At 47.5% G+C, this 115,343-nt stretch carries 95 protein-coding genes and 1 riboswitch (1 of these 96 running past the window's edge); of the genes, 57 read left to right on the forward strand and 38 right to left on the reverse strand.

Going from position 1 to position 115,343, the window contains the following annotated elements; all coding sequences use genetic code 11:
- The first annotated feature begins 89 nt into the window (after nucleotides 1–89).
- The 3 genes from amaP to ACDE64_RS01680 all read left to right on the forward strand — a co-directional run bounded on the left by amaP (nucleotide 90) and on the right by ACDE64_RS01680 (nucleotide 1,485).
- A complete protein-coding gene (gene amaP, locus ACDE64_RS01670; protein WP_411348788.1) occupies nucleotides 90–647 on the forward strand; it encodes an alkaline shock response membrane anchor protein AmaP in 558 nt (185 codons plus the stop codon).
- 12 nt (nucleotides 648–659) lie between these two features.
- The gene (locus ACDE64_RS01675) at nucleotides 660–863 is read left to right on the forward strand and encodes a DUF2273 domain-containing protein (RefSeq protein WP_411348789.1); all 204 of its coding nucleotides are present in this window, start codon (nucleotides 660–662) and stop codon (nucleotides 861–863) included.
- Between the two features lie 181 nt (nucleotides 864–1,044).
- Nucleotides 1,045–1,485 (forward strand): Asp23/Gls24 family envelope stress response protein, encoded by a 441-nt coding sequence (locus ACDE64_RS01680; RefSeq protein WP_411344825.1) that lies wholly within the window; start codon nucleotides 1,045–1,047, stop codon nucleotides 1,483–1,485.
- A 362-nt stretch (nucleotides 1,486–1,847) separates the two neighbouring features.
- On the opposite strand, the gene ACDE64_RS01685 is transcribed toward ACDE64_RS01680, so the two are convergent.
- Nucleotides 1,848–2,420 carry a thymidine kinase gene (locus ACDE64_RS01685; protein WP_411348790.1) on the reverse strand — a complete coding sequence of 191 codons (573 nt, stop codon included), beginning with the start codon at nucleotides 2,418–2,420 and terminating at the stop codon, nucleotides 1,848–1,850.
- Between the two features lie 218 nt (nucleotides 2,421–2,638).
- Entirely contained in the window at nucleotides 2,639–2,995 is a 357-nt protein-coding gene (locus tag ACDE64_RS01690; protein WP_411344827.1) for an Hpt domain-containing protein, read from the reverse strand.
- Nucleotides 2,996–3,040: 45 nt separating this feature from the next.
- Between ACDE64_RS01690 and ACDE64_RS01695 the strand changes: the two genes are divergently transcribed.
- The 8 genes from ACDE64_RS01695 (at nucleotide 3,041) to ACDE64_RS01730 (ending at nucleotide 11,689) form a co-directional block, all read left to right on the forward strand.
- Nucleotides 3,041–3,736: a response regulator gene (locus tag ACDE64_RS01695; RefSeq protein WP_411344828.1), complete on the forward strand. Its 696-nt coding sequence runs from the start codon at nucleotides 3,041–3,043 to the stop codon at nucleotides 3,734–3,736.
- Nucleotides 3,737–4,043: 307 nt separating this feature from the next.
- On the forward strand, nucleotides 4,044–4,406 hold the full coding sequence (locus ACDE64_RS01700) for a metal-sensitive transcriptional regulator (RefSeq protein WP_411348791.1): 363 nt from the start codon (nucleotides 4,044–4,046) through the stop codon (nucleotides 4,404–4,406).
- A 145-nt stretch (nucleotides 4,407–4,551) separates the two neighbouring features.
- A complete protein-coding gene (locus ACDE64_RS01705; RefSeq protein ID WP_411348792.1) occupies nucleotides 4,552–4,764 on the forward strand; it encodes a copper ion binding protein in 213 nt (70 codons plus the stop codon).
- Nucleotide 4,765: 1 nt separating this feature from the next.
- A complete protein-coding gene (locus tag ACDE64_RS01710) occupies nucleotides 4,766–5,494 on the forward strand; it encodes a DUF4274 domain-containing protein (RefSeq protein ID WP_411348793.1) in 729 nt (242 codons plus the stop codon).
- Nucleotides 5,495–5,730: 236 nt separating this feature from the next.
- Nucleotides 5,731–8,214, forward strand: a complete 2,484-nt coding sequence (locus tag ACDE64_RS01715) for a heavy metal translocating P-type ATPase (protein ID WP_411348795.1) — start codon at nucleotides 5,731–5,733, stop codon at nucleotides 8,212–8,214.
- Nucleotides 8,215–8,452: 238 nt separating this feature from the next.
- Entirely contained in the window at nucleotides 8,453–9,196 is a 744-nt protein-coding gene (gene nfsA, locus ACDE64_RS01720) for an oxygen-insensitive NADPH nitroreductase (protein ID WP_411348796.1), read from the forward strand.
- A gap of 382 nt (nucleotides 9,197–9,578) precedes the next feature.
- Nucleotides 9,579–10,073 carry a PH domain-containing protein gene (locus ACDE64_RS01725; protein WP_411348797.1) on the forward strand — a complete coding sequence of 165 codons (495 nt, stop codon included), beginning with the start codon at nucleotides 9,579–9,581 and terminating at the stop codon, nucleotides 10,071–10,073.
- Nucleotides 10,070–11,689, forward strand: coding sequence for a PH domain-containing protein (locus ACDE64_RS01730; RefSeq protein WP_411348798.1), 1,620 nt, complete (start codon nucleotides 10,070–10,072; stop codon nucleotides 11,687–11,689). Before ACDE64_RS01725 ends, ACDE64_RS01730 begins: the two co-directional genes overlap by 4 nt.
- 114 nt (nucleotides 11,690–11,803) lie before the next feature.
- On the opposite strand, the gene ACDE64_RS01735 is transcribed toward ACDE64_RS01730, so the two are convergent.
- Complete coding sequence (locus ACDE64_RS01735) at nucleotides 11,804–13,189, reverse strand: MDR family MFS transporter (protein WP_411348799.1); 1,386 nt, start codon at nucleotides 13,187–13,189, stop codon at nucleotides 11,804–11,806.
- A gap of 179 nt (nucleotides 13,190–13,368) precedes the next feature.
- On the opposite strand from ACDE64_RS01735, the gene ACDE64_RS01740 reads away from it, so the two are divergent.
- Both ACDE64_RS01740 and ACDE64_RS01745 read left to right on the forward strand, forming a co-directional pair.
- Complete coding sequence (locus tag ACDE64_RS01740; RefSeq protein WP_411348800.1) at nucleotides 13,369–14,049, forward strand: hypothetical protein; 681 nt, start codon at nucleotides 13,369–13,371, stop codon at nucleotides 14,047–14,049.
- Nucleotides 14,050–14,301: 252 nt separating this feature from the next.
- Nucleotides 14,302–16,617, forward strand: coding sequence for a response regulator (locus ACDE64_RS01745; protein ID WP_411348801.1), 2,316 nt, complete (start codon nucleotides 14,302–14,304; stop codon nucleotides 16,615–16,617).
- A gap of 154 nt (nucleotides 16,618–16,771) precedes the next feature.
- Here ACDE64_RS01745 and ACDE64_RS01750 read toward each other — a convergent pair whose 3' ends face one another.
- The 5 genes from ACDE64_RS01750 to ACDE64_RS01770 all read right to left on the reverse strand — a co-directional run bounded on the left by ACDE64_RS01750 (nucleotide 16,772) and on the right by ACDE64_RS01770 (nucleotide 20,730).
- The gene (locus ACDE64_RS01750) at nucleotides 16,772–17,557 is read right to left on the reverse strand and encodes a TatD family hydrolase (protein ID WP_411348802.1); all 786 of its coding nucleotides are present in this window, start codon (nucleotides 17,555–17,557) and stop codon (nucleotides 16,772–16,774) included.
- Complete coding sequence (locus tag ACDE64_RS01755) at nucleotides 17,554–18,345, reverse strand: ABC transporter ATP-binding protein (RefSeq protein ID WP_411350208.1); 792 nt, start codon at nucleotides 18,343–18,345, stop codon at nucleotides 17,554–17,556. Before ACDE64_RS01755 ends, ACDE64_RS01750 begins: the two co-directional genes overlap by 4 nt.
- 119 nt (nucleotides 18,346–18,464) lie before the next feature.
- Nucleotides 18,465–19,247, reverse strand: a complete 783-nt coding sequence (locus ACDE64_RS01760) for an ABC transporter permease (protein ID WP_411348803.1) — start codon at nucleotides 19,245–19,247, stop codon at nucleotides 18,465–18,467.
- Nucleotides 19,244–19,537, reverse strand: a complete 294-nt coding sequence (locus ACDE64_RS01765; protein WP_411348804.1) for an MTH1187 family thiamine-binding protein — start codon at nucleotides 19,535–19,537, stop codon at nucleotides 19,244–19,246. The genes ACDE64_RS01760 and ACDE64_RS01765 overlap by 4 nt, the downstream gene beginning before the upstream one ends.
- 119 nt (nucleotides 19,538–19,656) lie before the next feature.
- Entirely contained in the window at nucleotides 19,657–20,730 is a 1,074-nt protein-coding gene (locus ACDE64_RS01770; protein ID WP_411348805.1) for an ABC transporter substrate-binding protein, read from the reverse strand.
- A 90-nt stretch (nucleotides 20,731–20,820) separates the two neighbouring features.
- A riboswitch (TPP riboswitch) is annotated at nucleotides 20,821–20,929 on the reverse strand.
- A gap of 388 nt (nucleotides 20,930–21,317) precedes the next feature.
- On the opposite strand from ACDE64_RS01770, the gene ACDE64_RS01775 reads away from it, so the two are divergent.
- The 5 genes from ACDE64_RS01775 to ACDE64_RS01795 all read left to right on the forward strand — a co-directional run bounded on the left by ACDE64_RS01775 (nucleotide 21,318) and on the right by ACDE64_RS01795 (nucleotide 28,601).
- The gene (locus ACDE64_RS01775) at nucleotides 21,318–21,734 is read left to right on the forward strand and encodes a pyridoxamine 5'-phosphate oxidase family protein (RefSeq protein ID WP_411348806.1); all 417 of its coding nucleotides are present in this window, start codon (nucleotides 21,318–21,320) and stop codon (nucleotides 21,732–21,734) included.
- A gap of 397 nt (nucleotides 21,735–22,131) precedes the next feature.
- Nucleotides 22,132–22,326 (forward strand): Spo0E family sporulation regulatory protein-aspartic acid phosphatase, encoded by a 195-nt coding sequence (locus ACDE64_RS01780; protein ID WP_411348807.1) that lies wholly within the window; start codon nucleotides 22,132–22,134, stop codon nucleotides 22,324–22,326.
- A gap of 372 nt (nucleotides 22,327–22,698) precedes the next feature.
- Nucleotides 22,699–24,363 (forward strand): hypothetical protein, encoded by a 1,665-nt coding sequence (locus ACDE64_RS01785; protein WP_411348808.1) that lies wholly within the window; start codon nucleotides 22,699–22,701, stop codon nucleotides 24,361–24,363.
- 476 nt (nucleotides 24,364–24,839) lie between these two features.
- The gene (locus ACDE64_RS01790) at nucleotides 24,840–27,125 is read left to right on the forward strand and encodes a bifunctional 2',3'-cyclic-nucleotide 2'-phosphodiesterase/3'-nucleotidase (RefSeq protein WP_411348809.1); all 2,286 of its coding nucleotides are present in this window, start codon (nucleotides 24,840–24,842) and stop codon (nucleotides 27,123–27,125) included.
- 447 nt (nucleotides 27,126–27,572) lie between these two features.
- A complete protein-coding gene (locus tag ACDE64_RS01795) occupies nucleotides 27,573–28,601 on the forward strand; it encodes an EAL domain-containing protein (RefSeq protein WP_411348810.1) in 1,029 nt (342 codons plus the stop codon).
- A 151-nt stretch (nucleotides 28,602–28,752) separates the two neighbouring features.
- Here ACDE64_RS01795 and ACDE64_RS01800 read toward each other — a convergent pair whose 3' ends face one another.
- From ACDE64_RS01800 to ACDE64_RS01835, 8 genes are all read right to left on the reverse strand, one after another.
- Entirely contained in the window at nucleotides 28,753–29,151 is a 399-nt protein-coding gene (locus ACDE64_RS01800; RefSeq protein ID WP_411348811.1) for a hypothetical protein, read from the reverse strand.
- Between the two features lie 138 nt (nucleotides 29,152–29,289).
- Nucleotides 29,290–30,438 (reverse strand): mannitol-1-phosphate 5-dehydrogenase, encoded by a 1,149-nt coding sequence (locus tag ACDE64_RS01805; RefSeq protein WP_411348813.1) that lies wholly within the window; start codon nucleotides 30,436–30,438, stop codon nucleotides 29,290–29,292.
- 237 nt (nucleotides 30,439–30,675) lie between these two features.
- Complete coding sequence (locus tag ACDE64_RS01810) at nucleotides 30,676–32,658, reverse strand: PTS mannitol transporter subunit IICBA (RefSeq protein ID WP_411348814.1); 1,983 nt, start codon at nucleotides 32,656–32,658, stop codon at nucleotides 30,676–30,678.
- The gene (locus ACDE64_RS01815) at nucleotides 32,655–34,784 is read right to left on the reverse strand and encodes a PRD domain-containing protein (RefSeq protein WP_411348815.1); all 2,130 of its coding nucleotides are present in this window, start codon (nucleotides 34,782–34,784) and stop codon (nucleotides 32,655–32,657) included. Before ACDE64_RS01815 ends, ACDE64_RS01810 begins: the two co-directional genes overlap by 4 nt.
- A 562-nt stretch (nucleotides 34,785–35,346) precedes the next feature.
- On the reverse strand, nucleotides 35,347–36,288 hold the full coding sequence (locus ACDE64_RS01820) for a cation diffusion facilitator family transporter (RefSeq protein ID WP_411348816.1): 942 nt from the start codon (nucleotides 36,286–36,288) through the stop codon (nucleotides 35,347–35,349).
- Nucleotides 36,289–36,693: 405 nt separating this feature from the next.
- The gene (locus tag ACDE64_RS01825; RefSeq protein WP_411348817.1) at nucleotides 36,694–38,463 is read right to left on the reverse strand and encodes an alpha-glycosidase; all 1,770 of its coding nucleotides are present in this window, start codon (nucleotides 38,461–38,463) and stop codon (nucleotides 36,694–36,696) included.
- Between the two features lie 407 nt (nucleotides 38,464–38,870).
- On the reverse strand, nucleotides 38,871–40,385 hold the full coding sequence (locus ACDE64_RS01830; RefSeq protein ID WP_411348818.1) for a CoA transferase: 1,515 nt from the start codon (nucleotides 40,383–40,385) through the stop codon (nucleotides 38,871–38,873).
- Between the two features lie 555 nt (nucleotides 40,386–40,940).
- Nucleotides 40,941–42,242: an aldehyde dehydrogenase gene (locus ACDE64_RS01835; RefSeq protein ID WP_411344868.1), complete on the reverse strand. Its 1,302-nt coding sequence runs from the start codon at nucleotides 42,240–42,242 to the stop codon at nucleotides 40,941–40,943.
- A gap of 467 nt (nucleotides 42,243–42,709) precedes the next feature.
- On the opposite strand from ACDE64_RS01835, the gene ACDE64_RS01840 reads away from it, so the two are divergent.
- On the forward strand, nucleotides 42,710–42,856 hold the full coding sequence (locus ACDE64_RS01840) for a hypothetical protein (RefSeq protein WP_411344869.1): 147 nt from the start codon (nucleotides 42,710–42,712) through the stop codon (nucleotides 42,854–42,856).
- A gap of 304 nt (nucleotides 42,857–43,160) precedes the next feature.
- The gene (locus tag ACDE64_RS01845) at nucleotides 43,161–43,829 is read left to right on the forward strand and encodes a TetR/AcrR family transcriptional regulator (protein WP_411348819.1); all 669 of its coding nucleotides are present in this window, start codon (nucleotides 43,161–43,163) and stop codon (nucleotides 43,827–43,829) included.
- A 175-nt stretch (nucleotides 43,830–44,004) separates the two neighbouring features.
- Here ACDE64_RS01845 and ACDE64_RS01850 read toward each other — a convergent pair whose 3' ends face one another.
- Nucleotides 44,005–44,478: a MarR family winged helix-turn-helix transcriptional regulator gene (locus ACDE64_RS01850; RefSeq protein ID WP_411344871.1), complete on the reverse strand. Its 474-nt coding sequence runs from the start codon at nucleotides 44,476–44,478 to the stop codon at nucleotides 44,005–44,007.
- Nucleotides 44,479–45,156: 678 nt separating this feature from the next.
- On the opposite strand from ACDE64_RS01850, the gene zwf reads away from it, so the two are divergent.
- The 5 genes from zwf to ACDE64_RS01875 all read left to right on the forward strand — a co-directional run bounded on the left by zwf (nucleotide 45,157) and on the right by ACDE64_RS01875 (nucleotide 50,426).
- Nucleotides 45,157–46,656 carry a glucose-6-phosphate dehydrogenase gene (gene zwf / locus ACDE64_RS01855; RefSeq protein ID WP_411344872.1) on the forward strand — a complete coding sequence of 500 codons (1,500 nt, stop codon included), beginning with the start codon at nucleotides 45,157–45,159 and terminating at the stop codon, nucleotides 46,654–46,656.
- A 228-nt stretch (nucleotides 46,657–46,884) separates the two neighbouring features.
- On the forward strand, nucleotides 46,885–47,784 hold the full coding sequence (gene gnd, locus ACDE64_RS01860; RefSeq protein ID WP_411348821.1) for a phosphogluconate dehydrogenase (NAD(+)-dependent, decarboxylating): 900 nt from the start codon (nucleotides 46,885–46,887) through the stop codon (nucleotides 47,782–47,784).
- Nucleotides 47,785–48,056: 272 nt separating this feature from the next.
- Complete coding sequence (locus ACDE64_RS01865) at nucleotides 48,057–48,494, forward strand: MerR family transcriptional regulator (protein ID WP_411344874.1); 438 nt, start codon at nucleotides 48,057–48,059, stop codon at nucleotides 48,492–48,494.
- A gap of 148 nt (nucleotides 48,495–48,642) precedes the next feature.
- Nucleotides 48,643–49,857, forward strand: a complete 1,215-nt coding sequence (locus ACDE64_RS01870) for an MFS transporter (RefSeq protein WP_411344875.1) — start codon at nucleotides 48,643–48,645, stop codon at nucleotides 49,855–49,857.
- Nucleotides 49,858–49,979: 122 nt separating this feature from the next.
- A complete protein-coding gene (locus tag ACDE64_RS01875; protein ID WP_411344876.1) occupies nucleotides 49,980–50,426 on the forward strand; it encodes a universal stress protein in 447 nt (148 codons plus the stop codon).
- Between the two features lie 214 nt (nucleotides 50,427–50,640).
- On the opposite strand, the gene ACDE64_RS01880 is transcribed toward ACDE64_RS01875, so the two are convergent.
- The gene (locus ACDE64_RS01880) at nucleotides 50,641–51,036 is read right to left on the reverse strand and encodes a type II toxin-antitoxin system death-on-curing family toxin (RefSeq protein WP_411348822.1); all 396 of its coding nucleotides are present in this window, start codon (nucleotides 51,034–51,036) and stop codon (nucleotides 50,641–50,643) included.
- Nucleotides 51,033–51,341 (reverse strand): AbrB/MazE/SpoVT family DNA-binding domain-containing protein, encoded by a 309-nt coding sequence (locus ACDE64_RS01885; RefSeq protein ID WP_411348823.1) that lies wholly within the window; start codon nucleotides 51,339–51,341, stop codon nucleotides 51,033–51,035. The genes ACDE64_RS01880 and ACDE64_RS01885 overlap by 4 nt, the downstream gene beginning before the upstream one ends.
- Nucleotides 51,342–51,524: 183 nt before the next feature.
- Here ACDE64_RS01885 and uxuA point away from each other — a divergent pair, with 183 nt between their 5' ends.
- On the forward strand, nucleotides 51,525–52,604 hold the full coding sequence (gene uxuA / locus ACDE64_RS01890) for a mannonate dehydratase (RefSeq protein ID WP_411348825.1): 1,080 nt from the start codon (nucleotides 51,525–51,527) through the stop codon (nucleotides 52,602–52,604).
- Between the two features lie 122 nt (nucleotides 52,605–52,726).
- On the opposite strand, the gene ACDE64_RS01895 is transcribed toward uxuA, so the two are convergent.
- Nucleotides 52,727–53,683 (reverse strand): L-lactate dehydrogenase, encoded by a 957-nt coding sequence (locus ACDE64_RS01895; RefSeq protein ID WP_411344878.1) that lies wholly within the window; start codon nucleotides 53,681–53,683, stop codon nucleotides 52,727–52,729.
- A 534-nt stretch (nucleotides 53,684–54,217) separates the two neighbouring features.
- On the opposite strand from ACDE64_RS01895, the gene ACDE64_RS01900 reads away from it, so the two are divergent.
- On the forward strand, nucleotides 54,218–55,234 hold the full coding sequence (locus ACDE64_RS01900; RefSeq protein ID WP_411348826.1) for an NADP-dependent oxidoreductase: 1,017 nt from the start codon (nucleotides 54,218–54,220) through the stop codon (nucleotides 55,232–55,234).
- A 263-nt stretch (nucleotides 55,235–55,497) separates the two neighbouring features.
- Here ACDE64_RS01900 and ACDE64_RS01905 read toward each other — a convergent pair whose 3' ends face one another.
- Nucleotides 55,498–55,998 (reverse strand): CcdC family protein, encoded by a 501-nt coding sequence (locus ACDE64_RS01905; RefSeq protein ID WP_411344880.1) that lies wholly within the window; start codon nucleotides 55,996–55,998, stop codon nucleotides 55,498–55,500.
- Between the two features lie 578 nt (nucleotides 55,999–56,576).
- On the opposite strand from ACDE64_RS01905, the gene ACDE64_RS01910 reads away from it, so the two are divergent.
- The 7 genes from ACDE64_RS01910 (at nucleotide 56,577) to ACDE64_RS01940 (ending at nucleotide 67,061) form a co-directional block, all read left to right on the forward strand.
- The gene (locus ACDE64_RS01910) at nucleotides 56,577–56,954 is read left to right on the forward strand and encodes a response regulator transcription factor (protein WP_411344881.1); all 378 of its coding nucleotides are present in this window, start codon (nucleotides 56,577–56,579) and stop codon (nucleotides 56,952–56,954) included.
- Complete coding sequence (locus ACDE64_RS01915) at nucleotides 56,954–60,007, forward strand: ATP-binding protein (protein ID WP_411348827.1); 3,054 nt, start codon at nucleotides 56,954–56,956, stop codon at nucleotides 60,005–60,007. The genes ACDE64_RS01910 and ACDE64_RS01915 overlap by 1 nt, the downstream gene beginning before the upstream one ends.
- 133 nt (nucleotides 60,008–60,140) lie before the next feature.
- Entirely contained in the window at nucleotides 60,141–62,468 is a 2,328-nt protein-coding gene (locus ACDE64_RS01920; RefSeq protein ID WP_411348828.1) for a response regulator, read from the forward strand.
- Nucleotides 62,465–63,583, forward strand: coding sequence for a HEAT repeat domain-containing protein (locus ACDE64_RS01925; protein ID WP_411348829.1), 1,119 nt, complete (start codon nucleotides 62,465–62,467; stop codon nucleotides 63,581–63,583). Before ACDE64_RS01920 ends, ACDE64_RS01925 begins: the two co-directional genes overlap by 4 nt.
- 139 nt (nucleotides 63,584–63,722) lie before the next feature.
- Entirely contained in the window at nucleotides 63,723–65,204 is a 1,482-nt protein-coding gene (locus tag ACDE64_RS01930) for a glycosyltransferase (RefSeq protein WP_411344885.1), read from the forward strand.
- Entirely contained in the window at nucleotides 65,201–66,355 is a 1,155-nt protein-coding gene (locus ACDE64_RS01935; RefSeq protein ID WP_411348830.1) for a hypothetical protein, read from the forward strand. Before ACDE64_RS01930 ends, ACDE64_RS01935 begins: the two co-directional genes overlap by 4 nt.
- A 253-nt stretch (nucleotides 66,356–66,608) precedes the next feature.
- Nucleotides 66,609–67,061, forward strand: a complete 453-nt coding sequence (locus ACDE64_RS01940; RefSeq protein WP_411348831.1) for an Lrp/AsnC family transcriptional regulator — start codon at nucleotides 66,609–66,611, stop codon at nucleotides 67,059–67,061.
- A gap of 234 nt (nucleotides 67,062–67,295) precedes the next feature.
- Here the strand turns inward: ACDE64_RS01940 and ACDE64_RS01945 are convergent, their stop codons facing one another.
- From ACDE64_RS01945 to ACDE64_RS01955, 3 genes are read right to left on the reverse strand one after another with little or no spacing between them, the layout of a single operon-like run.
- Nucleotides 67,296–67,874 carry a chromate transporter gene (locus tag ACDE64_RS01945; RefSeq protein ID WP_411348832.1) on the reverse strand — a complete coding sequence of 193 codons (579 nt, stop codon included), beginning with the start codon at nucleotides 67,872–67,874 and terminating at the stop codon, nucleotides 67,296–67,298.
- A complete protein-coding gene (locus ACDE64_RS01950) occupies nucleotides 67,871–68,521 on the reverse strand; it encodes a chromate transporter (RefSeq protein ID WP_411344889.1) in 651 nt (216 codons plus the stop codon). The genes ACDE64_RS01945 and ACDE64_RS01950 overlap by 4 nt, the downstream gene beginning before the upstream one ends.
- A gap of 4 nt (nucleotides 68,522–68,525) precedes the next feature.
- On the reverse strand, nucleotides 68,526–69,011 hold the full coding sequence (locus ACDE64_RS01955; protein ID WP_411344890.1) for an Lrp/AsnC family transcriptional regulator: 486 nt from the start codon (nucleotides 69,009–69,011) through the stop codon (nucleotides 68,526–68,528).
- Nucleotides 69,012–69,175: 164 nt separating this feature from the next.
- Between ACDE64_RS01955 and ACDE64_RS01960 the strand changes: the two genes are divergently transcribed.
- From ACDE64_RS01960 to ACDE64_RS01985, 6 genes are all read left to right on the forward strand, one after another.
- The gene (locus tag ACDE64_RS01960) at nucleotides 69,176–70,396 is read left to right on the forward strand and encodes an amidase (RefSeq protein ID WP_411348833.1); all 1,221 of its coding nucleotides are present in this window, start codon (nucleotides 69,176–69,178) and stop codon (nucleotides 70,394–70,396) included.
- A 141-nt stretch (nucleotides 70,397–70,537) separates the two neighbouring features.
- On the forward strand, nucleotides 70,538–71,167 hold the full coding sequence (locus ACDE64_RS01965; RefSeq protein ID WP_411348834.1) for a nitroreductase family protein: 630 nt from the start codon (nucleotides 70,538–70,540) through the stop codon (nucleotides 71,165–71,167).
- A gap of 379 nt (nucleotides 71,168–71,546) precedes the next feature.
- Nucleotides 71,547–72,623: a GGDEF domain-containing protein gene (locus ACDE64_RS01970; protein ID WP_411344893.1), complete on the forward strand. Its 1,077-nt coding sequence runs from the start codon at nucleotides 71,547–71,549 to the stop codon at nucleotides 72,621–72,623.
- 112 nt (nucleotides 72,624–72,735) lie between these two features.
- The gene (locus tag ACDE64_RS01975; protein WP_411348835.1) at nucleotides 72,736–73,533 is read left to right on the forward strand and encodes an MBL fold metallo-hydrolase; all 798 of its coding nucleotides are present in this window, start codon (nucleotides 72,736–72,738) and stop codon (nucleotides 73,531–73,533) included.
- Nucleotides 73,530–74,627 carry an AbrB family transcriptional regulator gene (locus ACDE64_RS01980; RefSeq protein ID WP_411348837.1) on the forward strand — a complete coding sequence of 366 codons (1,098 nt, stop codon included), beginning with the start codon at nucleotides 73,530–73,532 and terminating at the stop codon, nucleotides 74,625–74,627. The genes ACDE64_RS01975 and ACDE64_RS01980 overlap by 4 nt, the downstream gene beginning before the upstream one ends.
- Before the next feature lie 230 nt (nucleotides 74,628–74,857).
- Entirely contained in the window at nucleotides 74,858–75,925 is a 1,068-nt protein-coding gene (locus ACDE64_RS01985; protein ID WP_411348838.1) for a lactonase family protein, read from the forward strand.
- A gap of 258 nt (nucleotides 75,926–76,183) precedes the next feature.
- Here the strand turns inward: ACDE64_RS01985 and ACDE64_RS01990 are convergent, their stop codons facing one another.
- A complete protein-coding gene (locus tag ACDE64_RS01990; protein WP_411348839.1) occupies nucleotides 76,184–77,026 on the reverse strand; it encodes a hypothetical protein in 843 nt (280 codons plus the stop codon).
- A 199-nt stretch (nucleotides 77,027–77,225) separates the two neighbouring features.
- Nucleotides 77,226–77,573, reverse strand: a complete 348-nt coding sequence (locus ACDE64_RS01995) for a hypothetical protein (RefSeq protein WP_411348840.1) — start codon at nucleotides 77,571–77,573, stop codon at nucleotides 77,226–77,228.
- 275 nt (nucleotides 77,574–77,848) lie between these two features.
- On the opposite strand from ACDE64_RS01995, the gene ACDE64_RS02000 reads away from it, so the two are divergent.
- From ACDE64_RS02000 to ACDE64_RS02010, 3 genes are all read left to right on the forward strand, one after another.
- On the forward strand, nucleotides 77,849–78,301 hold the full coding sequence (locus tag ACDE64_RS02000; protein WP_411348841.1) for an Rrf2 family transcriptional regulator: 453 nt from the start codon (nucleotides 77,849–77,851) through the stop codon (nucleotides 78,299–78,301).
- A gap of 78 nt (nucleotides 78,302–78,379) precedes the next feature.
- Nucleotides 78,380–79,012, forward strand: a complete 633-nt coding sequence (locus ACDE64_RS02005) for an NAD(P)-dependent oxidoreductase (RefSeq protein ID WP_411344900.1) — start codon at nucleotides 78,380–78,382, stop codon at nucleotides 79,010–79,012.
- A gap of 245 nt (nucleotides 79,013–79,257) precedes the next feature.
- The gene (locus ACDE64_RS02010) at nucleotides 79,258–80,961 is read left to right on the forward strand and encodes an NAD(P)H-hydrate dehydratase (protein WP_411348842.1); all 1,704 of its coding nucleotides are present in this window, start codon (nucleotides 79,258–79,260) and stop codon (nucleotides 80,959–80,961) included.
- 238 nt (nucleotides 80,962–81,199) lie between these two features.
- Here the strand turns inward: ACDE64_RS02010 and ACDE64_RS02015 are convergent, their stop codons facing one another.
- From ACDE64_RS02015 to ACDE64_RS02030, 4 genes are all read right to left on the reverse strand, one after another.
- Complete coding sequence (locus ACDE64_RS02015; protein ID WP_411348843.1) at nucleotides 81,200–82,786, reverse strand: methyl-accepting chemotaxis protein; 1,587 nt, start codon at nucleotides 82,784–82,786, stop codon at nucleotides 81,200–81,202.
- Nucleotides 82,787–83,175: 389 nt separating this feature from the next.
- The gene (locus tag ACDE64_RS02020) at nucleotides 83,176–84,003 is read right to left on the reverse strand and encodes a TerC family protein (protein WP_411344903.1); all 828 of its coding nucleotides are present in this window, start codon (nucleotides 84,001–84,003) and stop codon (nucleotides 83,176–83,178) included.
- A 442-nt stretch (nucleotides 84,004–84,445) separates the two neighbouring features.
- The gene (nrdG, locus tag ACDE64_RS02025; RefSeq protein WP_411350209.1) at nucleotides 84,446–84,964 is read right to left on the reverse strand and encodes an anaerobic ribonucleoside-triphosphate reductase activating protein; all 519 of its coding nucleotides are present in this window, start codon (nucleotides 84,962–84,964) and stop codon (nucleotides 84,446–84,448) included.
- 5 nt (nucleotides 84,965–84,969) lie between these two features.
- On the reverse strand, nucleotides 84,970–86,994 hold the full coding sequence (locus tag ACDE64_RS02030) for an anaerobic ribonucleoside triphosphate reductase (RefSeq protein WP_411350210.1): 2,025 nt from the start codon (nucleotides 86,992–86,994) through the stop codon (nucleotides 84,970–84,972).
- 464 nt (nucleotides 86,995–87,458) lie between these two features.
- Here ACDE64_RS02030 and ACDE64_RS02035 point away from each other — a divergent pair, with 464 nt between their 5' ends.
- The 4 genes from ACDE64_RS02035 (at nucleotide 87,459) to ACDE64_RS02050 (ending at nucleotide 92,319) form a co-directional block, all read left to right on the forward strand.
- Nucleotides 87,459–87,776, forward strand: a complete 318-nt coding sequence (locus tag ACDE64_RS02035; protein WP_411348844.1) for an MTH1187 family thiamine-binding protein — start codon at nucleotides 87,459–87,461, stop codon at nucleotides 87,774–87,776.
- A gap of 1,521 nt (nucleotides 87,777–89,297) precedes the next feature.
- Nucleotides 89,298–90,656 (forward strand): transcriptional regulator, encoded by a 1,359-nt coding sequence (locus ACDE64_RS02040; protein ID WP_411348845.1) that lies wholly within the window; start codon nucleotides 89,298–89,300, stop codon nucleotides 90,654–90,656.
- A gap of 621 nt (nucleotides 90,657–91,277) precedes the next feature.
- The gene (locus tag ACDE64_RS02045; protein ID WP_411348846.1) at nucleotides 91,278–91,715 is read left to right on the forward strand and encodes a hypothetical protein; all 438 of its coding nucleotides are present in this window, start codon (nucleotides 91,278–91,280) and stop codon (nucleotides 91,713–91,715) included.
- Nucleotides 91,716–91,785: 70 nt separating this feature from the next.
- The gene (locus ACDE64_RS02050) at nucleotides 91,786–92,319 is read left to right on the forward strand and encodes a hypothetical protein (protein WP_411348847.1); all 534 of its coding nucleotides are present in this window, start codon (nucleotides 91,786–91,788) and stop codon (nucleotides 92,317–92,319) included.
- Between the two features lie 127 nt (nucleotides 92,320–92,446).
- On the opposite strand, the gene ACDE64_RS02055 is transcribed toward ACDE64_RS02050, so the two are convergent.
- Both ACDE64_RS02055 and ACDE64_RS02060 read right to left on the reverse strand, forming a co-directional pair.
- A complete protein-coding gene (locus ACDE64_RS02055) occupies nucleotides 92,447–92,938 on the reverse strand; it encodes a stalk domain-containing protein (protein ID WP_411348848.1) in 492 nt (163 codons plus the stop codon).
- Between the two features lie 542 nt (nucleotides 92,939–93,480).
- A complete protein-coding gene (locus ACDE64_RS02060; RefSeq protein WP_411348849.1) occupies nucleotides 93,481–95,169 on the reverse strand; it encodes a stalk domain-containing protein in 1,689 nt (562 codons plus the stop codon).
- 521 nt (nucleotides 95,170–95,690) lie between these two features.
- Between ACDE64_RS02060 and ACDE64_RS02065 the strand changes: the two genes are divergently transcribed.
- Together ACDE64_RS02065 and ACDE64_RS02070 are read left to right on the forward strand one after the other, a co-directional pair.
- Complete coding sequence (locus ACDE64_RS02065; RefSeq protein WP_411344908.1) at nucleotides 95,691–96,272, forward strand: RNA polymerase sigma factor; 582 nt, start codon at nucleotides 95,691–95,693, stop codon at nucleotides 96,270–96,272.
- Entirely contained in the window at nucleotides 96,265–97,203 is a 939-nt protein-coding gene (locus ACDE64_RS02070; protein ID WP_411348850.1) for an anti-sigma factor domain-containing protein, read from the forward strand. The genes ACDE64_RS02065 and ACDE64_RS02070 overlap by 8 nt, the downstream gene beginning before the upstream one ends.
- A gap of 155 nt (nucleotides 97,204–97,358) precedes the next feature.
- Here the strand turns inward: ACDE64_RS02070 and ACDE64_RS02075 are convergent, their stop codons facing one another.
- Complete coding sequence (locus ACDE64_RS02075; RefSeq protein ID WP_411348851.1) at nucleotides 97,359–98,825, reverse strand: potassium/proton antiporter; 1,467 nt, start codon at nucleotides 98,823–98,825, stop codon at nucleotides 97,359–97,361.
- Nucleotides 98,826–98,994: 169 nt separating this feature from the next.
- On the opposite strand from ACDE64_RS02075, the gene ACDE64_RS02080 reads away from it, so the two are divergent.
- The gene (locus ACDE64_RS02080; RefSeq protein WP_411348852.1) at nucleotides 98,995–100,524 is read left to right on the forward strand and encodes an HD-GYP domain-containing protein; all 1,530 of its coding nucleotides are present in this window, start codon (nucleotides 98,995–98,997) and stop codon (nucleotides 100,522–100,524) included.
- Between the two features lie 202 nt (nucleotides 100,525–100,726).
- On the opposite strand, the gene ACDE64_RS02085 is transcribed toward ACDE64_RS02080, so the two are convergent.
- The 5 genes from ACDE64_RS02085 to ACDE64_RS02105 all read right to left on the reverse strand — a co-directional run bounded on the left by ACDE64_RS02085 (nucleotide 100,727) and on the right by ACDE64_RS02105 (nucleotide 107,007).
- Nucleotides 100,727–103,405, reverse strand: a complete 2,679-nt coding sequence (locus ACDE64_RS02085; protein WP_411348853.1) for a YhgE/Pip family protein — start codon at nucleotides 103,403–103,405, stop codon at nucleotides 100,727–100,729.
- A 138-nt stretch (nucleotides 103,406–103,543) separates the two neighbouring features.
- The gene (locus ACDE64_RS02090) at nucleotides 103,544–104,254 is read right to left on the reverse strand and encodes a YoaK family protein (protein WP_411344913.1); all 711 of its coding nucleotides are present in this window, start codon (nucleotides 104,252–104,254) and stop codon (nucleotides 103,544–103,546) included.
- 505 nt (nucleotides 104,255–104,759) lie between these two features.
- Entirely contained in the window at nucleotides 104,760–105,431 is a 672-nt protein-coding gene (locus ACDE64_RS02095; RefSeq protein WP_411348854.1) for a GNAT family N-acetyltransferase, read from the reverse strand.
- An 18-nt stretch (nucleotides 105,432–105,449) separates the two neighbouring features.
- Nucleotides 105,450–106,145 (reverse strand): GNAT family N-acetyltransferase, encoded by a 696-nt coding sequence (locus ACDE64_RS02100; protein WP_411348855.1) that lies wholly within the window; start codon nucleotides 106,143–106,145, stop codon nucleotides 105,450–105,452.
- Nucleotides 106,146–106,149: 4 nt separating this feature from the next.
- Nucleotides 106,150–107,007 (reverse strand): carbon-nitrogen hydrolase family protein, encoded by an 858-nt coding sequence (locus ACDE64_RS02105; RefSeq protein ID WP_411348856.1) that lies wholly within the window; start codon nucleotides 107,005–107,007, stop codon nucleotides 106,150–106,152.
- 196 nt (nucleotides 107,008–107,203) lie between these two features.
- Between ACDE64_RS02105 and ACDE64_RS02110 the strand changes: the two genes are divergently transcribed.
- The 7 genes from ACDE64_RS02110 to opp4C all read left to right on the forward strand — a co-directional run.
- Nucleotides 107,204–108,604, forward strand: coding sequence for a sensor histidine kinase (locus tag ACDE64_RS02110; protein ID WP_411348857.1), 1,401 nt, complete (start codon nucleotides 107,204–107,206; stop codon nucleotides 108,602–108,604).
- A gap of 293 nt (nucleotides 108,605–108,897) precedes the next feature.
- Nucleotides 108,898–110,211: an MFS transporter gene (locus ACDE64_RS02115; protein ID WP_411348858.1), complete on the forward strand. Its 1,314-nt coding sequence runs from the start codon at nucleotides 108,898–108,900 to the stop codon at nucleotides 110,209–110,211.
- Between the two features lie 259 nt (nucleotides 110,212–110,470).
- Nucleotides 110,471–110,851 carry a RidA family protein gene (locus ACDE64_RS02120; protein ID WP_411348859.1) on the forward strand — a complete coding sequence of 127 codons (381 nt, stop codon included), beginning with the start codon at nucleotides 110,471–110,473 and terminating at the stop codon, nucleotides 110,849–110,851.
- Nucleotides 110,851–111,771, forward strand: coding sequence for an ArsR/SmtB family transcription factor (locus tag ACDE64_RS02125; RefSeq protein ID WP_411348860.1), 921 nt, complete (start codon nucleotides 110,851–110,853; stop codon nucleotides 111,769–111,771). The genes ACDE64_RS02120 and ACDE64_RS02125 overlap by 1 nt, the downstream gene beginning before the upstream one ends.
- Nucleotides 111,772–111,981: 210 nt before the next feature.
- Complete coding sequence (locus ACDE64_RS02130; RefSeq protein ID WP_411348861.1) at nucleotides 111,982–113,700, forward strand: ABC transporter substrate-binding protein; 1,719 nt, start codon at nucleotides 111,982–111,984, stop codon at nucleotides 113,698–113,700.
- A gap of 280 nt (nucleotides 113,701–113,980) precedes the next feature.
- Entirely contained in the window at nucleotides 113,981–114,934 is a 954-nt protein-coding gene (locus ACDE64_RS02135; RefSeq protein ID WP_411344923.1) for an ABC transporter permease, read from the forward strand.
- A gap of 51 nt (nucleotides 114,935–114,985) precedes the next feature.
- Nucleotides 114,986–115,343, forward strand: the start of a protein-coding gene (gene opp4C / locus ACDE64_RS02140) for an oligopeptide ABC transporter permease (RefSeq protein WP_411348862.1). It continues 569 nt past the right edge of the window; 358 of the gene's 927 nt are visible here — the first part of the coding sequence; its start codon is at nucleotides 114,986–114,988; its stop codon lies off the right edge, out of view.

Here is a 115,343-nt window from a genome sequence, read left to right on the forward strand (position 1 = left end):
GACGGATTACATCTCGCTGCTCCATTAGTTGCAAGTATAGGGCAGACGGCATGTAGGACGTGAAAACGAACAACAGAGGGAGAGATGGCATGAACAGGCTGACACGCTTGATTATTTTCCTGATCGGATTGGCGGGTATGGTCGTTACGGCGGTACTGATTGCGATTACGTATCCGCTGGGACGTGTAACAGAAGTGGTTGTTACATACTTGTCACAGCAACCATGGGTATTACAATCGCTCGTCATTTTGTCGCTGATTGTGTTTGTTGTATGCACGCTAATGGTTCTAGTTAGCTTGCTGGCGCGTCCGAAAACAAGAGCGTTGTATATTACGACTCCAGTCGGCTCTATCCGTCTGTCACAGGCGATGATCGAACAGACCATTTTCTATGCAGTACAGGAGAAGAATCTGCTAAAACAACCGCAGATTAGCACCAGACTGAACAGCCGCAATCAGGCGGTATATGCGCGTATTAGCGGCGGCGTCATACCAACAGCGAGACTGGTGGATGCGTCACGCGAATTGCAGCTGTATGTCGAGCAGCAGCTTCAGCAGCTGTTACAGATTGAGAAGGTTCAGGTGGAAGTGCTCATTAACGAAAGACAAGAAGAGAAGAAAAATAAACAGGTGCCGCGTGTCATATAAGGAGGGAATCCATTGGAATTGCTGGAACAGTTGATGCCTTATCGAAGACGGATTTTGTGGACGCTGCTCGGTTTGTTGATTGGCATTTTGTGGATCACCATCGGGTTCAAATATACCCTGCTAATCATCGCCTGCATGGTCGTCGGGTTTCTGATCGGTAAATGGCAAGATGGCGCACTGGATGTACAGCGCTGGATTCAGTTTTTTACCCGGTAGCCCTGAATAGAGAGCAAAGAACAACAAGATCGGTATTGGGGAAGGATACAGCTCGTCGCAGATGAGTGATCCATCCTTTATACAATAGATGTATGACTGCGCTGAACAAGCGTATAGCTAGTTGCTGCACCGTCGTGATGGGAACAAATTACAATTTGCAATCGTGAAAGGATGACTGAACATGGCAGAAACCAGACTGGAACCAACACAGGAAGCATCATTGCAAGCTCGCAAAAACTCACTTACCTTTGAAGACCAGGTGGTACAGAAGATCGCTGCTCTGGCAGCTAACGAAGTACCGGGCGTACTGTCGCTGGAAGGTGGATTCTTTAGCAATCTGGCAGGTCGTTTTAGCAATGCGGAACATGTCATTCGCGGCGTAGATGTCGAAGTCGGTGAAAAGCAGGTCGCCCTTGATCTGGTCGCTGTTGTCGAATACGGCAAAAGTATCCCCGCTATCTTCAATGAACTGATCAAAAAAGTATCCGAAGCGATCAACCGGATGACCGGTTTGGAAGTCGTAGAGATTAACCTCAATATCGTAGATGTCAAAACGCGCAAGGAATTCGAACTTGAAACCAAACCACCGCAAGAAGAACCCAAAATAGAACGTGTGAACTAAACCATTCCATACATGTATTTGCATGTGCCACATGGTATTTAGAATATACCTGGTAGCCCATCCAGAGTTGTACCAGTTGTACGCCGCAAAAACAAGAAAAACCGCCGGTCATAGAGGTTGAGGAACCTGACCCGGCGGTTATCTTGTAATATTCTGATGTTATAAGCGATCGCCGACGTTTCCGCCGACCTTGCATTCCAGCCTACAGTGTTCACGCACTGTGGGCTTTCTTTATAATCTTATGATACACCAAAATGCAAAGAAATGAAACGGTTAGAATCAGCACAGCTCGCTCTTTAAATCAATGTTGCATTGATACAGTAGATGACTACGGGGTTTGGTTTATGTTGACAAGAGATTCTTCAGGAAATGGGTGGATTGTTGTAGCATTTGCGACAAACCGGGTAATAACTTTCATTACCACCAATCTGAATCTGCTCGCCCGTATAGACGGGGTGTCCGTCGCGCATGCGCATATTCATCGTTGCTTTGCGCTCGCAGAACCAGCAGATCGTCTTCATTTCCTCAATTTTGTCCGCATAGAGCAACATATATTGGCTGCCTTCAAACAGATGGTTTTGAAAATCGTTTTTGAGACCGAAGCCCATCACCGGAATATTCAACTTGTCTACAATATCGACCAGTTGCAGGACAGTGTCCTTTTTTAGAAACTGGCATTCATCAATTAACACGCACGATGGCTTGGGCTGGTAATTTTGCACGATATGATAAATATCCGTATCTTCGTGAATCGCAATAGCCTGCCGCCGTACCCCGATGCGTGACGATACATAACCCATTTCATCCCGCGTATCCAGCGCAGAAGTGAAGATAAGGACATGCTTGTTCTGTTCTTCATAATTATGGGCAACTTTGAGAATTTCAATCGATTTGCCGCTGTTCATGGCGCCGTACTTAAAAAATAGCTGTGCCAACGAAAAATGCCCCTTTCTCCGTAGTTTCGCTCCGTTAACCTGATCCATTGTATCAGGAAACGGCAGCAAGACCAAGACATCACGGCAAAGTATTGCAAAGGGCAGGGCAACGCTGAAATAGGAGAATGCCGTATGCAAGACTGCTATGCTTGAATCCAACCACTACCAATACGTATACCTATGAATACGATGATAGGGTACACATCTTATGCGATACCTCATTCAGGTTGGGCAGCTTGATCCAGCAGTCGTTTCAGCTCATTCGTTTGCTGCTCCAGCCAGTGAATATCGGGAGACTGCCATATTTTGTCTGAATCGTTTAAAATGTAATCAGTCATCACAGCACAGATGTGATCAATCTCGACAAAGGACAGCGTTAACGCCAATCCCTTGATGGCATGCACATGGCGGTGCACCAGCATGGCGAGTTCGCGGGCGGTAGATTCAGACGGATCGTTGGTCTGGCGGTATGTGGCGAAGCTGGCATCTAGCTCTTGCATTTTGATGCTGGCATCATGGAGGAAGCGGATGCGTGTCTGCTCCATAATCTGCCGGTATCGTTCTGCTTTGGACACGTGGGGTTCCTCCCTTTGATTATAAAAAAGGATGTGAGAATAATCGTGAAAAAAATAGTAATTATCGATGATAGCAACCCATTTGTCATGCTGGTGAAACATTTGCTAGAAGATGAGAATGTATTGGTGGATTCATTTGAGGATGCGGTCGACTTTTTGCGTATTCCTTCCCGTATTACAGCGTATGATCTGATTATTCTGGATATTAATTTGCCGGGCATGAACGGATTGCAAGTATTAGAAGAATTAAAAAGCAAACCGGCGACACGAGATGTACCGGTACTGCTGCTGTCAGGCGACTCGCGTTCTGAGATTGTAGTCAAAGGCATTCGCCGCGGAGCCATCGACTTCCTGACCAAGCCGGTCGATCCACCACAGCTGCTAGAACGGGTAATGAAGCATTTACAGCCAGAAGGGAAAGCGGGTAGTACGTCTATGAAATCGCCTGCTGATCCGAACGATTTGGAATCCGTGCCCGCAGAACCTTTGACTGAAGCGGAGCAGAGAGAATTGGACGTCATGTTGAGCGGCGATCATCAGACAGACGATGCGTCGCAAGAGGAGTCATATTCGCAAGCGCTTGGGAATATGCCGGACGATTCGTCTTCGGCGTCGGAGCAGGAGCATCCTTCTCAACAAGAAGAGGACAACAAAGCAGATACAAACAGATCACAAGACGCGCCATCGGACGATGAGAAGAAGAATGCCAAAGCGCCGGTATCGGATGCAGCAGATTCTTAATACAAATAGATAGTTGGAATGAACTGAATAGGAATGACCTAAGTTTACCATAATGAGAGCAAGAATCCCGTTGAAATTACCTTTTTATGTAATTTTTTGAGTGGTACACCAAATACAATATGCAAAGCATATGATCACTGTATCGTCAGATAGCTATTTCTCGTAATTTGCAAAAACAATACGAAAAGAATCAGATCATCTTGAATACCCCATGGGGGTATGTTAAAATGGAAACATAATCAACATCCGCATCAGTGCGAGTAGGAAACATACAGTCTACTGATGTGATGGCAGAGGGGGACATGGAATGGAGAAGACAGGCACTTCGCAGGAAGAAACATTGCTCGACATTGCGGAACAGGGGGACGCCTGTGCTACCGGCAGTCATCATGGACGTCGCAGCCATCATTCGGATGAGATGAAGACGAATCTCGTTCGCCGCCTGAATCGGGTAGAGGGACAGATTCGTGGCATCAAAGGCATGATTGAGAAGGACACATATTGCGATGATGTGCTGAATCAGATCGCTGCTGCCCAGTCTGCACTTAATTCGGTTGGCAGATTGCTGCTCGAAGGTCATATGAAGAGCTGTGTCATCGAACGGATCGAAGCGGGCGAGAACGAAGTGATCGACGAACTGCTGATCACGATCAATAAGCTGTTAAAATAAAGCCAGAAGTAAGAAGCATTGCTCGACTATGGAATGTTCGATGATTCAACTCTGTAGGAGAGCTAGTGTTCATCGGTACATTTATGGTAAGCATATACAAGATGTTATTTGAATGATCAAACCCAACGAAAGAGGAGGAATTACAATGGCACAAGTAACATTAGAAGTAGAAGGTATGTCCTGCCAGCATTGCGTCAAAGCGATCGAAGGTGCACTCGCAGAGATTGGCGCAATTGGGAAAGTTAACCTGGAAGGCAAGTCAGTCGATATTGAATACGATGAGAATCAGGTTGATGTCGTGAAGATGACCGAAGCGATTGAAGATCAAGGCTACGACGTCGTTTCCGCAGGGGCTTGATTTGACAGCATTGAATTGGGCAACGATCAGCAAAACGGCGGATGCGGATCAATTACGTATCGCTGTGGAGCAACTGGACATCAATCAGCCAGACGAACGTGGACGTACACCGCTAATGTTGATGATTACGAATCGTCGCCCGGCAGAACTAATATCCCTATTGCTACAGCAACAACCGGCATTGGAAGTATCCGATAAGCTGGGCGATACGGCGCTGATCAAAGCGGTGAATTTCAAGCAATACGATCTGATTCCATTGTTATTGCAGGCAGGTGCGAAGCTGGATCATCCGGCTGGGGTTCTTCATTCCGCATGGCAAGAAGCGAGAACCAGACATGATCTGCAAGCTACCCGTCTTTTATCCAATACGACAGGAGCAGTACGGTTGGAACTGACAGAGCAAGAGCAGGCAACCGTTGATACGGTAGTGTATCAGGAATCGGTATCTGCCGCCTGCCAAGCTGCCGCTCTGCTGGATGATGATGTCGTGCTGCATGCAGCCGCAGAGCAGTACAACTGGGATGATAGTCCAGCACCGATGCTGATCATCGCGCGTAACCCACAATGTGCCTGGATCACACTGCATACGATGTACGAACTGCTGGATAGCGATTATTGGTTAGCAATGGATGAGGCGACTCTGCTTCAACGTGATGAAGGAGAACCGTATAAGGAGTTAGCTGTGCTTTTACAACAGAAATTAGCTGCTTCTCGTTCACAGTCATCCTAGAGTGAGCAACAGAGTTGGATGTCATACGCACTTAACATCTGCGTATGCTTCATGTTGATGGAATACGAAGTGAAATGCTCTGCCGAATGGATACATCCAGATGGAACATCCGTCGGCAGTTCTCTTTTGACTGAAATATACCCCCACTGGGTATCTGAGAATGAAAATGGAACTGACAATATAGTATGTAACTCATGATTGAATCTGACCTATTCTTTGCAAAGGAGGTACTTCCTATGAACACGCCACTTGAGAAATCATCCACTGAGCCATCTTCAACCCCATTGCCGACGTCCCATACCGACGGCTCCTCTTCCGCTAAACAGCTGCAAGTGCAGATCGGTGGTATGACCTGCGCCGCCTGCGCAACCCGGATTGAAAAAGGGCTGCGCCGCATGGATGGTGTGACCGAAGCCAATGTGAATCTGGCATTGGAGCGCGCGGCAATTACGTATGAGCCTGGCAAGACGAGTGCTAGCGATGTAGAACGCAAAATTCAGCAGCTCGGTTATCAGACGCTCAAGGAAACGGTAGATTATGATATTACCGGCATGACCTGCGCCGCCTGTGCGACCCGTATCGAAAAAGGGCTGTCCCGGTTGGATGGTGTGGATAACGTCAATGTGAATCTGGCACTGGAAACGGCACGCGTCGTCTACAATCCAAGTACGCTGGACGGCGAAGACATTATGCGCCGGGTGGAAAAGCTTGGTTACAAAGCTTCACCGAAGCAGGAGGAAGGGATCCGCAATCGCCGTCAACAAGAGGAAGAGCAGCGCAAGTGGAAGCTGATTGCTTCGGCGGTATTGTCATTCCCGCTGCTGTGGGCAATGGTTGCGCATTTTAGTATAACCTCGTGGCTGTATATGCCGCCTATTTTGATGAATCCGTGGTTTCAGTTGATTTTGGCGACACCTGTGCAGTTTGTGATTGGGCGTCAGTTTTACGTAGGTGCTTACAAGGCGCTGCGTAGCGGCAGTGCCAATATGGACGTGCTGGTGGCACTCGGTACGTCAGCGGCTTATTTTTACAGTCTGTTTCTGATGATTCGGGCGCTCATTGTGCCGGGTGCGGAAGTGCAGCTGTATTTTGAAGTCAGTTCGATTCTGATCACGTTGATTTTATTAGGCAAATGGTTTGAACATCGCGCCAAAGGACGTTCGTCCGAAGCGATCCGCAGCCTGATGAATCTGCGTGCGCAGACTGCATTGGTAGAACGGGACGGACAGGAGATACAGATTGCTGCCGAAGATGTTGTGATCGGCGATATCATTATCGTCAAACCAGGCGAGAAGATTCCCGTGGATGGACAGGTCGTTGACGGTGTATCCTCGGTGGATGAATCGATGCTGACAGGCGAAAGCCTACCAGTCGACAAAGCCATCGGCGATACCGTCATCGGGGCGACGATTAATCGCAACGGACGATTGAAATTCCGAGCAGAAAAGATCGGGCGAGATACCGCACTGGCACAGATTATCCGTGTCGTCGAAGAAGCGCAGGTGTCCAAAGCGCCGATTCAGCGAATGGCAGACGTCATTTCTGGTATCTTCGTACCGGTTGTTGTCGGCATTGCCCTGCTCACCTTCGGTATCTGGTATTGGGGCGTGGAGCCGGGTAACTTTAGCAGTGCCTTGGAAAAAGCAATTGCCGTACTCGTTATCGCTTGCCCGTGTGCGCTTGGGCTAGCGACACCGACTTCTATTATGGCGGGCTCCGGTCGTGCTGCCGAATACGGCATTCTATTCAAAGGCGGCGAGCATCTGGAAGCCGCTCATACAGTAGACACCGTCGTACTCGACAAAACAGGCACGATCACCCGCGGTGAACCAGTTCTGACCGACTGGCATGCAGAGATTGATACGATGGATGAACGGCAGTGGATGACGCTTATCGCTGCTGCCGAGAGTGCATCGGAGCATCCACTGGCGCGTGCGATTGTGAGCGGATTGAAGGAGCAGGGAATTGTAACCGAATCGGTACAATCATTTGAAAATATACCCGGAAAGGGTATTGTAGCTGTGCAGAATGGACATACGATTGTTGTCGGTACACGACTGCTGCTGCGCGAAATTGGTATAGATACCACACAGGTAGAAGATACCATCTCAGCGCTAGAGCAACAGGGCAAGACGGTGATGCTGATTGCAATGGATGAACAGTACGCCGGCTGGATTGCTGTTGCTGATACGGTTAAGGATACATCGCGTGCTGCGATTGCGCGATTGCATGAGCTAGGTTTGGAAGTGATCATGATTACGGGCGATAACGAACGTACCGCGCGTGCGATTGGGGAACAGACGGGCGTGGATATCGTGCTGGCAGGCGTACTACCGGAAGGCAAAGCTGCCGAGATCAAACGATTGCAAGATGCAGGCAAAATCGTAGCGATGGTTGGCGACGGAATCAACGATGCCCCTGCTCTGGCTACGGCGCATACTGGCATGGCAATCGGCACCGGTACAGATGTAGCGATGGAAGCCGCCGATGTGACCTTGATGCGCGGCGATCTGAATGGGATTGCTGACGCGATTCTGGTCAGCCGTCGTACCATTCGCAATATCCGGCAAAATCTATTCTGGGCGCTTGCCTACAATGTGATCGGCATTCCGATTGCTGCCATGGGTTTACTTGCACCGTGGCTGGCAGGTGCAGCGATGGCATTCAGCTCTGTTTCCGTCGTATTGAACGCACTGCGTCTGCAACGGATGAAGCTGTAATAGAGAACGAAACCAAAACAGGTGCTCAACACATACAATATGGAATCATATATTGTCTGGTGAGCGACGGAAGATGATCCGGTAAGCTGTAAATCATATGAGTTAGCATTATGGAGTGTAGCCGTATGGAGAAAGTCTACATGCGCTAAATAGCGCAACTTGCACACTGTCTGTTTGAAGATCATACTATAAAGGTAAGATACTTATGAATAATTAGCAGACAGGAGTGTAGATAGATATGAACGAAACGATTAACTTACTGATGAACCACCGATCCATTCGTAGCTACAAACCAGATCCTGTGACAGATGAACAGCTGGAAGCGATTGTAGCTGCCGGACAGATGGCATCGAGTTCCAGCAATGTGCAAGCATACAGCGTGATTGCGGTTCGCGATCCAGAACGCAAGTCCAAGCTGGCAGAACTGGCGGGCAATCAGCGCTATATTGACGAATGCCCGGTATTCCTCGTCTGGTGTGCCGATCTGTATCGTCTGGAACATGCGGTACAAGAACATTTGCCAGAGCAGGAATCATATGCTGATGCAGTCGAGAACTTTATCGTAGCGACAGCAGATGTTACACTGGCAGCGCAAAATGCCGCAGTAGCCGCAGAATCGCTCGGTCTAGGTGTAGTGTATATCGGCGGGATTCGCACACAGATTGAAGAAGTATCCGAGCTGCTCGGCTTGCCAGAGCTGGTGTATCCAATCTATGGCATGTGTATCGGCTATCCGAACCAAGAGCCGGGGATTCGTCCACGTTTACCGCTTAAAGCCGTTCTGCATCACGAGTCCTATCAAGCGGAGACAACGCTGGAAGCAGTGAAACAATATGATGAGCAGATGGTCAACTATTTGAGCGAGCGTACAGGCGGTGCCAAAACCGAACCATGGTCCAAGCTGATGGCGCAGAAGGTCACCACTCCTTCACGCATGCAGCTCAAAGGATTTTTGGAGAAAAAAGGCTTTAACAAACGTTAATTCATCATAAGATTGTTATTGCAATGCAGCTGTCTTTTGCTATTCTACATGTGCGATTTGTGCATAGAATGGCAAAAGGCTTTTTGCTGTATGTATTTTTGTTGTATGTAGCATCTGCTGGAAGACAGGTAAAGTTGATCCTGCCGCGTTGTATGCGATTCGTTTTGCCATGCCGGAATGAAACAGTTACGATTCTGAAACCATGTGATCAGACAGCAGTATATACTAAAGAAAGAACTTGTCCATTTACATATAAAAAGGGCACATTATGGTCGCCAAGCAGTTGGCATGACAAATGGTAAGACAAATGAAATGATTTTCGTGCGATGGATCGCACTGCAACGATCCTGACGATTGCACGGTACATAAGGGGGAAGATCACATGTCACTCGCTCGGGAACAGCAGGTGATGCGCAAACTTCATCCAGATTGGATCTTGGCAGAGCGCAAATCGGCGCTGATCAGTAACGGTATCTGGTTGCTGGCTGTGCTAGTTATGTTGAGTGTGCCATCGCTATTGGACTGGTTTCGTGTTCCGGTCTGGATCTGGATCATTGCTATATTGGTAGTAGTCCTGCGAATGGGGATGAACGCATTCGTCTTGCCTTACTTCCGGTATGAGAAGTTTGCTTTCAACGTGTCGGATGAAGAAGTGCATATTCATAGAGGATGGCTGTTTATTAGTGAAATGATCGTGCCGATGACTCGCGTACAGCATGTAGAACTGGAATCGGGACCGATTTTGCGGCAGTATGGTTTGGCATCGGTGGAGATCGTGACGGCGGCAACGACGCATGTGATTGCCGGACTGAAGCTGGACGAAGCAGAGCAGCTGAAGCAGCGTATTGGTGAGCTGGCGAGGAGGACGGATGAATGAATAGTGAACCTCGTCGTCAGCATGTACTGTATTTGGCATTTACCGTATTGAAAAGTGTACGTAGTCTGGCATTTCCACTAGGATTGATGCTGATCAATTTGTTTCGTGGTGACGATGTGAATCGTTCGTATATGTATATTTTGCTAGCGTTGGCGCTGATGATTGTTGGTATGAATCTGTATCAGCTGGCGTCATGGCGCAAATTTACGTATCACGAGGAACCGGATCGTTTTGTCATTCGCAGCGGATTGTGGACACGCAATGAAAAGGCAATCTATTACGAGCGCATTCATTCGGTCAGCATTGAACAACCGCTGCTTCAGCGTCTGCTTGGCGTAGTGCAATTGAAGATTGAAACGCCGGGTGGCAGCTCTGGCGGCGATGCCGTGCTGGAAGTGCTGTCCACGGCAGAAGCAGATCGTTTGCAGCGGGTACTGAATGAGCAGTCGGCACGTTCCAAAGGGGAAGGTCATACTAGCGAGTCTACTACTGTCCCTGAATCGCTCTCTACTGACCATTCAGCTGCATCTACGGTCACAAGCGCAAGCATAACAAATATAAGCGATAGCGATGCTGTTGAGACAACGACTGCTGCAACAGCGCTTCAGCAGCCACAGCTGTTATACCACCTTACGACCAAGCAGCTACTGCGTGCTGCTTTGACAGAGATGAATCTGGGGCTAGGACTGGCGGTTATCGCCGGGGTATATTCGTTTGCCTACGATCTGATTCCGCAATCCATGCTGGATCGCTTATTCATAGATGCCAGTGGATATATGAGCGGTATCAAGACGCTAGTCTGGGCGGTAGTAGCTGGATTGTTCATCACATGGCTATTGTCGCTTATTATGTTCATCGTAAAATACGCGGACTTCTCCGTCTATCGCGTTGGAGAGCGACTATCGATTCGCTACGGCTTGCTGGAGCGCAGACAATTTATGTTCCATCCGCGTCATGTACAGGCAGTAACGGTAAAAGAAAGCACGATCCGTCGCTGGTTCGGTTATGCGCAGGTCAATCTGCATGTGATCTCGTCAGATCATTCTGGCAAGTTGCCCACGCTGCATCCGTTTGTTCGACGCGATGACGTGCAGACGTTGCTGGATGCGCACATTTCCGGCTTTGTGTATGGCAAGCCGCAGTATCATTCGCCGTCGCGTGCGCTGCTGTCGTATGTATGGCCCAGTCTGCTAGTGTGTGCGTTAGCTGGCATTGTCTTTTCTTATTTCTGGTCATGGTATGCGATCGGCATGATCATTCCGGCAGGGTTGTTGTTCTGGCTGGATTACAATCGGTATCGTTATTCCGGCGCTACGCTGGATGGGCAGCGGGTCATTGTCAGCAACCGCTATATCGCGCACTATACGCATTGTGTGCAGTGGAAGCATATCGAAGCGTTTGATCTGCGGGGGAACTGGATGCAGCGCCGCCGTGATCTGCTCGACATTCGGATGTACATTGCGGCAGGCAGGGCGGATTTTGAAACGAGACGGTTGGAGCGTACGGACGCGGAACGTTTTTTTGACTGGTATAGCCGTCGTCGCACTGTAGCAACGATAGAACCTGTAGAACCCGCAAAACAGCAAGACACAGCAGTAGAGCCGGATCATTTGTAGATAGGCAGGTTGTGCATATACAGGTTGTAGATGGAACGTGTATAGAGAAAGCGTCAACAGCAAAGAGACCGTACTTGATTATAAAAGTACGGTCTCTTTTGAATTCCAATGTAATTACTGATGATTGTGTAGTAGCTTGCTGCTTGGAGGCAGGAACAAGGCGACGAGCAGATTGAGTGCGGCGACTGCGAGCATGAGTACAAATACACCATGAATGCCGCTAGCAATCTGTACCGGCGTATCTGCTGTTACGATGGAGTTGAATACGAGACCGAACACAGCAACACTGACTGTTTGCCCAAGCGAGTTCATCAGCGTATTGGTAGAGGTTGCTACACTACGCATTCGAAAATCAACAGCACCTTGAATCGTAACCATAGATGGAGTGACGATACAGCCCATACCGAAGCCGATCAGAATCAGCGAGCCGACGATTAATCCATACGTAGAGCCTGCTTGCATGATAGCGACGAGCAGACTGCCCGCAACGACCAATACCGAGCCGAACACAATCAGCCATTTGGCACCAATTCGGTACATCCAGCGTCCGGCAAGAGTAGAGGCAATCGGCCATGCAATCGACATCGGCATAATAGCCAGCCCGGCAAGGGTAGCGCTGGAGCCAGACACGTCCTGCATCCAGAGCGCGCAATAGACAGTCACCCCCATAACCATCCAGCGTGTGGTGAAGCCGAGAATATACGGAATCGACAGCACCGGATTACGGAACAGCGACAACGGTAGCATCGGTTCTGCGGCACGATTCTCAATCCACAGAAACAGTCCGAGAAATACGACCGTAATCGCGAACATGATCAGAATGACAGGCGAGTTCCATGCGTATTCCTCACCGCCCGTCAATAGCGCGAGCAACAGGGAGGTCATCCCGATTGTAAAGGTAATCGCCCCGGCATAGTCAATCGACTTATTTTGCTTCTCAAACGATTCATGATAATAGATGAAAATAAATAGCACGGCGATAATGCCGACTGGCAAGTTGATGAAGAAAATCCAGCGCCATGAAATATAATCGACAAAATAACCGCCAACAAGCGGGCCGAACAGACCGGCAATCGACCAGACAGAGGAGAAAATGCCTTGCACTTTGGCACGTTCCTTGCCCGGGTACAGATCGCCAACGATCGTAAATGTAACAGGTGTCAGCGCACCAGCACCAATCCCTTGTAGCGCGCGGAACCAGATCAGCTCGGTCATCGAACCAGCGAATCCGCACAAGACTGAGCCGAGAACGAACAGACCCAATCCGATGGCAAATACAAGTCGGCGTCCATATAGATCACCCAGCTTGCCGAAGATCGGGGTGGCGATACAGGTCGTCAGCGTATACACAGAGAAAATCCAGCTGATCAGACTCAGTCCGCCGAGTGAATCGATAATGCGAGGGGAAGCGGTACTGACGACGGTCGAATCTAGCGCACCGATAAATAGCGCTGCCAGCAGACCGACCGTCACCATAGAGCGGTTCGTTTGTTTGGACATAGAGAGCAATTCCTTCTTCCTCATTATGATCTGACAATATAGCTGAAATAGAAACGCAAAACAGATGTTCCTATACTAGCACACTTTGTATATATGCAGAATCTTTTATAATGGAGCGTCTGATTCACCTCAGTCGTGTAATACATAGCAAGGAATAGAGCGGCAGAGGAGGTAGACTTATGGGAACAACGATGTTCAAAGATCATGCCCTGTTTGAGAAAGGTACAGGGTTATGTCAATCACAATTTGGAAGAAAACCCCATAGTATTGAAATGTCGCTGCATTCAGCAGGCATCTCGTTAATGTTCAAAGATTTGATCGACTTTACCGATGCACGACTACCAGAGAACAAAGATAAACGATATATGCATGTATTTATTTTGCTGCAACAATTTATTTCACCGATTTTATCAAAACGAATCGTGAATATCTTTCATAAAGAAATTGCTCATGTCTTCATCGACTGGCAGGAATATAATAATACAGCCTGTATGACGTTTTTGTTCCAAGATTGGCAGGCAGCCGTATCGTATGAACAGTATGAAGCACAAGAGTCATTACATGACGAAATATCCAGAGTGACCAAGGACGTCGAAAAGAGTCCCGTGACGGTACAATCCCTCTGGCTCAGTCCGAAGCGGCTATTGGTCATTCGTACTGGATTACTCATTTATTTGGAAAGAAAATTAGTACGCAAAGGATTTTCTAATTCATTGCGTATTGCGAAGAGAGAGCTGGAACTGGAGCGTTTCAAGCAGGAAATTGATTATTCTCAATTGGTCAATCAATCGCTACATTCAGCCTATTTAGATTGGAAATTTGAGCATGACATCAGCGTATTACTACTACAATTTGATTGATTGCACAAAATATAATATTTAACAATTGATACGGTAGAATACAATGGATTATCTTGTTCCGTTGCTATAATATATAAGGTACTGCATTAAACGCATGCTGCTGCAATATTTTAAAATTAGTTCTTTCATCGTGCGCATACCGTTTGACAAGTGGCGTATAATCGAAGACATGGTCGTCATTTCAATATTCCAATCTATATTCAAACAAACATGAAAATCGATTTCTCAGCAGAGAGGAAGAATACAACGTTCATGAACTACAAAAAACAGCAGATTATCGGCTTCAGTTTTCTTTTACTTCTTTCTATTGCGTTACTGGTGATTGAAGGGCTGATTTTTCAATATACTTCGATATCGGGTATATGGGGAGTCACCGGAATTCTGATGCTGCTGTTGATCGCCAGCGGAATTTTCATTGCGGTCTGGACGATTCGGCGGACAACACGCCGTTTACAATTGGCAACAGATGTAATCAACAAGACGGATTTTAATCAGGCAGAACATTTGCCGCGCTTGGAAGTAGACGGCGGCGATGAGATTTCTAATATTGCTGAAGCTTACAATCGGATGTCGCTCTCTTTGGAGCTTCATAATCGTAAGGTACGCGAGGCTTCCGAACGGCTGGAAGATAGCAATTGGGTGCAAACGCAGTTTGCTTTGACTGGCAATATCTATCAGGGCATCAATACCAAATCAGAGCTTGCCGAGAAGATGATGACACGATTGGTGCCATTGCTACAAGCGGCATATGGATTATTGTATTACAAAGAAGAGAACGAGCAGGGCAAGTATTTCAAGTTGGAATGCGCGTATTCGGCATATACCGACCTACCGGATGCGATTGCTTCATTTGCTCCCGGTGAAGGTGTGATCGGACGTGTTGCCAGTACGCAACAAATGGTTGTGTTACATGATACTGACGAACATCCGATTCGTATTCAAACTGGACAGGCGTCACTCGCGTTAGGTCAAATTGTAGTCCTGCCTATCGTATTCGAGGGCCATATCGTTGCAGTGCTAGAACTTGGTTCGCTTACAGCATTTACGCCTCGTCAATTGCAATTGATGGAATTGGTCTCTGTTAATTTTGGCGTGGTCATTGATAATATTGAGAACCGGATGCAAGTGAATCAGCTGCTAGAGACTTCACAACAACTGAATATGGAGTTACAAGCGCAACAAGAAGAATTGCAGGTTCAGCAAGAAGAGCTGCAAGTTCAACAGGAAGAACTCCATGCGACCAATGAGCAATTGCGCGAGCGTACTCAATTTGCCGAATCCAAAACACATGAATTGGAAGTTACGCAGCAGGAATTACAAGAATACGCTACACGCTTGGAACAGAGTTCAGGGTACAAAAGTCAATTTCTTGCTAATATGTCGCATGAATTGCGTACGCCAATCAATAGCATCTTAATTCTGGCACAGCTGATTGCAGAGCATGAGCCTGTGGACGAGGAAGATGAGATTCCGAAATACGGCAGTATCATTCATCGTTCCGGTGAAGATTTGCTGGCATTGGTCGATGATATTTTGGATTTATCCAAAGTGGAAGCCGGTATGGTGGAAGTTCATCATGAACTGGTATCCGTCCACGAAATTCCGGAGTTACTGAATTACAGTTTCGGTAAGCTGGCAGAACAGCGGGGCATTCAGTTTAATTATATGGTTAATCCTGACGTGCCGCATACGATCTACACCGATGGTAAGCGAGTACAGCAGATTTTGAAAAACCTGCTATCCAATGCCTTCAAGTTCACACCAAGCGGCTCGATTACGTTACGAGTTGAGCCTGCCTCTAACGTCATTCCGGCACATGGATATAGCATACCGGATCAGATTGAGGAGATGATTGCCATATCGGTGATCGATACTGGCGTGGGAATCGCCCGAGATCGGCAACAACCGATTTTTGAGGCATTTCAACAGGAACGAGGATCGACTACTGAACGTGATTATGGAGGAACCGGCTTAGGATTATCAATTTGCCGAGAATTTTCGCGCTTATTAGGCGGATTCGTAACCGTTGAGAGTGAACAGGGTAAAGGAAGTACATTCACGTTGTATTTACCAGCAGGTCAAGGCGAAGAAGAAACGGCACCAGTGAGTCACTATGATTCCGGTCCGGTTGATATTACGCCAGATATGCAAATTTTACAGGGCAGAAAAGTATTGCTTGTAGATGATGATCTACGCAATATCGCCGCATTGGAAAGCGCGCTGAAGGTGAAAGGCTTGCAGGTGTTCAGCGCTCCAGATGGCAATCGTGCGCTGCATATGATGGAGCAGGTTCAACCAGATCTGATACTGATGGATATGATGATGCCTATTATGGATGGTTATGAAACATTACGACATATCCGCCTGAATCCACAATGGCAGCAGCTCCCGATTATTGCCTTAACTGCTAAGGCAATGAAGGATGATCGCGAACGCTGTCTGCAAGCGGGCGCTTCCGACTATTTAAGCAAGCCGATCAATATGACACAATTGCTATCGGCGATGCAAGTATGGTTAATCCGTGTACAGGAAGACCATAACGCTTCTGTCTGGGAAGAAGAGGAATGATCAGATCGATCACGATACTATCGTCAACACCCGAACGATCATAACTATCAAAAAGAACATCAAACAGCCTGATTGGTTGCGCTCTATACGTATTCGTATGAACGCTACCATCAGGCTGTTTTGATATACCTATATTTATTGGCATCATTGCCAATTACAATTTGTAAAATCGACGTGCGTTGTTATACAGCAACTCCGCCGCATCGCCAACATCCAATCCTTGAATGTCCGCCCATGCGCGGCACACATCCACTACCATGCTCGGAACTGTCGGTTGACCGGCAAACCGATGTTCGAACGGCCATGGGCCATCCGTTTCCGTCATCACCAATTCGCGTGGATAGATTGCCGCCAGCTCGCGAATTTCCGATTCATAGAGTATATCCGGTGTAAACGAAATAGAATACCCACGTTCCGCCATTCGCTGAATACTCTGCGATGAACCTTTGAACCAGTGAAAATGTGCGCGCTCGATCCCATGCGCTTGCAGCAGGTCGCAGACGGTATCGGCATCTTCGTATACGGCATGCAGGATGACCGGCTTGTCATGCAGCCGCCCAAGTTGCAAATACTGATCCAGCAAATCAATATAACCTTGCTCATCTAGTGCTGAACCCGTGGCAGCCATTTCCTGACGTCGGTAATACGGTAGCCCGATCTCACCAATCGCTATCGTCTCGTCGATCCGCGCCTCCATCCATTCCAGCAATAACTTGGTCTGATACTGCTGAGGTAGCGGCTGTTCTGGATGATAACCATAAGCTGGTTTGACAATACCGGGATACTGCCGTGCCAGCTTTTCAGTGCGCAGACAGGATTCTCGGTTCATGGACACAGCGATCAATTGCTCTACCCCAGCAAGCGGCAGCTGCCGAATGATCGTGCGAATATGTGTATCGCTATATTGATCTAGATGAATATGCGTATCGATCAACTTCATATCGTACTCACCTCCGCGCGCAGCAGATTGGTCAACCTGCGTCGCAATGCCACAAACTCCGGTGTGTCCACCAGTTCTTCACGCCGCGGACGGGCAAACGGAATACTGATCTTTTCCAATACATGCGCCGGGCGCGCAGACAGCACGTAGATCGTATCAGATAGCAGTAATGCCTCTTCAATATGATGCGTAATGAATACGACCGACCGCCGCGTCTCTTCCCAGATGCTGAGCAGCCAAGACTGCATTTCGCTACGTGTGAAGGCATCCAGCGCGCTGAATGGCTCATCGAGACAGAGTAGCGACTGCGGACCAAGCAGAGCACGGACAAAGGCAGCACGCTGCTGCATACCGCCAGACAGCGTATGCGGATAGGCAGTACAGAACTCACCTAATCCAGCGCGCTCTAGCCAGCGACGTGCCTGCTCCAGCGATTCACGGCGCGGCATCCCGGCAATCTCGCGTGCCATCATGACGTTGTCCTCGATATTCCGCCATGGCAGCAAGGCAGGTTGCTGTGGCATATAGCCTGCCTTGCCACGCTGTCCAGTGATGGATTGCCCATCCAACACAATGTCGCCGCTGTCCGGTAGCATCACACCGCCGATCATTTGCAGCAAGGTACTTTTGCCAGAACCGGACGGACCGATAATGGAAACAAATTCGCCTTGCTGTACGGATATGGAGATATTATCCAGTACATGCAAGCGACTTGCACCTTTGCCGAACGACTTGCTAATCCATTGAAGCTCCAGAAAAGCAGGATTGGCTGTAGATTGACCGTTCATCTGGACTCCGAATGAGTCCGCATCCGTTGTTGTAGTGAGTCCGCCTATACCTGCTAATTCATTGTCAGCATTCAGACCGGTAACATGGAGTTTGCCATTATGGTGTGTATTGTCACGATTCAAGCTTTGTCCCTCCCTTGTTGCTGTGATGATTGCCAGCGAATGCACCATCTCTCCAGCCATACAATGATGGAGAACATGAGCAGACTGAGCAGCACCACAATCATGATCGCCACAAACATCCGATCCGTACGGAAGGCGGACTTTTGCAGCAGCATATAATAGCCCAGCCCTTGATCACTGCTAATCCATTCCGCGATAATAGCACCCATAATGCTATACGTCGCGGCGATGCGCAATCCAGAAAAGACGGCAGGCAAACTGTACGGCAATTCCAGCTTCCAGAAGATCTGACTGCGAGAAGCACCGATCATTTGCATATAGTTTAGCATGGTGCGATCTGTACCGGCTAATCCACCGAGTGCGGCAACCGTAATCGGGAAAAAGCAGACTAGCACGATGACGATCAGCTTGGATAATATGCCAAAGCCAAACCAGATAATGAGTAGCGGCCCGAGCGCAATAATCGGAATATTTTGACTAAGAATGAGCAGCGGATATAGGGCACGCCGGAGAAAGGGAACATAATGCAGCACACCTGCCACGATCAGCCCGGTTGCCGTACCGATCGCAAAGCCGGACAGTGTCAGCTTGAGCGTCGCCCACGTATGCCCAAGCAGCCGTTCATAGCTGCTGGACGCTTCATGCGCAATTTGCAGCGGAGCGGGTAGAATCCAATCCTCAATTCCGAACAGCGACGTCGCCGCCTGCCAGAGCAACAGTAACAAAACGACCGCCCCTGAGGGCGGCCATATGCCTTTCCACCATTCACGTACCGTCATGCTCGGTATTTCTCCGTTAGACCGTTCATGCTGATGCCGGTGGGATTATGGGCGATTTTGATCTGGGAAATGATGCTGGGACTTCCTTTGGCGACCAGTGCTTCATGCATACGGCGCACGATATCCAGCAGCTCCTCCAATTCGCCTTCCATCGTCGTTTCCAGCGGATGTACTTCGTAGGGAACGCCAGAGGACTGAATGACTTCAATCGCGGCATCGACGTAATCGTAAGAATCCTCGCCGGGCTGTGTTTTGGGAATGACCTGAATGCTGAGTAGTGTCTTGGACATGGAATCTGCCTCCTTGAATACAAAGATGAGAGATGATGAAACCTGTTATACGACGATATGGTATGGCAAACTTGCAATACCTGTATATGCAAATGATGCTTGTATACGGAAATGACTATTTATTTTGCTGTAGTATCTGTTGTGGTCGTAGTGTCTTGGGTCGTTGCCGAAGCGGACGGCAAGAAGTCATTAGTAAACGCCTTGCTTGCATCTAGCGGCTGCTCCAATAGCTTCTGTTTGTACATCCAGTCGGCGTAACCTGCCCAGACGGATTCTTTTTGCAGACCCCACTGAGCAGCGTCATCCTGATAGCGCGGCGATAACCACTTCTGGCTTGCTTTGACCAGTTCGGGATCGAGATCGGGAACGGCTTTGATTAGAATATCAGCAGCTTTGTCGGGATTGGCGATGGCATATGCATAGCCTTTGGCTGTGGCAGACATGAATGCCTTCACCAGTTTGGGATCGTTTTTGATCTCATTCTCGTTCGTTACGATAACCGGTGTGTAATAGTCGAGATTTGGTGAGTAGTCTTTGACGTACAGCATATCGAGCGGTTCGCCGCGCAGCTCGGCTTCGATTCCCGTCCAGCCGTAGAAGATCCACGCGAAATCAATGCCTTTTTTGACAGCTGTAAAATAGTCTGCATCGCCGATATTCACACTCTTCACCTTGCTAACATCACCGCCGTCTGTGTCCATGATCGACTTCATGACGGCTTCTTCGACCGGTGAACCCCATGCGCCGTATGACTTGCCTTCCATATCCTTCGGCGACTTGATGCCGCGATCTACCGGAGCGGCAAAGCCGGACGTATTATGCTGAATGACTGCTGCCAGTGAGACGAGCGGCACATCCTGTACACGCGCCTGCGTCACGCTCTCCTGATAGCTAATGCCAAACGGCACCTGACCGGAAGCGACCATCGTATCTGCGCCGCCTTGACCGGGCTGAATGATCTTCACATTCAGACCAGCTTCCTTGTAATATCCCATCTCTTGAGCTACATACAGACCGGTATGATTCGTATTCGGCGTCCAATCCAGCACGACCTGCACATCTTGTAATGCAGTTCCGTTGTCAGTGCTGCCAGTGCTGTTCTGACTATCACTACTGCGTTGTCCGCAGGCAGTTATCAGTAGCACCAGAGACAGCAGAATCAGCACACCTGTTTTGTTGCGTAATGTATTCATGTTTCGGTAAGACTCCCCTCTGAATATCGTGCTTGTTATATAAAAAAAGCGCCCCGGACAGGGACGACATAGGTGCATATATGAGTAGACATACATGGCATGCTTCACTTCCTACGCTGGCATTATCCAGATCAGGTATAAGGGTCAGTATTGTTGGAATACACTCTCAGCCGGCTTCCCAGCTCCCCTAGACAGATATGCGCTTTTTCTAGCTGTAATTATAGACGAGCAGGGCATAACTGTCCAGCAGGTCAGCCGCGAGCGTATCGTCGAAACATACAGCTGAACCGCGGGCTGAACCGTTGGAATGAGAAAGCGGATGTTCATAGTAAACGGATGCTAATACAACAGCAAGCAGGCGATACATTCGCACCGAACCGTCCCAAAACAAGCTGTAACAGGTTCACTGCCAGCCGCATCGGGTATGTATGCAATGAAGTATTTTTTATACCATTAACGGATCATACGTATGTATATCCGTTGTCATAGGACGAATACAACTGAGTGATCAGGATACATGTCCATGATAGAAGCAGAATCTGGAACAACCAATACCTTATCTTCCCACTTGCGAAAGGAGCTTGATCATGAGTACATCCATCGAAGAACAAGCAATCATCAAAGCCCTGTCTGACAATCCATTTTGTGCATTTGGTACAGTAGAGAATAACAAGCCGAAAGTTCGTTATATGGCGCTCTACAATGAAGGATTGAACATCCATCTGGCAACGGATCGCAAAACGCATAAAGTTGAAGAATTGGAACAAAACCCGAACTGCTATCTGCTGCTAGGTTACGAAAAAGGCGGCAATAACGAAGTGGTTGAAGTACAGGCAACGGCAACGGTGTCTGATGATGCCGAGCTGAAGCAGCGCGTCTGGAAAGACGATTTCAAGCAATGGTTCTCTGGACCGGATGATCCCGATTATGTCGTACTGGATATCAAACCACAAACAATCGAATATACCGATCAGGACGGCAATAAGCAAACCTGGCAGGGCTAATCCTGCCGGTTGCGGTTACACCTAAGAGATACGATCAGCCTTGCTGTCGTATTTTGTTACACAGGTAAATCCTTGTCATAGTAGGCATTCGTAAAATCCGGTGACGAATTTTGTAAATTTCTATCCCGAAATACAAAATTCCAAACCGGATTTTTTGTCATTTTTTGTTTCCAAAATAAGGATAAAATAGGTACTGTAGGAACTTGAAACGTCACATGAAAGTAAGGTATAACCAATATAATACCAACAATTTAATGTAAACAACTAAGACATATAGATGAAGCAGCATTCTTTCGCAGATCAAACCATACAATCGCGGGATATGGTGATGGAAAATATGCCCGTAATCAGACAGAGCATGCACGTTGGAAGGGGTATTTTACGGGAGGTGTTTTCCTTGGACCTGGAAAAGATTGAACAGCAAATCGAGCAGGAGCGCCGCATTCTGAACCAGATGGCAGCCGAACATGGCATTCGGGATCACCGGGTGATTGATCAGTCAGAACAGCTGGATCGTATTCTGGATTCGTATTTGCAGTACAAGCATCGCAAACGCCGGGAGCCAGCTCATAAATTAAATGAAAATTGCTGATCTTGTTATCGGGATTCCCGGTAGTAGGACAGTGTGACAAAACGCCGATTGGTAGGTGATCCTGCCGATGCGGCGTTTTTTGTATGACATGCAGCAAGTTGCTCAAAGGCTTACAACGAATAGGATTGTAGACGACGCGACAGTCCGCGATAGGACATTCGGTTTATGAACGAAAACAAGTTTATTGCCGGATGGCAGAGACAGCACCATACTTTGGAATACATAACGGCATCGCCAAGTCTGTAAGCAGATGCAGAAACAGCGATCTGTCGCACTGAAACAATCAGGCTAGTGCAATGTAGCCATTTACAAGCTAGTCCCAGTCACCAGAAGCTACTATATACTATACGTTGCGAAAGGATGATCTTTACTATGACAAAGTGGAGCACTATTGCGAGTTCCTTATCGCCGGACAAGATGTTTTTGATGAAGCAAGCGATGGAACAGCTGGATACACGATACGACGAGCAGGAGAGCATGATATGGGATGAAGAGGGGCAGCACGATACACGGGAAAGCGCTCATTATGCGCTTGGACTGCTGCTGCGCGGTAGTCTGAAAGATGTACAGATGGCGAGCGGCATCATTGATCGTGTGCTGGAGATGCAGCTGACGCAGCAAGGCGAGATCTATGAAGGGACATTCCGTGCATCGCCAGAGCAGCAAGCTCCACCATCCGGGCATACAGCTTGGGGAACCTTTTCGCCGGGATATGGATATGCGCAGCAGGACGCGCTGGCAGAAGTGTATCGTCGGTTTGCGCAGTATGCACAGCTGGAGGAGCAGACACAGTATAAGGAGCAATTTTGGCGAGCGGCGGATGAAGTATTTCCGCGGGTATGGGAGAGCTTTGATCCAAATTGGCGCGAGTTTATTGCCTGTACGTTTGCGGTGATTTTGGAGCATTTTGAAGATCGGTTGTCGATCGAACAGGTGGCACGGATGGATGAGGCGATGCAGCGTGCGGTATCCACATCGCTGAAGCGGTATGTATCGCAATCCATTCCGACGAATACGAATATTGAATTGATGCATCTGTTTATCGCGCATTATTATGGGCATCGGTATGAACAGAGAGACTGGATTCAGCATGCAGAGCGTGGAGCAATGGCGCTGCTGGACGATTATAGGGAGCTGCATTCCTTTGCCGAATTCAATTCCAGTACGTATTATGGGGTCGATCTGACGGTGCTAGGCATGTGGCGAGTGTATGGACGTTCGGTATCGTTTCGCAATATTGGGTTACAGCTGGAACACGGATTGTGGGAAGATATCTCTGCATTTTACAGCCCTGCTATGGAAAATATATGCGGACCGTTTGCACGTAGCTACGAGAATGAGATCACTAGTCACAGTTCCATTGGTGTGCTGCTCTATCTGGCGCTGGGCGAATCAAAGCGTCATCTCACAAGCATAAACTGCGAAACAAGCCATGATCTGCTTATTGCGCTAGTTGGTGTAGATGTACCAGAAGCAGCGTTACAGCAGCTGAGAGAGCAGCAAGGCGAGCGGTTTGTGGTTCGTCAGTTCAAGGAGTTGTGCGAACGTGATCTGCCAGGGCATAATCGGCATGTGTGTACCGCTACGGCCTGGCTATCACCGCAGCTGATGATCGGCGGTCTAACAGGGAGTCATAATACAAACGGGCAGATGCATCATGCTACCGCTCACTGGCTGGATGAGCAGGGACGGCGATATTCTATGCGTATGGTACGGCGGGAGGTCGGACAGAGCTGGAATACCCATCTGCGTGGCATGACATTTAACGTAGAGACGGAGGTAAGCCGTCTGGATATTACTGCTCATTTGGAGGCTGCTGTACCGATTGAGCTGGTCTTCGAGCTAGAAGGGGCTGCTCTGCATGAGATTCAGATTACCGCTGATCGCTGGCAGTTGCCGGGGTTGACTGTTCAGGTGGACGCGCAGGCTCCACAGCCGCAGGTCATACAGCAAGGTAGTCGGGCAGAGATCGTATATGCAGTGGAGCATAGTGACAGAATCTGGAATCAGATGCATTTTCGCTTGTATTTTCTGTAAAATAAAACGTCTCCTTTCACTGATCAGTTGATCATAGGAAAGGAGACGCATATAAGGCAGGAATATTCTGTCATCGCAGGGGATTTATACTGAACATCGCAATCATGGAGCAGGGCATACAAGCATCTTTCACTGAATGATTTGGATAAAAAACAAAGTTATATAGCAGGTTTTATAACAAAGAATGATACATTAACAACGTTTCAAAGTTATTTTTCACAAAAACATTAAAAAAACCTTAAATTATACTTCAAATATATCAGCCAATAGTATACAATTCTATCATGTAACAGGGTATACGGTCTTGCGTCGACTTTCATTTTACCATCGGTCAATACTTAACGGGAAGAGACTTCCTATCTATTCTGGTTCATACATAACTCGGCTCCGGCTGAACCGCGCGTTACCGACCGTTATGGAAAGCGATACATCAAGCTGATACCCGTGCTCAATTTATGTGGGAGGGGTTTTGTATTTTGAAACTGGGGAAAAAGACGATTCGCAATGCGGTTAGCGCATTTGTAGCACTACAGCTGTTTGCTGTTACGGCAATTCCGGTATTCGCAGCGGACGCAACAGGCAGCGCAGTTGTGAAGATTCGACTGATGGAAACGACGGACATTCACACGAACGTGGTCAACTATGACTATTATTCCGATAAACCGACGGATGAGTACGGTTATGCGAAGACAGCAACGCTGATCAAAGCTGCGCGTAATGAAGCGAAGAACAGCGTTCTGATCGACAACGGTGATCTGCTGCAAGGCACACCGCTGGGTGATTATATGGCGAAGATCAACCCGCTCAAAGACGGTGAAGTGCATCCAGTTTACAAAGCGATGAACCAGTTCGGCTATGATGCCGGTAACTACGGTAACCATGAGTTCAACTACGGTCTCGATTTCCTGGCAAAAGCGGTTAAGGGCGCTAACTTCCCTTACGTGAACGCCAACATCTACGTTGATGACGGCACAGGCAAAGGCGAGAAAAACTACTTTACCCCATACCTGATTCTCGACAAAAAAGTAACCGACGAGAGCGGTACTACCCATGATCTGAAGGTGGGCGTGATCGGCTTCGTGCCACCGCAAATCATGCAGTGGGATAGTGCGAACCTGAACGGCAAAGTAGTCGTGAAGGATATCGTAGAAACCGCCAACAAATTTATCCCGCAAATGAAAGCAGAAGGCGCGGACATCATTATCGCTGTCCCTCACTCCGGCTTTGAAGATATTCCACAAACCGAGCTGATGGAGAACTCGGTATTGTACCTGAGCAAAGTACCTGACATCGACGCGATCATGTTTGGTCATGCACACAAAGTATTCCCAAGCAGCGACTTCGCTGGTAAAACAGGCGTCGATCTCGAAAAAGGCACGATCAACGGTGTTCCATCCGTCGAGCCGGGCTTCTGGGGTGACCATCTCGGTATCATCGATCTGGAACTGACACAAAACGGCGACGATTGGGATGTAACTAGCTCCAAAGTAGAAGCACGCCCAATCTACGACAAAGCGACCAAAACAGCGCTTGTACAAGCAGACCAAAGTGTAGTCGATGCTGTGTACACTGAGCATGAAGAAACACTGGATTATATCCGTGGTCCGGTTGGAACGACAACGTCCCGTATTACCAGCTATTTTGCACTGGTGAAGGACGATCCGTCGATCCAGATCGTAACAAATGCACAGAAATGGTACCTGGAGCAGAAGTTACAGGGAACTGATTATGAAGGTCTGCCAATCCTGTCCGCAGGTGCACCATTCAAAGCAGGCGGACGTTCTGGTGCAGCTTACTATACCGATATTCCTGCTGGTACGATTGCAATCAAAAACGTATCTGACCTGTATGTGTATCCAAACACGGTCTATGCGGTAAAAGTGAACGGGGAAGAAGTGAAAAACTGGCTGGAATGGTCCGCAGGACAGTTCAACCAGATCGATCCATCCAAATCCGGCGAGCAAGCACTGATCAATATGGATTTCCCAACGTACAACTTTGATGTAATCGACGGTGTAACGTATCAGATCGACGTAACCCAGCCTGCCAAGTATGACGGCAAAGGCACAGTTGTGAATGAATCCGCTAACCGGATCGTCAATCTGCAATACAACGGCAAGCCGATCGATCCAAAACAAGAATTCATCGTAGCAACCAACAACTATCGTGCATCCTCGTCCAAGCTGGCGAATCCGGATGGCAAACGTATTGTTCTGGCTGCTCCGGATGAGAACCGTCAAGTGATCATCGACTATATCCGTGAAAATAAAACAATCAATCCGACCGCCGACAACAACTGGTCGTTTGCACCAATCAAAGGCAATGCAGATGTAACGTTCAATACATCTCCGAACGCGCAAAGCGCGCTGACGTCTACCAAATCGGTAGTAGCCGGTGCGGGTGAAGCCATCACGTACGAAGGTGATGCAGCAGACGGATTTGCCAAATACAAAATTGATCTGTCGAGTGCAGCAGCAACGCCGACAACAGGTGGTACAGGTACCAAACCAACAACATCTGCCAAACCGTCCACGCCTGCGACACCGGCGAAGCCATCGACTCCGGCAACAACACCGGCGAAACCGGCTACACCAGTAGCTCCTGCAAAAGGTAAACAATCGTATACGATCAAACGCGGTGATAACCTGTACCGTATCGGTTTGAAATACGGTGTAACATGGCAGGAACTTGCCAAATACAACAAAATTACAGACCCAACTGCACTGCAAGTTGGCGATGTGATCCAGATTCCGGCAGACTGAGTGTTTCCACAATAACGTCTTCCATGAACATCAGAGCTGTGGTGTATACTATGCACCACAGCTTTTTATAACGATTGAATGAATATTTATACAGCAGGATGATTTATTATTAAAAAAGAAAAATTTGAAAAAAGATGTTTGAATCAACGGCAATTCGGGTAAATACAATTATTTATAGGTCTAAATGATCATCATAAAGGACTAAATAACTAATTTAACGAATGAAATAAATAGAAAGATCATGTTTCTATCTGTATCGTCGATATGTGTCGATATATATGATAAGAGAGCTATGGAGTGGTATGCTCATTTATCTGTTTGCATAGCGAGATAGTCTAATACCTTTGTCTGTCTGTTATTTGCTTGCTATCTAGCTGTGCTTTATCTAAGACCATGATACGGATCGATATTGTATCCTTTACTATATTTCTACCCGGGGGGATCACCATGAATTGTAGCGGATGCAGCTATATTCAACCAATTGAAGACCAGGGAGTGATTTCTCTGCGACCGCTGACTCAGGAACTGGAGCAGTCGGTTCAGCAACAGTCTTTTGAATGTCGTTCCATCGTGCATAACGCTTGTTCGATTGAGTACGATTCAAGAGAGCAGATGCTGGACATTTTGCAGTGGATTTTTCATCTTCCCAATGTGGAAGGGAGCGAATTGCAGGTGGGTATTGGGGGAAAGAACAGGAATCAAGGGGAGCCAGACTGGCTTCCAGTAGCGGTGATGATTTCCCGCCTGCAAAATTACGATATTGTCGATATTATCCGCCAGCGTAAATTTACTAGTCATATGCAGCCTATTGTTGATCGTAATGAACAGATTATTGCCTACGAATTTCTATTGCGTCCAACACCGAATGGACCGTCATTTCAGCCATATCGCTTGTTTGAAGTTGCGCATCGGACAGGGCTACATTCCTTTTTGGATCGTGCTGCGCGTATCTCGGCGATTGAGACTAGCGCGCTTCATTTGCCCAAAGGAATCAAGCGGTTTATTAACTTCCTGCCGTCTTCGATCTACAATCCGCAATATTGCTTGAGTCATACATTTGCAGCGATTGAACGATTAAGTCTGGACCCGAAAGATTTTGTATTTGAAGTAGTGGAAACGGAAAATATTTTGCATATGCCTAAGCTTCAGGAGATTTTTGAAGTGTATCGTAGTAACGGTATTTTTGTGGCATTGGATGATGTAGGTTCGGGGTATGCTCGTCCAGAACTGATCAACCGACTCAAACCAGATTTCGTCAAAATTGATCGTGGATTGATCGATGGCTGTGATCAAAGTACAGAGAAGCAGCAAGCGATTTTGCAGATTATGGAGCGCTCGCGTGAGGCAGGCAGTCAGGTACTGGCTGAAGGCATTGAGCGCCGCGAGGAGTTCGATTTTTGCAGCAGCATCGGTATCGATCTGGCGCAGGGGTACCTGTTTGGTAAACCAGCGGAGCAGCCGGGCTTGCAGCTGTAATTAAAAAGAATAGCTATTATCTATCGTAAAGGTTAATTTGAACTATCAGATCTGTTATTCATAAAGTATGTAATCATATATAGAAAAGTTGATATAGTGTTATAAATGTAATCGCCCTTTCTTATATTAAGAAAGGGCTTTTTTTTGAAATTCAATTTACTGGAATTAGTTCCATTTGTGTAGAGTATGAGGTGTGATAGTTAGCATAATCCGTAATAACAACTTTGATACGCTTATTATTTTTTGCAGCATCAATAAATTCCTGTCGTGCGCTTGCTTTAGCTGAAAGACCAGATGCAATGATTGCTACTTTGGCATAAGGGATTTTAGTCAGTTTAGCAAGAGTTCGAGAAGCATCGCTATAATTACGTAATGCTTCTGCATTGGCAGCCATATCTTTTACAACTTGTTTATCTAAGTAATAAGTTGCTACAACAATACGTTTTTCTTGATCGGCAGCAGCGGAAGCGCTATGTCCTAATGGAACTACCGCAGTTACTCCTAAAGCTAGGGCTGTAGCTAGAATTAATTTCTTAGATGTTTGTCTCATGTTTACAACTCCCTTGATTGTTATAGTATCTTAGCTAAGACACTGACTAGTATAAAAGGGATAAAATAACATGTCAAAAAAGGTGAGGTATGCTAATAATTGCATAACTCACCTTTTGATATCAAAATATATTCAAAATTAATTCATTTTTAATTTTTCATAGGCAGTGATAACTTTGTTGTAATCGTCGCTGTCTTTGGCAAAGCCAGCTACATCGCTAACGACCGGACCAAGTCCTTCGGCTTGAATGCGTCCTTGCAGTTCAGCGGATTGTGGATCATTGGCATTGTCATAGTGGAAAGCGGCAGCTGCACCTTGCAGCAGATGGTCGTGTGGCAACCCCAGCTCGGCAGCCATATTCGCTGGTCCGATCAGACGGTCAGCAGGACCGAGTTTGCGTAACGGTTCGCGTCCGACACGGATGACTTCGTCGCGAATATACGGATTTTTGAAACGGGTTTCGATTTTGTCGATGTATTTGGCGTGCTCGGCAGCGTCAAATCCGTGCTTTTTCACCAGTGCTGCGCCGCTTTCTTCCATTGCTGGACGTACGATGGCACGTACCGATTCATCCTGAATGCTCTGGTCGATCGTCTCGATCCCTTTCAGGAAGCCGAGGTAAGCAGTGATCGCGTGACCGGTATTCAGCGTGAACAGCTTGCGCTGTACGTAGGCGACCAGATTGTCGGTCAGTTTCATGCCGTCGATTTGTGGTGTCCCGCCTTTGAGCTTCGGTTCTTCGACGATCCATTCGTGGAACGCTTCTACACCTACATCCAACAGATTGTCACCTTGGAAGGGCGGGACGATGCGGTCAACGGAACAGTTGGCAAAGCCAACATGCTCGCGAGCGTATGCTTTACCTTCTTCGGACAGATGGCTTTCTACCTGCTCTTGTAGATGGCTGGTCGCACCGACCATATTCTCACAGGCGATAACGTTCAGTGGACCTGCACCAGCTTCACGGCGGGCTTCGATCCCTTGAGCGATTGTCGGAGCGATAAACTTCAGTACGTTGGGACCAACAGCGGTTGTTACGATTTCAGCAGAAGCGATCTCGTTTACGATATCTGGACCGTTGGACAGACAACCGGACACGTTGGTAATCGTTTCAACGCTTTTTTCCAGATCGAGGATATGAATCTGGTAGCTCTTCTGCTCATTCAAGGCGTCGATCATCTTCTCGTTCACATCAGCAAATACGACATGATAACCGGCATTGGAGAGCAATGCCCCGATAAATCCGCGTCCAATATTACCTGCACCAAACTGAATAGCTTTTTTCATCACTTGCACCTCCGATAAGTATAGAGCAATTGCCGTTTGCAGTAATATTCAGATAACGATAATCTCGTTTTCATAAATGAACCGCAAAAAACGGCAAGTGCCGTTCATATGCGTCTGTGTTCAGACCAAGTATGGATAAACAGGTTCAATCAGCAGGCGAATGCGCTGCTGATTGAACCGTGAAAGCTTGTTTAAGATAGAATCCTTGTCATGGATCGATTGTTGCGATATTACAGATTAGATCGAGAATGTGCGATAAATCTCATCCGCATCCGTTACTTTTGCCAGATGGTGGACAACCGATTCGTCTTCGATCGTTTCAGCGATTTTGGTCAGGATTTGCAGATGTTCTCCGCCAGCGCCAGCGATACCGATTACGAGATACGCTTTGCCACCTTCAAAATCAACACCATTTGGATATTGCAGAACGACGATACCAGATGTTTGGATTTGTTTTTTCGCTTCTCCGACACCGTGTGGAATTGCTACGCCATTACCGATGTAAGTAGTGGCTACTTTCTCGCGTTCTTGCATAGCAGCTACATAATCCGGTTTGACATAACCAGCACCTGCCAGCAACTCACCTGCTCTGCGGATTGCGTCTTCTTTTGGCTCGCTGGACAGACCGAGTACGATGTTTTCTTTGCGAAGTACACCGGAACCGCCAACAGGAGCAGGGACGCCTTCCTTCGTATCTTCTACCACATGCGGTGCATTGTGACTCAGAACTTCGCTAACTTCTTCGCGTACACCGGCAGCTTCTTTCGGAATCGAGGAGGATGCATTGCCGGAAGTGGCGTCTTTTAATTTGACGATCATATCATCATAGATCGGGTTATTGATAAAGTTGTCGATCGATACGTGCTGTGCATTTGGCGCTTTGCCGCGTGCACGGCTAGTCAGGTTTTGCTGTGTAACGACGATGTCAGCATCGCCTGGGATTGCATCGACCGCCGAGTTGGTTACTTGAATCGGCAGACCGGCTTGCTGTACTTTTTTACGGAACGATGATGCGCCCATTGCGCTGGAACCCATACCTGCATCACAAGCAAATACGATTTTGCGAACGTTGCCGGATTGCAGATCTGCTGCTGTAGTCAGTGCTGGAGCTGCTGCACCACCACTGGACTTCATGCTTTTCGAAGCGGCTTGTGCTTTTTCCAGATCGCCTTCGCCAGCTGGAGATCTACGCAGGAAAACAGCAGACAGCAGGAAAGATACAATCGTTGCGGCAGCGATACCAGCTAGGATATGCAAATGCTCGCCTTTTGGAGCCAAGCCCATAATAGCAATGATACTACCAGGAGAAGCAGCACTTTTTAGACCGGAACCAAGCAGTACGTTTGTAAATACACCAGCCATACCACCGGCAATAACAGAAACAAACAGTAGTGGTCTCATCAATACATATGGGAAGTAAATCTCATGAATACCACCGAAAAATTGAATAATAATTGCACCTGGTGCAGATGCTTTAACATTTCCTTTACCAAACAACCAATAAGCGAGCAATACGCCTAGACCTGGTCCAGGATTAGCTTCCAGCAAGAAGAAAATGGATTTACCATTTTGTAGTGCTTGTTCAGTACCGAGTGGTGTAAAGATACCATGGTTAATTGCATTGTTCAGGAACAAAATTTTACCTGGCTCAACGAATAGTGATACCAGAGGAAGCAGACCGTGACTGACCAAGAAGTTTACTCCTATAGTCAAAATACTTGTTAGGAGTACAACAAATGGTCCTACGCCTATATAACCCAATAGTGCAAGCAGCATTCCCAGAATACCAGCAGAGAAGTTGTTTACCAACATTTCAAAACCAGCTTTGATTTTACCTTCTACCAGTCTATCAAATTGCTTGATGACCCAACCGCCGAGTGGACCCATAATCATAGCACCAATCAGCATAGTAACTTCGGAACCTGCAATAGCTCCCATAGTTGCAATGGCACCAATAACGCCGCCGCGATGGTCTGCTACCAACTTACCACCACTATATGCAATCAAAATTGGCAGCAAATACTGAATAGTAGGACCGACAATTTTATTGAAATCTGCATTTGGCAAGTAGCCGTCTGGAATAAACAGGGCAGTTAACAAACCCCATGCAATAAATGCGCCGATATTCGGCATAATCATAGCGCTCAGAAAACGACCAAATGACTGAACGCGATCGCGTGCGCTTTTCTTTTCGGAAGCAGCGGAATTCACTGTGCTCATATTTGTTCAACCTCCATCATATATTGTTCAATTTTGCGGGTATATAAATCGCGCATCATGCCGGATATTTCCGACTTCAAACCGGAGGACCGGTCGGAGACGAGCCTTGTGACAAAGCCGGGGCGGTCGATCAGCGATTTGCTGACTTCGTTGACCGCTTCCAGATACGACTTGCTGCTGTCCTTCGGAGCGAGTAGTACAATGGAAGCGTATAGGTCAACATCTTGGGTCGCCGCCTGAATCGGTTCGGAGAACCGGATAATGCCGAGAAATAACTTGTTCACGACGCTGGAACGACAGTGTAGCAGGATCAATCCGTCTTGCGACAGAACGGTCTCGCCCATGCGTTCTCGTTCATGCAGTTCTTGCTCCAGCGTATTGGCACGTTCCGCCGAAGCGGTGAACATGCCAGCGATCTGGTGAATCAGATCGGGTACCGATCCAGCGTGAAACTGGTCACGGATGACAAGCCCGGCGGTGAGATCGAGAATGCCGGTTAGCGTTTCCTTATGAATGCTCAGCGTATCGGTTAATCGCTCTGCCGGATCGGTCGGTCTTACCATTTCGTTGTGCCGCGGTTCTGCTGTGATCTCTAAGCGGGATAGCAATTTACGAATGTCATTGATATCTTCTGGCGAAAGTAGCGGCGATACCCGAATCGTCGGGATGCTGCTGTCCACTTCGACAGTAGAGATAATCACATCCGCACGCGTTTCCATACTCGCTGCTTCCGAAGAGGAAACGACATCGATAATTTGCAGCGATGGAAATTCACGCTTCACCCGAATGGAGAGCAGGCTAGATGTGCCCATCCCGCTTGCACAGGCGATAATCGCTTTGAGCGGTTTGCGCTGGGCTGCGGCGTATTCGGACATAGCGCCAATATGCATCGCCAGATATCCAATCTCCGCTTCTGGCACGTCGCGCTGTGTGAACTCCGCCAGTAACCGAGAGCATTTACGAGCGATCTCAAAGGTAGGTCCATATTGCTCTTTGATCTGCGCTAGCAGCGGGTTGCGGATATCCAGTCCCATCCGCAGCCGCTCAATCGCCGGACCGAGATGGTTGATGAATCCCGCGAACAAGCGGCTGTTGCCTTTCAGCTCGAATCCGGTTTCCATTTCCGCCATCTTGAGGATATCGCGTGCCAGCTTGACCAGTTCAAAGCTGACATGCTCGTAATATGGATCGGATTCGACGCTGAGTCGGGTTTCGGCACCTTTGAGATGCATGGTGATATATCCCATTTCATCCTCAGGCACGATAATGTCGAAGGACTGCTCCAACCGTTCTGCCAGCGTGCGAGCGATGCGGAATTCGCGCAATTGCTTCAGCTCATCCAGAATGTGGGACGCAATCGTAATGCGTTGTCCGCGCCGAATGCGCTCAATCGCGAGTGCCAGATGCACCGTCAGCCCGATATAGGCGCTATCGGTTAATTTCATATGCATCTCGCGTTCCAGATCGCTCAAGTACGTTTGCAGCTGATCCATCATGCCGTCGTCGACTAGATTGAGCAGTCGATTGCGAATGTGGAATTGCACGCGACCTGTTTCCTCATCGGGCGAGAGCTGATCCCGCACCAGATGAGTCAACTGGTATTCGTCCACACTTTCGTAGAGCAGATGAACGAGCGCGGAGCGGATGCTGCTCTCTATGCCTTCTACATATACGCCTAGCCCGGGCTTTCGGACAAGCGCAATATCGAAGGAGGAGAGCCATTGGGCGATCCGATCCAGGTCGTTGCTGAGTGTGCCTTCTGTAACTTTGAATTGAGAGGCAAATGCGTAAAGTTTAATCGGTTCCTTGGAGAGAAGAAGTTCGCTAATAATGAAGTAATGCCGTTCCTCACGCGTGTAATCTTTGCGAAGGTTCTGTTCGTCGAGTTCTTGACGAGCGGCATCCAGAGCAGATGCACTGCCTTCCAGAGCCAGACCGGTTCCGGGCTTGCGAATGAGCTTCAGGTGATGCTGGCGCAGCCATTCTTCGGCGGCAGGCAGCTCACGTTTGACCGTTTTCTCACTGACGTCCAGATGATCCGACAGATCGCGAATCGTAATATAGTCGCCATGTGCCCCGGTCAGAAACTGAAGCATCATCGTCAGCCTGGCGGTCAGCTTCTCCAAAATGACAAACCTCCTCTCCCCAAAATCCGATTGTAAACGATATCATGAAAATAGTGCTGAGAAATTAGAACTAGTTCCGGTACTTCAAATTTTAAGCCTTATGTAAGCTGACATCAATTGAAAGATGCCTTGATTTGACCTCTGTGCATAAGGGACAAAGGCAGATAAATCCTTGCTAGTAAAGGGAAGTGAGTTGGTTTTGGAAGGGATATCATGTAGCAGACAGCATCTATAAATAGAACTCTATCCATATCGCAGTACAGAAAGTGTTAGATCCATTGCGACAAATAACGACAAGAGGGAGTTAGTGTATGATTACAAATGGAGAAATCAACAAAAGTATATTTTATAATGAGTTAGTTTGTAAATATATACGAAATAATGAACAAAATACCAAGATGTATACGAGATATTAAACTTGAGGGAATCTTGTTTAAACATGATTTCTTTATAATAATGAAGAAATCATGTTAACCGTTCGATTCACAACCATAACAGCCCTCTGATCTGCACACATCCTCGAAAACGGGATGCTGCGGAATCAAAGGGCTGTATCTGTTGATTAACGTTCTCTCGCATCAGATGAGATGACCATCGCTGCTTCTTGCTGTTCATCCGCATACCACGGATTCAAATGCACCAGCACTTCCGTCACCTGCGCGTCCGAGTGCATAATATTCTTTTTCATCAATCGTGAAATGTCGTGTCCCTGCTGAATCGTTAGCGAAGCATCCACGCCGATGCGCACATCGACTACAATATAATGCCCATGCTCACGCGCGCGAATCCGGTCAATTCGTTTGACGTCTGGCATTGCCGTCAAGACAGCAGTGTATGCTTCAATCTTCTCAGGATGTACTGCTTTTTCCATTAAAATATCGATCGATTCACGACCGGTAGAATAGGCGAGCTTGAGAATGAGCAAAGCAACGACAATTCCTGCCAGCGGATCACCATAGGCAAGCAGCCCATAGCCGTAATATTCACCGATCAAGCCTAGCCCAATCCCCAGAAAAGCCGCACCAGAGGCGTATACATCTGCCAAATGATCCTGCGCAGTAGCGATCAAGCCCTTACTGTTGGCTTCGCGTCCGATCCGCATCGTATAGATGTACAGCAACAGTTTCCAGACTAACGAAACGGCGGCTGCCAGCAGGGCAATCACATGCGGCTGCGATGGCGCTTCAAACAGCAACATGACCGAGTGATATCCGATATACAGCGCCGCCAGCAGCAGAATTACCGCGACCATACTGGCACCAAGTACCTCGGCTTTGCCATGCCCATATGGGTGATCTTCATCTGGCGGGATTGCTGAGATGCGCATCGAACCAAGCGCTGTCGCAGACGCGATCACGTCACCGGCATTATGAATACCGTCGGCGATGAGTACTTGACTGTTGAACAGCACACCGACAATGAGCTTGAGCAGGGTCAGTGCCACATTGCTGATCAGGCTGAGCCAGGCGGCGAGCATGGACTGATTCACGGAAGAATTGGACATGATAGGAGAACCTCCTGCAAGATGGAATACTATATATAGACAACAAAATAGCCTCAACGTCTGCGACTGCCCAACGCGAGAATATAGTAAGAAATAAGGATGACACTGACACAATGATTGACCATATACGCCCAATATACATGTAATACACGTTCATAAAACAAAGTCTCACTATATCACATTTACCCGCAACCACCAATACGTTAAGCGTAAAAGCATACCTATTATATACATATGATTATATGCACCTGAATGTTATGTACATCTATGCCCTACATGCACTAGATAGGAAGTAATAATACAGAAATCATCCCAATTCATATAAAAGCAGGATTCCCAAGTATGAAGGAATCCTGCTATCTTTGTTCGTCTATCGTCTATCGTCTATCGTCTGCCTATGCAGATTTACTCGTCACCGTGTGGATGCTTGTCTTTTTCCAGACAGCGCAGTACTTTATAGCCGTAAGCTGGCAATTTGCATTGCAGTTTGCCACCGTCTAACTGCACTTCCTGTCCTTCCAGCATATCTTCCCAATGATCGGCATCAATATCGATATCGATCTCAATCGGTTCACTAGAACTGTTCATGGCGATGACAAAGGTATCGTGCTCATCCGTGCGCTCATATACCAGCTCATTACTACCTTTACGTGAATGCAAGAAGCGGAAATGTCCCTGACGCAGCGCTGTATATTGCTTGCGCAGCCCGATGATGCGCTGGTAGTAGGCAAACAGCTCAAGATCCTGTTCTTCCTTGTCCCATACCATACAGCGGCGGCAATCTGGATCGCCATCGCCTTCCATCCCGATCTCGTCGCCATAATAAATGCACGGCGTACCGGTAAAGGTCATCTGGAACAGCGAAGCTAGCTTGAGTCGGTCTTTGTTGCCTTCTGCCAGTGTCAGTGCACGCGGCGTATCGTGGCTATCCAGCAAGTTAAAGGCAACTTCGGTCACCTGACGCTGGTAACGCGCCATCTGCATCCCGATTGCATGTGAGAACGTGAGCGCATCTGTTGTGTCTTTAATGAAGAAATCGGTCACGGCATTTTTAAATGGATAGTTCATGACGGAATCAAACTGGTCGCCTTGCAGCCAAGGACTGGACTCATGCCAGATTTCGCCGAGAATGTAAATGTCCGGGTTGATCGCCTTCACCGTTTGCCGGAATTCGCGCCAGAACTGGTGATCTACCTCGTCCGCTACATCTAGGCGCCAGCCGTCGATACCATATTCCTCTGCCCAGTAACGCGCTACGCCAAGCAGATATTCTTTTACTTCCGGGTTCTCTGTATTCAGCTTCGGCATAAGCGGCTCAAAGTCGAATGTATCGTAGGTCGGAATGCCATCCTCGACTGTTAGTGGGAATTTGCGCACATGGAACCAATCTTTGTACTTGGAATGCTCGCCTTTTTCTTGTACATCGACAAAGGGAGCGAACGTTTTGCCGGAATGGTTGAATACCGCATCAAACATGACACGAATGCCTTTGCTGTGGCAGGTATGAATTAACTTTTTCAGCGTTTCTTCATCGCCAAAGCTTGGATCAATCTGCATATAATCTTCTGTATCGTATTTATGATTCGTCGTCGCTTTAAAAATCGGACACAGGTAAATCGCGTTAATCCCCAGCTCAGTCAGATGATCCAGGTGGTCGATAATGCCTTGCAGATCGCCGCCAAAGAAATTGTACCACTCCGGCTTGCCGCCCCATGGCAACGTACCTTCCGGGTCATTAGACGGATCGCCATTCGCAAATCGCTCCGGGAAAATCTGATAAAAGACCGCATCCTTTACCCAATCTGGCGTTGTGAATACATCGACCGGGTTGATAAATGGAATATCGAATAACCGATCCATCTCTGGCTCGTCGCTACCGAATTTATCCTCATCCATCCAGATCGTTTCCTCATCATTGGACAGCTTAAACCCATATTTCAACCGTCGAAACGGAGGCTTCACTTCACATTCCCAATAATCGAACAGCGTATCCGTGGCGAGAAATGTCATCGGCACCAGCTCTTTGGACTTCTCCCACATATACTTGTCACCCGCAAGCGCCCATGCCTGCTTCACATCCTGCTTTTTCGTCCGCAGACGCAAATGAATCGTCTCCCCATCATATGGATAACCCCAGTTCATTTTCGGACGATGATAAATGGCTTCAATCAGCATGTAAGTTCCTCCTGTAACAATATGTAGATGCTAACGCTTTTTACCCTTAAAGGGTATAGTGGAACCAGTTCGATTCCAAATAAAAAGGCACAGCCAGCAATCCCTGCCAGACGTACCTTGGATCCGTTATATTACAATCTTCAAGCAAATAAAAAAGGCTTCGTAATGTAGATTAACGATATAGATTGTAACAAAAATGCTTCCTGAAGCAATAGGTTTGTATCATGTCTAAGATGCATGTTTAAGAGGCGAGTTGCACGGAGCGGAGGAAAGGGAATTGGGAAAAAGGACGATTTTGGAGTTGCGAGAATCTTCATTTTATCCTAATACCAAAGATTCTCGTAACTCCACCTGAGTCCGTTTCCCAATCCCTTTCCGCAGCGCATGTTGCATCTCTCCGCATCCATTCATTTTCCAATCCAACGTGCTTCCCCCGATGCCCGTGGCACCAGCACCGTTGTATACTCACCCGGTGTCTCCGACATGTGCACCTGATCGGTCACTCCTTGATAATGCCCACACACGGTATCTGCTGTAAATAGCTCTGGATCAAGATACAGATGTTCGTCATCCGATCCCGCAGTCTCATGGGCAAATTCTTTCTCAAACAATCCTAGCGACATTAACCACAGCGATACTCGGCTGAGCGAAATATGCACGCGATAACTGCCGCCTTCCTCTGCACGACGTGCCAGTGCTGCCATCGCTCCGGCAGCAGCAAGCCACGAAATAATATAATCATTCACTACTAGAATTGGCGGCAATTGTGGCTGCTCCGGTGTGCCTTCGAGCGACATGACACCAGTCAATGTACCAGCCGTCTGGTCAAAACCGATCCGATCTGCCCAAGCACCATTCTCACCGTTCAATGATACCGATACGTGAATAATACCCGGACGTAACGCGGCACTCTGCTCTGCACTCAATCCGAACCGTTCCAGATATGACGGACGACGATTGGCGAAGAAAATATCCGCATCACGCAGCAGATCCATCATGCGCTCATGCGCTGGCTTATCATCTAGCTCTAGCATCGCGGAGCGCATGCCTACATTGGCGGTATAATACGTCGTATCGACTTCCCAATCGGACGGACGCCAAATGTTTAGTACATCCGCGCCATGCAGAGCAAGCGCACGACCGACACCCGCACCTGCAATAACATGTCCCATACCAAGTGCGCGAATACCGTCCAATGGTGCGGAGCCGCCCTGCGGTAACGGTTCTGGTGCGCTATCGCCAATTTTCTCAATTTGTACTAACGGTAGCGAAGCGACCGATTCAAACGCAGGCTCGTTCAGAAATTCGTCCACAGTACGCGCCATCGGCATAACAACACCAGCTTTGGCACCTGCTTCTTCCAGATCGCGAGCGTTCCATTGGGAAATAGCATTAGCTACTGCTTCCGGCGTATCCGCGCAATCGAGTAGCTTCAATGTGTTGATTTTTAGCTTTGGATATGGCTCTAACGGCATCACCCAGCGTTTATCCTTTGTCTGGTAAAAGCGGAATTTGAACGATGGGCTTGGATCGGATGGGCTGGTGGGCGAATAACCGTTCAGTTTTTCCCATTTGCGGTCGTAGAAAGGAGAGAGCCGATGCAGAATTTTACGCAAATCGAGCGAAATGTCCTGACCTTTCCCACCGCGCAGTCGCCATAGATTCGCAGCAGCAACCGACTTCGCAACCATGCCGATGCCTGCCGAACTGGCGAGTCGGAGTACACTCGGAACGATAGGGTCTTTACCAGTAAAGCGGATCTGCCCGCCGCTGTCTGCGGACGATAATCCCATGCCGTTCAATACATCTTCTAGCGCGGCATGCATATCGAACTCTGTATGATCTGCCCGATTGTTTACGGCGTGTTGAATTTGTTGTTTGAGCAATGCGGTATCTTGTGTAGCTTCCGTATGTGTAGACATGATATGCACCTCTTTGGATAGAATCGTAATTCACTGCATGCAATAACAAAACATAATAGCCAAACTCAAAAGGTCTGTTTATAACGCTGATATTTAATATATAAATTTATACATATAATTTTAATATCTTTACAAGTGCAGTGCAATGAACAATAGTGGGTCAGTTGCGGTGTATGCCACGTTTTAGCAGTGTTTGTAGGTTTAGTCATACTATATTTTGTAAATATACAGTTTGAGGTGAAGGGGCGAAATCATCTGCATGCCAAATTGCAATCGCGGACTTACACAATAAGAGTGAAAATACAAAATGAAGAGCGAGGGTACGATATGAAGAGTGAAAGTATAATATGCAATACCAGTACAAACGAACAACACAGCAATACAGGCAACCTCGAAAAGAAAACAAAACAAAACAAAACACATAACAAAAACAGCAACAGACCCATTCTAGTCTGCTGCTGTCTTTTTGTAGAATATCTATGCTCCATCCAGTAAACATTGCATAAGCGCTGTTCACGAATGATAAATGACGAATGATGAGTTACGAACTACAAATTACGCGTTGCGTTTCATTACACTTTTGTGATGGGAGAATACGTCAAAGCTTTGTTGTCCGTGGTATGAACCCATGCCGCTTTCGCCAACACCGCCGAATGGCAAATAGTGCGAAGTCATGTGGGACAACGTTTCGTTAATACAGCCGCCGCCGAAGGAGACGGTATTCAGCACTTGTTCTTCCAGTTGCTCATCCTGTGTAAACAGATACAGTGCCAGCGGTTTCGGACGATTCACGATTTCATCCAGCAACGGATTTAGATCGTCATACGCGATAACTGGCAAAATCGGTCCGAAGATCTCTTCCTGCATAACTGGCGCATCCCAGCTTACGTTGTCCAGCAGTGTTGGCTCGATCAGCAGTTGATCGCGCACGGAGCGTCCGCCAACTAGTACCTGCTGATCCTGCATCAGCCCAGTAAGACGGTCAAAGTTGCGTGCATTGACGATATGTGGGAAATTCGGGTTGTGCAGTACATCGTCAGTGAATTTATCGGCGATCTCAGCGGAGATCAGTTCCACCAGTTGCTCTTTTACACTGCTGTGTACAAGCAGGTAGTCTGGTGCGACGCAAGTTTGACCAGCGTTCAGGAATTTACCGCGTACGAGACGTTGTGCAGCGAGCTTCAGATCAGCATCCTGATGCACGATGCTTGGGCTTTTGCCACCCAGCTCCAACGTTACCGGAGTCAGATGCTCAGCCGCTGCACGCATCACGACGCGACCAACACCTGTGCTGCCAGTGAAGAAGATATAGTCGAATTTTTCTTTTAAAAGGGCAGTGCTTGCTTCGACTTCGCCTTCCACAACATGAATATATTCAGCCGGGAACAACCCGGTCAGCAGTTCATAGATGACGTGGGAAACGGTTGGTGTCAGCTCAGACGGCTTCAGGATGGACGTATTGCCTGCTGCCATCGCACCGATCAGCGGACCAAAAGCAAGCTGGAACGGATAGTTCCATGGAGCAATGACCAGTGTCACGCCATATGGCTCTGGATAAATTGTGCTCACTGCATCTGGCAACGCAGAAGAAGTAGGCACCTGACGTGGAGCTGCCCAGCTTTCCAGATGTTCCAGTGCAAAGTCCAGTTCACCCATTACGATGCGAATCTCCGAACCGTACGCTTCTGCTTCCGATTTGTTCAGATCAGCATGCAGGGCATCCAGAATGCGTTGATGATATTGCTCAATACCGGATTTCAGCTTACGCAGAGCATCCAGACGATACGCTGTCGATTTGGTAGTACCTGTATGAAAAAATGTGCGCTGTTGCGCGACGAGTTGTGGAATAGAGTCCATATTAGTTATTCTCTCCTTGAACATTCATTTGGTTTAGTTAGGAAACGCTGAACAGATGTGCGAAATAGATATAGAGTAGTATTACCCATCTTTTAATCATTGTGCACAATTTTATTTTGTTTGAATAATCTAGTGCAATATATCGCATTATAAGTCAGTATATACATAGTGACAATAACCAGAATATAAAACGATGGGGTTTATGCCACAATTGTTGTTTAGATGTAGAGATAGGCGGTTTATAGTGGTCATAGAGTGAATAATGGTATCCAATCCATCGATAAGAAATTTCATGTGGAATTCAATAGGAAGCTATGTGTCATACAGATCTGTCCACCATGTAGTCATTTAGTATAGATTTGTTCATAGTTATGACTTTTTAAAGTGATTTTGTGATATGATGTCAGCAGGACAGCAAGCATTCGGTGGGACGATCACGGTGTAGCCTTCGGTAAGGAGGTGATGCCATGATCGTATTGGTTTGGATGGAGTTTGTGTATGTGCTCAAAGCAGTAGCCGCTTCGCTCAGCATTGTGCTGAGCGGGCGCAAGCTGTATCGTATCGCACGTCGCAAGCGACAAGACCAAAACAAGCAGAAAAAAACCACCGAATAAAGGTTGAGAACCTTCGGTAGTTTTTTGCAACGTGATTTTGAAATCATTTGCGCGCCGTGGTTGTCGCACGCCTGTTGTCTCATGACTCTGCCGTTCCCGCGGTGGAGTCATTTTCATTTCTATACCACAGATTATAAACGTTTAAACGCTATTTTTCAATCTACTTATCATTATAAATACAATGAGACGGTTGTTCCTATTTCAATAGGAGAGTTCATTCCCACGTTTCTTTTCGCCACAAGGACGCATCGTTTACATCTTCCACATGAAATCTCAATTCTATTTGCAAAGGAGATTCTTACCCATGCCGGACAAAATACCATCGCCCAACCCGCAGCTGACCAACGCCATTCCACAGACGATCCAGCAGACGACTTCTACCGAGCGCGTCGATCCGCGTATTCTACGTACGCGCGCACTGCTGCGTGATGCGCTGATCCACCTGATGGAGCAGCAGCCATATGACAAAATCACCATTCAAGATATCACCTCACGTGCAACCGTCAATCGCAAAACCTTTTACCTGCATTACGAATCCAAAGATCATCTGTTGTTCGCGGTCACGGACGAGCTGTTAGGCGAACTGTTTGGTGAAGCGCGGGATGCAAGTACTTTTCACCAATCCATTGAAGAATTACAGCGTTATATCGCCGGACGCATCTTTACCTATATTATCCGGTACAAGCGCTTTTTCGAGGTTATGTTTGAGCGGAGAGCGATGTTTAACTTTGTTCAATATATGAAGCAGTATATCGCACGCTTTTATGAGGAACGATTTGCTGCGCTGGATGATGCGCAGCTGCCCGTGCATAAGGATGTAATTGCCAGCTACATTAGCTCTGCCTATGTAGGTGTGATTCACTGGTGGCTGCGTGAAGGTATGCCGTATACACCGGAAGAGATGACCGAGCAGATGATCGCGCTCAATTCCAATGGACCGATCCGCTTAATTCAGCAGCAGGGCATGGAATAACAGATGTTTACTGGTGAAAACGTCACGGAGAAATCAGCGGATATACAGCTGTATATCTATCGAATACAAGTGTATATCTATCGAATACAAGTGTATATCCATCAAACACAAGATTCATTCCCCTATAAATACAAAAAAAGATCAGCGTCGCCATTACAGGCTGATGCTGATCCAATCAAATCGTATAGTCCGCCGTTTCCTTGGCGACTTCTGCCAATTCGCCTTCACGGGCATTTTGTTTGATCTTGCCGAGCAGTCGGCGCAACGTATCACGTTCGTCTTCGGAGATGCCTTCCATCAGATGTTGTCCGGTTTCCTTCATAATGCTGCATACATCCTGTTCCAGCCGTGTGCCGTCTGCCGTTAGATAGATTTTGAAGCGGCGGCGATCATCGGTGCAGGTGATTTTGCGAATAAAGCCTTTGTTTTCCAGATTGGAGATCATTCGCGTAATATTCGTTTTGTCTTTGCCGAGGCGTTCGCCGATCTCGTTCTGGGTCAATCCGTCCTTTTGCCAGAGTAGCATCATAACAAACGTTTGTTCCGGCGCGAGATTGAAGGGAGCAAGCTGTTGCTTGATATAGCCAGCAATCGCCAGATGAACATCACGAATGAATACGGTATAACTCTTCTCTACATCAAAATGCATATTGTTCACCCTTATATGGATCACATGTGCCAAACGGATCGCAAATTTATAAAAAATATAATTTAAAATTGAATAATTAGTACTTGAGGGGGTATAGTTGGTATAGCAACCTTTACAGCGCTTGTCATTTTCAATGCGTATGTCAGCCGTATTGTCGAACGATAGCAAGCCACATCGTTGCATAACAAACGGTGCAGTGCAAGCAATAATGGTTGCATAAGGTAGATCTCGCACGTCTGAATCGACGTTAGACTATCATGTTTGTGCAACACTGTCAACGCTGCTATACGACAGTCATTTAGCTATTCATCATGGCGACCGGTTGACCGATAAAAAGGAAATACCGGATGCAGAAATGGAAATGGTAATATTCATTGTGAAACTTTCATTTTTATCTTGACATTGTTCGACACAAGGTCTATTGTAATTTTTGTGAGTTTGACTGTCACAAAAGAGACACAATGAAAGATTGACTTTATAACGATACCTGCATATGAAATATGTTGTTGTATACATATTTTATGGAGAGGTTCGTTTATTTTTTGACGATATAGTTGCTATATCAACAGTATCAAGCTGGCAGGACGTTAAGGTCTGTACACAACTAGCCCATAGACACAGAAGCATGCAAAATGCTATAGAACACACGGGATGGGTACATTTTGGAGGAGAAACGATATGGAAGCTATGACATTTGTATTGTTCGGTTCAACCGGGGATCTGGCGAAACGCAAAATTTTCCCTGCTTTGTACAATTTGTATGTAGATCGCAAAATGCCGGAAGCCTTCTCCATCATCGGACTGGGACGCAAATCATTCAATGACGCGACATTCCAGACGTATGTGGAGCAATCGCTGCAAGAATTTTCCCGCAACACACCAAATCATCGCGAAACGCTGGACGCGTTTTTACGTTCTATTCGCTATCATATTCTGAATGTGGATGATACCGCCGGTTACAAAGAACTGCTGAGCATCGTTGAGCAGCGCGAATCCGAGCTGAACATTCCACAAAACCGCATGTTCTACATGTCGGTAGCACCTGAATTTTTCGAGGTGATTGCTGACAACATCAATGCGAGCGGATTGGGTACAACATCTGGTTGGAAGCGTCTGATCATCGAGAAACCGTTCGGTCACGATCTGGAATCGGCACGTCAGCTGAACAATCACCTGAGCAAAACATTTGCTGAGGAAGAAATTTTCCGCATTGACCACTATCTGGGCAAACCGATGGTGCAAAATATGGAATCCTTCACTTCGGCGAATCCGGTCATCCAATCGCTGTGGAACAACCGTCATATCGCAAACGTGCAAATTACTGCATCCGAAGTAGTCGGTGTAGAAGAGCGCGCAGGCTATTATGATCATACTGGCGCTGTACGCGATATGGTACAAAACCATATGCTGCAAGTGCTGATGATGACTGCAATGACACTGCCTGGCGGACATACGGCGGACGATGTACGTTCCCATAAGAAATACATCGCCAAAGCGCTGCGTCCAGTATCCAAAGAAGAAGCGCACAAACATATCGTGCGTGCACAATATACTGCTGGTGTCGTATCTGGTCGCGAAGTACAGGGATATCAGGATGAGCCGGGCATTACACTTGGTTCCAACACCGATACCTTTGTCGCTGCACGCGTCTGGGTTGATGATTTCTCTTGGCAGGGCGTACCGTTCTACATTCGTACCGGTAAACGCATGAAAGAAAAATCGACCCGTATCGTGATTGAGTTCAAAAACACGATGCACAACAACGAAATCTGTATTGATTGCGACGGACAGCCGAATATGCTGACCATCAGCATCAATCCAGAAGAGAAAATTACCCTGCAATTGAATCGTCGCAATGTAAAAACGGGTCAACTGGAGCCGATGACATCCGAATTCGTGATGGGCACTGACAATGATCCAGAAGCATATGAACTGCTGATCGGCGATGCACTGCGCGGCGACGGCACCTTCTTCGCTCACTGGGATGAAGTGGAGCTGTCCTGGCAATGGATTCAACCGATTCTGGAAGCTTTCGCGGACAACAGTCTGCCGCTGCATGATTATGCCTCCGGCACGTATGGTCCAGAAGCATCCGATGCGCTGCTCGCCGAGCAAGGATTCCGCTGGTTGGGCGACCGCAATGCGGCACCTGTGCGTACCGGCGTAGCATCACGCTAAGCGTTCCACGCGTTCTTTTGCAGATGAATGTCTGGTTTACGCTCTGGTTTAGGATGAACAGAGCGTATTCCCTATGCCTTCAAAGCTGGTTGTATGGCTTTGCAGAGTATCGTTGCAGTCTATGATTGGATAATTAGGCATGAGATGGCAATCAATTGGAGCAACATCTTTTACAAAGATTCAGATAAAAAAAGGGATCTATCATCCCACTACATGGAGGGCTATACTATGAAAATCGGATTGATCGGACTTGGCAAAATGGGTATGAACCTGGCACAAAACCTGATGGATCACAGCCACGAGGTTGTTGCCTTTGACCTGAACAAAGAAGCGGTAAAAGAAATCTCTGGACTGGGTGCACAAGGCGCGAACACCATCGCTGAGCTGGTAGAGAAAATGGAAGCACCGCGCGTACTGTGGGTGATGGTTCCTCACGGCGTCGTTGATTCCGTACTGGCTGAAATTGCTCCACTGTTGTCCGAGAACGATATTGTGATTGAAGCAGGAAACTCTCACTACAAAGAATCCATTCGTCGTTACAATGAAATGAAAGTCAAAGGCATCCACTACATGGACGCAGGTACATCCGGCGGCATGAGCGGCGCTCGTAACGGTGCGTGTTATATGGTTGGTGGCGACAAAGAAGCATGGGATGTTGTGGAACCGGTATTCCGTGATACTTCCGTAGAGCATGGCTACCTGTATGCTGGCGAAGCGGGCAGCGGTCACTACCTGAAAATGGTACACAACGGGATCGAGTACGGTATGATGGCAGCTATCGGTGAAGGATTCGAAGTACTGGAGAAAAGCCCGTACGACTTTAACTATGAAAAAGTAGCACGCGTATGGAACAACGGTTCCGTTATCCGCTCTTGGCTGATGGAGCTGACCGAAAATGCATTTGCTAAAGACGGTCGTCTGGAAGAAATCCAAGGCATCATGCACTCCTCTGGTGAAGGCAAATGGACAGTGGAAGAAGCAATGGATCTGCAAATGGCAACACCGGTTATCGCGCTGTCCCTGCTGATGCGTTACCGTTCCTTGGACAACGATACATTTACAGGTAAAGTTGTCGCTGCACTGCGTAACGAATTTGGTGGTCACGCGGTCGAGAAATCCTCGAAATAATATAGTATTTAATATCCAGAACCCTTGCGCATAACGTGCCGGGGTTCTTCTTGTTGTATCTCATCTTGCTAATGAGCCCTTGCTTATACATACAGCAACTCAATTATAGATAGAATCAAACAACGTATAACGGAAGTTTGTTGGATTTAGAATGAAAATAGATGAAAAATCTAAATTTAATTTTCAAATAACGTTGACGTTAACGTTAAATAGTACTATTATATTCATATACAATATGTAATTATTTAAATATATGAATGTGAGGGGACGTCATGACGCTGTATAAGATTGATGAAGTAGCTACCGAATGCAATCTGACCAAGCGTACGATTCGCTATTACGAGGAGATCGGTCTGCTGGCTCCGCAGCGAAGTGAAGGCAATACCCGGTTGTATACGCGTGACGATATTGAACGGTTGAAAAAGATCATCAGTGCGCGCGATGTACTTGGCTTCTCGTTGCAGGAATTACAGCGGTATATCGAAGTGATGGAGATGCTGAGAGGTCAGCGTGAGCGGTATCGTAACATTACCGATCTGCAAGAACGCAGACAGCAGCTACAGCAGATCGATATCACGCTGGGCGAGCAGTTGGAGATGATGGAGAGCAAGATGAACACGATTCAGTCGTTCAAGCAAGAAGCGGAGGAATTGCGTCAGCAGGTGCGCGAAGGCTTAGAGAGGCTAAGCGGCGAAAAGGCGGATTCTTGAAGCAGGATATGCTAACTATACGTTAGCCACAAAGTCGTACGATGTTCCAAATGGACGGTTCTGACAACGAATCGTTGGGACATTCTGTGATGCATGATCATATTACATGTAACGGAGATTGGAAGAGAAAAGGGAGGAATATATCATCATGAGTACCAAAACAGCTCAAGTCAAAGAGCTGCCCAAACAAGGCGGACTATTGTCGCAGCCAAAAGCAGTATGGGCAGTTGCCTTTGCCTGTGTCATTTCATTTATGGGTCTTGGTCTGGTTGACCCGATTTTACCAGCGATTGCCACTCAGTTGAATGCAACACCAAGTCAAGTATCGCTGCTGTTCACCAGCTACAATCTGGTAACTGGTCTGGCGATGCTGATCACTGGTTTCGTTTCCAGTCGGATTGGAGTCAAATGGACGCTGCTAAGCGGTGTCATCCTAATCGTCATTTTCTCAGCATTGGGCGGTATGTCTGATACAATCAGTCAGATTGTTGGTTTCCGCGGCGGCTGGGGATTAGGGAATGCGCTGTTCATCGCGACTGCATTGTCTGCGATTGTCGGCTTGTCGACTTCCGGTACAGCCAAAGCGATTATTTTGTATGAAGCAGCACTTGGTCTGGGGATCTCAGTCGGACCTCTGCTAGGCGGCGAATTGGGTTCCATTTCATGGCGCGGTCCGTTCTTCGGTGTCAGCGTTCTGATGTTACTCGGTTTTGTATTTATTCTGGTAATGTTGCCGAAAATTCCAAAACCTAAAACACGCAGTTCCTTATCTGATCCATTCAAAGCATTGAAATTCCCGGCATTGAAAACATTGGCGATTGTTGCCTTCTTATATAACTTTGGTTTCTTCACCCTGATGGCGTATTCGCCGTATGTGATGGGACTGGATGAGCATGGTCTTGGTTATGTATTTTTCGGTTGGGGCATTCTGCTGGCGATTACGTCCGTATTCGTAGCACCGAAGCTGCAAGCACGCTTCAATCTCGCTGGTTCGATGGGCGTGATGCTGACGCTGTTCGCACTAGATCTTGTATTCATGGGTGTAGGTGCAGCGACTGGCTCGCCAACTCTGGTTATTATCGGAGTGATTGTTGCTGGTATTTTCCTCGGTATTAACAATACGCTGATTACTACAGCTGTTATGGAATCTGCACCAGTGGAACGTTCGGTCGCTTCCGCGGCATATAGCTTTGTCCGTTTCCTCGGTGGCGCGGTATCCCCATTCTTAGCAGGTAAATTAGCAGAATGGTACAACTCAGCAACACCGTTCTACTTTGGTGGTCTGATGGTGTTGGTCGCTGTTGTCGTGCTGATCGTTCGTCGCCGTCATCTGGCTGGCATCGACGTCTCGCACGGTCATTAATGGATGGAGCAGTGCTGAACTGCGTTGCGCATGAATTGCTGTGCCGCAGTTCGGCATATAATGGGTAATAGTAAGATATAACTGATTTGTCATATGAGTCGTACAGAATGGAGGAGAAGCTTATGTCTGACAATAATCAAAGTACAGTATACCAACACATTGCTGTTGCGGTAGACGGCTCCGAACATGCTCGTCGCGCATTGGAGCACGCAGTATCGCTGGCGCGTTCGCTGCAAACGCCAGCCAGATTGACTCTGATCCATGTGAATCCAACAATGATGGTGTCTGAACCGCCATTTGGTGTTGATATCGATCAGCGATTGGATGAGGAAGGTCACGAATTGACCGAAGCGTACCGCAGCTATCTTGACCCAACGGGTGTACAATATACGATTCGTTATCACGATGGCGATCCGGCAACTGTGATCTGCGATCTGGCTACCGAGGAAAAAGCCGATCTGATCATTATGGGAACACGCGGGATGAGCACTGTATCCGAGCTGTTTCTGGGCAGTGTAAGTCATAAAGTCATTCAACATGCGAAATGTCCGGTGCTGACGGTGAAATAAACTGCGTTGGCTGAACGTGACAGTCGTATCATGAACCGATTGGAATAGATGCGTTTCGAGGTAGTAGATCACTTACGTTGAAGAAGATCGATAATGATACGGATAAATTGTAAAACCACCAGTAGGATGATGAGAACTGTCTCTCATGATCTTACTGGTGGTTTTTTGTATGTACGTCATTATGAAGCTTATTCTATTATAGAAGTTGTTTTATTTATAACGGAACACAATGCTGCTCAATAATATCGGCAATATGCTCGGCAGCACAGGCGCCAGTTACAACATCCACTGTAAAATCCTCTGCTGCTTTTTGGTCCATTTCGAATACATAAGCATTCATTTCCAGAAAGACGACCATAGATAGAAACGCGGTACGCTTATTGGCATTGTGAAAGGCATGATTTTTGGCAATGGATTCAAATAGCGCAGCTGCCTTATGAAACACGGTTGGATACAGGTCTTTGCCCAGCATCGTTTGTTTTGGACGGTTGACCGCCGATTCTAACAGACCCAGATCTCGAACACCTGTATCCTCTTCGCCGCCATGTTCATCAATCAGCATTGCGTTAAAATAGATGATCTCCTGAATGGTTACATACTGAATGGTCATCGATCTTTCAAGCCTTTTAGTGTTTGGCTGTATTTATCCATCACTCTGGCAGCGATATTGAGTGCTTGTGGGCTCAGCCCTTCTTCGAGCTTGGGAATAGGCTGAATGATGATATGTCCTTTGTCGTTTAGTACGATGTTTACGTCATCTCCTTTTTCTAAATGTATATGATCTAAAAAGTCTTTCGGAATTACAATACCTGCACTTGTGCCGATTTTAACGATTTTACGTTTTAATGCCTTTTCGTTTGACGTTTTGGGTGTAGTTGAAGAGAATTGGGATGCGTTTGGTTTAGGATTCTCCATTTCGTTTTCATCCTTTCTACAAGAGATACAAATATTATAATATATGAATGGTTGTCATACACGAAAAATGTAATTACATTATCCTAAATAAATAGCAACTCGTTTGACAACACTTGCTGCCAGACGTATGATCTACCTGAATCTGGTATACAGAAATATCCAAATCGTAGAGGAGGCAACTGTATGAACATGACGTGGAGATGGTATGGCGAAGGCAATGATAATATTACACTGGATCATATCCGTCAGATTCCTGGGGTGATGGGTATCGTCTGGTCGTTGCATGATAAGATCGCGGGCGAAGAGTGGGAGCTGGAGCGCATCCAAGAAGTAGCCAATCAGATTACTGCCAAAGGATTCAGTACTGCCGTTGTGGAGAGTGTGAATGTACACGACGACATCAAGATTGGACGTCCGACGCGGGATCATTATATCGATATCTACATAGACACCATTCGTAAACTGGCTACGGTTGGCGTCAAAGTCATTTGTTATAACTTTATGCCAGTATTCGATTGGACACGCACGGAGCTGTACAAGGAGTTGCCGGACGGTTCGAATGCACTCTTTTATGAAAAAGCGGCGATTACTGACAATCCGCGCCAGATGGTGGATCGCATTTTGCAAGGAGCAGGCAAGTTTACGATGCCGGGTTGGGAACCGGAGCGGCTGGCAAAGCTGGATGAGCTGTTTGCGGCGTATGCCGATGTGGATGAAGAGAAGCTGTTTGATAACCTAAAATATTTCTTGGAGCGCATCATGCCAGTCTGCGAAGAAGTGGATATCAAAATGGCGATTCATCCTGACGATCCGGCGTGGCCGATCTTTGGATTGCCGCGCATCATTCGTAGCCGCGATACGATCCGCCGTCTGCTGGATATGGTAGACAGTCCGTACAATGGGCTGACATTTTGCACCGGATCGCTCGGCACGAACCCTACTAACGATCTGCCAGCGATGATTCGAGAATTCCACGACCGTATTTATTTTGCCCATATTCGTAATGTGAAGGTGTTCGATAATGGTGACTTTATCGAGGTATCGCATCGCGGGCAGGATGGTAGTGTGGATATTGCTGAGGTTGTCAAAGCGTATCATGAGAACGGTTACACCGGATATGTGCGTCCCGATCATGGTCGTCATTTGTGGGGGGAAGAGCAGGATTGTCGTCCAGGCTATGGATTGTATGACCGGGCGCTAGGCATTATGTATTTGCTTGGGGTGTGGGATAGTCTGGATAATGTAGCTATAGCTGATGTTTAGAAAATAAAGAATACAGCCAGTGGGGACATGGAACGTGCATATCATCCCTACTGGCTGTATTTTGTTATTCTGCCTATAAGTTCATAGATAAAACCTATAAATTGATCCTCATGAAAAACCAATTAAACCGTAATATGCACCTGTTCAATCGCGCCACGGATCACATCGCAGGAATGAGCGAATTGACGTTGTTCGCCTTCATCCAGTCGAAGTTCGATTAATTCCTGAATCCCTTCGCCGCTAATGATCGCCGGTACACCTGCGCATACATCGGTTTGACCATACTCTCCATCCAGAATAGCAGATACAGCGATAATCCGGTGCTCATCGTATAGAATCGAGCGGGCGATATGCGCGAGTGCATTGCCGATTCCGAACTGAGTGTGACCTTTGCGTAGGAAGATTTCCCAGCCTGCATCACGCGTCTTGAGGGCTACATCTTCCAGACTGAGTTCTGGGAAACGCAGGGCATGTTGTTCCATAATATGCAGCAGTGGCTTACCGCCAATCGTTACATGCGACCAAGCTACGAATTGAGATTCGCCATGTTCACCGAGGACGTACCCGTGTACGCTACGTGGATCAATGGAGAACACGTCCGATAGAATCGTTTTTAGACGGGATGAGTCGATCGATGTACCAGTGCCGATAATGCGCTCGCGTGGCAGACCGGAATATTGCCAGGTTAGATAAGATACCACATCGACCGGATTGGCTGCGATGATGAATACACCATCAAAGCCGCTTGCCATGATCGGATCAACGATCTCTTTGGTGATCACTGCTGCTTCATGCAGTACGGTCATGCGATCTTGTCCGGGCTTGGGATTGGCACCTGCGGTAATGATGACGATATCCATATCGCCGCATTGATCTAGCGTACCTGCATATACTTTGGTGCGGTGTGAGGTAAAGTCCATGCAGTGTGACAGGTCAAGCGCCTGTGCGACTGCTTTATCGTGAGTGCGTCCGACCATCATAATCTCATCGGCAATCGACTGGTTGATCATGGAATAAGCACAACCTGCTCCGACCATGCCAACGCCGATAATCGCTACTTTTCTATTTTTTCTGCCCATCTTGTATAGCCTCCCGCTCCATATAAATTGAACGTGCGCAGTCCGAAGAAATGATCTCTCCTCAGCTCCGCCTCTTTCTGACAGGACGATAAAACAATGTTAAAATACTTTCCATCTCTGCCATTATACAATCTTTATCCGCCGCTGTAACCGTAAAATATGTCATATAAGTTAACTCTTTTTGAATAAAGATAGGGCGATGGATGCCTTTTGCGCATGCTAACGCTCTCATCATTTATATCGTCATAGATTGTATCGTTAGATATAGTCATCTATGGTCAATATGTGTATAAAAATGGGTAATAATAAGTTTGGATATACTGTGCTGAATGTTGGATATGCATTGTTTGATGTGTACACAACAGTATTTTCATACCATCCAAGATAGGCTAACAATTGTACCCCGTTGGCATCACCTTATACAAAAGAGGTACAATATTATGTGAAGGCAGACATATGATCTGCTGTGATGAACATTAGTTGAGCACTATATGTATCAAAACATTCAATGAATGATCCAGGGAGGAATAGAACATGGCAGAACAACAAAACGAATATATCGCACTTGCCAGTCGGCCGGAAGGCACGCCGCAGCTGGACAATTTTACATTTCAAACAGAAGAGCTGAACCCGCCGCAGGACGGACAGCTATTGATCAAAACGCTGTATGTATCGGTCGATCCATATATGCGCGGACGGATGAAGGATGCCAAGTCGTACTCTGCTCCGTATGCAGTCGGTGAAGTGATTACTGGTGGCTCCATCGGTAAAGTGCTGCAAAGTAAAGATGACGGTTTTCAAGAAGGAGATATCGTAGTCGGCGCATGGGGCTGGCAACGTTACGGCATTATGGATGCCAAAGCTTGCCGCAAAGTGGATACCGAGCTGGCACCGATCTCAACTGCACTTGGTGTGTTGGGCATGACTGGATTGACGGCGTACTTTGGTACACTGCGCATCGGTAACCCGCAGCCGGGCGAGACGCTGGTCGTCTCCGGTGCAGGTGGCGCGGTCGGCATGATCGTCGGTCAGATCGGTAAAATCAAAGGCGCACGCGTCATCGGCATCTCCGGTTCGGATGAGAAGAACCGTTATCTGAAGGAAGAGCTTGGGTTTGACGAAGTAATCAACTACAAGACAGATCAACCACTCGACCAAGCGCTGGAAAAGGCTTGTCCAGACGGTATTGATGTGTATTTTGACAATGTAGGCGGGGAGATTACGGATGCTATTATTCCGCTGTTAAACCGTAATGCACGTATTCCATTGTGCGGTCAGATTTCGCTGTACAATCAGGAGAAGCCGGAACTCGGTCCACGTATTCTGCCGATGCTGCTCACGCGTACCGTTCTACTAAAAGGCTTCCTTGTCGGCGATTATGCGCATGAACAGGCAGAGGGCTTGCAGGAACTTGGTCAATGGGTACGCGAAGGCAAGCTGAAATACAGCGAGAATATTGTGGATGGATTTGAAAATATTCCAGAAGCATTTATCGGGCTGTTCAGCGGGCAAAACTTAGGCAAACAGCTCGTGAAGGTTGCCGAACAATAAATAGCTGTGAACCCAGCATAGCAACGTTTAAACAAGACATGCAATAGCGACAACAAAGCGCCTACGAGATGTAGGCGCTTTGTTCATATGGTGTTCATGTTGATCGTTTACGATCATGAAGACGACGAATTCAACACCCTATACAACCGAAAAAAAGCTAAAGCCACCCCAGCTTCGGAAACCATTCGCTGCGGCAACGCAGCCTGTCCCCTTGGTACCGGAGTACGGCTTTAGCTTTTTGGTTTGTCATAAGAAGTAACCGTTCACAATGAAGTGCCCGATTGATGAGCTTGATACAGTTTGCGGTATTTGCGATACATATCCAGCCGCCAATGCAGCAATGTACCGAAGGCGAGGATGAAAAATACACCTGCTGTTTGTGGAATGCTAATATATTGCTCGATAAAACGGTGCAGCAGCAAGCGAATCATCAGCAGACCGAGCAGAATGAATAGAAAGCTCTTGGAACGCTGTACGACGATATCTGTTCCATTGTGCTCAAACCGCGTACCACGAATGAGTGGATACGAGAACAGCAGCCAGCCAGCGAGAAAGGCACCGAGTGCCCATAACCACGATACGCGAAAATCAGGCAAGACAAACATAAAGAAGCCCGTGCTCATGCCCAGTGGCGGAATGAGGATCTTTTTGGCGTTCACAGGTCTGTGATTGGTGCGCGACCGAACCAGAATAGCCGTTAGCGCGATAACGACCAAACCGACAGTAGAACCTATTTGTAAAAAGGAGGGACTGAGTTGAAACATAATGAAGGAAAAACCCCTCTCCGATAAATGAAGTACACTACCTGTTCAGTATAGCATATTCGCTGTTTGGAATGCCTGTCCGGTATCGTTCGCATTTGTATATTTTGAAAAATATTCAATATCCGCTAGATCCTCTGCAATTATTGTATATTCTAGCATTTCCTCGGCGACTACATCTTTTCATTATGCCTCAACAAGCAACAATCCTTCATCCGATTTTCGGTGAATCTACAATAGAAAGCAAAAGCTAAAATAATATGGAAAAAAAGCGCGTTTTTTAGCGGCAAAATACGGTTATGATGACGCACGATTAAGAACGAAGTCCTATTTCTAAAACGCCTGTTTTTGCCGATAAATGGAGCAATAGTGACGCATGGTATGACCGGTAGTCTGGAATCTGTACATGATTTGTTGAACAAATATAGAATTTTAGCAATAATACCGTGTTATAACTTGAAATAAATACTATTTATTGTTAAAAAATGTTTAAAAATAAGTAAGACGGAATGCGATGACGCAATGAACTAACCCAATCGCCGCTGATCATGGTAACGGCGGTATAACAGGAGGATAACACAATGGCAGCATTTCAGATTTTGATCGCAGAAGACGAACCGGCTCTGCGCTTTTTGTTAACGGAAACATTGGAGGATGAAGGGTACGAGGTAGCGGAAGCAGAAGATGGCGGGATTGCGCGTGATCGCTTGCAAGAACAATCGTATGATCTGGTCATTCTCGATTATATGATGCCGGAAGCGACTGGAATCGAAGTGTGTGAGTGGCTGCGTGGTAGCGGTGGTATCAATGCGGACAAGCCGGTTATTTTACTAACTGCCAAAGCACAGGAAAAAGATCGTATACGTGCCGAGCAGGCGGGCGTTACGTTGTACATGTCTAAGCCATTTAGCCCGCTGCAACTGATGGATGCGGTTGAAGGTTTATTGGAGGAAAATTAATGCAGCAGCGCGGCGGATTGGCACGGCGTGTAACCCGTTGGACAATCGTTATTTTCCTTGTATTTGGACTGATTATTTTTGCGGTGGAATGGATGTTTAAGCAGCAGGTGGCAGATATTACAGATGAGGTGAATGTACATCTGGAGCGCCAGAATCGGCTGCAAACGATTGGAGAAGATTATCGTTCAGCGGTATCGAATTTTCGAGCCTATCTGGCATTTGATGGAGCGAACTTCCTAGCATTAGCTGAGAGTGATCGAGATCGTTTTCAGCAGGAACTTGCGCAATATCGTAGTGATGTGGGCAATGACGAGGCGGTAGCGGATGATCTGGAGCAATTGTCTCGCCAAAGTCAGGAGTATTTTAGCTATTTTGCTATTATCGAAGATTATAAGCGGAACGATCAACAGGCTGAGATTGAACGTGTAGCCCAGACTATTACGACCAATCTAGTTCGCGGCGTCAATACGCAGCTCAATCAGATTGTGCAAAGTGAGCGTATGGAAGTGAATTCGCTGCTCAAGCAAAGTCAGCAGCTTAATTCCGCAGTATTGTTTATTCCACTGGTCTTTATCGTACTTGCATTGTTTGCTGCCTTGCTGCTGGTTCGTTATTTGCGCCAATCTATGATTAAGCCAGTGGTGGAATTGGAAGCGGCAGTGAAGCGTATTAGCAACGGAGAATATATCCATGTACCTGAGCGCGATCGCGACGACGAAATCGGCAGTTTGATTAATGGAATCAACCATATGGCAGAGCAACTGGAAGAGCGCCATCAGCAATTGGAAAGTAGTTTGGAACATATGGCACAGCAAAACGACAAAATGGAATCTCAAAATGAAGAAATCTTGCTGCAGCAGCACGAACAATCCGTTATTTTGGAGAGATTAACCGAACGCGAACGTCAATTGCAATTGATCAACACGTATCAGGAACAACTGACTGGGTATACGCGTATGAGTGATTTTCTGGAAAATAGTCTGCGTGCGCTGATGCATGCCACGCATCATGATGCAGTGATGCTGGTTGTACAAGATCCTTCGACAGATAAACAATGGTTCCGTATGGTTCACGCGATTGGCTGGCCAGAAGAACAGGATCATATGACTAGCGAGCAATTATATGGACCTGCCCGTGAAGTGATTGAGGAACGTAAACCGACCGTTCGTAGCCGTGCAGTCAATGGCGCAGAACGAGGGCTACACAGCGGCAATGAACGAGCAGATGATCACTACTATCCACTGTTCGATGAAGAGAGCAAAGCTATCGGTTATCTTCTGTTTACGACGTACGGCAGTCTGTCTGTGCATATTATGGATCGTTTGCTAACGGAAGGCATGATCAATCAATTTGGACTGGCGTATCAGGCACAGCTGGCTGGCGAAGATCGTCGCAAGCAGAGTGCTCGTCTGGTCGAACTGAATATTGAGCTGGAAGCCGAGAAGCAGATGATCAAGCAGCAGCGGGATACGATTCAGGAGATTATCGATTCGCTGCATGAAGGATTGGTATTGTGTGATCACAAAGGCATTGTATCCTTCTGCAATGAGCAGGTGAGCCGTGTATTGCCAGACTTGCGTACCGGTGCTTCTATAGCTTCGCTGGGCGAGTTTCTGGATCAGCAACATATGGGCAGTTACAAGCTGAGCGAACAAATTCGCCATGTGATGAACGAGCGAATGAACGAATGGAAAACGCAATTTACGATGCGAGCTCGGGATGGTTCGGTTCATTATATGGAGATGTATGCCAACGTCATCACTGGTGCGGATCTGAACGATTACCATCTGTTCGTGTTCCGTGATCGTACCGAAGAAGAACAGGCGAATCAGATGAAAAATGAATTTGTCAGCATTGTATCGCATGAATTGCGTACACCGCTGGCAAGTATTCTCGGTTTTGTGGAAATTCTACTCAATCGTGAAGTTAAACCGGAAAAAGCGAAAAAGTATATGGATACGATCTATCGCGAAGCGAATCGTTTATCGAATCTGATCAGCGACTTTCTGGATTTGCAGCGGATGGAATCTGGCAAGCAAAGTTATACCATCATTCCGTTCGACCTGCGTACCGTCGTCGCGGATGTGGCGGGACAATGGGATGGCAAACAAGATCACAGCATCAATATCGTATTGCCGGAACAGACGACACTCGTACGTGCGGATAAAGATCGCATTACGCAAGTTATGCACAATCTGATCAGCAATGCGGTGAAGTATTCACCAGGGCAAGAATTGATCGATGTACGTATCCGCGAGGAGGACGACAACTGGTTGGCAGAAGTGCAGGATTACGGTCTTGGTATTCCGGAAGAAGCGAAGGATCAGATGTTTGGCAAGTTTTACCGGGTGGATAATTCTGACCGTCGTCAGATTGGCGGTACAGGATTGGGACTCGCTATTGTGCGCGAAATTGTCCGCGATCTAGGCGGCGAAGTAACATTTGACTCCATTCTTGGTCAGGGCAGTACCTTTACTGTGAAATTACCGAAAATGCACATTCCACAGCTGGATAATCGAATCGTTGTAGTAGAGGACGAGGAGAATCTGGCACGTCTGATCGGAGCAACGTTTGAAGAGCAGCAGTACGATATTTTGACGCTAAACAATGCGGAGGAAGCGCTGCTTGGATTGCAGATGCTACAGACGCCGCCGCTGCTCTGCATCGTAGATATTCAGCTGCAAGGTCCGAAGACGGGATGGGATTTTATCACTGCACTCAAAAGCAAAGAGATTACCCGCCGTGTACCGGTGATCGTCTCATCCGCGCTGGATCAGCCGGGAGACTTTGCCGAGAAACCGGATGAGAAGTATTTGCAAAAGCCATTTACGGTAGAGCGTCTGCTAGAACTCGGTATCTCTCTCTTGGGACAAGACCCGCACGCTTCCGATATGGTCATCACCAGTCGCAACGAACTGGCAGTTCAAGCGGAACTCAAAAAGAACGGTCTCAGTGCTGCTCAACTCAAAGTAGTTGGCGATGTCATTCGAGTCGATCTATTGCAAGAAGGTAACGATACACCATTGTTGCCAAAATCAGAAGAATCTCAATAATGGTAATATTGTGAAAATATTACTCCAATAGGTAGTAGAATGGGTAATACGTAGTACAAATTAATTTCCATTTTATTCAAATTAATGGCTGTGATGTCATCTGCATTATACGATTGCAGCCAGGGAGGGCCGTATGGACAAATATCAGCGCTTATTTATTAAACAAATGAAGGATAAAATCAGGGAAATGACCCGGCCCGGCCAATCCAGCACAGAAGCGGAATTGTATCGACTGCTGCATTCGGTAAAAGGAACAGCAGGCACGATTGGGCTGGATGATTGGTTCCAGGCTGCTTCGGAGCGGATCGATCAGCTGGATTCGGAAGGCGAACGTCAGTGGGATGCGAAGGAAGCACGCGAACTGCTGGCACCGCTGGCATATTTGCTGCTGGCTGTTGGCGATGAGCTGGAGGAAGAGGAAGCGGACAGCGTATCAGATGAATTGCAGTCCACAGACGAGCTGCCCGCCTATCTGGGTACGCTGCTAGTGGTGGATGACGATCTCAGTCTGCTACAAATGCTCAAAGATTATCTGGAACGTCTCGGTTATATGGTGCTGGCAACGCCAGATGCTGGTCGCGCACTGGAGTTGTTTTACAGTATGAAGCCGGATTGTGTTGTGCTGGATATTGTACTGCAAGATAGCAATGGTCTCGATCTGTTACAGGAAATGCAGGCGCGCAGTGAGCAGTATCTCATTCCGATCATTATGATTAGTGCGAGCAATAATCGTGAGACTCGTATTCGTGCGTATGAATCGGGCGCGGACGATTTTATCGGCAAGCCACTGGATGTGGAAGAATTCGCAGTGCGAGTGAAGCGTCAGATTTCCCGTCGTCTCAAGCTGAATACGCTATTGATGACAGATGAGCTGACTGGTGCCTATAACAATACGTACTTCGCTCAGGAACTGGTTCGTCATTTACAGCGATTGCCAGAACGTCCGGAACCATCGGTATTGACTTTGTTCGATCTGGATAGCTTCCGTTATATCAATGAACGGTTTGGTTACACCGAAGGAGACCGATTGCTCCAACATTTCTCCGATCTGGTGAAACCTTCGCTTGGACCGCTGGACATCTGGGCGCGTGATCGCCATGACCGTTTTTACCTGCTACAACCCGGTATTAGTGAGAAGGAAGCAGCATCGTTTGCTAATCAACTGCTCGCGAAGCTGGAACAGGAAGAACAGAATGTAGGTTCCGAGAGTTATCATATTTCCTTCTCTGCTGGTGTGCTGGAATTGAAGCCGGGTATGACTGCACCGTTCTGTTATGATCGGATTCTCCGTATTGTAGCAGAAGCGAAGCGCCGCCATGATGGAGTTATTGTGGTACCGGAACGTCGTGCACTGGACAGTCATTCGTCGTTACGTCTGAGTGATACTGTGCGCCATGTACAAGAAGCAGCGAGTGATACAGCTGCTGTATACGATTCAACGAGCCAGAACGAGACATACGAAGATCCATCTGCAACAGCATCCGTGACGTATCAAGGAGAACCTGATTCTGCGCCCGCAGCACAATCTATTCATCACCGCGAGGTTCGTGCTGCGGTGAACCCTGTAGAGGAAGCGGAGCAGAAGATGGATTCGCTGTTGTCCAACCTGTCGTCGCGGCTGCAAAAGCATGCTAATCATGAACCGTTATTCCCCGGCACTGATGAAGCGACATATGCGTCGTCGCATCCCACTTCTTCTGATGCCGATTATCGGGAAGCAAATTCTGCTGCTTCATCGAACTCAGTAGAATCGGTCATGTTGCCGGATAATGATTTGATCCATGAGCCGGAAATGGACGAGGCGGCAGGTAGCCCTGCGGGACAGCAATCGCCATTGTTGATCGAAACCGGGCAAAGTCGTCGTACGGCTGTTGCTGCCGGATCGATTGTCTTGCCCAATGAAGCTTCTGCTCCAGCCCCCGCTTTCCGTGCGGATACGATCCGTGAAGCAGTGGCAGCCGAGAGTGGAACTCGCCGATTAGAATGGGTCGATGGCGACGAGAAGCGTCTGCAACATAATGAGCGTGCCGAGATTCAACAGGCACCCATTCCACCGGTAGATATTCGTTCATGGAGACTGGCGATCATTGATGACGATGATCTGATTCGTAATATGCTCACCAAGCGTCTGGCTGGTATTCAAATGGATCATAAGCTGGATGTACGTGCATTTAGCGACGGTGAGGACTTTTTCAGTGATGACTGGCATAACGAGGATACACAATATTTGCTCATTCTGGATCGGATGATGCCGCGTGTGAATGGGATGGAAGTGTTGCGTCGTCTGCGCTCTTCCGAGAAGCGTAGTCGCTATACAGTGTTGATGTTGACTGGTGTCGGTGATGACCGTGAAGTGGCGGAAGCGATCAGTGCAGGTACAGATGATTATTTAACCAAACCATTTAGCATTGTGGAGTTGGAAGCCCGGATTCGCCGGTTATTGGGGAGGATGAGAGCATGAATCATCTGAGCACAGAACAGGTATTGATCATTATCGCCATTCTATGTGTAATCATGCTGCTGGCATTATTAGGCTTATACGGCTACCTGGCACTGCGCAAATCCACGTATAACAAACGGCGATCAACTGTATATGAAATGGTACGTGAGCTGGAATTACCGGATTCAGCACTAGAACATTATCTGGCGACTGGTGAAACGTCGCGTCGTCTGTCGACCAAAGAACCGTATCGGATGGAAGCGGTACAGGAGGCATTGCAGCATCGTCTTGCCGTGACTCGTGCTCCAGAAGAACGGATTCGGATCTATGAATTTGCAGAACGTTATTTCTCCGGGCAGTATCGGCAGGCATTGCGTAGCTCGCGTTGGAGTACGCGTATGAACACATTGCTCTGGATTGAACAATTTCGTATAAATACGCTGGAAAACGATTTGATCCGCTGGATGAAAGATCCCAAATGTACGGATGAAGAGCATTTTCAGATTTTGCGTGTATTGTCCAAGCTGAGCAGTGAACAGCTGGTGGACTTTTTACGAGATGGTAATCATGAGCTGTCCGACAGTCAGCTGCTGCAAATCTTGTTGCCGCTCAATGAGGAGATACGCAACCGGATGCTACGCGAGTTTGACCAATTTCCGTATCGTGTACAGTGCAGCCTTATGGATGCCTTACGTGTCAACAATATCCGTTCTACCGAAGTACTCAGCCTGCTGGAGCGCCAACTGTCAGCAGGAGATAGCGAATTGCGTATTCGTGCGTTGAAGGCAATCTCTAACTTTGGCTATTTGTCACCGGAAGCGACGCGTCGATTGCTGAATGTATTGGAGCGCGAGCATGATTATCCAGAAACACAAACAACCTCGTGGCCAGAGCGGTTGATGCGTGCCAAATTGATGGGCAATGTGCATGAAGATGTGTTTGTGTCCTATCTGATGGAAATGCTGGGCGACTCCGCGTACCGGGTTCGTCAGCAAGCAGCAGAATCACTGTCCGGTTACAAAAATGGACTGAAGTTGTTGGAAAAAGTAGCCGCTGGTGAACACGCCGACCGCTATGCACGCGAGATGGCAGAAGAGACATTGGAACGAAAACACTACGAGCAGCATTTGGCTTAACGCGATACTATCGCTATTAGCGATAGTATCGTAGCAGTAACTCACCCCCAATACACTGGAGCCGCTGCTCAAGCAGCTACCAGCGAACATGCGGACCGCTGTACATGAGATAGCGGATGAGACGCGGGAAGGAAACAATATGAGTGAAATCTGGCTGGAGACGATCGGCACCATCTTCGAGATTCTCGGCTATATTATTATGGTTTACGTTGTCGTTGTCAGCCTGGTCTATGTAGTATTATTTTTCATCGCAGCGATCAAGCTGAATCGGGAAAAGGATGTCAACGAAGCTCAATACGAGCAGGTGCTACAGGAAGAGTTAGCGCCGCCGTTGTCGATTATTGTCCCTGCCTACAATGAAGAATTGAATATCGTCTGGAGTGTACGCTCCCTGCTCGGTATCAACTACAAGCAATTTGAAGTCGTGGTTGTCAATGACGGCTCCAAAGACCGGACAGCACAGGAATTGATCGAAGAATTCAACATGGTCGAGATCAAAAGCCGGGTACGCTGGTCAGGGCTAGGCAAACCGACGCAACCGATCCGCGGCATTTACCGTTCCCTTCAGCACAACAATCTGGTGCTGGTCGACAAAGAAAACGGTGGGAAAGCAGATGCACTGAATGTCGGCATCAACGTATGTCAGTATCCGTATTTTGCTTCCTTGGACGGCGATACGGTGCTTGACCAGGATGCTTTTATCAAAGTAATGAAGCCGATCATGGATGCCGGTCCGAATGAAGAGATTGTAGCGACCGGTGGTAGTGTCGGTATCGCCAACGGCAGTTATGTGGATAGCGGCTATCTAAGCCGTGATAGCGTACGATTGTCCAACAAGCCGCTGGTCGTGATGCAGGTTATCGAATACTTGCGCGCCTTCCTGATGGGGCGCATCGGACTCAGTCGTTACAATCTGCTGCTGATCGTATCCGGTGCATTTGGTATTTTCAAAAAAAGCTGGGTGATCGAGGTCGGTGGCTACGATGTGAACACGATCGGTGAAGATATGGAGCTGGTCGTACGTCTACACCGACGGATTCAGGAGAAGAAGAGCAAAGCACAGATCGTCTACGTGCCCGATCCGGTCTGCTGGACGGAAGCACCGGAGCAAGCCAAAATTTTGCGTCGTCAGCGGACGCGCTGGCATCGCGGTCTGTTTGAAAGTCTATGGAAAAACCGCAAGATGCTACTCAACCCGCGTTACGGCAAAATTGGCATGATTTCCATGCCATACTTCCTGTTCGTCGAGCTGCTCGGCCCTGCGGTGGAGCTAGCGGGGATCATTACAGTTATTACTGGATTGTTTCTGGATACGATTGATATTCGGATTACGATCATTCTCGCGTTCTTAATGCTGCTATATGGCTCGCTGCTGTCGATGGGCGCAGTATTATTCGAAGAATGGTGCTTCAAGCGTTATAACCGGGTATCCGATCTGACGCGGCTGTTCTTCTACGCGTTGTCCGAGACGCTCTGGTATCGTCCGATGATGACATTCTGGCGCTTCGAAGGTCTGGTGCGCATCGCCGCTCGCAAAAAGCACGTCTGGGGCGATATGGCACGCGGCGGTGTAATGAACTCCAAGAAAACCGATAGCGGGGCGAGCGGAGGCAATCCATGAAAATAATCAAAGCATGGACGTTCTGGCTCATTCCCGTCCTATTGGTCGCTCTTGCCGTAACGCCATGGATCTGGTGGGAAATAAAGCCGGATCAGACATTACAGGTGACGATTCTGGACAAGACCGTTGCAAACGACTCGTACCGTGAACATAAAGGTCTTGTCTGGCTGCTCAATCAGCAGAAGTATGTCAAAGCAGATGGACAGCCTTACGATTATACGAAAGATTATTATGGCTTTTTCCCGCAGGCGGATGGCAAGTACACCACGACCGAGCTGCCTGAACAGATGAAAGGCACAGATATGATCTATCTGGCGGACACCTATGGTGTAGAGAAGGCTGAGTATCAGGGTACTAACGCTGGAGATGAGGATAGCTCTGCTGGTACAGGCGATCTGTCACAAGGCATGTTGTACGGTGGTCTGACAGATACCGATGTACAGCGGATCAAAGCGGGTGTTGAAGGCGGTGGTGTGAAAACGTTGATCGCCGAATTCAACAGTCTGGCAACACCAACGAAGCAAAGTGTGCGTAAGCAGATCTATCCGCTGCTTGGAGTGGAATGGACAGGTTGGACAGGGCGTTATTTTAGCGATCTGACGCGCGGCGGTGAAGTGCCAGCGTTTCTGAGTGGCAACGGCAGTGATGCCAACCAGTGGCCGTATACGGGACCGGGGATTGTACTCGTTCATGAAGATGGTCGCGTCGTTGTACTGCAAGAAGGCAAGCAGATCGGTACCGAAGGGGTACAGACGATCCTGACCACACAAGGGAAGGCACTGTTGGGACTGGACGATACGGTGCGCTATAACTACTGGTTTGATATTATGAAGCCGGCAGCAGGCACGGAAGTGCTGGCAACGTATGATCTTGGTCTGACCGAAGATGGACGTACCAAGATGCAGGAAGCTGGTATTGATGGTTCATTCCCGGCGATTATCCAGCAGCAGCATGACAGCTACGTATCCTACTATTTTGCAGGCGATTATGCGGATCATGATCAGTATCCGTTCTGGCGTCGTTATGAAGGTTGGGAGACGGTAAAACGGTGGTTTACATTTGACCGACCGAACAGTGAAGACGCATTTTACTGGCATATTTATGTGCCATTGATGAAGGCAATTCTGGCGCAAACGGCTGGAAGTAAATGATTCAGAAAAGGAAGTCGCGACTCTGCCGAAAGTAGCATTTCGGCGGTAGTGGCGGCTTTTTTGCGCCTTTGTTTGGATTTACTACAGGCATGTTCTGTGATAATATCGCACTAATACATATAACAACCGAGAAGATATGAACAACCGGCAACGCGACCGATGCGTTCTGCCGGTCATTCCTTTGATGTATCATTCGTAGCTTGGGCAGCAGCGTGTTGTTCGTCACGTCAAAACGTACAGAGGAGGATGATCTATGGACCACGTCGATCAATGTATTTTGCTTCATCTTCAACAGCACGGGCGCATTTCTATGACTGATCTGGGCAAGGAAGTGGGGTTATCGCAGCCAGCGGTGACGGAGCGGGTACGTCGGATGGAGGAGAGCGGCATTATCCAGCAATATCGCGCCATCATTTCCCCAGAGAAAATTGGACATCAATCTACTGCTTATTATCTATTTCATACGAGCGACGGACTAAACTTTGTGGAGTTCTGCCAGCAGACGGTGGAGATTGCCGAATGCCACCGGACGAGCGGCGAATACAATTATTTGCTCAAGGTCATCACTTCATCGATCCGTGAACTGGAGGATTTCGAAAATCGAATTAGTGCGTATGGAGATTATACGACGCTGATCGTGCTGTCTTCGCCGATTGATCATAAGCCGCTATCACCGAAGATTTTGGAGGAGAAGCGTCCCGTATAATAGTGATGTGCAGTCCTATATTTATGCGTTCAAGACGGCTATATTGCGCGTCTCCAATGAAGTGATACGGATTTATACTACTTCAATCGAAACAACCAGATTGCATACTACACCATAGCTGAACATAACAAAAAGACCCGCAATGTCTACGGCATCAATATGCCTGAGCAATGACGGGTCTTTAACGATTGCTTATTTGCCCATGATTCGCAATAAGCAGCTATACAAGCAATATTACATAAAATAAGGCAGAGCGAACGCACCGTACGCAAACGCCGCCAGAATAACAAAAGCCGGGTGAATCTTGCGAATTTGCATCGCCCAGAAAGCAACAGCAGCGATAATGAGCGATTGCCATAGTCCGATGGAGGTATACGATTCCTGCGCTAGCTGCCACGTCAGAATGAGCATCAGCACCGCAATAACAGGCTGTACGAGCAATGTCAGCCCTTTGACCACAGGCGAGGTACGGTACTTTTGCAGCAGCTTCAGCAGTACGATCATCGCTACTGCCGACGGAATGACCGTAGCGCCCAGCGCGATCAGCATACCTGGAATACCAGCTACATCAAAGCCGACAAATGCAGCGATCTTAGTAGCAATCGGTCCCGGTAGCGTATTACCCAGAGCCAGTACATTGGAAAATTGCGTATCGTTCAACCAGTGATAATGGGTGACGATCTCGTTATACATTAACGGAATGGAAGCAGGTCCACCGCCGTAACCAAGCACGTTAGCAAGGAAGAATCCCCATAGCAGACGCAGCCATTCCAGCCAGTCGATTACAAGCCCCTTGATTATCATCGTCATCATACTGCACCTCCGCTGCCGGAACGGCGGCTTTTGAGCCAGCTAACGAATTTGAAGTGAAAGGCACCATACAACAGAAAGGCAGCGATCACGATAGCTGCATGCACATTCAGAATCTGCAACAGGATGAATACAATGATGAACAATACGATGCCAAGCGTCTTGCCTAGCCCTTTGACCGCCTTTTCGCCAAATTCGTACGCCATCACGCCCAGCATAACAGCGATCACTGGCACGACAGCAGCGATCATGCCCTGAATCATCTTCGACTGACTGAGGACAGCGACGGCAGATAGCAGCAGAATCATCGCTACAAAGGAAGGTACGATATGCGCCAGAATGGCGACGATGGCACCTAATGTACCTTTGCTACGATAACCGAGATAAGCCGCCATCTTGGTAGCAATCGGTCCCGGTAGGGCATTGCCCAGCGCCAGAATCTCACCGAATTCGTCATCGCTGATCCAGCGGTAACGAGTCACAGCTTCATAGCGGAATAGCGGCATAACCGACGGACCGCCGCCATAGCCGAGAATGCCGGTACGGATCATCGCCCAGCATAATTCGCCATAGGTTGCCTCGCGAAATGGCGGTGGTGATTCGCTACTGCTGGGAACAGCAGCGGGATTGGATGAATTGGATATGTTCATTGGATTAGAGCCTCATTCCCATCCGGCTTTTATAACGTGTAATCAGCACTTGGCAGTCCACGCTCATAATTCCCGGCATTGTGTATAGTTTGTCTTTCAAAAACGTCTCCATCTCATGGTTGTCGCGGAACAGTCCATGCATATGCAGCTTACTTGGTCCGGTCATATGGTACAGACTGGTCACTACCGGTTCTTCGGCAAGCATATCTGCCGTTTCATGCAGATGCTTCGGCTCCACTTCTACATTGAAAAAGGCAGATACAGCAATACCGATCTTCGCCGGATTGATCACAGCGGCAAAACGCTCAATAATTCCGTTCTCGATCAGCGTATGTACACGCGCCTGCACAGCAACGCGGGACAGACCGATATCCTTAGCAAGATCAGTATAGGATATGCGTCCGTTCTGGTTTAAAATAGCAATAATCCGTCGATCGGTATCATCAATATCGACTGGCAGCATGTCATCGGACGGCTGAGAAGGATGCATCGTGAATCACTCCTTATATTTTCGTATATTATGTCAGCCATATGTGATTTTCGCTTTCTTTTCGACTGCAAAATAATACTTTTCATTACAATATGAATAAATATATAATGATAAATAATTGATTTCAATAGAAAATGTATTTTGTTTGCCAGGGAGGAACCATCATGACGCAGAATTGGAACGCATTTGTAAATGAAGAGTGGACGCTATCTCATCATTCGGCAAAAGGACAGCTATCTGGTTTGACGTTTGGGGTAAAGGATGTATTCGCGCTGGAAGGTTACACATCCAGTGCAGGGAATCCAGATTGGCTGCGCACACATAGTCCAGCAGAACAGACTGCGCCAGCGATCCGCAAGCTGCTGGAAGCGGGAGCGGAGCTGCGTGGAACGACGCATACCGATGAATTGATGTACAGCCTGAACGGGCAAAATGTACACTACGGCACGCCGGTCAATCCGCAGGCGCCTGATCGTATTCCCGGCGGCTCATCGAGCGGTTCCGCGGTAGCTGTGTCCGCTGGGTTGCGTGACTTTGCGATCGGGACAGATACTGGCGGTTCGGTGCGTATCCCGTCGTCGTACTGCGGCATTTATGGCATTCGTCCGACTCATGGACTGGTAGACATTCACGGTGTGATTCCACTGGCGCAAGGATTTGATACAGTAGGCTGGATGGCGAACAGTGCGGATGTACTGTACAGAGTAGGTCAGGCGTTGTTGCAGGATGTAGCAGCAGCTGCACAGCCGCATTCTGGCGACTCTTTTGATATCGTGTATTGGCCGCAAGAGGCGTGGGCAGGAGCAGAAGCGGAGACGAGCGAACTGCTGCGTCAGGTGGCGGAGCGTCTACTATCTGGTGCTTCTTCTCAGGAAGGGGCTGTAAAACAAGAGCAGATCGCTATCGCGCCAGAAGGGCTAGCAGCATGGATGACCGCGTTCCGTACAGTGCAGGGCATCGAGATCTGGGAGCAACATCAGCAGTGGATTGAAGAGGTACAGCCAACCTTCGCCGACGATATCGCTGGTCGCTTCCAATGGGCATCCACGTTGCAGCGGGAACAGAGTGGCGAAGCATTCGCGCTGATGAATGAGGTACGTGACCGATTGCATCAACTGCTCGGTAACAACGGACTGCTGATTTTGCCCACAGCTACCGGGCCGGCACCGGCTGTCCATATTGAAGGTGAAGCCAATGAACAGCGTCGTTCACGCACGATGCAGTTGTCCTGCATCGCGGGTCTGTCCGGCTTGCCGCAGGTGAGCATTCCGGCTGGATTGATTGAGGGCGCACCGGTTGGTTTGTCCGTGATTGCTGGTCCGGGACAGGATTTGCGATTGCTGGACTGGGTTCGTCAGACTTCACAAGCGTTAACGCTACGTTAAAAGATCAGATGACCGGATAATTACAGTTGACACTCCATTTGTACGCTTATATAATCACAGTGGAAACGATATTTGATTACTAAAAATAAGCTTTCTACCTGTTCCGTATAGTTTCATACTTTTGATCGAGGAGTGTTCTAGATGTCCAACGTGGTTAAACCAGAAACAATTCAAGTAATTGAAGACCGTCATTCGGTAAAAGTATACGAAAAAGGGTATGTGATTCCACAGGACGATATGGATACGATCCTGTCCGCAGCCAATGCTGCTCCATCTGCATGGAATCTGCAACACTGGAAATTCCTTGTGATCGACGATGAAGCGAAAAAGCAAGAACTGCTGCCTATCGCATACAATCAATCGCAAGTAGCAGAAAGCTCGTTTACCGTAGCGGTACTGGGCGATCTGGAAGCGAACAAAAACGCAGCTATCGTCTATGATGCACTGGTAGAAGCTGGCGGCATGACACAGGAAATCCGCGATACGCTCGTAGGTCAGATCAATGGCGCTTACCAGAACCCGGATGTAGCGCGCAATAGCGCACTGTCCAATGCTTCTCTGGCAGCGATGAACCTGATGCTGGCAGCACGCGCACTTGGTTATGACACTTGTCCAATGGGCGGATTTAACGCAGCGACATTCGTGGAGCACTTCAACGTGCCTGAGCGTTATGTTCCGGTTATGCTGATCACTGTAGGGAAAGCAGCGAAGCCTGCTTACGCATCCGGTCGTTTCCCCCTGACTGAAGCTGTCGTTAAAAACTCGTTCTAAATTGTAGTTCCTTTGTTATTCTCTCTATTCGTCCATCCGATGGACAGTAGATTGCATACGTCGTACAGACCGGTGTCATCCGACACCGGTTTTTTTGCGGCATGTATCGGTAATATCTGTCGAAAATGGTGTTTGGTAGATGATGTACCATTCCTTTACACGTTACATTTGCGCATGCTATGATTCAATGCATCGTTATCCGTATAGTATAAAGTTTCTTTGGTACATCTATGAAATAATAGTGTTGATTTGCCGTATTATATAGTATAGTTGCTGAATTATGTTGACTGAGACGTAGCGTGAATAATATGTCTTTTATTGAATATGATGTAGAAAACCATTGATAAACTGCCACATTGGCATATATGAAAGGCTTACTATGATGCTTATTTTGATTAATAATCTGACTATGGTTACAGCTTTTTTGTTTTTTACGAACTTGCTGTTGAATCGGTTCAAAGAGAAGTTCCCGCGTTATCATGCAGCGTATCCCTATCTGGCGGGCTTATTGCATGGTGTGCTTGGAATCGGGCTGATGCTGTTAAGCAGTGGGGCACCCGGTGGATTTCATCTGGATATGCGTGCGCTGGCGATTGTGAGTGCAGTGTACATGGCTGGGCGGTTTGCGGGCGGTATCGCGTTAGTCTGCATTTTGCTTGGTCGCTTCCTTTTATTGGATATTAATAATTTGGCGGGATTGCTGGCGGGTACAACGATGGTGGCGACTACATATGTACTGTCGGCGTTGCTGTTTACGTATTCGCATCGCAAGTCATTCCGCCGTTGGTTGGGTATTATCGCAGGTGGTATGCTGATGCCGTGTGTTGTTGTTTATTTTGCCGTACCGAACAGTGGATTACTGAGTACGCTGATCGTTATGCTCAGTTATTTTGCAGGCGGGGTATTCACGTATTTGCTGCTCACTTATCTGAGTCGTTCCAACCGTTCTCTACATTTGCTCAAAGAAAAGGCGAGTCGGGATCATCTGACAGGGCTGTACAACTCGCGTGCCTTTGAATCGATTATGGAGCAGAAGCTGCAACGTGCTGGACAGACGCGGGAACCGTTCTCATTATTGATGATCGATATTGATTATTTCAAATCGATTAATGATACGTATGGACATGGTGCCGGGGATACGGTGCTCTCTATATTTGGTGAATTGCTGATGGATTTTGTGCGTTCGTCTGATCAGTGTGCCCGCAAAGGTGGAGAAGAATTTGTCGTACTGCTCAATCATTGCCGATTTGATCAAGCGCAGCATATGGCAGAGCATTTGAGAAAGTTGGTAGAACAGCACGCCTTTCCGCTGTTGAATGGCAAACAGCTGCATATTACAATCTCGATCGGCATCGCGACCTTTCCGGCTACCGATGCGCATATGTTGTTGGAACAAGCGGATCAGGCATTGTATCGTGCCAAGCGTGAAGGACGTAATCGGGTATGCTCTATGTAAACGGATCAGGATGTGTCACGACACAGGTAGACGCCTGATCCGTTTGTTATGATGATATATACATAATTAGCAGATGGTGTTATTTTGACAATTCCGACTGGAAAGAATGATAATGGAACAGATCAATCATTCCGCTCTGGGAGGTGAACCGAAGCTTGCGCTGGCAGGCTTTGGAATAGATATGAATAGTAATGAACAGATCGAAGTGCTTCATTTGGAAGTGACTATGGGTGGTCATGCGGCCGTACTGCATCCGTTTGTCATTTATGAAGAGGGGCGTGCTTATCTATTTGATACGGGGATACCGGGCAGTTATGACAAGTTGAATGCATTGCTCCAACCAGATTATCCGGTAGCCGGAGTGATTCTGACGCATCAGGATATCGACCATGTGGGTACGTTGCCACAATGGATCGCCGCAGGTGGTGGCGAACTGAACGTGTACGCGCATGAAGGGGATCGTAAGGTGATTGACGGCACTGCTCCTTTTCTAAAAGCTACACCGGAGCGACTCAACATGATGCTGTCCTCGCTCACACCGGAGACTGCCCAGCAGTTCCGCGCGGTCTTCTCCGCAGATACACCGCCGAACGTTACTGATGTGCTGCAAGACGGCGATGTGTTAGCACTGGCTGGTGGTCTGCAAGTCATTCACACACCGGGACATACACCCGGTCATATCAGTCTGTATCATCCGGGCAGCAAGACGCTGTTTACTGGCGATGCGATGGCGGTGAATGACGGGCAGCTGGACGGACCAGTGCCGAATTTCACTCCAGATTATCCGTTGGCATTGCAATCGTTGCAAGCCTTTCTGGAGCTGGATATCGACAAGGTCGTCTGCTATCATGGCGGAGCATTCCACGGCGATATTCATGGACGTATTCGTGAGCTGGTAGCTTCTTCGTGACTTCTTCCATCCGCTGGAGAAGTTGGGGCAGCACGCTGCTGTGCGCCCTGATCGGCGGTGTATTGTTCAGCCTGCTGCATTTGCCGGTGCCGTGGTTGCTCGGTCCGATGATCGGTGTATTCATTGGTTCACGACTGTTAAAGAGCTGGCAGCCGTCATGGCCTGCCGCCGCGAAAAATGCCGGTATTATGATCGTCGGTTATTCGATAGGGTTATCGCTGACGGTATCAACATTAGGGCAAATCGGTCAGCAATTGCCATCGATGATTACATTGACGCTGTTGCTGCTGTTATTCTCTATGTTGATCGCGTATGTATTGTCCCGCTGGACAGGCATTCCATTTCAAACGATGCTGATTGGCAGCATTCCGGGTGGGCTTAGTCAGGTCATTGTGCTGGCAGAGGAACAGAAGGGCATCGATATTACAGTAGTGACCTTTTTGCAGGTGTCGCGGTTGATGATGATCGTTATCTTCGTTCCACTGCTTGTGTTCAGCCCATTGTTTGGCGTGGATGCGGATGCCGTATCGGGCACAGTAGTACGCTCGTCGGGGAGTTGGAGCGCGTTGTTCCCCGCTATTCTTCCATTTCTGATTCTTTGCCCGCTGGCAGCATGGATAGGCAAAAAAGTTCGCTTCCCGACTGCATATTTGCTAGTGCCGATGATCATGACCTTTGTGCTGCAACTGATCGGTCTGCACGGTCCGGCGTTGCCTGTTGCTGTGCTGGATGTGGCACAGCTGCTAATCGGTAGTTCGGTCGGTCTGATGCTGCATCCTGAGCAATTGCAGCGTAAGCGGCGCATGATTCTGTTGGCGCTGGGCAGTGGCGTCTTGCTGATTGTCTTCGCCTGCATCATGACACTGGTGCTGATGAAATGGCACGGTGTCTCTGCTGCAACAGGTCTGCTGAGTATGGCACCGGGCGGTATGGATCAAATGGGCATTATCGCGCATGAAGTACATGCCGATATCGCAACCGTGAGTTGCTACCAGCTATTTCGTACAATGCTGATCTTTATCGGTATCCCACCACTGGTGCGGCTACTGTTCAGTCGCATGAATAAAGACGATGCAGCCGAATCGTCACGCTAGTCCGATTTGGCTGTAATGGTTGTGGCTGACTGGATGACAAATACGTGCTCTGCTGATTCAGGAACGGATGGATTCGGTATTAAATAGAGAGTGTGCCTGTTCACTGAACAGGCTTTTTCTATAGCCGATCCGCATAATATTGCGTTGTGCAGGTGTAGATGCCTTTTTAATGACATCGCCTGTCGCGATTGACGTGCTATACCATCATAGTTGCAGAGAGGGGAATCATCATGTCGGTAATCGATCATCAGGTATGGCTTTATATCGGTACATATGCCGAGACACAAGAAGCAGGAATTCATGTAGCAGTAATGAATCAGAATACAGGTGAGCTGAAGCTCGTTTCCCATGTGAAAGGGGTAGAGAATCCGTCCTATCTGGCATTGTCAGAGGATGCGACGCATCTGTATGCTGCCAGCGAAAAGGACGAGGGCGAAGTGCTGGCATATTCTATCGATAGTGAACACGCCTTGCATCTGCTGGATCGCAAGCCAACTGGCGGTGGAGCGCCATGTTATGTGCAATTGACAACAGACGGTCGGTATTTACTGGCTGCGAACTATACCGGCGCGAATGCCAGCTCGTTTCCTGTAAACGAAGACGGCAGTCTGGGCGACCGTAGCGGCAATGTGCAGCATGAGGGGAAAGGGACTCACCCTGAACGTCAGGATGCCGCGCATACGCATTCTATCGTGCCATCGCTGGATGGTAGCATCGCCTACGTATCTGATCTGGGACAGGATATCGTAGCTGCGTATCATTTGGGCGAAGATGGCAGTCTCGCCGAAGCTGGTAGCACGTCGCTGCCTCCAGCCGCAGGCCCGCGTCATCTGGTCTTTCATCCAAATGGTCAGCTAGCATATGGGATCAATGAACTGGATAGCACAGTGACTGCTTACTTCCGCAACGTAGAAACTGGCGTATTGGAGATTCTGAATACTGTATCCACACTGCCAAAAGACTTCGATGAAGAGAATACTGGCGGCGATATTCGCTTATCGTTGTGCGGTCGTTATGTGTATGCGTCCAATCGCGGGCATGATAGCATCGTGCAGTATGCTATCGATCAGGAAGCAGGAACGGTATCGGTAGTGGAGTGGGTACATGTCAAAGGCAGAACGCCCCGCAACTTTGCTGTCGTACCGGGCGGATACGTACTCGTCTGCAACCAGGATTCCGGCAATATCGTGCAGTTTGCTGCCGATCCAGAGACTGGTCGTTTAACTCCAACGGGTCACGAACTGACTGTAGATCGTCCCGTATGTCTGATGGCGGATATGAACGAAGTGGAAGATTGATACACTGGATATACATGATCTTTGGTACAAGGAGCTGACTCGTGAGGAGTCAGCTTCTTTTGTATTATCTTTTATAAAAAGAATTGCTGGTGTGTTGGATAATAGACAATCCTTCAAGAAATCAAATACAACAAAAACAGCCTGTAACCCATTTTTTGGGCACAGGCTGTATTCGATACTGTAAACTATACAATCTGTACATCATAGCACTGCATAGTAGTTATTCTTCTTTCGCTCAATCAAGCGCTACAGTGTAGATTATTTGTACTCGCCCGCATATGGACGCTCCTTGCGCTTTGGCTCCTGAGTGAATCGATATCCGACTGCAAAGACCAATACCTGAACAATCAGTACATACGGTGCCACTGCCAAGCCGAACAGATGTAGCAATCCAAGCCCTGCGATCACGAGTGCGTTGATCACAAATGACGTCCGGCGCCCGCTTTCTCTAAATTGTGCACTAAGCACACCGTACAACAACAGCAGTGCACCCGTTAGCGAAATCAACCGCAGTAATACGAAGAAAGGCGCCGGTGGGCCCACCAGTTGCGCTATATGTATCGCCTGCAAACTGTGCACTAGCAGCGCACCTTCTAGCAGCAACACTACGAGCGGCAGCAGGGGACGCAGCGTTAGCCAGAACAACAATCCCCAGTGCGGCTGTTCGCCACGTGCCAGCAATTGTTTGCGTTCGCGGGTCAGACGGCTAATATTCATCTCCAATGTGCGATAGAGCAGCAGCATTGCCTGTCGATTTTGCATATCCAGATAGCGGTCGATGCGCTCGACCAGCTCATGATCTGCATACGGTGCAGCTTTGCAGGCAAGTACGATTTCAGCGGTTAATGCTACTTCGCTGCGGTCGGATGCTGATACGGGGGAAGCAACACCAGTGGCACTAACTACCGGATACAGATGTCCGGCTGCCCGGGTAAAATGATTCAAACTGACTTCGATCCGGCGCATCCGTTCGCGGTCGGTTCGCTTGCGCTGTGCGGCGGAGAATCCATACACCGCCGCCAGCAAAGCCAGCATGGCGACACTCGACCAGATCCATCCGATCTGGTCGTATTGCCACATGCTTGATTGCCATGCGTCCACCTTGTTCACTCCTTTTACAACCATTGGTCGCTTTCCAGCTTGCTGATACCACTATTGCACAACCATGCCGCTGATTCAACACCTTGTTGTTCTAGCGAATGATCTTACCTATTGTTGAAGCGTATGATCCAAGCAGACAATGGACGCTGGAAGAAGCCGATATTGCTACAGCAACGTGAGGAAATCCCTGTTCGTCCGATTAGTAACGACGATTATATTGATCGTATGGTGGCTGATGAACCGACGTGCCGCGCATCGTTACCGCAACCGATTCGAGCAGCAGCACAATTGCCGTAATCGTATGCATAATCCAGCCAACAACCGGAATCCAAGCGATCGCTGACGTCACAATACCGATCGCATTACCAAACGGCGAGCGACGTGCACGAATAGCCAGCACCAGCGTAATCAGATGCAGGATAAAAGCGATAAATAGCGGTCCGTACCCGTAGCTAATGACGAAGGTTCCACCAATCAACGGGATCGCCATCAATGCCTCCAGAGCGAACGTCAACCATTTCATAACAGGCAACGCATTATTGTACATGTATACTGCACTTCCTTTCGATAGGGAATGAGTTGAGACTGCATAGACAGGCTTACATTATAGTATTAAACGAAAAAAAGCATTTTGCGTTTCTTTCTGCTGATTGTTTAGATAATCAGTTGTCAGTTTTGGGTGAAATACTGGTATACTGGGATATGGACTGAAGTCATTGATGATGGACGCACGTACTTCGATATACACGTATAGATAGCATACTCAAGCCGGGACGACGATAATCTGCATAACCATCAGGCAGGAAAAAAGGAGGAATCCGTATGGCGTACAATAGCCGTTTTGCCGTAGCGATACACACACTGTCACTGCTCGACTCTACTGAAGGCCGGATTACTTCGGAAATGATTGCGGGCAGCGTCAATACGAACCCGGTCGTGATTCGCCGCATGATCAGCTTGCTGACCAAAGCAGGCATTTTGCGGACACAACCTGGTGTTGCCGGAGCACAGCTGACCCGTCCAGCGGGCGAGATTACGCTGCTGCACATTTACCGTGCGGTACAGAGCGAGAATCGGGATGAGCTGTTTGCGATTCATGATACCCCGAATCTGAATTGCGATATCGGACGCAATATCCAGCAGGAATTGGAGCAGGTATTCGCCAGAGCGCAGCGTGCGATGGAGCATGAGCTGGAGCAGATCACACTGCGTCAGGTGACGACCGATCTGCAACAGATGGAAGAAGTCCGTCAAGCGATCGGTCAGCAGAACTGAATCAGTTCCGGCTGTACCGGGTATGTAAGGACAGAACCTCAAGTCAGGTACTGTCATGACGGAAAGGATGGATAGAGGATGAAAATTATTATTATTGGCGCCAGCGGTATGATCGGTCAGCGCCTTGTACAGGAAGGGCTGCGTCGTCGTTATGAAGTGACCGCAGCTGGACGCGACTTGTCCAAATTTGATCAACAGCAGGAGCAGCTGCATCTGGTACGTGTCAATGTACTTGATCCGGCAAGTGTCGAAGCAGCAGTGTCCGGGCATGATGTCGTGATCAGCGCCTTTGGACCACAATTTGGCAATGAGGAAGAACTGCCGGAAGCCGCGCGCTGCATTAGTGCAGGTGTAAAAAACGCGGGCATTCAGCGCCTCGTCATTGTTGGCGGTGCGGGCAGTCTGGAAGTGGAACCGGGTGTACGTCTGATGGATACCGCCGATTTCCCCGAAGAGATCAAACCGCTGGCACAGGCGCACGCGGAAGCGTATGAAGTGTATCGTCAGAGCGGTCTGGAATGGACATATGTGAGTCCGGCAAGCTGGATTGAACCGGGCAAGCGTACCGGCAACTTCCGTATCGGTACGTCTCGTCTAATCACCGATGATGACGGTGCAAGCCGCATCTCTGCCGAGGACTATGCAGCAGCGTTGTTCGATGAAGTGGAAGATCCGCAGTTTGTACAGGATCGCTTTACCGTAGCGTATTGAACAGATGTGAAAGTATCCAAGTGATGAACTATCAAGCAATGCGATATGAAGTCACTGAATTGAGATATAAAGTCACTGGATAGAAACAAGGTAACCTCAAGACACTGCCCTTTTCGGCGGTGTCTTTTATTTTACCCATTGGATCAGAAAGGAAAGGATACGAATACGGTTAATAGAACAGTAGAGTTTGGCAAGAACAGAGTGATAGTATGCAGCTCAATCATATACGGAAAAGGGGCTTTTTTATGTATATCGTTACCGCAGAGCAAATGCGCAATCTGGATCAGCATACGATAGAGCAACTGGGCATTCCGGCAATGTCCTTGATGGAAAGTGCAGGTAAAGCCATCGCCGAGGAAGTGATGACATGGATCGGTGGTAAGCAGCAGGAGCAGGCAGATGTGCCATCTGGACCTTCACTGAAACGGCGTAGTGGCATCCGCAGCGATGAACACGTCATCCCGCATCGTCAGCATCAACACTGGCTCATACTGATTGGCAAAGGCAATAATGGCGGCGATGGACTGGTGGCGGCACGTTATTTACAAGATGCGGGAATCAAGGTCACACTGCTGTATGCAACCGAGCCGTCAGAGCTTGGCGGCGATGCTGCATTACAGCGGGATGCGGCGCAGCACTCTGGTATTCCTCATATCGTCTGGAATGACAGCTGGAATCTGCCATCTGATGGACAAGGTGACGATGAACAGCATGCTAACAATGCCCAATCTTCTTCTGCTGAATCGGCATCACCGCAGACTCAGTGGCAACCTTACACCGGGATTATCGACTGTCTGCTTGGCACTGGCAGCAAGGGCGAACCACGCGAACCGTACGCATCAATCATCCGTTCTGCCAATCACAGTGGCAAGGATATTATCGCCGCCGACATTCCGAGCGGCTTGAACGCCGATACGGGCGAAGTGGCGGAGCATTGTATTCAGGCAAAAGTAACGGTCTGTCTCGCTTTTCTAAAACAGGGCTTAACCCAGTATCCGGGTGCAGGCAATGCAGGCGATGTAATCGTACGCGCCATCGGCATTCCACGTAGCGTCGCACAGAATGCCAACATGCAAACACATCTCATTACAGACGATACACTGCGTCAAATATTGAAAATAGATACCGAACGTACTCGCGCTGTAGATGGTCACAAAGGCACGTACGGTCACGTTATGATCGTAGGTGGCAGTCTCAATATGAGTGGTGCAGGCTTGATGGCATCGCGCTCAGCGCTGCGTATTGGGAGCGGATTGGTCACATGGCTACTGCCAGAGCAGCTAATGAAGCATATGGTCGGTCATGTGCCAGAGCTGATGATGGCGCCAGTATCATCACACCCGGACGGACAATGGACTGCTGATACGGTAGCTACTATTTTGGAACAGGCAGACAAAGCCGATGTGCTGGCAATCGGTCCTGGTCTGGGACGATTTGATGGGGATGGAGATTGGCTTCGTCAGTTATGGGAGCAGAGCGAACAGCCGCTTGTCATCGACGCCGACGGTCTGAATATTCTCGCAGAAGCGGATGGGCTGAGCCAATGGTCTCGTCGCCAAGCACCTACTATTCTTACACCTCATCCTGGTGAAATGTCTCGTCTGGCAGGCATACCGACCAAGGAAGTCCAGCGCGATCGCATCGGTCTAGCACGCCAATTTGCGCAGGAGCATGGTGTCACGCTTGTACTCAAGGGCGCACGTACAGTGATTGCTTCGCCAGATGGTCGTGTATTCGTTAACACCACCGGGCATCCTGGTATGGCAACAGGTGGCTCTGGTGACGTCTTGACGGGCGTTATCTCCGGTCTGCTTGCACAGGGGCTGGATGGCACTCAGGCAGCGGCATTTGGCGTTCATCTGCACGGACATGCTGGCGATATCGCTGCCCTGTCACGCCCCGGCAATCCGGCTTCCTTGCTGGCAGGCGATATCATCGAGCATTTGTAATGTACAGTATAGGATACTGACCATATCGCATACTGCAAGGATCAACAGGGAATGCTATCGATATTCGGATATGAATCTAATTCGAAAATAAACCTGAAAAGCGGCTACCCTTCACATGCAGAGGGCAGCCGCTTTTCAGGTTATTGCAATGTTGGAGCATATAAATCATCTTTTGGAGTAGATGAATGATCCACATATATTTCCACCAGCATCATATTGATGCCGGATACAACAGTGATTAAATTTTGAATGTATTGACCGAATCTTGCAAATGTTCAGCCAATTGTGCCAGTGTTTGTGAGGAGGTGGCAGTCTGTTCGCACGCCGAAGCTACTTCTTCGCTAGCGGCGGCAATTTCATTGACCGAATTGACCACTTCGGACGATTGCGCACTCTGTTCTTCACTGGCTGCGGCGATGCCATTAATTTTCAGTGACGAGTCATTAATGCGACCCATAATATCGTTAAATGCTTCGCTCGTATTCACTGAATGCTCGGTGTTCAGCTCGGCAGAGTTCAAACTTTGCTGCATATTTTTCTGCATGGAGCGGATAATGCCGGTGATTTCCTTAGTCGCAGTTCCGCTGCGTTCTGCCAGTTTGCGTACTTCGTCGGCAACAACAGCAAAGCCTTGACCTTGCTCACCAGCGCGTGCTGCTTCGATCGCAGCATTTAGCGCCAGCAGATTCGTCTGATTGGCGATATCGTCGATGACTTCGATAATGTCACCGATCTGATTGGAATCCAGCTCCAGCTTGCGCATTTGGGCACTCATCAGCTGCATACCATCAGCAGACTGGTTGACCAGCGCACTGCCTTTGCGCGCTTTTTCTACGGTACGGTCGGCAATTTCGGCGGCTTCTTCGGCACTGTGTGCTACGTCATCAATAGCGGTCGACATATCGCGGAACAGCTGGGCAATGGAGTGGGCAGATTGGGATTGGTTCGCACTATTGCTGGCAATCTCTTGTGTGCTGGCAGAGATTTGCTCAGAGGTAGCGGCTACATTTTGGGCAGAATCGATAATGCTGGATACCAGCTTGTTAAGACGAGTGGACATATCATTCGCAGCGGCAGCCAGCTGACCGATCTCATCGCGTCCGGTCAATGGGGAGCGCTGACGCAGATCACCCGCAGCTACATCTTTGAGCAGCGCAGCAATTTGCTTGAGCGGACGGCTGATCATGCGGGCGATTACAGTACCGAGTATGATTGAGAAGGCAAAGCCAACCACAATCCAGATCATCGTCCACAGACGAGAGTTGTTAAATGTCGTATTGGCAGACTGATTGGCGGCACTTGCCTGCTGTACATTCAATTCGTTCAATTTGGCAATGCTGGCGTACATATCCGTGCCGGCAGGGACAACACTTTCTTTGACAAAGTTTTGGAAGGCGGTGGCGGAAGACGTTTGTGCCAGTTGGATCGCTTGGTTATATACTTGCTGATACGTCGTCCACAGTTGTTCAAAATTTTGCAGCTCGGTTTGTTCTTCGTTCGACAGCGGAGTACTGCGATAGCCTGTAATGCCTGCATTGACTTCTTCGATCAGACCGGGCACTGTATCCAGCACGGTTTGCTTATCTTGCGTGGTGGAGCTAAGGGCGATATCGCGCGAAGCGACACGCATTTTTTGCAAAGCAAGTTCGGCGTCGGACAGATGCTGCATGGAAACCAGATTATTGTTATACAGGTTATCTACGCTACCTTTGATCCGATCCAGATTGATCATGCTATACAGACCGACAGCGGCAACGATAAGGGATACTAGAATAAAAGCAGTGATCAGCTTGGTAAACGTCTTGAAATTACCGGCAATTCGCATAATATTCACTCCATTTGGTGTAGTGTCATGCTTGGCTAAAGCTATGTAATTCACAAAATCAAATTACAAGATGCCAGATGCGTGTGCGTAACGTTCAGGCTATGGATGAGGGAGAAATGGACGATATAAGTAGCAATCGTCAAGCGAGAGGAGTAGAGCTGGAAATAAACATTTACATATTACTATTTCGTCACTTTATTCAAAAAAATAATATTAAATCCATAATTTTGAAAAAATATTATATGTATCCTAAATGGATGTGCAGATAAATTGATATGGAATATAACAAAAAGGCAGCCTCCGTAGAGACTGCCCATTCGTACTTGCCACAAATCGTGAATCGTAATACACGACCTATGCCTTGTCTATAAGATTAGAAGCTTATGGTGTTACAGGTCTTCTTTGATCTCTTGCTTCACTTCTTTGACTGCGTTGTCTTCTGCCGGAATCTCACGCTTGCTGGACAAGAACCAGCCCGCAGCAGCGATGGCAACCAGAACAACGTAGAAGCTGAACTTCCAGATTTTATTTTCAGGGAAGTGTTCCGAAATGACTGCCAGTGATGGGTGAGCCAGCGTAATCACCGCGAGCTTCACACCGACCCAGCCGACGATAACGAATGCGGCGATCTCCAGACCCGGACGTTCCTGCAACAGCTTCACGAAGAACGAAGCGGCGAAACGCATGATGATCAGACCGATCAAACCACCCAAGAAGATAACGATAAACTGACCGCCATCCAAACCGCCGATTGGCGGCAAACCACTTGCAGGCAATGCCACAGCCAGCGCGACCGCTGCCAGAATGGAGTCAACCGCAAACGCGATATCGGCAACTTCCACTTTGAAGACCGTCATCCAGAAACCGGATTGCTTCTTCGGATTGGCAGCTGGCCCTTTGTCATCAGCCGCTTCATCCGTCTTCGGCTTGGCGAATACATGCCGGACGATATGGTTGATGGAAATGTACAACAGATAAAGGGCACCAATCGCCTGCACCTGCCATACGTCAACGAGGAACGAGATAATAAACAGGGAAGCAAAGCGGAACACGAATGCCCCGAACAATCCGTAGAACAATGCCTTTTTGCGTTGCTCATCTGGTAAGTGCTTAACCATAATCGCCAGTACGAGCGCGTTATCGGCAGCGAGCAAACCCTCCAGCGCGACCAGTACGAGCAGTACCCAGCCATACTCTAACAATAATGCTGCATCCATAAGACTCCTCCTAAAAATAAATTGTTGTTAACGGCCACTAGCAGCCTCTATATAAAAAGAGACCTTTACCACAAAGGTAAAGGTCTCCCAAGAGATAGCGAGTCTTCACCAATTTTGTGGTAAAGGTCTCGCTAACAATGAAGTTCAGGTTTCTGATCCATTGCCAAGCAAAGCCGGGGTTATTCACCCGTAATGACGACGTTGCCTGTACAGCTACTCCCCTTTAACAGGAATAGGTTTATGAAATTAGTGTACGGTTTGAAGTGTTACTGAGTATATATAACACCGGATTGTCGTGATTGAAGCAGCTTATTGACTACTTTGATCAAATCATATGCAATTTAATCGCATAAGTCAATGTTTTGTGCAATAAAATTTTGAAAAAGTAGAAAATATTGCTTGTGATTATCTTTTTATTAAGTGGCGTGTCGACCGATTGATATCACAATCGTACCGGATGATTCCACAGAATAACGTGCCGCCGATCTATACTCTGCTGCACATCGATCACTCGCTGATTGCTACTGCCACGGTAAGGCAGTGACACATCGCGTAGCGATTTCTCGAATCTTCCATCAATCAATACGTCGCATAGAGAGAGAAGTTTCAAATATTTTGGAGACTGTTGCAAAAAGATTTCTTCCCATGTAAATCCGCTATAGATCCAGATCGACAGTTGTGGCAATTGAGCGCGAACCTTCTCTACAAATCCCGCCACCTCATCCGCGGAAAAGAATGGATCACCACCTGCAATAGTCAACCCATCCAGCAGGGGATTGCGCGCCATGCCGTCGATCAATTCCTGTTGCAACGAAGCGGTAAAAGGTTCCCCGGCGGTAAATGACCATGTATGCGGACTGAAGCAGCCCGGACAGGCATGACGACAACCGCTAATAAATACGACTGCTCGCATACCGTGTCCTTCATTAATAGACTCTGGAATGTACCCGCAAATGTGCATACACATCAGCGGTGCTTGAGCCGATCGCGAACTTCCGCCTGCTTGGCAGGATTGAAGCGCGTCTGATAATCGCCCGTCAAATAACCGGTCACCCGGCGTAGACGGGCGATATGCACCTGCTGCTCCGATTCACCGCAAGATGGGCAATGGGAGCCGATGATCCCTTCATACCCACAGGCAGTGCAGCGATCTACCGGATGATTAATGCTAAAATAACTGATCTGCTGTGACAGCGCATATTGCACAATTCGCGCCAGCGCTGCATGATTTTGCCGGGCGTTGCCATCCAGCTCGATATATGAGATAGCACCAGCATTGCACAGCTCATGAAACGGAGCTTCCAGCCGGATTTTGTCAGCAGCTTGAATATTGTGGTAGACCGGAATATGAAACGAGTTGGTGTAATATTCCCGATCAGTCACTCCTGCGATGCTGCCATACCGTTCACGGTCGATAGCGACGAATTTGCCGGATAATCCTTCTGCTGGTGTTGCCATCAGTGAGAAGTTTAGATTGTGCTGCTCACTCAGCTGATCGCACACGTTGCGCATATGACGAATAACTTGCAGAGCTTTGGCATGGACGCGATCATCTGCGCCATGATGCACACCATACAGAGCATACATACATTCCGCCAGCCCGATAAAGCCGATGGATAGCGTACCATGCTTGATCAAATCGCCGACCCTATCATCCGGGGCGAGTTCATTGCCACCTTCCCAGACGCCTTCTCGCATCATAAAGTCAGATGCTTTGGCAGGTTGTACCGCTTGAATGCGGAATCGATGCAACAGCCCTTCCGCCGCCAATTGCATACATTCATCCAGCGCTTGGTAAAAGCCCTGTTCATCCGCCTGATCTTGATCCATCATCCCGTAATCCAGTCCCAGCTTTACCAGATTGATCGTATTGAAGGATAAATTGCCTTTACCAGATAGATGATTCCGTCCAAATCGGTCAGCCACGACGCGGGTGCGACAGCCCATAGTGGCAAACTCCGTATCAGGATCGCCTTCTATGAGATGTTCGCAGTTCAGCGGCGCATCCAAATTAGCAAAGTTCGGATACAATCGGCGCGACGTGCAATCGATCGCTTTTAGAAATAGATCATAATTAGGATCACCAGGCTGCTGGTTCACACCCTGCTTACATTTGAAGATTTGGATCGGGAAAATAGGCGTCTCGCCATTGCCCAGCCCATGTACTGTCGCCGCCAGTAGGCTTTCCACGACCAGTCGACCTTCCGGTGACGTACATGTCCCATAGTTGATACTTGTAAATGGAATCTGTCCACCACCTCGACTCGACATCGTATTCAGATTGTGAACGAGACTCTCCGCCGCTTGAAACGTCTCATTGCGCGTCTCTTCCATTGCATATCGGTACGCCAGCGGATAGCTTAGCGCCAATTCACTGTCATTCATATGTGTGCAGGCGATCATCTGCTCCATCTCAGCAACCGAATGCTCGTCTCCAACAGAACATGTCGTTGTTGGCTGTTCGTTGTGCTCGGTATGTAGCGATGCCGTGGCAGTGACTGGATGCAGATCGGCATTACGTGCGGCGATCCATTCACCGAGATAACGCAGCCCTTTGCGCAGATGCTTGCGGAATGAGCGAGTAACGTACGGTGCCAGATCGTAATCGAGCTTGTTGGCAGCGACTCCGCCGTATTGCGAATTTTGCTGACATTGGAAAATAATCGCCACCTGTGCCATCGCTGTCATAATCGAATTGGGCGTACGCAGACTGCCGTTGCCACTGCTAAAGCCTTCGCGCAGCAACCGTTCAAACGGGATGAAAATACAGTTAGTCGTACCAAGCGCATAATGATCCAGATCATGAATATAGATCCGGTTCTGCTCGACCGCTTCGGCGATAGGGGGTGGCAGAATACGCTCTTTGGTGTAATATTTGGAATATTCGCTGCCGAGACGGCTCATTTTGCCGGAAAAGCTGTCTCCATTCAAATTGGCATTCTCGCGTGTGGATTCATGCTCACCATACATAATATGCTCGCCCATCTCCATAATAGGGTGCTGCTTATGCTCTGACGGTGTGATGCTAAAGGGAAGGAAATTCTCGTCCGAATGGTCTGAATTCAACAGATGTGCAGGGTTCATCATCGACCGATGAATAGTCATAGGTGTAGATCATCCTTTCCGTGTATCAAATGGTAGTGCGTTTGTAGTCAGCTCATTCCGACGAATGCTGGCATACAGACGGTATACATACTAAAAAAACGACGGTACACTTGCGTTACAGGTCGTTTGAAACGTGCTACAGTACAATAAAAAATCGTTAACTATATTCTATATGTAGGTGTGTTGTCTATGATATGACACAATATATTGACAAAAAAGTAAAAATGGGCGTGTCTCATTATGTTGCATGAACGTAAGGACGAGCAGCGTATCGCCTGGTAGTAGGGTTGGATTTTGGGTAAAACAGGAATAGAATACAATCACATGCGGGAATAGAGGAGGAGTTCAAGATGGCAATTGCAGAAGTGACCGTGATTCCGGTCGGTACAGGTAGTACGAGCTTGAGTTCATATGTGGCGCAGATGCAACGGGTATTGGATCAGCAGCAGGGCATTCAGATTCAACTGACACCGATGAGTACCATTATCGAAGGCGATATTGCAGATGTATTCAAAGCGATTCAGGCGCTACATGAAAGTCCGTTTGAACAAGGAGCGGGTAGAGTGTCTACAGCGGTCAAAATCGATGATCGGCGCGATCATCCAACTTCGGCACAGTACAAAATCGATTCTGTACGCAATAAATTGGAACATTCTGGTCATTCTTGAGCAAAAAAAGGCATAAAATCAGAAAATTAATAACTTTTTTAGGTTGAGTTCATAAAGTTTTAAGATAAAGTAGCTATAGTTAACGCATACCCCTTTTGAATATATAAACAGATTGAACGCCATGGACTGCGACCGTGGCGTTCTTTTTTGCCCAATATTATAAAGGAAGATACCTAAAATGATAAAATTAATGTTTCTTTAAGGTTATTATCAGGTTTTTTTAAGATGCATCCGTTATGATGTCTGTAATAACCCCTTTTGAATTACTATATTTTTAGACCTCATCAGCTGCGAATGATGGGGTCTCTTTTTTGTCCTTTTTTAGGGGGAGTGCGGGGATGGAGTTTTGTGCGGACATCACTTCGGAAAGGAATAAGGGAACGTCCTCCGGTGGAGCCGCAGGAATCTACGGATTGTGTAGTTACTTGTAGATTCCCGCCCCTCCAAAGTCGTCCTTTTCCCTTATTTCCTTGCCTTCGTTATGTGCGGGTGCAAACTTTATTCTTGTTGCATCATTATAAAAATGTACTTTTAGAGGGGGGGATGGGAAGGTTGTTTAAGATACATAACATAGGTGTGTGGTTTGAAAGGATGGATTAAAGTGATTAGGTGGTTGCTTCCTTTTTTGTTTGGAGAGGAAGTGGTGGGAGTGTAGGGATGGAAATGGTAGGGGAGTTGAATTTGCAGGATATTGGGGCTGGAAATTGGACGATCCCCGGTGGGACAACGTGGTGGTTGTCCTGCCGGGGATCTGGTGTTGCGTCTTATGTTTGATTTGCTTGTAATGCCATAAGCCGTTATGCAGCTTACGAGCCATATGTGAATTGCTTCATGCTCAACAATGTGTAATTGATGTAGCCGGATTTTGCGGGGGCATGTTGGGATGCCTGAGGTGCAAAATGTACTGCTTTCGTTACAGAGTCAGATTGCGTAGGTCTGCTCTCCAGTGTCATATGGCTGCTTAACTGCAGCTATCGTTAACCCGTAACCCCGTGTGCGGTGAATGTGAAATGTGTGGACGGGGACGGTTTTGGTTCGCTTGCTTTGTGTATACAAATGGAACGTACATGGAATCGTCACTGTCTGTATACGATGAATCCAAAACAACAAAAGCCCTACCTCTCTTTTGTCCTTGCGGCTCCGATGACCGCGCCAGTGTGAATCAGATACTCAAATTTCAATGGATGTTCAGAAAAGAAAGGAAATTTGAAATGATTCCGGCAGCACCCGGAAAATTGCGAAGGATAAAACCGAGGGTTAAAAACAACACTACATAGTATACATGAGAAGGAAAGGAAAGTAAATATCAAGAATGTGAATAGAGAAGGCTATTAGAAAAGAGGACACACCTATTTTTGGATTGATTAAAACTCTTCCTCTCTTATTGCTTGCATCTTCATAAATAGGTATATTTGTTTAATATAGGAGATACATAATTATATAAAATTAGGATTTGGGTAACTAGAATAGCGATATAAAAATTATTTTAGCACCACATGTTTATATTAAGGAGGAATAAAAGTGGATTTTACATTTTCTATCGTCCAAAAAGTAGAAAACTTTATACAGTCTGAAAGAATGAGTATGTCCAAGTTTGCTAATGAAGCTGGCATCAATACAGGGATTATTAGTTCTATTCTTAATGGTACAAGAGTCCTTAGTTTAAAACAGCTGGATAAAATTACAGTAGCTATGAATGAGCCACCAGGAAGTTTGTACGATCAATATACAGAAGAATACTTACTGAAGATTGCACCTGATTGGCGACGAATCCGCACGTTTATCCTTCGATGTACAGAACTGAACCGATTGAAGGAAATCGGTAAAGCTATTAATTTTTTGTCTGAGCATTTACTTTATTCTCCTGCATGCTTTGAATTGGCGGAGCAACTGTATGATCGAAAGAATATCGAAGCAGCAATGATGCTATATGAGAATGTAGCCAATAATGAGAAGAAACAACATTCTGAACGATTAGCAATTTGTCAATATCGCTTGTTTATGATTAGACAAAATGAAGATCAAGAAGAAAATTATCAACTGGCAATTAAGTTTGAACCATATGTGGAACGTCTTGATGAGGCTGAACAACTGGAAGCACTAAAAGACCTGAGTAAAGCATATCAGGCTATGCGTCGCTGGGATAAAGTAGAGCAAGTTGTAAGGGTGCTTAAAACGAAGGCACTTACTCATTACTATTCTGAATATAAGGATACAACGATTCGTTGGAAGTTACCTCTGTTTGTATATGTGTTGCACTCCTATTTGTTACTTTGCGGTGTTTATGAAGAAAGGCAGGATTATACTCAAGCTTTAACATATAGTGAAAAATCGCGTGATACGAGCTGGATTCATGAGAGTGATAGCGTATCTGAAGAATGGAAAAGGAAATTTGAACGATGGGCTGAGGTCAATAGCTATGTAGCTCAAATATTTTCTGGAGATTTTAGCGTGATGAATGATTATAAAAGTTACGCCTTGCAAAATAAAAATGAAGTATCTTTATTTTTATTAAACATAATAGAAGCTGCCAACAAATTCTGCTGGGATATTGATTCTGTATTAAATGAGTTTGACAATTATATAAAAGGCTTGGATACACACATAGATAATATAACTGTTTATACGATACAACTAAATCAAGAACGGTATACTAGATTATTGCATGAACTTGCAAAGTATAATCTTAACAGGGGAGAAATAGAAAAAGGTACAAGACACTTACTTTTAAGTCTTGAAAAGGCATATATTCTTAACTATAAAAACTATATAATTAAGAATATGGGATTATTTGAAAAAGTTAGAGTGAAAGTTAACTTTAACTTAAAAAGAACTTATCAAATTATAATCGAAGAGGTGTATGCCAATGAACTGGTTTAAATGTTGTATACTTACTAGTGGATTATTTCTATTGCTTGCTCTTCCATTAATCCATACGTCTTCTTTTTCACCATATACAAATCATGATGTGCATGGTGGAGCATAAAAGATATTTTAATTAAAAAGTACAGTAAAGTTATCTTACTCACATTTGCTACACCTTTATAGAAAGTACTATTACATTTTCTTCAAAGCTATCTTTTTTAGGAAAAGGTAAATATATTAATGCTGTTCAAGTAACTAACCAAGAAATAGTTACTTGAGCAAGCCTAACTACTGGCGTAGCAATAAAGTAATTGATGTTTTCACTTTCTTGGTTAATTATCTTTTGTGAGTTAGGATAGTGATGTTTAACTTCTTTATTTGAAATAAACAGCGAGAAATCTATATTTAATAGGTTGTCAATATTCAAAAAAATACACATACTAATCTAATAGAATATTTGAAGATATACCTTTCTTTTTATTTTGAAATTGTAAATAATTGCACTTTCTTAAATTTAATGTGTAAAAAAATATGAATACATTAGTATCATACTAATTAAGGATGGCGCCCCTTAATATTAAGTGAATATAGTTTCGAGCAAAATTTTTATCTATTAGCATTGGAGGGAATAAAGTAATGAGAAAAAAGTTGGTTGCTAGTATGTTATCTGCTTCTATAATTACTGGTGCTATGGTAGCACCTACAGCTAGTTTTGCATCCTCTCTACTTCAGGATGGTAAAGAGGTTTCTGTTTCTCCAGTATCGCCAATTCAATCGCCTATTCCTAAAAACGATTCTGGAAATTCAGAGCAAAACATTATTTCCAACGTTATTAAAAAGGCAATAACTAATGCTATAAGACATGGCGGTCCTTTTTTAAACAAACTACTTAGTAAAGTTTCTCCAAGTGCTGGGAAATACGTAGAAAAGTATGCAAATAAGTTAGCGGATTTTTTGGATACATTAACTGATTGGCAAGAAGTTACTGTAGCTAATTACTTAGTAAGTCTTGGAGTACCACCTGCTGAGGCAGCCAATATCGCTTATTATGTTGTTTTCTTAGCAGGATTTTAAAATATAAACTAAGAGATGGTATACTCTAATTCGTTAGAGTATACCATTTTACTAACTTGAAGGAGTTAACATGCCCCTATTACAATTAGCAATCATTATGTATTTATGTATTTGTATGATTTTGTTTCCTGTTTTACGTTATCTTCAAAAAAGAGAGCAAGAGCAAATTAATTTTGGAATGAGACTTGTTATAACAGCCGCAATTTCTTTGCTTGTTTTTATTCCGTGTTTTGGCATTGTGCTCGCTATGTTGGGATTATTTGAGTTCGCTTCTTTTGTTCAATTTATTCAATTCTCACATTTGTCTAATGCTATTATATATGTGTTGGCTATAGTGATTTGCATTTACTTTGTTGAAACACTAGGTTTCCCAATATTGTGGGGGTGGCTAAGTCATTATGTATTGAAGCATTCATTTCAATGGTTCAAGCCTCTGCTTGTGGTTATTGTAAATACATGTGCCATTTATGTAGTATCTGAGTTTATTCCTGGTGTACTCATATCTGGATGGCTTGGAGCACTAGGCGTGGCATTGCTTTTTCAAATTGTTGAGCAAGTATGGAATTACTTTAGGACAAGCAAATCATATAAACAAAAGGAATAAAATATGCTATATATCGTTTATATTAAAATGGAACCCCACTTTATCAGTTATGGATTTTTATGAATCCATTATTAGATAAAGTGGGGTTCCATTTATGCTTTGCATGTATAAAACGATGACGTTAGGATTAATATACTTTAGTCAGTGTGATCATGCCGTTGCTGTAGGACATGTTCCAGTCGAACTCGTCAGCGAACCAGCGTACTGGTACCAGTGTGTGACCGTTACGGGAGATGATCGGTTGGTTCAAGCCTTTGCGCATGTTGTCTACTTTGTAGACTTTGGCGTTTGTGCCTTTGGTCCAGAACTCGTAGCGAGCCAGACCTGTATCCAGCCATGTTGTATCTGTCATTGCATCGTAAGATACTTTCATGTTGGCGTTAGCTGCCAGGTAGCGCAATGGCACGTATGTAGTGCCCATGTATTCTACTGGCATAATAGCCATGCTTTTAGACATGCCGTTCACCATGTACATTTTGCTGCCCATTGTGAATTGGATCGCTCTTGTTTGCAGTTCCGGATTGTAGTCAGCTGTTGTGCCTTCGGCAGCAAATGCGCCAGCCGCTGGCAACATCAAGGAAAGTCCCAGTACAGGTGCAAGCAATTTTCTCATTTTCATCGTGAATTACCCCTTTGCAAATTATGTGTATTTGATTTCTTCGGCTGTGCAGAATAGCGGTATGTGCAGACATCGCCCACAGTATAGCGCTTACATCAGCTAAGAATGATACAGCTGATTTTCGATTTTTCCCCTTCATGATGCTGCGCGCTGCAACATCGGGACGATATAGTTTGTCGATACGATGCTGTCTAAGTATTGTATAAACCTATTCCTAAGTAGTTAATCAGATAGTACCAAAAAAGTTACAACTTTGTTTTTGAATATGAATATATGGTTATGGGTCCATCGAACGGAAAGCAAGTGAGCAATGCAGTGAATATGCTATCTAGTCTGTGACTATATCCAGCTATTTGGCTCATATACAGCATAATGAACATATCTACCTATTTCATTCCAAAAGAATGACAGACAACAAAAGAACAGCAGACAGCTCCCAGTAGGGAAGGCTGTCTGCTGCTTGGCGTCCAAGTATCGTTTACGGTGAGTTCCTGCTCTTCATTCGGTACATCGATATGAGTAGCCGATATCAGTATTCGGTATTAATACGTTTTGCTCAGAGAGATGACACCGTTGTTATAGCCCAGTTTCCAGTCAAATGTATCCGCGATCCAGCGTACCGGAACGAGAGTGCGTCCATCTCTGGAAATGACCATTGCATCAGCTTTCATCTGCATATTGTTGAGTTTGTAAATTTTAGAGTTCGCCCAGAATTCGATCACATCTTGACCGGTATTGAGGGTTGTTGTTTTGGTTTTGTTGTTGTACGACATAGTGGCACCAATATTGGCAGCCAGATAACGAACCGGAATATACGTACTGCCTTTGTATACGATCGGTTTGGTTGTCATCGTTGCCGATTTGCCATTCACCATATACGTTTTGCTGTTCAGTGTAAACTGGATCACTTTTGTTTTCAGTTCTGGACTGGCATCAGCTGTCGTGTTGCCTGATCCAGTACTGCCTGAAGAGGAGTTGTCCATACCCGGCATGTTACTGTGATCTACCGGTGCAGTAGTGCTACCCGGCGTTGTGGAGCCGCCGCTAGCTGTACCGCCGAACTTGGTCGGGAACTGATTCACGATCGCTTCGCTCAGAATATCGCCAAACATAAACATGTGGGCGTAAGCTTTGCGTTCTTGATCGTATGCGCCAGTGTAATTTTTGGCTACATAATCGTCAAATGCCATCAGCAGCATATTGATGTGTTCTTCGAGACCAGCTTCCAGCGCTGCTTGTTGCAGATTCGGATTGGCATCAGCGAAGAATTTGGCTTGTTCCACTTTGTATTCTGCCAATTCGTCTTTCGCTTTTTGCTTGGCTGTGCTGTCATTGGCAGCCGTCGCTTTGACATAATCGACAAAATAGCCGATGTGGGAACCCCAGATTGTTTTGAATGATTGACCAGCAGCATCGCCGTATACGGAAGCGACCGCAGCAGACAGTTCATCTGTGTTTTTGTTCAATTGGGCAGCAGCCTGATCAAAGTCTGGTGCACCGTCGATGCCTTTTTGCATTGCCCATACAGCCAGTGTCGCGTGTTCACCCAGCACAATGCCTAAACCGGAACGCAGATCGGATGCTTGCGTAGTAGAAGCATCACTTGTAAATTTGTCTGGGAATTGTTTCTCGATGGCGCCGCTCAAAATATCACCAAACATAAACATATGTTTGTACGCTTGATCAGCTGTTGTGTAGACGGACGTGTAATCTTTGGCTACATAGTCGTCAAACGCTTTCAGCAGCATATTGATATGCTCTTCCAGACCAGCTTCGAGCGCAGCCTGTTGCAGATTCGGGTTCGCATCAGCGAAGAATTTGGCTTGTTGTACTTTGTACGCAGCCAGATTGTCTTTCGCTTTTTGTTTGGCTGCACTATCATTAGCAGCTGTTGCTTTGACATAATCGACAAAGAAACCGATATGCGAAGCCCAGATCGGTTTGAACGCTTGACCCGCAGCATCGCCGTAAACGGAAGCGATCGCAGCTGTCAGATCATCCGTATTTGCATTCAGTGCAGCGGCAGCCTGATCAAAGTCAGCTTTGCCATCGATGCCTTTTTGCATAGCGATGATTGCCAGCAGGGCATGCTCACCGAGAATTTGTCCGAGCGCAGCACGGAGGTCGGAGCCAGCACCTTTGGTTGTTGCGGCTGCACCAGCTGTGGCAGGTACGAGCAGTACGACAGCCATGAGCACGATACAGACTTTAGAGAGAACCGATTTGAACATCTTCCCACACTCCTTTGGTGTAATGGATAGACACGATATAATGATGTCTATCAAAATGAAAATAAGAAACCGACGACGACTTACCCTCAATCCTCACAGATGTTACCTGATGAGAGGGGTACAATAATGGCAGCAGACAAATATGTATATCATGGTGTGATGCAAAAAGGTCCGCAATGTGTTATTAAACGGGTAATACCTATTTAATGCAAAATATTGGATATAAGATTAAGGAAGTGAATTTTATAAATATGAAAATATTGGTTGATTCGACAAAGTGACATCCTCTGTTCGACATCGTTCTACATAAGCGGATGTTATAGTATGTTGTTAGCATCACTAGGGAAAATGTTTTTTCTGACGGATGTCGGATCTTGCTTTTACGCTTGAAATACAACAATATGGAAATCAGTGCCCACCCTTTAGATAACCGGATGCAAAAATAATATTGCGTAAAAGTCATCCATCGCAAATTATTGTGCGAACGTTATAATAGAGGGGAATGGGAAAGGAGCCCTTGGATGAGTGAATTGTTGGACGACAAAGAACTGATGCGTCGGATTGCCCGCAAGGACACCGAAGCTCTGGAAGAAGTATATGATCGCTATGAACGCGCAGTATATGCTTTCGCTTACCGCATTGTGCACGATACGATGGCAGCGGAAGAGGTAGTACAGGAATTATTTTTGAGAGTATGGAATCATGCGGAACGCTATGATCGGGGCCAGGGGAAGCTCTCGACATGGATGTTTACCATTGCACGTAATATAGCCGTAGACATGCTGCGGCGCAAATCATCACGCGCAGCGGCCGATGCCGTAGGCGACGAGGTGTTGCAGGTTCTTCCAGATACCGGGACTGATGTGGAACAGGAGGTCACGATGAACTGGGAGCGAGAGCGCATCCGTGAAGCCATGATGGAACTCCGTGAAGAACAGCAACAAGTGATTGAGTCGATCTATTTTCAAGGATTGACGCAACATGAAGTATCCGAGAAATTCAGCATTCCGCTTGGAACCGTCAAAAGCAGGGTGAGACTTGCGATACGGCAACTTCACGGTAAGCTTGCTGAAGCGGTAAAGGGGGGAAACGCATATGAGTAACGAGCACAACAATAACGAGTGGATGGATATGGTCGAGATGTATGTACTCGGGGGTCTGGATCGGGAAGAACAGGAGCGATTTGAGGCATATATGAGACAATCTGAACAATGCCGCCTTGCCGTGGAAGAGTTGCGGGAAGTGGTCGGCTTTCTGCCGCTGGTCACCGAGTCTATCGTACCACCAAAAGGAATGAAAAACCGTGTACTGGATCGAGTGTTTGCCGAAACCAAGTCAGGCAGTGAACATGAAGCTTCTGCCTTCGGATTGCCGTTTGAATCGGTAGCACCAACGACAATTACACTACCAACCGGGGAATTGGATACACCACAACAGCCAGCATCTAATGTCACTCCGCTGCCTCAGCGTCGTAATGAACCAGCAACGGAAGTGACGGAGAAACGTACCAGTCGAGGTGCGATCTGGCGTATAACAACAGCTGTAGCTGTAGCCGCAGCGATTCTGATCGGCGTTTATGCGGGGAATCTGCGCGGTCAGCTAGACAATATGCAACAGCAATTGGCGATGAACAGCAGCCAGATTGGCAGCCTGCAGCAGCAGATCGTAGCTGCCTCCATGCCAAGTCAGGGGTTGCGCGTGAATGAAGCGGTCAAGCTCAGTCCGGCTGCCAAAGATATTGTGGCACAAGGATTAGCGACGATTGTGATTGATGATAAAGGCACGCATCTGCTGGTACAGGCTGACAACTTGCCTAAATTGGAAGGCACTCAGGCGTTTCAAGTATGGCTCATTAAGGGGAATATCAAACAGAGTGCCGGTACCTTCTTAACAAGAGGCGGTAACGGAGCGATGTATTACACGTTCAAACCGGAAGACTATGATACGATTGCGATTACGCTGGAGCCAGATGGAACAGGCGATCAGCCGCGCGGACCGGTCATTCTGGCCGCGAATATCGCGGATCAGGGGTAACACCGGTCTGGGCATATAGCTATACAATTTCACGACGATTATGGCAGCACAGTGAGGGAGTGTTATGCTGACTTTGCTGCCGGAACGATCGTATGCAGGTTCATGAGAAAAAGCAGTGCTTCGATTGACAGGAAGCACTGCTTTTTTTGTTGAGATTACGATGCTGACGGATTGCTGTCGCCAGTAAACAGACGGCGGATATCCTCACGTTTGGCTTTGGGACCGAGCAGATAAATTTTATCACCAGGTAGCAGCATCGTATCGCCGCGCGGAGTAATGATATCTTCATTGCGCAGCACGGCGGTGATTAACACACTGGCTGGAAGATCGATCTCTTGCAATTGGCGGTTGATCAGCTTGCTCTGGGGCGTTAACGTCATATGGCTGATCTCCGAGTGTGTTCGTCCGGTGGCGACCAGCTCCATAATGGATGGCTGCTGATCAATCGTTTTATCGACCAGACCTAGCTTTTGCGCTAATGGTGAGATGGTAGTGCCTTGAATCAGTGCTGAAGTTAGGACGATGAAGAAGACGACATTGAAAAAGAGCTGTCCGTGCTCCACGCCCGCCAGCAGTGGATAGGTGGCGAGTACGATAGGCACCGCACCCCGTAGCCCCGCCCAGGAGAGCAGTGTCTTTTCACGGAGATTGAATTGGCTGAATAGTAGGCTGACGAACACACCGAGCGGACGTGCCACGATAATGAGCAGCAGGGACAGTGCCAGACCTTGCCAGATAATCGACGGTAATTGTTCAGGAAAGACGAGTAGACCGAGTAGAACGAACATTAGAATCTGCATAATCCAGCCGAAGCCCTGATTGAATTGCAAAATCGTTCGTCGATAGGTTAGATCAGAATTGCCCATCACTAGCGCCATGACGTATACGCCGAGAAAGCCGCTTGCATGCGTAAGCGAGCTAACGCCATACGTGAACAGGGCGCTGGAGATAGCCAGCACCGGATATAGGCTGGATGTTTCGAAGTTGATTTTGTTGATCAGGAACACGGATAGTCTGCCGCAGATCAAACCGAGTACAAGCCCAAAGCCCATTTCCCAGACAAAGGAGAAAATCTCGCTCCAGATGCTGGTATCCGGATTATTCAGCAATTCGATAAACATAATGGTCAGGAAAACCGCCATCGGATCGTTACTGCCAGATTCCGCTTCCAGAGTGGAGGTGAGCCGAGTACGGACATTTTTGCCGCTTAATACCGAGAAGACAGCGGCGGCATCGGTTGAGCCAACGATCGAGCCGAACAGCAATCCTTCCATCAGACTGACGCCCAGAATGAGATGCGCACAATACCCGATCACAAACGCGGTCAGCAGCACGCCAACGGTTGCGAGTGATAGAGAAGGGCGGATAATTGGGCGAATCTGACGGAAGTCTGTCTGCATCCCGCCTTCAAACAAAATGATCACCAACGCCAATACACCAAACCACTGCGTAATAAACGCATTGTCATAATAAATGAATTTGCCGAGAACCATACCGGCGACGATAAAGAAGACGAGTGCGGGCATGCCGAACCGCGAGGAGAATTTGGCGGATAATACGCCGAGCAGTAGCAGGGTTCCCAGCAGTAAAATCAGATTGCTTGTCATTTCTGTTGCTTCCATGCGAACCCCTCCATCAGATTGAAATGTAGAAAAAGCATCAACTTTTGCGCTGAAATGCCGACATATACATAGTGAGACTATAAAATGGAAATGGAACTTCGGAATTCCAATATCATCTGTTTTTACTAGAATGATTCAGCCTGAACGGTACGGGAAAAGAGGAACCTCAGTGAACGAATATCAACAATTTTTACGGAAAATGGTGCTGAATTACATTCTTGGTTCCGTGCTTGCCGTTGCTGTTGTCGGCGGTCTGCTCGTACTTACAACTATAAATGCTTCGCTGCTGCAAAATTTGAGAATGCTCGGCATCATGCTGACTTCGTTTATTTTTATGGTGACGGTGGAAGGTTTGACCTTCAATCACCATATTCGTCCGATTCGTCAAGCATTTCAAACGGAACAGCCTACGGTAGAACAATTGGAAAAAGCGTATACTCAGTTGCATCGCTTCCCCAAGTTGGCTGTCTCTCGGATTATGATTCCTCACTTTATGGGGTTGACCATTCCGGCAGTGGTACTAGTAAGTATCGGTATCTACACCGGCTGGGTAACGCTGCCATGGTACTATATTGGAATCGGTACCGCTGGTGCACTCATGGTGGCAAGTATGCACGCATTTATTGAATTTTTCCTGACATCTACTACCATTCGTCCGTTATTGCTGGCGATTAAGGGACGTCTGAGAAGTCTATATGATCGCAATACATTAGGCTTGGAAAAGGTATATCTAACGGTTCGCCAAAAGTATCAACTCAGCATTTTCCTAATGGGCGTCTTTCCGGTAACTCTGTTCAGTTTGGCGGCGCAAATTCGGTTGCAGGAAATGACTGGTATTAACGCGACTGCATATTGGCAGTGGGCAGGCATGGTCATACTCGTCAGCATCGTGTTCAGTCTGTGTGGCGCACTGCTGCTGGCGCGTGATGTGGAACATCCGATCAACAATCTATACAGTGCAATGTCCCGTGTAGAAGCGGGCGACTTTAACGTATATGCACAGGATTATTACTCCGATGATTTCTCACGTCTGATTCTCGGCTTTAACAGTATGGTCAAAGGACTCAGCACACGCGATCAACGTAATCAGCAGCTATTGGATAGTTATTTTGCCACATTGGCAGCGGCGCTGGATGCGCGTGATCCTTATACAGCGGGTCATTCGCAACGGGTTGCCGATTATGCTGTCAGTATCGCCATTCGTGCCGGATTGTGCGAGTACGATATTGATCAATTACGCAAAACGGCGCTGCTGCATGATATCGGCAAAATCGGTGTAAAGGATTCCGTCCTGCTCAAAGACGGAAAGCTCACGGATGAAGAATTCGATCAGATCAAAAAGCATCCAGAAATGGGTGAAAGCATCCTGCGTCAGGTGGAACCTGCCGATGCGATGCGTCCGTATCTACCCGGCGTTCGTTCCCATCATGAGCGCTTTGACGGCAAAGGCTATCCAGACGGATTGAAAGGTGCAAGCATCCCGCTGTTCGGCCGCATTATCGCGGTGGCGGATGCATTTGACGCGATGACGTCTGACCGTCCATACCGCAAAGGCATGCCCAAGGAAAAGGCAATTTCCATTTTGGAAGAGGGGCGCGGCACCCAGTGGGACCCACAACTTGCTACGATATTCATTGATGAATATCGCCGTAATCAACAGCAAGAAGAATTGGCATTACCACATAAAGAGTCGGTCTGAACACCAGTGAATATTGGCATGTTAGGCGAATATGGTATGTGATGTGTATACATCTAACAGAAGACAGCAAAAAGGCCTGATGATTCACAATCACAGGCCCGCAGCCTGCGCGATGAGGAATATCCCATCGTGCAGGCTGTTTTTCATATAAAGGACCTGCGGGTCGTGCGCAGGTGAAGCAGCATGGCTTTGCTCATTTGGATTACGGAATCATTTTGGTCTTTTTGGCTTTTTGTGCCATCTTCTCGGTTAGTGGTCCGAGTGGTTTTTTGAATAATAGTGCGAATAAGATGAACAGTAGCATAAAGCCGATCAAATACAGGATATCTTTGTACACGGTCGTCATTAGCATACCGCCAACCGTCTCACGCAGCAGCTCCACCGCATACGTAAATGGAAACCACGGGTGAATCGCCTGGAAAAAGGTGCCGGTCATGCTAACAGGGAACGTACCGCCGGAGCTGGAAAATTGCAGCACTAACAGGATAATTGCCAGCCCTTTTCCGATATTGCCAAATACGGACACTAGCGTATACACCATCGTCACGAACACCATACTGATCAGCATGCTCATTGTGACGAACCAGATCGGATCAGCAACATACGCACCGAGGATAAAAATATCTCCCATCGCGATAACGAATGCCTGCACCAGACCGATGGTCATAAACGTCGCTAAGCGTCCAAAGTACACTTGGTAAGGACGGAAGCGACGCTCTGGATCATCCACCTCTGCTTTGAACATGGAGATGAGCAGCATGCCGCCTACCCAGATCGACAAGGTAGTATAAAATGGCGACATAGACGAGCCATAGTTCGGAATCGGATACGTGCGTACTTGCTTCAGCTCGACCGGGCTTGCTAGGAAATCGCTCTCCTGTTGAATATCCCCTTTGAGCCATTTAATAATCTGGGACAGCTCGCTATCGCTGTTTTTGAGTACACGTACTTTGTCAGCGGCGCTGCGAACGGATTTCTCCAGACCGGGCAGATCGTTACGCACAAAGTCACCGACCTTGTGCACCGCATCTTCAGCTTCCGGTAACTTATTCTGGATCAGATCGCTGATCTTGGTCAGCTCTTGCTCCGCCTTCGGCAGATCGTTACGAACAAAATCCGCTGCCTCATGAATCTTGTTCTCAATCTTCGGCAGATCATTGTTGACGAACGTTGCTGCTGTATTGACCAGCTCCGTAAATTGATCCATGCGGCTCTGAATCAATTCGTTGGCATCATGCAGCTTCTGACGGATCGTCGGCAAATCGTTCTTGATGCGTGCCAGCTCTTGCTGTCCGAATTGCACACCGCTCTGAGCATCGCTCAATACAGCCGCGATATCCGGTAGCGTATTGTTGGCGGTGTTCAGTACATCGGAAGCATCCTTGGCGACCGTTTGCAGCTTGTCCAGACCTTCGTTAATATTCGGTACAATAGTGGAATCATAAACGGACAACAGATCGCCCAGCGCATCGCTCACATTGGTAGACAATGTGCGCAGATTGTTCAGAATATCTTTGGCAGGCTGCTGACCGTTCTGAATTGCCTGACTGATGCTCTGCACGAGCGTAATCTGGCGTTCCATCAGATCATGAATATTGTTCAAGCGACTAATATTGTCAGTTAGCGGTTGATTCGGCAACACATTGTTCAGACGAGTGAGCAGATCGGTAATCCGCTCGACAATCGCCGCCCCGCGTGTCAGCCTTGTTTCCAAAAAGGACAGTGAATCGATTGCTGTCTGTGGATCAATATCTGCATTGTCGATCGCATCGACCAGCTGTGTCGTCGCATCGGCGGTCTGTTGCAGCAACACCAGATTCTGACGAATGACCGGTGCGATCGCATCGAATGCACCATCGTTATCATTCAGAAATGTATTGACCTTGTTGGCAAAATCGGAGCCAATGCCTGTAATCTCTTGCACCTTAGGCAATGTTTCCTGTGCGGTAGAGATAATACTTGCCAGCTTGTCGGCATCTTCAATCGCCTGATCCAGTGCATCTTCCACCTTGTAGAAGTTCTGATCCAGTTCGTTCACTTTGTCAGCGGCTTTGCGGATTTCGGGTAGACGCTTTTGCAGTTCCAGAATGGCATTGCCCGCTTCCTTGATCTTCGGCAGATTGTCCTCGACCTTGAGGATCATCTGTCCGGCTTCTTCAATCTCAGGAATGCGTTTTTGCAGCTCAACGATCTTTTGCGCCTGGGCATCGATCTCCGGCAATTTCTTTTCCAGTTCCAGCGCCTGATCAGCGAACTGGTTAATCTCCGGCAGACGCGCTTCGAGCGTTAGAATTTTATTCTCAATATTGCGAATAGTCGGCAGTTCTTCTTCCAGCTTGATGCCTGCTTCCTGCATCTTGGTCAGCACAGCTTCGCTGGCAGTCTGGATAAATTCCTCGCTGATCTCCTGCGTCAATGTGGTCGCGCCTTTGTCGGTGATTTTGGGTGCGATGGCGCTAATCTTCTCATTGACGGTGTAAACGATCTGCGGTTTGACCGGATCGTCAGTCAGAATGCTACCGATCTTCTCGGAAAAGTCAGACGGAATTAGGATGGTGGCGTAATAATCGCCATTATCCAGCCCTTTTTGTGCTTGCGCTTGATCGACAAATGTCCAGCCAAGCTTGTTGTTCTTTTTCAGGTTGGCAACGACCTGATCGCCGACATTGACCTGTTTGTCTTGGATTTTGGTGCCTTTGTCCTGATTGGTCACTGCGATGATGATGCCGGACGTATTGCTGTACGGGTCCCACATCGCCTTGATATTAAACCAAGCGTAGACGGACGGCAGCAGCATAATCGCAATGACCAGCAGAATGCCAGTCGAGACACTGAACAGGTTTTTCCAGTCAGTTTTATAAATGGTCCAGATATTTTTCATGTTATAGCATTACCACCCGGTCTTAATATTTGTGGTGTCAATCGTAGGAAGTGTACGGCTGAACAGCAGTAGTTATTACCCTGAAATGACATGCTTGCTTCCTAAAAGGAAATCTGCCATTGCATTTTGCCTGCGGATTCATGAATGTGTTGGTTTGCGGAAAGCAAAGAGAGCGATGGATAGCACAATCAGCATGATGATAATCACGATCCAGATGCTAAGCAGGGCATGTCGTTGTTCGATAATAGTAGCAATCACCGCACCGCCACCGTAGATCACAATTGCCGCACTGCGCAGCAGTGTCTCGGCAAGCGGCCAGCCTTCACGCGCTGCCGAACCGTCGCGTCGTGCCAGTTGGCGCAAACGAGCGGTCACATCTTCAACAACACTCGCCATATTGTTCGTCAAAACGGTAGTGGAGATACCTGCTACCCCGAGTCGACGCGCCATCGTCGTTTGCGTGCCCATCGTGAAGCTGAGCAGCGCGATCAGACCGTACTCAACTGCCGGAATGAGCAGCGACTGCGCCATCACTGAGAAAATGAGGAAAAAGACGAGCTGAATCATCACCAGTATCGTCAGTCGCGGCGACCATAATCCGGCAGGCTTGCTGCTGCCGAGCATCAGTCTGGCGACGGCATTCCCTACGATGAATCCAGCAAACGCCACGCCGGAGCGTAAAAAGGATACAGTGTGCAGATTGCCAATCGCCATGCCCATGACGATAATATTGCCAGTCATATTGGCGGTGAACACTCTGCCCAGATTCAGATAGCCGATCACATCGACAATCCCCGAGACTAGGCAGAGTAATAAAATAATCAGATTGCGGTATACATTAAGCCTCAAGTTCCATTCTCCTTACTTGCAAATGAACTGCAACAGTATCGTTTGCTTTATACATTTCTATCCTTTTGCAGAGATTGTTATATATCTATGTTACCATAACCCGTCCAGTAAAGCGGGACGACAGATCGAAGGCATAGTCTTGTAATATTTACCAAAAGGCAAATATTTTATAAAAACACTTGCATCTTCGGAAGAAGTGCGATAGTATTACATTGCATCTGACAACGACATAGAAGGCACATAACATAAAGGACGGCTGTAGAATCCTCTCGGGGAGCTACAGCCGTCTGTTTTTATATTTAGTGTATATGTAAGTATTTGACCGATCATTATAGAGTAAGTATTCATTCCTTTTGGATGCACATACAGCAAAGAACTCTCCGTTCGACATCGACTAGAGAGTTCTTTTACATGGTTATTTGTAGTTGTATGGTACTTTGTAGTGGAATGTAAAGTAAAGATTGAGCGTCTTGAGATACATAGGTCGTCCAATGTGGATTCCCTTTTACAGCGGCAACAGATCCACTTGCGCGCGTCTACCCACTTCGCTAACCATGTGTTCCCATGCGTCCGGCTTTTGTGCCAGAACGGCGTAATAACGGCGCAGGAACTTCTCAATCAATGCGCCCGGCAAGATGTCGACGGAAGAATCGTACGATAGGAAGCAGAGATCTAGCTCAGATACCGCTTCGCCGTCATTGTTCCACGACGGATGCACATAGGTAAAGTCCAACCGACGATAGCCGAGATGCGCCAGCACTTCGCGGCGAACAAACGGGTCCATCGGCTTGATGCCGCCAAATTCATGACGCTGCGCACGATACGGATCATAGATTTCAGCGAACATTCCAAACAGCTCTTTGCCGTTGTCCGCAGCCAGCTTTTTCAGATCGCGTTGACGATGTTGTGCTAGAAATGGACCAACCCCCAACCCCGGCTCGCCAATGATCGTAAAGTCGGTCATCGCCACATTATCATCTTCATAATATCGGTATTCCGTCGCACCTACGACGCTACCTTCATGCACAGCCACGAATACACGAATCCCCGGATCTTCCAACGGCTCACGCCACAGTTCAAACTCCAACACTTCCTCCGGTGGGAAAATGCGTCCCATCATCTCGTGCATATCCGCGAACAGCGGATCATCAATATGCGTAATACGTGTATACTCCATTCTGTCCTAGATCCCCCTTCAAATTATTGGGAGTGGATTGTTCCACTCCATCAATACCGCATAATTCAGCGATTCCTCGTCATCCAGATAATCGGGAATGACAGTAAGCGGCGTACGACCGCATCTCATTAAAAAGGAGATCACCGGATCGTACAATTCGCCTGTTGTCACACGCTCTACATATTGCTGTGGCGTATAGTCCGCTGCGTATCGGTGATACGCCGGCATACGCCCAGCACCAAGCAGCCGTTTCAAACCAAGTGCAGTGGTCACTTCATACATGGACTGCATAAGCAGCTTGCCCAGACCCCATTGCCGGTAATCTGGATGTACACACAGATCAGCAACATACAGCGTGTCGCCGTTTGGATCATGGTTGCGAATATAGCCATGATCGGTGATCTGCTCCCATGTATGCTGCGGATGCTCTGCATCAAATGTAATCAGCAGCCCGGTCATGGAGCCGACGATGACGCCGTTCATTTCCACGCATAATGCTCCTTGCGGAAAGCGGCTAACATGCTCGTTCAGCTGCTCCGCATTCCACCACAATTCGGGCGGATACGGTGGCGGGAAAGCAGCCGCCTGCACAGCGATCATCTGTGTATGATCGTGTGCTGTATAGGAGCGGACAACTGCTGGATATGGGCGTTTATCATGAAATACATAGCAGGATTTGTAATATTGCTGCACACGAGAGGATGCCTGATTCATACGATCAGCTCCAGTCGGTATACAGATCGGTACGGCGGTCACGCCATGTAGTGACTGAGCCTTTTTCACGGACTTTGTATAGCAGCTCCAGATCAAGATCAGCAACGATGATCATATCGTCGTTTAATTCACCTTCTGCGAGAATGCCGCGCGGCGGAAACGGAATATCGTTAGGCGTAATGACAGCTGCCTGCCCAAAGTTACCACGCATAAAGTCGACCGTCGGTAGCGAACCGATGGTGCCTGTCGTCACGACGTACACTTGATTCTCTACTGCACGCGCATGACTCGTATAGCGCACCCGGTGGAAGCCGTGACGGTCATCCGTACATGATGGGCAGAAGATCACATCTGCGCCACGCGCTTTTGCCATGCGAACGATCTCTGGGAATTCGATATCGTAACAGGTTAGCAGTGCGATGGTGCCTTTCGATGTTTTGAACACGCTCAGACCGTCGCCAGCGGACATATTCCACTCGGTCACTTCGGTCGGCGTAATATGAATTTTGGCTTGAGAAGCGACGTTGCCATCTGGATAAAAGAGATGGGCTGTATTATATAGCTTCCCTTCCTGTTCAATTACGTGTGTGCCGCCGATAATATGAGTATTAGTCTCTTGAGCAAGACGTTGGAACAGCTCCAAATAGGCATCGGTAAATTCCGGCAAACGCTCAATCCCAAGCGCCTTACCGTTTTCATCACCGATGGAGAGCAGCTGCGTCGTAAAGAATTCAGGGAACAAAATAAAATCGACGTCAAATTCCTGCGCGGTACGTACATAATGCGTCACTTGATCCGCGAATTCGTCGAAAGAAGATATCGTATGAAGATGGTACTGTACGGCAGATACACGGAATGTCATGGATACGAAAAGCCTCCTTTGGGATGTCACAATGTGTACTCATCATACCAGAAGCATTATAGCTACAAAAGGGATGAATCTCGCTCTGTTTGTGGTATGATGAAGACGGGATTACCAATTATTTTACAATTAAACGAGATTCCTGCACATGAACACCTATTCGTCATCGATCTTAACTAATCTCAGGAGTGAGCATATGGAACTTGTAAAGAATTTCCTGGTCAACACAGGGATGCTGGTAACGCTCGCTTACTTGGCAAATCTGCTGTATAAATACGGTTTATCCCGCGTCTCGTTACGTCTGAAATATATATTATCTATATTGCTGTTAATTTTTGCAGGTTGGATTAGCTCGTCCTTTGGCTTTCGGCTGCGGGACAATCTGATTTTTGATATGCGCTTTTTGCCATTGATCGTGGCGTCGATGGTCTATTCACGTCCAAGTATGATTATGCTGATTGGATTCGGTATCGGACTGACCCGATTTACATACAGTATCGATGAGGCTGCTTTTGTCGGATGGCTCAATCTGACGATTCTTGGTGTCGTCTGCGCGGTACTGAATGTATGGATGCGCAGTAGTACGGCTAGTTTACTAGTCAAAGGTGTAGCAACGGTTCTAGTCGTCAATCTAACCAATGTTTTAAACATTGCAACCTTTGGTGTGTTGCCGCCTCGGTTATATTTGACTGAAATTGTACCTGTGCTGTTGCCTGTATCGATTGTATTGAGCTGTGTGATCATGTTATTACTACGCGAATTTCATCTGGAGCAGCAGCGGATTATGCAGATTGAACACGCCAATCGATTGTTATCCCAGCAGACAAGCGAATTGCAGCAAGCGCATCATGTGCTGGAAGAACGCGCCAGCCAGCTCATGCTGTCTTCACAGTATAAGTCGGAGTTTCTCGCCAATATGTCGCATGAACTGCGAACGCCGCTGAACAGTATTATTAATCTGGCACAGCTGATGGCGGAGCAGGACAATGAACGAACACCGGGGGAAACGAAGCTGTACAGTAGCATGATTTACCGCTCAGGTATGGATCTGTTGGAATTGGTAAACGATGTGCTTGATCTGTCCAAAGTAGAGGCAGGCAAGCTGGAGATTCTATACGAAGAAGTGAATATTAGTGAGATTCCAGAATTGCTGCAAATGCATTTTGAAATGACAGCCATACGCAAAGGGCTGGTGTTCGATATTGAACTGGAGCCTTCGCTGCCCGCAGTGATTATCTCAGACTCACAGCGGGTTCAGCAGATTTTACGAAATTTACTTGCTAACGCTTTCAAATTTACTGATCAGGGTGGCGTTACGCTGCATATTTGCAAGCGTATCGAAGCTGATGCGGATGAGTATATGGACTGGATGGTGTTCGAGGTAAGCGATACGGGTATTGGGATCGCTGCTACTCAACACGAGATGATCTTTGACGCATTCCAGCAAGCGGACGGCTCGATTACCCGGCGCTATGGTGGTACAGGTCTCGGTCTGTCGATCAGTCGGGATCTGGCGAATCTGCTCGGTGGTCATTTGCGACTACATAGCGTGGAAGGTCAAGGTAGTACATTCTCGCTGTATTTACCGATTCATTGATTCGCAAACTTCATAGATGACGTCAAAGCAGCCTGTACGAAGGGCTGCTTTTTTGCATGGAAAGCAAAAAAAATAACATTTTTCTCGAAAATGGGACATTCGCTTAACCGCGCGCATGTAAGCGTTCACGATGATGTGTATGTCAGGTATTACGCTTTAGAGAAACGTTTGGTCAAAAAAGTAGCGGGTAAAAGAAACTTAAATAAGGGTTGATCAGAGATTATTGCCATCTGGTGGTTGCAAAAATAATAGTTTCTGGTTTAGTTTAATTTCTGCCCTAAGGGAGGCAGCTTATGAAACGAAGACGCGCACTTGGAGTGAATCGATTAAATATGCAAAAGCGCAGATACTCGATGTATCGTAGTCATCTGCATATCGCTACTGTGGAAGGCATTCCGTCTACCATTTTCTCGACGTTGTTAGGTGGACCGTTTCTGACTGGATTTCTGCTCTATCTAGGGGCTAATTCCGGGCAGATCGGTTTTGTGATCGCGTTAACGACACTTGTGAATGTAGCGCAGATTATTATTGCGTTCCTATTGCAACGACTGAATACGCGTAAATGGGTGCTGGTATTGTTCACGATTCTGCAACGAACGTTATGGGGAGCAACCGGGCTAGTACCGTTTTTATTTGATAAGTCGGTGTGGGTGAACTGGTTTATCATTTTGTATGTAGCTGCATTTCTATGTAATGCGGTGATTGGGGTCGTCTGGGCATCGCTGATTGGCGATATTGTACCGGGACGACTGAGAGGACGATATTTTGGCATTCGCAATACGATCTTGAATGCACTCGGCAGTCTGACGCTGTTTGTTGGCGGCATTTTGCTGGATCAGGTGCCGGGCGGAATGGGCTTTCTGTGGCTGTACATCATCGTCTGGACGTGTGCGGTGATCAATATTGTGATCATTCTATTTTACCCGGATGCGCCGTTTGAGCGATCCACGGAAACGAAGTTCGTACCGATGCTGCGTCAACCGCTGTATGATGGACCATTTATTAAGGCGTCGCTGTTTCTGGCGGCGTGGTTGCTAATGCAGACATTGGTCGTTCCGCTATATTCGTATGTGATGCTGGAAGTGCTCAAGGTGAGCTATTCAGTAACGACGATTATGACGGTCGTGCAGACGATCTTCATGATGCTGGGCTTCTACTTCTGGGGCAATCTGAATGCTCGCTTCAGTAACAAAACGCTGTTGTACTGGACGTTGCCGTTTATCGCAGCAGCGTGCATGGCATGGGGCTTGCTTGCCTTTGTACCCGTTATTGTTGGGCTGCTGATTATTCATATGCTGCTTGGCATCGGCATTGGCGGCTTCAACCAGCTATCGTTCAACTTTATCATTGGCGATACACCGAAAAATGCACGTCCGATGTTTATCGCTGTCTATTCGGGTATTACCGGATTTGCTTCCTTTATCGGACCGTTGCTAGGCGGACAGATCTTCGAATGGCTCAAGCCGTTTCCATTCTGGGTACAAGCATTCGGATTCCAGATGCTCGTTGGGCTACTATTGCTCTTGCTGGCGGTTACTGCTGGACGACGTGTGCTCAAGGCACCAGCTGCCGTTCCGATTCAGCAGTATCGGGAAATTGAAATATAAATGGCAGACAGGAAGCATAAGTAGGTAGCGGGCAGATAGAAGTGAGATAGCGGACAAGAACGTCATGTTTGAATGGGTAACACGCACAGACCTTGTGTTGAAGCTGGGGCAGAAGCAGGTTCAGATGAGGGATGGTTGCCAACAGGCAAGGTGCGCTTTAGAATAAAAACAGACCATGAACCATGGCACAGCGGGCTGCCGTCGTCTGTACAGATGACGCAGACCGCTCATTTTATATACGAAAAGAGGTTATATATTTATGAGTAAACAACCGATTGCAACAGATCGCGCACCGGGCGCATTGGGTCCATATTCGCAGGCAATTGATGCAGGACTGTTTATTTTTGCTTCCGGTCAACTGGGTTTGGACCCGGCAAGTGGCGAACTAGTAGAAGGCGTACAAGAGCAAGCACGCGTAGCATTGCAAAATGTAACTGCTGTGCTGGAAGCTGCGGGTAGCAGTCTGGATCAAGTCGTGAAAACAACCGTCTTCCTGCATGATATGAATGATTTTGCAGCGATGAATGAGATTTACGGACAATTTTTCCAAGAGCCTTATCCGGCACGTAGTGCAGTACAAGTCGCTCGTCTGCCCAAAGATGCTCTGGTAGAAATCGAAGTCATCGCCTTGAAAAAATAATGGACGCCATCCTGCCTTATGGTGTCGAGATTCGCTTTACGCCGCTGTATGAATGTCTGAACAGTCTGCATGCGTACATCTGCCGTCCGTCTTATAAAAAGCTGGATATGGACCCTGCTTGGGTGAAACAGGTGGAGGAGCGTATTCCAGACACGCTGCGCGAGCGGCTAGGACAGATGAGTATTGACACCGAATGGCGGCTGGTTGTACTGCTTGTCTGCTGCTGCCCCGCCGATACACCGCAAGGATTCGTGGATTGGTTGGACAAGATGAGTGTGCAGCAGTTAGAGCAGTTGCTGGTGGATCAAGGACAACAGCCTCCGGCAAGTGTAGCGCGTCTACGCAGTCGGTTGCTGACTGTATTTGACCAGTGGAATGCGTCTTATTGGGCGACTATCGATCAGCATATGTTGCAGCGACTGGATGAAGAAGCTGCACAGCGTCGTCAGCAATTGCAGCAGTACGGCGCAACGGCAAGCTTTGTCGATATCACGACAGCAGGGATTGTGCTGGAACCGCAGCCTGAGCTGAAACGGCTGGTTCTGGTGCCGCATTATCATTTTCAGCCGCTCAATGTGTTGTATGCGTATCGGGAGTTTACGATCTGTCATTACGCTTCGCGCGTGCATTTCAGTGACGAGGGTGATTTGCCGCCGTATGAATACCGGATGCTGCGTAGTCTGAGCGAGCAAAGTCGATTGAAAATTTTGCGCTATCTGCACAAAGGACCGCGTAGCTTTATCGAGATTGTACGTCATTTGGGATTATCCAAAGGTATTACGCACGACCATGTGACCAAGCTGCGCAGCGCCGGATTGCTGCATGCGCATATTAAAGGCGAGACGTTGGTATCGTACAGTCTGCGTCAGCAGGCGCTGGATGAACTGCGTGCGGGATTGCTGCAATTTATCGAAAGTTAATGGATTGAAAAATCCTTATACAAATGCTAACCCTAAGACTGCTTCTACAAAGAGGCAGTCTTTTTACTATGTTACGACATACATAAATTTACTTTTTTCTTAAATGGTTTCAAGTTCTCTATTTACAGAACCGGATGAGGTTTCTATAATAGGGCTTACCGGCTTTTCTGAGTTAATCGGTCGGAATAATTAAGTTTAGGGGTATGATGTATGAAAAAGAGTATGACTTTGCTGTCTGGTGTGCTGTTGTCTTCACTGCTGTTCACGGCGTGCTCGAATGAAGGAGCTTCCGGTTCATCAGCTTCCAGCGGCAGCGAGTCTTCCGCAACCGGTCAGGCAGCAAGCGCAGCGCTGACGGAATTGTATAAAGCACCTGATCTGTCCAAGCTGCCAGCCGCAGCCCAGCAGCGCACGGATACGATCATTATGGCGCTCACCGATCCAAGCGGTGCGTTTACGCCTTATTTTCACCAGAGCGGGTATGACGGCAACGTATCGTCACTGCTATTCGCTTCTCTCGTAACGACAAATGACAAAGGATTACCCGCTCCGAATCTGGCAAGTAGCTGGGATATCTCGGACGATCAGCGTACATACACGTTTCATTTGCAAAAGAATTTGACCTTCAGCGACGGTTCGCCGCTTACCGCTGACGATGTTGCTTTTACATGGACGATTCTGCACGACAAAGCCTACGACGGCGATTCGCTCATTCCAGCGCTCGGCATAGAAGGAAGTCAGGAGTATCACGACGGCAAAGCCGACAGTATCTCTGGCATCAAAGTGACCGATCCGCAAACAATCTCGGTGACAATTGCCAAGCCGAATGCGACCGCGCTGCTCACACTTGGTAGCGATGTACTATCCAAAGCTTACTACGGCAAGGATTATAGCTTTGGGCATCTGGATTACATCAAGGACTTGCATTTGAAGCCACTCGGCAATGGACCGTACACATTGGAGAAATTCCTGCCCGGACAGGAAGTACGCTTTACTGCGAACGAGCATTATTTTAAAGGCGCACCCAAAACGAAGAACTTTATTTACAAAACATCCGAAGGCGATACATGGCAATACGTGGAGACAGGCGAGATCGACTTTGCCGCGTTCAGTGCTACACAGGAAAATATCGATAAGCTGAAAAGTCTCGGCTTCGTCAATATTCTACCTTACACTGGCAGCACGTACAGCTATCTGCAACCAAATCTGGAGCATGATGCGCTCAAGGACAAAAAGGTACGTCAGGCGATTACCTACGGTCTGGATCGTCAGAGCATCTACGTGGATGCCAATCAGGGCGCAGGGGAACTTGCCAATATTCCGGCAGCGCCGATCTCATGGGCATACACACAGGACGGCATCAACCCGTATGCGTATGATCCAGAGAAAGCAAATCAGTTGCTGGACGAAGCAGGCTGGACTGCTGGTAGTGACGGTATCCGTACCAAGGATGGTCAGAAGCTGACCATTCACTATCTCGGCACGAAGAGCCCGCAAACCGACGTGTTCATCGCTGTCGCAACCGAGAACTTTAAGGCGATCGGCGTAGACTTCCAGCCGGAAGTGTTTGCTGACTTTAACGCACTGGTGTCCAAAGTGGAAGGCGGCGATTACGATCTGGCATCCTTCTCCACACCGATGCTGACCGATCCGTCTGACGGACTGACTCAGTTCCTCGACGGCGAAGTGAAGGGCTACAACAATCCAGAATTCGTGAAGCTGTACAACGAAGCGTTGGCAACATCCGATATCGAACAGCGCAAGCAGATTTACGCCAAGATATTCAAATTGCTGAACGACGATCTGCCGGTTATTTTCACGAACTACAAAAAGACAGTGTACGCATACAATGGTCGCATTCAGGACTTGAGAGTCAGTCCGTTCAATGGCATCGCGGCAAGCGTCCCAGACTGGAATTTGCAAAAATGATCATATCTACTTCTAGTGTTTGCGATTTCCAAACACGGGGTCTAATGAGAAGTGATTTTTGCGAAGCAAAATATCTTACTGCTTCTAGTGTTTGCGATTTCCAAACACGGGGTTCAATGAGAAGTGATTTTTGCGAAGCAAAATATCTTACTGCTTCTAGTGTTTGCGATTCTCAAACACGGGGTTCAATGAGAAGTGATTTTTGCGAAGCAAAATATCTTACTTCGTTACAAGCAGATCTTGACGGTCTGCGCCATTCATTAGGGCAGGAGGGATGTATATGGGAGCGTATCTGATCCGCCGCTTATCGTACACGATCTTCATCCTGCTGGCGGCGTCGCTGCTGATCTTCGCACTGTATGCGATGACGCCGGGCGACTTTATTAGTGGGAACATCAAGCTAAGCCCGGAGCGCAAGGCAGAGCTGCGCGAGCTGTACGGACTGAACAAGCCGCTGCTGGAACGGTATGCGGCATGGATGAATCAGGCGTTTCATGGTAATTTTGGTTATTCGCTAGATAAGCAGATGCCTGTGCTGACGCTGTTCAATCAGTATATTTGGAATTCGTTTTTGCTGGCGGCGGTATCGACCTTTTTGACGTGGGTGATTGCGGTGATCGTTGGGGTCGTCGCCGCATATCGTCAGTATTCGTGGTTTGATACGATTGTCATGGTAGGCATATTCGCAGCGATGTCGATTCCGTCGTTTTTTATCGGACTGTTTCTGATTAAGATTCTGGCGGTAGACTGGAAATGGCTGCCGCCCGGCGGGATGGTCACGACCGGTAGCAATGCGACTGGGATGGCATATTTCGTAGAAGTTGTGGATCATATGACACTGCCGGTGATCGTCATGACGCTACTTGGTGTCGGATCGCTGACCCGGTACTTCCGCAGCAATATGATTGATGTGATCAAGCAGGATTATATCCGTACCGCTCGTGCCAAAGGGTTAAGCGAGCGCCGTGTTCTATTCAAGCACGCATTGCGCAATGCGCTGTTGCCTGCGATTACACTGGTCGGATTTGAATTGCCCGCGCTATTTGGCGGATCGCTCATTATTGAACGTATTTTCAATTGGCCCGGCATTGGGCAGCTGTATATGCAGTCTTTTACGGTACGCGATTATCCGCTGCTGATGGGCTTTACGATGTTTATTGCCGTACTGACGGTGATCGGTACGTTGCTGTCGGATATTTTGTACCATGTGGCAGACCCTAGGGTGAAGCTGTAAATGGACAGGTTCCGGCAGGCAAGCAGAAGGCACAGGAAGGATGGGGAATCTATGCCCTCGGTGCAGGTAGAATTGGCGACAGGCAAGGCAACCCGCAAAACGGTTGCCCGCTCGTCATTATGGCGACAATCGGTGCGCAAGCTGATCAAAAATCGCTTGGCGGTAGTAGGGTTCGTCGTTGTTGTATTGATGTTTTTGATTTGTTTTATCGGTCCATTGTTTTCCCCGTATACGGACGGCAAGGTCAATATGCGGATGATGAATCATGCACCTAGCGCGCAGCACTGGCTAGGTACGGATAAACTGGGGCGGGATGTGCTAACCCGCGTCATGCAGGCAGGACGGATCTCGCTGACGGTTGGGATTGCTTCGATGTTTCTGTCTGTGTTTATCGGGACGCTACTCGGTG

This window comes from Paenibacillus sp. WLX2291, assembly GCF_046603665.1.
GTDB lineage: Bacteria > Bacillota > Bacilli > Paenibacillales > Paenibacillaceae > Saccharibacillus.

Coding starts and splice junctions, on each gene's coding strand:
- amaP (WP_411348788.1), top strand. CDS start 90: ATGAACAGGCTGACACGCTTGATTATTTTCCTGATCGGATTGGCGGGT.
- ACDE64_RS01760 (WP_411348803.1), bottom strand. CDS start 19,247: ATGACGGTACGTGAATGGTGGAAAGGCATATGGCCGCCCTCAGGGGCG.
- ACDE64_RS01715 (WP_411348795.1), top strand. CDS start 5,731: ATGAACACGCCACTTGAGAAATCATCCACTGAGCCATCTTCAACCCCA.
- ACDE64_RS01770 (WP_411348805.1), bottom strand. CDS start 20,730: ATGAATACATTACGCAACAAAACAGGTGTGCTGATTCTGCTGTCTCTG.
- ACDE64_RS01870 (WP_411344875.1), top strand. CDS start 48,643: ATGAGTACCAAAACAGCTCAAGTCAAAGAGCTGCCCAAACAAGGCGGA.
- gnd (WP_411348821.1), top strand. CDS start 46,885: ATGAAAATCGGATTGATCGGACTTGGCAAAATGGGTATGAACCTGGCA.
- ACDE64_RS01755 (WP_411350208.1), bottom strand. CDS start 18,345: ATGAACGGTCAATCTACAGCCAATCCTGCTTTTCTGGAGCTTCAATGG.
- ACDE64_RS01680 (WP_411344825.1), top strand. CDS start 1,045: ATGGCAGAAACCAGACTGGAACCAACACAGGAAGCATCATTGCAAGCT.
- ACDE64_RS01775 (WP_411348806.1), top strand. CDS start 21,318: ATGAGTACATCCATCGAAGAACAAGCAATCATCAAAGCCCTGTCTGAC.
- nfsA (WP_411348796.1), top strand. CDS start 8,453: ATGAACGAAACGATTAACTTACTGATGAACCACCGATCCATTCGTAGC.
- ACDE64_RS02035 (WP_411348844.1), top strand. CDS start 87,459: ATGGCAATTGCAGAAGTGACCGTGATTCCGGTCGGTACAGGTAGTACG.
- ACDE64_RS01905 (WP_411344880.1), bottom strand. CDS start 55,998: ATGTTTCAACTCAGTCCCTCCTTTTTACAAATAGGTTCTACTGTCGGT.
- ACDE64_RS01945 (WP_411348832.1), bottom strand. CDS start 67,874: ATGATGACGATGATAATCAAGGGGCTTGTAATCGACTGGCTGGAATGG.
- ACDE64_RS01795 (WP_411348810.1), top strand. CDS start 27,573: ATGAATTGTAGCGGATGCAGCTATATTCAACCAATTGAAGACCAGGGA.
- ACDE64_RS01960 (WP_411348833.1), top strand. CDS start 69,176: ATGACGCAGAATTGGAACGCATTTGTAAATGAAGAGTGGACGCTATCT.
- ACDE64_RS01965 (WP_411348834.1), top strand. CDS start 70,538: ATGTCCAACGTGGTTAAACCAGAAACAATTCAAGTAATTGAAGACCGT.
- ACDE64_RS01880 (WP_411348822.1), bottom strand. CDS start 51,036: ATGACCATTCAGTATGTAACCATTCAGGAGATCATCTATTTTAACGCA.
- ACDE64_RS02030 (WP_411350210.1), bottom strand. CDS start 86,994: ATGGAGATGGGCGAGCATATTATGTATGGTGAGCATGAATCCACACGC.
- ACDE64_RS02055 (WP_411348848.1), bottom strand. CDS start 92,938: ATGAAAATGAGAAAATTGCTTGCACCTGTACTGGGACTTTCCTTGATG.
- ACDE64_RS01930 (WP_411344885.1), top strand. CDS start 63,723: ATGAGTGAAATCTGGCTGGAGACGATCGGCACCATCTTCGAGATTCTC.
- ACDE64_RS02095 (WP_411348854.1), bottom strand. CDS start 105,431: ATGGAGTATACACGTATTACGCATATTGATGATCCGCTGTTCGCGGAT.
- ACDE64_RS01785 (WP_411348808.1), top strand. CDS start 22,699: ATGACAAAGTGGAGCACTATTGCGAGTTCCTTATCGCCGGACAAGATG.
- ACDE64_RS01830 (WP_411348818.1), bottom strand. CDS start 40,385: ATGTCTACACATACGGAAGCTACACAAGATACCGCATTGCTCAAACAA.
- ACDE64_RS02120 (WP_411348859.1), top strand. CDS start 110,471: ATGAGTAAACAACCGATTGCAACAGATCGCGCACCGGGCGCATTGGGT.
- ACDE64_RS02020 (WP_411344903.1), bottom strand. CDS start 84,003: ATGGATGCAGCATTATTGTTAGAGTATGGCTGGGTACTGCTCGTACTG.
- ACDE64_RS02075 (WP_411348851.1), bottom strand. CDS start 98,825: ATGGAAGCAACAGAAATGACAAGCAATCTGATTTTACTGCTGGGAACC.
- ACDE64_RS01895 (WP_411344878.1), bottom strand. CDS start 53,683: ATGGGCAGAAAAAATAGAAAAGTAGCGATTATCGGCGTTGGCATGGTC.
- ACDE64_RS01800 (WP_411348811.1), bottom strand. CDS start 29,151: ATGAGACAAACATCTAAGAAATTAATTCTAGCTACAGCCCTAGCTTTA.
- ACDE64_RS01920 (WP_411348828.1), top strand. CDS start 60,141: ATGGACAAATATCAGCGCTTATTTATTAAACAAATGAAGGATAAAATC.
- ACDE64_RS02005 (WP_411344900.1), top strand. CDS start 78,380: ATGAAAATTATTATTATTGGCGCCAGCGGTATGATCGGTCAGCGCCTT.
- ACDE64_RS01885 (WP_411348823.1), bottom strand. CDS start 51,341: ATGGAGAATCCTAAACCAAACGCATCCCAATTCTCTTCAACTACACCC.
- ACDE64_RS02115 (WP_411348858.1), top strand. CDS start 108,898: ATGAAACGAAGACGCGCACTTGGAGTGAATCGATTAAATATGCAAAAG.
- ACDE64_RS02010 (WP_411348842.1), top strand. CDS start 79,258: ATGTATATCGTTACCGCAGAGCAAATGCGCAATCTGGATCAGCATACG.
- ACDE64_RS02015 (WP_411348843.1), bottom strand. CDS start 82,786: ATGCGAATTGCCGGTAATTTCAAGACGTTTACCAAGCTGATCACTGCT.
- ACDE64_RS01935 (WP_411348830.1), top strand. CDS start 65,201: ATGAAAATAATCAAAGCATGGACGTTCTGGCTCATTCCCGTCCTATTG.
- ACDE64_RS02135 (WP_411344923.1), top strand. CDS start 113,981: ATGGGAGCGTATCTGATCCGCCGCTTATCGTACACGATCTTCATCCTG.
- ACDE64_RS02065 (WP_411344908.1), top strand. CDS start 95,691: ATGAGTGAATTGTTGGACGACAAAGAACTGATGCGTCGGATTGCCCGC.
- ACDE64_RS02110 (WP_411348857.1), top strand. CDS start 107,204: ATGGAACTTGTAAAGAATTTCCTGGTCAACACAGGGATGCTGGTAACG.
- ACDE64_RS01740 (WP_411348800.1), top strand. CDS start 13,369: ATGGGAACAACGATGTTCAAAGATCATGCCCTGTTTGAGAAAGGTACA.
- ACDE64_RS01915 (WP_411348827.1), top strand. CDS start 56,954: ATGCAGCAGCGCGGCGGATTGGCACGGCGTGTAACCCGTTGGACAATC.
- ACDE64_RS01810 (WP_411348814.1), bottom strand. CDS start 32,658: ATGAGCACAGTGAATTCCGCTGCTTCCGAAAAGAAAAGCGCACGCGAT.
- ACDE64_RS01910 (WP_411344881.1), top strand. CDS start 56,577: ATGGCAGCATTTCAGATTTTGATCGCAGAAGACGAACCGGCTCTGCGC.
- ACDE64_RS01950 (WP_411344889.1), bottom strand. CDS start 68,521: ATGAACATATCCAATTCATCCAATCCCGCTGCTGTTCCCAGCAGTAGC.
- ACDE64_RS02060 (WP_411348849.1), bottom strand. CDS start 95,169: ATGTTCAAATCGGTTCTCTCTAAAGTCTGTATCGTGCTCATGGCTGTC.
- ACDE64_RS02105 (WP_411348856.1), bottom strand. CDS start 107,007: ATGACATTCCGTGTATCTGCCGTACAGTACCATCTTCATACGATATCT.
- ACDE64_RS02045 (WP_411348846.1), top strand. CDS start 91,278: ATGAGAAAAAAGTTGGTTGCTAGTATGTTATCTGCTTCTATAATTACT.
- ACDE64_RS01840 (WP_411344869.1), top strand. CDS start 42,710: ATGATCGTATTGGTTTGGATGGAGTTTGTGTATGTGCTCAAAGCAGTA.
- ACDE64_RS01985 (WP_411348838.1), top strand. CDS start 74,858: ATGTCGGTAATCGATCATCAGGTATGGCTTTATATCGGTACATATGCC.
- ACDE64_RS01820 (WP_411348816.1), bottom strand. CDS start 36,288: ATGTCCAATTCTTCCGTGAATCAGTCCATGCTCGCCGCCTGGCTCAGC.
- ACDE64_RS01865 (WP_411344874.1), top strand. CDS start 48,057: ATGACGCTGTATAAGATTGATGAAGTAGCTACCGAATGCAATCTGACC.
- ACDE64_RS01705 (WP_411348792.1), top strand. CDS start 4,552: ATGGCACAAGTAACATTAGAAGTAGAAGGTATGTCCTGCCAGCATTGC.
- ACDE64_RS02050 (WP_411348847.1), top strand. CDS start 91,786: ATGCCCCTATTACAATTAGCAATCATTATGTATTTATGTATTTGTATG.
- ACDE64_RS01700 (WP_411348791.1), top strand. CDS start 4,044: ATGGAGAAGACAGGCACTTCGCAGGAAGAAACATTGCTCGACATTGCG.
- ACDE64_RS01805 (WP_411348813.1), bottom strand. CDS start 30,438: ATGAAAAAAGCTATTCAGTTTGGTGCAGGTAATATTGGACGCGGATTT.
- ACDE64_RS02085 (WP_411348853.1), bottom strand. CDS start 103,405: ATGAAAAATATCTGGACCATTTATAAAACTGACTGGAAAAACCTGTTC.
- nrdG (WP_411350209.1), bottom strand. CDS start 84,964: ATGCACATTTGCGGGTACATTCCAGAGTCTATTAATGAAGGACACGGT.
- ACDE64_RS01875 (WP_411344876.1), top strand. CDS start 49,980: ATGTCTGACAATAATCAAAGTACAGTATACCAACACATTGCTGTTGCG.
- ACDE64_RS01845 (WP_411348819.1), top strand. CDS start 43,161: ATGCCGGACAAAATACCATCGCCCAACCCGCAGCTGACCAACGCCATT.
- zwf (WP_411344872.1), top strand. CDS start 45,157: ATGGAAGCTATGACATTTGTATTGTTCGGTTCAACCGGGGATCTGGCG.
- ACDE64_RS02100 (WP_411348855.1), bottom strand. CDS start 106,145: ATGAATCAGGCATCCTCTCGTGTGCAGCAATATTACAAATCCTGCTAT.
- ACDE64_RS01955 (WP_411344890.1), bottom strand. CDS start 69,011: ATGCATCCTTCTCAGCCGTCCGATGACATGCTGCCAGTCGATATTGAT.
- ACDE64_RS01900 (WP_411348826.1), top strand. CDS start 54,218: ATGGCAGAACAACAAAACGAATATATCGCACTTGCCAGTCGGCCGGAA.
- ACDE64_RS01725 (WP_411348797.1), top strand. CDS start 9,579: ATGTCACTCGCTCGGGAACAGCAGGTGATGCGCAAACTTCATCCAGAT.
- ACDE64_RS01735 (WP_411348799.1), bottom strand. CDS start 13,189: ATGTCCAAACAAACGAACCGCTCTATGGTGACGGTCGGTCTGCTGGCA.
- ACDE64_RS02070 (WP_411348850.1), top strand. CDS start 96,265: ATGAGTAACGAGCACAACAATAACGAGTGGATGGATATGGTCGAGATG.
- ACDE64_RS01730 (WP_411348798.1), top strand. CDS start 10,070: ATGAATAGTGAACCTCGTCGTCAGCATGTACTGTATTTGGCATTTACC.
- ACDE64_RS01940 (WP_411348831.1), top strand. CDS start 66,609: ATGGACCACGTCGATCAATGTATTTTGCTTCATCTTCAACAGCACGGG.
- ACDE64_RS02125 (WP_411348860.1), top strand. CDS start 110,851: ATGGACGCCATCCTGCCTTATGGTGTCGAGATTCGCTTTACGCCGCTG.
- ACDE64_RS01925 (WP_411348829.1), top strand. CDS start 62,465: ATGAATCATCTGAGCACAGAACAGGTATTGATCATTATCGCCATTCTA.
- ACDE64_RS02000 (WP_411348841.1), top strand. CDS start 77,849: ATGGCGTACAATAGCCGTTTTGCCGTAGCGATACACACACTGTCACTG.
- ACDE64_RS01745 (WP_411348801.1), top strand. CDS start 14,302: ATGAACTACAAAAAACAGCAGATTATCGGCTTCAGTTTTCTTTTACTT.
- ACDE64_RS01995 (WP_411348840.1), bottom strand. CDS start 77,573: ATGTACAATAATGCGTTGCCTGTTATGAAATGGTTGACGTTCGCTCTG.
- ACDE64_RS01750 (WP_411348802.1), bottom strand. CDS start 17,557: ATGAAGTTGATCGATACGCATATTCATCTAGATCAATATAGCGATACA.
- ACDE64_RS01835 (WP_411344868.1), bottom strand. CDS start 42,242: ATGGACTCTATTCCACAACTCGTCGCGCAACAGCGCACATTTTTTCAT.
- ACDE64_RS01970 (WP_411344893.1), top strand. CDS start 71,547: ATGATGCTTATTTTGATTAATAATCTGACTATGGTTACAGCTTTTTTG.
- ACDE64_RS01765 (WP_411348804.1), bottom strand. CDS start 19,537: ATGTCCAAGACACTACTCAGCATTCAGGTCATTCCCAAAACACAGCCC.
- ACDE64_RS02130 (WP_411348861.1), top strand. CDS start 111,982: ATGAAAAAGAGTATGACTTTGCTGTCTGGTGTGCTGTTGTCTTCACTG.
- uxuA (WP_411348825.1), top strand. CDS start 51,525: ATGAACATGACGTGGAGATGGTATGGCGAAGGCAATGATAATATTACA.
- ACDE64_RS01825 (WP_411348817.1), bottom strand. CDS start 38,463: ATGCTGATTGAAGCCATTTATCATCGTCCGAAAATGAACTGGGGTTAT.
- ACDE64_RS01975 (WP_411348835.1), top strand. CDS start 72,736: ATGGAACAGATCAATCATTCCGCTCTGGGAGGTGAACCGAAGCTTGCG.
- ACDE64_RS01850 (WP_411344871.1), bottom strand. CDS start 44,478: ATGCATTTTGATGTAGAGAAGAGTTATACCGTATTCATTCGTGATGTT.